Origin of the sequence: Hydrogenophaga sp. (genome assembly GCF_019264445.1) — a bacterium.
Taxonomy (GTDB): domain Bacteria; phylum Pseudomonadota; class Gammaproteobacteria; order Burkholderiales; family Burkholderiaceae_C; genus Hydrogenophaga.
On sequence record NZ_JAHVAB010000078.1, the window covers coordinates 1 to 113,641 of the forward strand.

Sequence of the window (113,641 nt, forward strand, 5' to 3'; positions counted from 1 at the left end):
GCGCACCGCGTCCGCGAGCCGCCCATCGTCAAGCCGGCGATGCCTCTGATGCCCCCGGACTCACAGGCTTGCGACCAAGCAGTCTCCCCAACCAGTTCGACACATCGTCCACCAGCGTGAACACCGCGGGAATCACCAGCAGGCTCAGGAAGGTGGAAGTGATCAGGCCGCCGATCACCGCCACCGCCATCGGGGACCGGAAGCTCGCATCGGCCGCGCCCCAGCCGATCGCAATCGGCAGCATGCCCGCGCCCATGGCAATCGTGGTCATCACGATCGGGCGGGCGCGCTTGTGGCAAGCGTCCAGGATCGCGTCAAGCCGGTTCATGCCGTGCTCGCGCCGCGCCTCGATGGCGTACTCCACCAGCAGGATCGAGTTCTTCGTGGCCACGCCCATGAGCATGATCAGGCCGATCAGCGACGGCATCGAGAAGCTCTTGTTCGCCAGCAGCAGCGCCACGAACGCGCCGCCCAGCGAGAGCGGCAACGCCGCCAGGATGGTGACGGGGTGCAGGAACGCCTTGAACAACAACACCAGCACGATGTAGATGCAGAGCACGCCGGTCAGCATGGCCAGGCCGAAGCTGGCAAACAGCTCGCCCTGCACCTCGGCGTCCCCGATCTCCAGCACGGACACGCCCGGCGGCAGGTTGCGCAGGCTGGGCAGCTTGTCCACCGCGGCCTTCATGTCGCCCAGCGCGATGCCGGCAAGCTCCACCTCGAAGTTGATGTTGCGTGCGCGGTCGTAGCGGTCGATCACGGCGGGGCCGCCGCCAAAGCTGAGCGTGGCCACCTGCCCCAGCATCACTGGGCCTTTGCTGCCCGGCACCGCCAAGCGCTCCAGCAGGCCCAGGTCGTGGCGGCCGGTGCCGTCGAGCTTGACGACGATGGGAATTTGCCGCTGCGGCAGGTTCATCTTGGGCAAGGCGTTGTCGTAGTCGCCCACCGTGGCGATGCGTAGGGTTTCGGCAATCGCGCTGCTGGTCACGCCCATGTCGGCGGCGCGGGCCAGGTCGGGTGTGACGATGATTTCCGTGCGCACCAGCGCGGCGGTGGACTGGATGCTGCCCACGCCCGAGATGGTGCGCAGGTCGCGCTCGACCGCCGTGGCCGCCGTCTGCATCGACACCGCGTCCGTGCCGGTGAGCGTCAGGATGTACTTTTCGCCCGAACCGCCCAGGCCCACTTTGCTGCGCACGCCGGGCAGGTTGGACATGGCCTCACGCAGCTGGTTTTCGATCACCTGCTTGCGCGGGCGGGTGCCACGCGCATCGAGCTGGATGGTGAGTGCGGCCTTGCGCGACTCGGCCGCACCCTGGGGTGCAAACGGGTCGGTACCGGCCGAGCCCGAGCCGATGGTGGTGTAGACCGATTTCACGTGCGGCACGGCAGCCACCAGCACGCGCGCGCGCTCGGCGGTGGCCACCGTCTGCTCCAGCGTGGCGCCCGGTGGCAGCTCCAGGTACACCTGCGTTTGCGAGTTGTCGTCCGGCGGAATGAAGCCCTGCGGCAGCAGCGGAATCAGCATGATCGAACCGACGAAGAATGCACCCGCGCCGATCATGGTGACCCAGCGGTGGCGGATGCACCACGCGGCCCAGCCCTGGTAAGTGTTGAGCCAGCCGGGTTCGTCCTGGTTGCTCATCCAGCGCCAGATGGCGGCGGTGGCGCGGTTGCGGCGCGCCCAGCCAGGCGCTTCCTTGGCGGTCACCACCGGCTTGAGCAGGTAGGCCGCCATCATGGGCGTGAGCGCGCGCGCCACGACCAGCGAGGCAAACACCGCAAACGACGCCGTCCAGCCGAACTGCTTGAAGAACTTGCCCGGAATGCCGCTCATGAAAGCCGTGGGCAGAAACACCGCGATCAGCGTGAAGGTGGTGGCGATCACCGCCAGGCCAATTTCGTCGGCCGCTTCCATGGACGCCTGGTAGGGCGTTTTGCCCATGCGCATGTGGCGCACGATGTTTTCCACCTCCACGATGGCGTCGTCCACCAGGATGCCGATCACCAGCGAGAGCGCCAGCAGCGTCACCACGTTGATGGTGAACCCCATGTAGTGCATGCCGATGAACGCGGGAATGGCCGACAGCGGCAGCGCCACCGCAGAGACGACGGTGGCACGGAAGTCGCGCAGGAACAGCCACACCACCAGCACGGCCAGGATGGCGCCCTCGTACAGCAGTTTCATCGAGCCGTCGAATTCGTCCTTGACCGGCGTGACAAAGTCAAACGACTCGGTGATGCGCAGGTCCGGGCGCGCTTCCTGCAGCGCCTTGAGCTTGGCGCGCACCCCGTCGCCCACCTCGATCTCGCTCGCGCCGCGGCTGCGCGCCACCTCGAAACCCACCACCGGCTTGCCGTCCAGAAAGGCCGCCGCCGTGGGCTCGGCCACGGTGTCCTTGATCTCGGCGATCTGGTCCAGCCGCACACGGCGGCCATCGCTCAGCGAGAGCTCCAGGCGCGAGATCGCTTCGGCCGACTGCAGCGAAGACAAGGTGCGCAAAGGCTGCTGGCTGCCGCCCAGGTCCACACGCCCGCCCGCGCTTTCGATCTGCACCCGCGCGAGCTGGCGCGAGATGTCGGACGCAGTGGTGTTCAGCGCCTGCAGCTTGAGCGGGTCCAGCAGCACCTGCACCTCGCGGTCCACGCCGCCCACACGGTTGATCGCACCCACACCACGCACCGACAGCAGCAGCTTGGCCACGTCGTTGTCCACAAACCAGGAGAGCGCCTCGGCGTCCATCTTGTCGGATGCCACCGTGTAGGCCAGCACCGCACCGCCGGCCAGTTCCACCTTGTTGACGATGGGTTCGCGCAGATCGGTCGGCAGGTCTCCCCGCACCTTGGCCACCGCAGAGCGCACGTCGTCCAGCGCCTCCTGCGTGCTCTTCTCGATGATGAACTCGGCGGTGATGGACACCGTGCCGTCCTGCACCTTGGTGTAGATGTGCTTCAAGCCCTGCAGCGACGCGAGGCTGTTTTCGATGATGCGGGCGACATCGTTCTCGAGCTGGTTGGGCGAGGCGCCCGGCAGCGAGGCCAGCACGGTGATGTTGGGCACGTCCAGATCGGGGAAGTTCTGCACCTTCATCTGCTTGAAGGAAAACAGGCCCGCGAGCGTGAGCATGACGAACAGCATCGCCGCCGGAATCGGGTTCTTGATGGACCAGGCGGACACGTTCATGGTGCGGTCCTCACTGCACGACCTTGACCAGGTCGGCTTCGTTCAGGAAGCCCGCGCCTTCGACCGCCACGGCGTCTTCCGCCTGCACACCTTCCAGCACCTCGACACGCTCGCCCACGCGCCGCCCGGTCTGCACCTTGCGCTGGTTGGCCTTGTTCTGGGCGTCGATCACGAACACGTAGTTGCTGCCGTCGCGCACGACAACCGACTGGCTGGCCACCGTGAGCGCGTCGCTCTGGCCCAGTTCGAAACTGCCTTTGGCGAACGTGCCGGCCTTGAGCTCGGCATGTCGCGGCAGATCGACGAACACCAGAATGTTGCGCGTCTGCGGATCGGCGGCGGGGGCAACCGCGCGCACCTGGCCCGCAATCTCCAGCCCGGTGGCCGCCGTCACCAGCACCTTCTGGCCGATGCGCACGCGGCCCACCTCGCTGGGCGTGACTTCGCCGCGCCACTCCATGCGGCTCTGGCGCACCAGGCGAAAGAGCTCCTGCCCGGCACCGACCACCGCGCCCACGGTGGCGCTGCGGGCCGAGATCACACCGTCATCCGGCGCCAGCACTCGCGTGTTGCCCAGCCGCACCTCGGTCGCACCGAAGGCGGCCTTGGCGGCTTCAAACTGTGCGCGCGCCACCTTTTCCTGCGTGAGGTACTGCGCCACCTGCGAGCGCGACAAAGCGCCCGTGTCCTGGATGGAGCGCGCACGATCGGCATCGGCCTTGGCATTCTCGAAGCTCGCCTCGGCCTGCATCAGGCTGGCCTGGCTCTGCAGGCTCTCGGCCTTGGTGGTTTCGCTGGCGAACACGGCCAGCACCTGGCCCTTGCGCACCACATCGCCCACGTTCACGTTCACCGAAGCCAGCCGCAAGCCATTCACTTCGGCACCCACGCTGGCTTCCTGCCAGGCGGTGATGTTGCCGTTGGCCTGCAGGCGAATCGGCAGGCTGCTGCGCGCCGGCTTGGCCACCGTGACGGTGAGCGAAGGCTTTGGCCCGGCCTGGGCGCCAGCGGCAGGCGCGGGCTCGGCAGGCTTCTTGATGAAGACCCAGAACACCACCAGCAGCACCAGGGCCAGGGCGATGGCCAGCCAGAGCCAGCGTTTGCGCGATGGAGGAGAAACAGCGTTCATGATGGGTCTTTGAGAGCGTCGGGGTTGTTCACGGGATCGAAGCCGCCGCCCAGGGCGACGTAGAGCTGGATCCAGGCGTTGATGCGTTCCTGCTGCAGCGCCACGGCACTGCTGTCGGCGTTGAGCTTCAGGCGGCGCGCCTCTTCGAGTTCGTTCAGGCTGGCCAGGCCCACGCGGTACCGCGCTTCGGTGGCCTGAAAGGATTGGCCATAGCCGGCCACCGCGGTGTCGGTCGACGCCACACGCTCGCGCAGGCTGGACAGCGAAACCAGCGCCTGCTCGACCTCGGCCACCGCCTGGCGCACCGCGCCCGCGTAGGCCACTTTGGCGGCCTCGTAGCGCGCCTCGGCGCTGTCGGTCTGCGCACGCAGCACCGAGCGGCCCACCAGCGGAAAGCTCAGCGAAATCGGGCCGATCGACCAGGTGTTGAAACTGCCCTCGTTGCCACCGCCCGAAAACCGGTTGCGCAGCACACTGCCCGACAGCGACAGGCTGGGCAACAAGGCGGCACGCGCCACGCCCACATCGTCGCTGGCCGCCACCAGCTCGCGCTGCGCGCGGTACACATCGGGCCGCTGGCGGATCACCTCGGCGGGCACCGCATTCACCGACAGCAGTTGCTCCATGCGGGGCGAGCGCAGCAGCGCCTGCGGGTCGGGCGCACCCGCCAGGCGCTGGCGCACTTCCGGCTCGGCCAGGGCCGTGAGCGCTGCGAGCGACTTCACCTGCCGCTCACATGCCTCTTCCTGCTGGCGGTAGCGCGCAGCGCCTTCCGCACCGCTGGCACGCGCGAGGGCCGCCACGGCCGGAGCCGTGAGGCCGGCGCGTTCGGAAATGACGTTGTTCTCGGCCGTGACCGCGCGCGAATCGCGGTCGCGCGCCGCCACGCCGAGCTGTTCGCGGCACAGGCGTTGCCCGAAGTACAGCTGCGCCAGCTCGGATGCCACCAGCACGCGGGCCTCGTGCCAGCCGGCTTGGGCCGCGTCCTGCCGTGCGAGCGCGCCGCCCTGGCGCGACTCTGCCTCGCCCCAGAGCCCCACCGCCCAAGAGGCCTGCACCCCCGCGCTCAGCGTGGTGCCCAGCGGGATGGTCGGGTCCGTGACGCCACGGCTGGCGTTGGCCACCGCGTTCACCTGCGGGCCGTTCTGCGCCCGCGCGCCAAAGTAGGCGGCGCGCGCGGCAAACACCTGCGCACGGGCCGATGCCACCGACGGGCTTTGGGCTTGGGCGCGGACAATCCATTCGGTGAGCACAGGGTCTTCGAACTGGCTCCACCATTGCGTGAGCGCCTGCGCGCTGCCCTGATGGGCCAGCGGTGGCGCGTACCAGCTGGTGGGCACGTCGACCGCCACATCGGTCGGCGGTTTGGTGACGCTGCAGGCGCCGAGCAAGGCGGCACTGGCCACCACGGCAAGCATTCGCTTCATGGAGAGGGGGTCCCTGTTCGGTTGTGATCCGGGGAACGACTCTAGTCGATTTCCCCAGGCGAACATTTCAATAGGTTTCAATGCCGCGGCGGTTTGTATCGGCCTTGCGCGCGCACCGCTGGCGGTGGGTTTTCAGTCGTCTTCCGCCACAGCGATGCCCGGGAACAGCACCTCGGTGAAGCCAAAACGGGTGAAGTCGCGCACCCGCATGGGATAGAGCTTTCCCCAAAGGTGGTCGCATTCGTGCTGCACCACGCGGGCATGGAAGCCCTCGGCTTCGCGGTCGATCGCCCTGCCCTGCGCATCGAAGCCGTGGTAGCGGATGCGCCGCCAACGCGGCACCACACCCCGCATGCCCGGCACCGAGAGGCAGCCCTCCCAGTCTTCTTCCTCCTCGTCGCCCAGCGGCGTGATCACCGGGTTGATGAGCACCGTGCGCGGCACCGGCGGCGCGTCGGGGTAACGCGGGTTGGGCAGGCCACTGCCGAAGAGCACCACTTGCAGATCCACCCCGATCTGCGGCGCGGCCAGGCCCGCCCCGTTGGCCGCGGCCATGGTGTCTTGCAGGTCCACCACCAGCTGGTGCAACTCGGCCGTGTCGAAGGCCTTCACGGGCTGGGCGTGCCGCAGCAGGCGCGGGTCGCCCATTTTCAGGATGGTGTGGATGGTCATGAATCGCCTTGCGCGTTGGGGAGCAGCGCCAGCATCTGCGCCTCATCGATCACCGTCACGCCGAGCGACTGCGCCTTCTCCAGCTTGCTGCCGGCTTCGGCGCCAGCCACCACATAGTCGGTCTTCTTGCTCACCGAGCCCGCCACCTTGGCACCGGCCGCTTCGAGCAGGTCTTTGGCCTGGTCGCGGCTGAGGCTGGGGAAGGTGCCGGTGAGCACGAAGGTTTTGCCCGCCAGCGGCTGCGGGGCGCGTTCGGCGGGCTCGCCCTCCTCCCAGGTAAGCCCGCACGCGCGCAGCTGCTCGACCACCTCGCGGTTGTGGGCTTGTTCGAAGAAGGTGTGGATGCTCTGCGCCACCACCGGCCCGACGTCGCTCACCTCCGACAGCGCTTCCACGCTGGCGTCCATGATGCGGTCGAGCTGCCCGAAATGGCGCGCCAGCTCCTTGGCCGTGGCCTCGCCCACATGGCGGATGCCCAGACCAAACAGGAACCGGGGCAAGGTGGTGCGCTTGGATTTTTCCAGCGCCTCGACGATGTTCTTCGCCGACTTCTCCGCCATGCGATCCAGGCCCGCCAGCGCGGTGAAGCCGAGTCGGTACACATCGGGCAAGGTCTTGACCACGCCCGTGTCCACCAGCTGCTCCACGAGCTTGTCGCCCAGGCCTTCCACCTCCACGGCGCGGCGCTGCGCGAAATGCAGGATGGCCTGCTTGCGCTGGGCGCCGCAAAACAGCCCACCGCTGCAGCGGAAGTCGACCTCGCCCTCTTCGCGCACCGCTTCACTGCCGCACACCGGGCAGCTGCGGGGCATGGTGAAGGGCGCTGGCTCGCCGATGCGCTTGTCCAGCAGCACAGACACCACCTCGGGGATCACATCGCCCGCCCGGCGCACGACCACCGTGTCGCCCACACGCACGTCCTTGCGGCGCGCCTCGTCTTCGTTGTGCAGCGTCGCGTTGGTCACGGTCACGCCGCCCACGAACACGGGCGCAAGCTTCGCCACGGGCGTGAGCTTGCCGGTGCGGCCCACCTGCACGTCGATGGCCAGCACCGTGGTGAGCTGTTCCTGTGCGGGGTACTTGTGGGCCACGGCCCAGCGCGGTTCGCGGGTGACGAAGCCCAGGCGCTTTTGCAGTGCCAGCGAATCCACCTTGTAGACCACGCCGTCGATGTCGTAGGGCAGCTGGTCACGGCTGGCGCCCACGCGCTGGTGAAAGGCCACCAGTGCGTCGGCGCCGGTGGCTTTGGCCGTTTGCTCGGCAACGGGAAAGCCCCAGCCTTTGAGCCGCATGAGCCAGTCGTATTGGGTGGCAGGCGCCGCCGTATCGCCCTGCACTTCGCCCCAGCTGTACGCAAAGAAGCTCAGTGGGCGCTGCGCAGCGATGCGGGAATCGAGCTGGCGCACGGCGCCCGCCGCCGCGTTGCGCGGATTCACAAACGTTTTTTCGCCTTTGGCACCGGCGGCCATCTTGGCTCGCTGCGCTTCGTTGAGGGCTTCAAACTGGTCGCGCCGCATGTAGACCTCGCCGCGGACTTCGAGCACAGGCGGGGCATCGGCCGGCAGGCGCAGGGGCACTTGCGAAATGGTGCGGATGTTGGTGGTGACGTCCTCACCCACCTCACCATCGCCGCGGGTAGCGGCTTGCACCAGCACGCCGTCTTCGTAGCGCAGGCTCATGGCCAGGCCGTCGAATTTGAGCTCAGCCACGTAGTCCACTGGCGGGTCGGCTTCGGTCAGGCCGAGCGCACGGCGCACGCGGGCATCGAAGTTGCGCGCACCGCTGGGCTCCGTGTCGGTCTCGGTGTTGATCGACAGCATGGGCACTGCGTGGCGCACGGGTGTGAACATCTCCAGCACACGGCCCCCCACGCGCTGCGTGGGCGAGTCGCTCGTGAGCAGCTCGGGATGCGCCGCTTCGATCGACTGCAGTTCGCGAAACAGCTTGTCGTACTCGGCATCCGGAATCTCCGGGTCGTCGAGCGTGTAGTAGCGGTGGGCGTGGTGGTGCAGTTGCGCGCGCAGCTCGGCCGCGCGGGCGGCCGGCGACGGCGGCTCGGCAAACAGATCGTCGGTCATCAGGAGAAAAGGCGTCGTGCCTGAGCGGAGCCGGCCGAGAGGTCGCGGCTGTCGAGTGCGTCGTACAGGCTCTCCAGATCGGCGCCGATCTGGTCCAGGGCCTCCACCGAGAGAGGCTGGCCGGCATCGTCCGTGACGACGCCATCCATGGCCTCGGCCAGCGCCACGGCGGCCTGGCGCATGCGCACAAAGGGTTGCTCGCTGCGAGGCACGTGCGTGACCTCCAGCGACAGCGCAATCTCGCGCAGCGCGGTCTGCTCCGGGTCTTCGGCCATGGCCGCCTGCGGGTCAAACACGAGACTGAGGATGGGTGCCTGACCGCTGTGGCTGCCCGAGAGCACCATGCGACCGGGCAAGGCACCCGCCACAAATCCGAGTTTGGCCGCGTGCTGTGCCACATACCCCGGGCTCCAGGCGGCGCGGCGCGCGCGCAGCGTGAAGCCCAGCTGCGCATCGTGGCCGCTGGCAAAGGTATCGAGTTCGCGGGCGCGCGCCACCTCGGCGCGCATGTCGGGGAAATCGGGCGAGGCGCCCACCGCATCGGCAAAGGCCTGCGCCTTCACCACGAACTCGGAGAACTCGATGTCGTTGAGCGGGCCGGAGCGGTTGGCCAGCTGCACACCCGCCTGCAGCGCGCGGTAGCGTTGCCCCAGGCGCGGGCTTTCCCATTCGCCCGTCGTCTCGCTCTGGCCTTCCACGGCAAACGGCTTGCTGCCCACGCGGCGTGTGCCAGGGAGTGCGGCGAGCAGCGCATCGCCCGACACCTCGTGCTCCAGCAGCAGGGGCGCGATGACGTCGATCAGGGCATCCAGACCCGGTCGCTTCTCGGGTGGCTGGGTCATCAGCGGGTTCAGGCTCACGGCGGCGGCCGCTGCGGCCACCTCCGCCGGGTCGGGTGGCGACGGGGCACCGGGCATGTCGCCCAGCACGGGGTCGATGCGCTGGATCTCGTGCTCGGCGAGATCGGCCGGCGTGTAAGGCAGGGTTTCGTCGCCCGCCCTTTCTTCCGCCGCGTCGCCATGGCGCTCGCGGGCGGTGCGTGGTGCGCTCTTGCTGGTGACCCAGGCGTTGTAGGCGACCACGCCAGCCAGGACGAGGCCGCCGATGATGGCCAGACCGATTTGCAGTGTGCTCATGTTGCGGTGCGGGTTGCGGTCAGGTGGGTTCGAGCATGCCGGCGGCCGACTCCATGTCGACCGCGACGATGCGGGAGACGCCTTGCTCCTGCATGGTCACGCCGATCAGTTGTTCGGCCATTTCCATGGCGATCTTGTTGTGGCTGATGAAGAGAAACTGCGTGCCCTGCTTGCTCATGCTGGTCACCAGCTTGGCGTAGCGCTCGGTGTTGGCGTCGTCCAGCGGCGCGTCCACCTCGTCCAGCAGGCAGAAAGGCGCCGGGTTCAGCTGGAAGATGGCAAACACCAGCGCGATGGCGGTCAGCGCTTTTTCCCCGCCCGAGAGCAGGTGGATGGTCTGGTTCTTCTTGCCCGGCGGCTGCGCCAGCACCTGCACGCCGGCGTCAAGGATCTCTTCGCCGGTCATCACCAGCTTGGCGTTGCCGCCGCCAAACAGCTCGGGGAACATGCGGCCAAAGTGGCCGTTGACGGTCTCGAAGGTGCTGCCCAGCAGGTCGCGCGTTTCATTGTCGATCTTGCGGATCGCGTCTTCGAGCGTGTTCATGGCCTCGATCAGGTCGGCCGACTGGGCGTCCAGGAAGGTCTTGCGCTCGCGTGCGGCCGTGAGCTCGTCCAGCGCAGCCAGGTTCACGGCGCCGAGCGACTGGATTTCACGGTGCAGGCGGTCGATTTCGCCCTGAAGCCCGCTCAGGCGCACATGGCCCTCGGTGATGCTCTGGGCCACGGCGGCCAGATCGGCCTGCGCTTCGTCGAGCAACTGGCTGTACTGCTCCACGCCCAGGCGGGCAGCCTGCTCCTTGAGCTGGAAGTCGGTGATGCGGTTGCGCAGCGGTTCGAGTTCGCGCTCCAGCTGCAGGCGGCGCTCGTCGCTGGCGCGCAGCCGGGCGGTGAGTTCGTCGTACTGGCTGCGCAACGCACCCAGCGCCTGCTCGCGTTCGAGCTTCATGGCCAGCGCATTCTGCAGGCCCGCCTGCGCGGCCGCGTCGTTGAGGCGGCCGAGCTCGTCGCTGGCTCGCTGCAGCTCGTCGGCCAGCGATTTTTCCTGGGTGGCTGCAGTTTCCATGGCGCGTTGCAGCTCGCTCTGGCGGGCCTGCAAGCTGCGCAGGGCGAACACCGCCTCTTGCGCCGTGCGCTCCAGCGAGCGCTGCTGCTCGCGCGCCTGGTTCAGCGCACGCTCGGCATCCATCACCTTGTCGTCCAGCTGGGCATGGCGCTCCTGGCTGTCGGCGAGCTGCATGTCCAGCTCTTCAAAGCGCGCTTCGGCCGTCACACGCCGTTCCTGCAGGTCTTCCAGCTGCGCGTCGACCTCGGCCAGGTCGGCGCTGATCTGCTCGCTGCGCGCGCGCGTCTGCTCGGCCAGCTGGGTCAGGCGCAGCGCCTCCACCTGCAGCTCGTGCGCCCGGCTGCGCGATTCAGCGGCCTCGCGGCGCGCGCTCACCAAGCGCTGGGAGGCGTCGGTGTAAGCCGCTTCAGCGCGGATCAGGGCCGAGCGCGCCTGCTCGGCGATCAGCACCTGCCCCTTGAGCTGCTTGTCGATGTTCTCGATTTCCTGCGCCCGCGCGAGCAACCCGGCCTGCTCGCTGTCCGGCGCGTAGAAGCTCACGCTGTGGGTGGTGACCGCGTGGCCACTTGCCACAAAGATCACCTCGCCCGGCTGCAGTTGCGCGCGCTGGGCCAGCGCCTCTTCCAGATTCGGTGCGGTTAGGCAGCCGTGCAGCCATTCCGCGAGCAGCGCTTGTTGCGCGGCATCGTTCAGGCGCAGCCACTGCACCAGCGGCTTGAGCCCTGTCGAGCTGCTGGTGGCCGCGGTTCCGGGGGGCGGGCTGTAGAAAGAGAGCTTGGCCGGCGGCGCGTCGTTGCCGAAGGCGCGCACCATGTCGAGGCGGGACACTTCGAGCGCGCTCAGGCGCTCTCGCAGCGCCGCCTCCAGCGCGTTTTCCCACCCGGTTTCGATGTGGATGCGGCTCCAGAGGCCTTGCAGGCTGTCCAGGCCATGCTTGGCGAGCCAGGGCTTGAGCTTGCCGTCGGTCTTGACCTTGTCCTGGAGCGCCTTGAGCGCTTCCATGCGCGCCGACAGGTCGGCCTGCCTGGCCGACTCCTGGTTCACTGCCTGCTGTGCGGCACGGCGCGCCTCGTCCAGCTGGGGCACGCTGTCCTGCAACTCGTGCAGCACGGCGTCGCTGAGCTCGGCAGCTTCCTGGGCGCTGGCCAGTTGCGTCTGGGCGTTGAGCAGCCGCGCTTCGTCCGGCGCGGCCAGCGCATTGCGGTCGGCGGTGAGGCGTTCGCGGCGCTGGTTGAGCGCGCGGCTCTGTTCCTCGACGTTGCGCTGCTCGGCGGCCAGCACCTGAATCTGCTGCTGCACCTGCGTCACGCTGCTGCGCTGCTCGTTGGCGCGGGCCTGGGCGGCGCGCAGCTGGTCTTCAAGGGCCGGCAAGGCGCCCGACTGTTCTTCGCCCTGCGCCGCCAGCACGACCGACTGTTCCTCGGCCTGCACCATCGATTCGGCCAGCTGCTCCAGTTCGGCGGCGGCGTCCTGGCTGCGCGTGCCCCAGGAGGCCATTTGCTCCTTGAGCTGCACCAGGCGCTGCTCGACGCGCTGGCGGCCTTCGACCACGAAACGGATCTCGGCCTCCAGCTTGCCCACTTCGGCGCTGGCTTCGTAAAGCTTGCCCTGCGCCTGGTTGACCTGATCGCCGGCGGCGTAGTGGGCCTGCCGAATGGTCTCCAGCTCCGACTCGATGCGGCGGAGATCGGCCGTGCGCGACTCCAGGTCGTTCACCGCCTGGGCGGCATCGGTCTTGACCTTGACCTGATCGGACTCGGCTTCGCTGCGCTTCAGAAACCACAGCTGCTGCTGCTTGAGCGTGGCGCTGGCCTGCAGCGTGTTGTAGTGCGCGGCCACCTCGGCCTGTTTCTCCAGCTTGTCGAGGTTGGCGTTGAGCTCGCGCAGGATGTCTTCGACCCGCGTGAGGTTCTCGCGCGTGTCGGCCAGGCGGTGGGCGGTCTCGCGGCGGCGCTCCTTGTACTTGGAGACGCCGGCGGCCTCTTCCAGGAACAGGCGCAGCTCTTCCGGCTTGCTCTCGATGATCCGGCTGATGGTGCCCTGGCCAATGATGGCGTAGGCACGCGGGCCCAGCCCGGTGCCGAGGAACACGTCCTGCACGTCGCGGCGGCGCACCGGCTGGTTGTTGATGTAGTAGCTGCTGGTGCCGTCGCGCGTGAGCACGCGCTTGACGGCGATCTCGCCGAACTGGCCCCACTGCCCGCCGGCGCGGTGGTCGCTGTTGTCAAAGACCAGTTCCACGCTGGAGCGGCTGGCCGGCTTGCGCGTGTTCGTTCCGTTGAAGATGACGTCCTGCATGGATTCGCCACGCAGTTCAGAGGCTTTGGACTCGCCCAGCACCCAGCGCACCGCGTCCATGATGTTGGACTTGCCGCAGCCATTGGGGCCCACCACCCCCACCAGCTGGCCGGGCAGCATGAAGTTGGTCGGTTCGGCGAAAGACTTGAAGCCGGAGAGCTTGATCGAGTTGAGACGCACGGCGTTCCGATGACAGTCAATGGGGCGCACCAGGGCGCAGAAGCGGCCGCAAATGATAACTGCCGGGCCCGCAGCGCCCGGCGTCCACGTGAAGGGGATCACGCGCGGCCCAGAAATTTGTCCACGCGGTCAAGTCACATCGCGCGGCGGCCGTATTCCCTTGCCAGAATACGCCCGCCATACCGCACAGACTCAAAACTTACCAACTGGCCTACTTAGATACCAGTTGGTTTACCCAATGAATCCTCAAGTCACCACGTCTTTCGATCCCGCCTTCGTCGCCCTGTCTTTCCTCTTCGCGGTGATCGGGTCGCTCATCGCCCTGACGGCCGCCTCCCGCGTGAAGGCGCGCAACGGCCGCATCGGCGTATCCAATGCTCTGACCATTGGCGTGGCGCTGGGCGGCATCGGGGTGTGGTCGATGCACTTCATCGGCATGCTCGCGCTGCAGATGGACGTGGGCAGCAGCTACTCGATGACCGAGACCATGCTCTCGCTGGTCGTGGTGGTGGCCGCCGCCTCCTGGGCGGTGAGCCACGCGGCCATGGGCCCGGACAGCCTGCCACGCCTGATCGGCTGTGGCGCCGCACTGGGCATGAGCGTCGTGGTCATGCACTACCTCGGCATGTTCGGCCTCAAGATTTATGGCTTCATCTCCTGGGACTACGCACTCGTCGCACTCTCCATGCTGATCGCCGTGGTAGCCGCCACCGCCGCCCTGTGGCTGGCTCTGAACACGCCCACGCTGCAGCGCCGCCTGCTGGCTTCCGTCGTTATGGGCGTGGCGGTCTGCGCCATGCACTACACCGGCATGGCCGCTGCCGAATTCATCTGCACCACGGACAACCGCAACGCCATTCCACAGGGCGGTGGGTTCATCAGCGCGTTCCGGTTGCCCACACTCGTGATCGTGACCACCGTGCTCATGATCCTGATGTTGACGTTCGAACAGGTTCTGCTCCATCTTCGCAACAAGCCCACCGCGGTGTCCCGTGCCCGAACGAAGTGAGGTCAAGCTCTGGCACGGCCGGGGAGACACGCCTCCAAGCCCGATAATCTCGGGCCATGAACCCCTTGCTCTCGCGCCTGCAGCCCTACCCCTTCGAGCGGCTGCGCAAGCTCTTTGAAGACGTCGTCCCCAACCCAGCCCTGCGCCCCATCAGCTTGGGCATTGGTGAGCCCAAGCATGCCGCGCCCGACTTCCTGAAGCAGGCGCTGGCAGACGCCCTGGGCACAGGCCTGAGCAGTTACCCGGCCACCGGTGGCACCCCCGCCTTGCGAGACGCCTGCGCCGCCTGGGTGCAACGCCGATACGGCGTGACGCTGGACGCCAACACACAGGTGCTGCCGGTGAACGGCTCGCGCGAGGCGCTGTTCTCGTTCGTGCAGACGGTGATCGACCCGACGCGGGCCGGGGCCACGGTGGTCATGCCGAACCCGTTCTATCAAATCTACGAGGGCGCCGCACTGCTGGCGGGCGTAGAGCCCCACTACGTGGCCAGCGACGCTGCCCGCAACTTCGCCCCCGCGTGGGACAGCGTTCCCCCAGAGGTATGGGCGCGCACGCAGCTGCTGTTTGTCTGCTCGCCGGGCAACCCGGCGGGCGCCGTGATGCCGCTGGACGAATGGCGCCACCTCTTCGAGCTGAGCGACCGCCACGGCTTCGTGATCGCCTCCGACGAGTGCTACAGCGAGATTTACTTCCGCGACGAAGCCCCTTTGGGCGGCCTGGAAGCGGCACAGCGCCTGGGCCGCACGGACTTCAGGCGTCTGGTCATCTTCACCAGCTTGTCCAAGCGCAGCAACGTGCCAGGCCTGCGCAGCGGCTTCGTGGCAGGCGACGCGGCCCTGATCAAGCCCTTTCTGCTGTACCGCACCTACCACGGCGGCGCCATGAGCCCCGTGGTGCAGGCCGCCAGCGTGGCCGCCTGGGGCGACGAGGCCCATGTGGTGGACAACCGCCGCCAGTACCGCGACAAGTTTGCCCAGGTCACCCCTTTGCTGGCGGAGGTGCTCGACGTCGCCCTGCCCGACGCCTCGTTCTACCTGTGGGCTGGCGTGCCCGCGTCTTTTGCCACCGCCTCGCCGGACCACAGCGCCGACGAGGCCTTCGCCCGCGAGCTGCTAGCTCAATACAATGTGACGGTGCTGCCGGGCAGCTACCTCGCCCGCGAGGCCAACGGCGTCAACCCCGGCACTGGCCGCGTGCGCATGGCCCTGGTGGCCGAACCCGCCGAATGCCTGGAAGCCGCCGGGCGCATCCACGAGTTTGTCTCTCGCCGCGGCTGACGCGGCCCCCCATTTCCTCCACCTCTGCCTTCAGATCCATTCCATGAGCCAACAACTGCAAACCCTGATCGACAACGCCTGGGAAGACCGCGCCAACCTTTCGTCCACCTCCGCACCCAAAGAAGTGCTGGACGCTGTGGAACACGTGATCGCCGAGCTGAACAAGGGCCGGTTGCGCGTCGCCACCCGCCAGGGCGTGGGCCAGTGGACGGTGCACCAGTGGATCAAGAAGGCCGTGCTGCTGTCGTTCCGCCTGAAAGATAACGAAGTCATGCGCGCTGGCGACCTGGGCTTCTTCGACAAGGTCAAGACCAAGTTCGCGCACCTGAGCGAAGCCGAGATGAAGGCCACCGGCGTGCGCGTGGTGCCACCCGCCGTGGCACGCCGCGGCAGCTTTATTGCCAAGGGCGCGATCCTCATGCCCAGCTACGTGAACATCGGCGCCTACGTGGACGAAGGCACGATGGTCGACACCTGGGCCACCGTGGGCAGCTGCGCCCAGGTCGGCAAGAACGTGCACCTCTCGGGTGGCGTGGGTCTGGGCGGCGTACTCGAGCCGCTGCAGGCCAACCCCACCATCATTGAAGACAACTGCTTCATCGGCGCGCGCTCTGAAGTGGTGGAAGGCGTGATCGTTGAAGAGAACTCGGTGATCTCCATGGGCGTGTACATCGGCCAGAGCACCCCCATTTACGACCGCGCCACCGGCGAGGTGAGCTACGGTCGCGTGCCGGCCGGCTCGGTGGTCATCAGCGGCAGCCTGCCCAAGGACGGCGGCAAGTACAGCCTGTATGCGGCCATCATCGTCAAGCGCGTGGACGCGCAGACGCGTGCCAAGACCAGCCTGAACGACCTGCTGCGCGACTGAAGCCGACGGCGGCCGCGTCTTCCCCACCAGCCTAAGGAGTCAGCATGAGCAGCGGAACGATGGAACGCATCCTTCGCCTGATGGCGGACAAGAAGGCGTCGGATGTGTACCTCACGGCGCATGCGCCGGCGATGATCAAGATCAACGGGCAGACCATCCCGGTCAACAGCCAGGTGCTGCCGCCGGATGCTCCACGCAACCTGCTCGCCGAGGTGGTGCCCGCCACCCGCATGGAAGAGCTGCAGGAAACGGGCGAGCTCAACATGGCGGTGCCGCTGGACGGCCTGGGCAACTTCCGGGTGAGCGCGTTTCGCCAGCGCGGTCATGTGGCCGTGGTGATCCGCTTCGTGCCCGGTGACATCCCGCCGCTGGACTCGCTCAACGTCGCCCCCGTCCTGGCCGAACTGATCATGGAAAAGCGCGGGCTCATGCTCATGGTCGGCGCCACCGGCGCAGGCAAGAGCACCACGCTGGCGGCCATGATCGACCACCGCAACGAGCGCTCCACCGGTCACATCCTGACCATCGAAGACCCGATCGAGTACGTCTACCGCAACAAGAAGTCGGTGGTGAACCAGCGCGAGATCGGGCCCGACACGGCTTCGCTCCAGGTGGCGCTCAAGAACGCGCTGCGCCAGGCGCCCGACGTGATCCTGATTGGCGAGATCCGCGACCGCGAGACCATGTCGGCGGCCATTGCCTACGCGCAGTCGGGCCACCTGTGCCTGGCCACGCTGCACGCCAACAACAGCTATCAGGCGCTCAACCGCATCCTGAGCTTCTACCCGGTGGAAGTGCGCCCGACCATGCTGGGCGATCTGGCGGCCGCGCTGCGCGCCATCGTCTCCCAGCGCCTGTTGCGCACCCACACCGGTGGGCGCGTACCGGCCATGGAAGTCATGCTGAACACCGCCCTCGTGGCCGACCTGATCCAGAAGGCAGACTTCTCCGGCGTGCGCGAAGCCATGGAAAAGTCGCTGGCAGAGGGTTCGCAGACCTTCGAGCAGGACCTCTCTCGCCTGATCAACGACGGGCTGGTGGCCCGCAACGAAGGCCTGGCCCACGCCGACTCGCCCAACAACCTGCTCTGGCGCCTGCAGAACGACTTCAACGCCACCAAGTCGAGCGAAGCGGCCCAGGCGGCCGACGAGGAAGGCAGCGACAGCGCGACCTTCACCGAGTTCACGCTCGACGTCAAATACTGACCCGATGACCGATACCCTGCGCCTGACCGAAGAGCTGATCGCCCGACCCTCCGTCACGCCCCGCGACGAGGGCTGTCAAGCACTGATCGGTGCGCGGCTGGCTCGGCTGGGCTTTGCCTGCGAAACCATCGAAAGCGGCCCGGCGGACTTCCGCGTCACCAACCTCTGGGCGCGCCTGGGCTCGGGCACCCGCCCGACCCTGGTGTTTGCGGGGCACACCGACGTGGTGCCCACCGGCCCGCTCGCGGCCTGGGCCAGCGACCCCTTCGTGCCCAGCCACCGCGACGGCAAGCTCTTCGGCCGTGGCAGCGCCGACATGAAAACCTCGCTGGCGGCCATGGTCGTGGCCTGCGAGGAGTTTGCCGCGGCGAACCCTGCCCCCGCGATCGACATCGCCTTCTTGCTCACCAGCGACGAGGAAGGCCCGGCTCTGGACGGCACGGTGGTGGTTTGCGAGCGGCTGCGCCAGCGCGGCGAGCGGCTGGACTGGTGCATCGTGGGCGAGCCCACCTCCGTGGAGCGCACCGGCGACATGATCAAGAACGGGCGGCGCGGCACCATGAGCGGCAAGCTCACCGTCAAGGGCATCCAGGGCCATATCGCCTACCCGCACTTGGCGAAGAATCCGATTCACCTGGCAGCGCCCACGCTGGCCGAACTCGCTGCCACCTTGTGGGACGAAGGCAACGCGTTTTTCCCGCCCACCAGCTGGCAAATCAGCAACATCCACGGTGGCACCGGCGCGAGCAACGTGATCCCCGGCACCGTGGTGATCGACTTCAATTTCCGTTTTTCCACCGAGTCCACCCCCGAAGGCCTCCAGCAGCGCGTGGTCGACGTCCTTCAGCGCCATGGTTTGCAGCCCGATGTTGACTTCGACCTCGACTGGACGCTCGGCGGACGCCCCTTCCTCACGCCACCGGGCACGCTCGTGGACGCAGTGCGCGCGGCCATCCAGGCGGAAGTCGGCCTGGCCACGACCCTCTCGACCACCGGGGGCACCAGCGACGGGCGCTTCATTGCCCAGGTGTGCCCACAGGTCATCGAGCTGGGCCCACCCAACGCCACCATCCACAAAATCGACGAGCACGTGGCTGTGGCCGACATCGAACCGCTCAAGAACATCTACCGCCGCACGCTGGAGCACCTCGATGCCCAGGCCCGTGCCAGCGCCTGACGCGACCTCACCGTGACCCTGACCGAACTTCTGGCCCAAGCGAGCCAGCGCCTGGACAACGCCCAGCTGGCCTATGGCCATGGCACCCACAACGCCAGCGATGAAGCCGCGTGGCTGGTGCTCTGGCAGCTCGGCCTGCCGCTGGACAGCGACCTGCAGGCGCTGGCCGCACGCAGCGTGTCGCACGATGAACAGACTGCCGTGCTCGGCCTGATCCAGCGCCGCATCGACACGCGCGAACCCGCGGCCTACCTCACAGGCGAAGCCTGGCTGCAAGGCGTGCCGTTCACCGTCGACCGGCGCACCATCGTGCCGCGCAGCTTCATCGCTGAACTGCTGGCCGACGGCTCCATCGACCCATGGCTGAGCGAAGACACGAGAGACGTGCTGGACCTGTGCACCGGCAACGGCAGTCTGGCCGTGCTCGCGGCGATGGCGTATCCGGATGTGCGCGTCACGGGCGCAGACATCTCGACCGACGCGCTGGCCGTGGCCCGCCTGAATGTCGAACGACACGACCTGCAAGCTCGCATCGAGCTGGTGGAGTCCGACGGCCTGGCGCGCTGTGCCGGCCCATGGGATCTCATCCTGTGCAACCCGCCTTACGTGAACGCGAGCAGCATGGCCGCGCTGCCGCCCGAGTACCTGGCCGAGCCCGCGCTGGCGCTCGACGGGAACACGGCAGGCAGCCGGGACGGCATGGACTTCATCCGCACCCTGCTGCGCGATGCGCCGCGCTGCCTGAAGCCCGACGGCGTGCTTGTGCTTGAAATCGGCAACGAGCGCGAGCACTTTGAAACCGCGTTTCCCCAACTCGAAGCCATCTGGCTCGACACCAGCGCGGGCGATGACCAAGTCCTGCTGCTGACCTCTGAATCACTTTCGGCGCTGCCCACTGCGCAGGCGCCCGCCCCATGATCACTTTGAAGAACGTTGTCCTTCGCCGCGGTGCGAAGGTCTTGCTCGATGGCGCGTCCTGCACCATCAACCCCGGTGAAAAAGTCGGCCTCGTCGGCCGCAACGGTGCCGGCAAATCCAGCCTGTTCCGCCTGCTCGATGGCGTGCTGCACGAAGACAAGGGCGACTTCCATGTGCCCCAGCACTGGCGCATGGCGCAAGTCGCCCAGGACATGCCGGAAACCGACATGTCGGCCACACAGTTCGTGATTGAAGGCGACACCACGCTGCTGCAGGCGCAGCAAGAGGTGATGGCATCAGAGGCCAGCGAAGACGGCGAGCGCATGGCGCACGCCTACATGGCGCTGCACGATGCAGGCGCCCACGATGCGCCGGCGCGCGCGCAAGCCCTGATCCTGGGCCTGGGCTTTCGCACCGACGAACTCGAGCGCCCCGTCAACAGCTTCTCTGGCGGCTGGCGCATGCGCCTGCAGCTCGCGCGCGCACTGATGTGCCCCAGCGAACTGCTGCTGCTCGACGAACCCACCAACCACCTGGACCTGGACGCCCTGGTCTGGCTGGAAGCCTGGCTCAAACGCTACGACGGCACCCTGCTCGTCATCAGCCACGACCGCGAATTCCTGGACGCCGTCACCAGCGTCACCGTGCACATCGAGCGCGCGCTGCTCAACCGCTACGGCGGCAACTACAGCCGCTTTGAAGACATGCGCGCCGAGCAGATGGCGCTGCAGGCCACGGCCTATTCGCGCCAGCAGGAGAAGATGGCCCACCTGCAGAAGTTCATTGACCGCTTCAAGGCCAAGGCCAGCAAGGCCAAGCAGGCGCAGAGCCGGGTGAAGGCGCTCGAACGCATGGAGAAAATCGGGCCGGTGCTGGCCGAAGCCGACTTCAACTTCGAATTCAGTGAACCGCAAAACCTGCCCAACCCGATGTTGGCCATGGAGGGCGTCACCTTTGGCTACCCGCCTCGCGAAGCGGGTGGCGAACCCGTGGCCATCGTTCGCGGCATCAGCCGCTCGGTGCTGGCGGGCCAGCGCATCGGCATCCTGGGCGCCAATGGCCAGGGCAAATCCACTGTGGTCAAGACCATCGCCCGCGACCTGCAGGCGCTGGCCGGGCAGATCACCGAAGGCAAGGGTTTGAACATCGGCTACTTTGCGCAGCAAGAGCTTGATGTGCTGCGGCCGGCTGACACACCACTCGAACACATGATCCGGCTGGTGCGCGACTGCACGGCGCAAGGCCGACTGAGCGGCCAACCCACACGGGAACAGGACCTGCGCAGCTTCCTGGGCAACTTCAACTTCACGGGCGACCAGGTCAAGCAAAGCGTGGGGAGCATGAGTGGTGGCGAAAAGGCGCGCCTCGTGCTGTGCATGATCGTCTGGCAGCGCCCCAACCTGCTGCTGCTCGACGAGCCGACCAACCACCTGGATCTCGCGACACGCGAAGCACTTTCGGTGGCGCTCAACGAGTTCGAGGGCACCGTCATGCTGGTCAGCCACGACCGTGCGCTGTTGCGTGCGGTGTGCGACGAATTCTGGCTGGTGTCACGCGGCGGTATCGAACCTTTCGATGGCGACCTGGACGACTACCAGCGCTACCTGCTGGACGTAGCCAAACAGTCACGCGAAGCGCAGCGCCAGGAGCAGCGCGAGCAACGCACCGCACCACCCGTGGCCGCGCCCGTCGTCGCCCAACCGGCAGAAGCCACACGCACGCCCGAGCAAAAACGCAACGACGCCCAACGCCGTCAGCAGCTCGCCGAAAAGACCAAGCCGCTGAAAAAGGAGCTGGAGCAGACTGAAAAGCGGATGGCACAGCTCGCGCAGGAGAAGACGCAGCTGGAAACCCGCATGAGCCAGCCCGCAACGCCTGCCGAACTCGCCGAGTCAGGTCGCCGCCTGAAAGCGGTGAACGATGAGACCGAGACGCTGGAAGCGCGCTGGCTGGAGCTGCACGAGGCCATCGAAGCCGTGGGCACCTGAACCGCACACACCATCACCGATGCCGAGCGCAAGCCGCTCGGTTATCCTCGGCAAGCCGATTCACCGGCGTCCCCAAAAATCAACAGACCAGGAAGGCCCTACCCCCATGATGTCCATTCTCGCAACCCTCTTCATCGGCCTTATTGCGGGCTTCGTTGCCCGTGCGCTCAAACCCGGCGACGACGGCATGGGCTGGATCATGACGGCGGTTCTCGGCGTCGCTGGCTCATTCGTTGCGGGCTATCTGGGCGCCGCCCTCGGCCTCTACCAACCCGGCCAGCCTGTGGGCTTCCTGGCCTCCGTCGTCGGCGCGATCATCCTGCTGGTGATCTACGGATTCATCAAGAAGAAATAAGCTCGCCGAACCGTGCGCCCAACGAAAAAGCCCTGGTCTTGCGACCAGGGCTTTTTACTGCTTGGTAGGACGTGGCAGGCTCGAACTGCCGACCAACGGATTAAAAGTCCAAATTAGGGTGTTCGCCGGAGTTCGCAATTGTCTGGCAATGTAAGCAAGTCATTGATTTTTCAGCACTCTTAGTTCATGATTGTCCGTAAGTGACCGCGACCATTCGCCAAAATTCTGGCAACGGTCTGGCAACGACACCGAGTCCGTAAGCCAAGGGACTCATCAACGGACTGGATGAACGCGATGACGAAAACCACCGGGCAAGCACTCACGGCATTGACGCCTGGCGTGTTCAAGACGCTCGAGAAGATCAAGCCCATGGGCGCCTTGCAAGCCCGCAAGCAGACCACGGGCGCGGTGTCGTTCTACTGGCGCTACAGCATCGGAACTGCCAGCGAGCGCGTGCCGATCGGCCTCTACGACTCATCCGCCCCACCAAAGAGCCTGGAGCCCACGAGCCGGGGCTACTCATTCCCCGCCGCAGTGCGCGCCGCCGAAACAATGGCGATGCAGCATCACCAGCACCGCGACGAAGGCGGCCGCCCTGCACTACTCGCCGCACAGCGCGAAGCCCGCCAGGTCGCCGCAGAGGCCAAGACGATGGCCGCTAAGTTCACGCTTGAGCGCCTGCTCGACGACTACTGCGACTACCTGCAAACCCTGGGTCGACGCTCGCACATGGACGCGCGCAGCATCTTCAAGGTGCATGTGAAGGAACCCTGGCCCAAGATTGCCGCGCTGCCCGCGAAGGACGTCACCAGCGAGCAATTCGCCGACATGATGCGCAAGTGCATCGAGGCCGGCAAAGGCCGCACCGCCAACAAGTTGCGGGCCTATGCGCGCAGCGCCTACCAAGTCGCGAAAGCAGCGAAGTCCAAGCCATCGATACCCGTTGCCTTCAAGAGCTTCGGCATCGTGCTCAATCCGGTGGCGGACACATCCCCAGACGAATCTGCGAACAACCCGGACAAGCGCCCCATGAGCGCGAACGAGCTGCGCACCTACTGGCAAGCCATCCACGACTTGCCGGGGTTCAAGGGCGCTGTGTTGCGGTTGCACCTGCTCACGGGCGGACAGCGCATCGAGCAACTGGTGAACCTGCAAACCAGCAATATCAGTGCCGATTCCATCCTGCTCTATGACGGCAAGGGCCGGCCAGGAAAGCCTCCGCGCCCGCACACAGTCCCGCTCACAAAAGAGGCCGCCAAGGCTTTGATGGGTTGCGAGCCCAATGGACAGTTCGCACTCTCCACCGATGGCGGTGCAACGCACGTTGCGGCCACGTCCCTAAGCGCGTGGGCAGTCGAGGCTGCAGGGGACGCGATCCCCGACTTTCAGGCCAAGCGCATCCGCTCTGGTGTCGAGACGATGCTGGCGAGTGCCGGGGTGTCGCAAGATATTCGAGGTCGACTGCAGTCACATGGCATCAGCGGTGTGCAGGCGCGCCACTATGACGGGCACGACTACCTAGCGGAAAAACGCAAGGCACTCACGACGCTGCACAAGCTGCTCACTCAGCCAGAGGCCAGCAACGTCACCCCGATACGAAGGAAACGCGCGTAGTGCGCGATCCGGCGCCGCAGCGGCACTGCGGTAAAGGCGACGGCCGGGGTGACTGAACCACCTCGACCGTCTGACCACAACGAAAGAAGGACTTTCACCATGGCTACTGATGAGTCTAGCAACTCGAGAATCGTTGACCTGAAGGATGTCATCGACACCAAAGCACGGCAACTGCGCGCCATGCTCGAATTGACATGGGGCGAGGAAACCAACGGCGAGACGTTTCGATCAATGTCCGCCGATCTGCAAGACACCTACATGTGGGCCTGCTCGGACATGGCCAGGGACATCGTGAATGCCTTAGAGGGCATCTACGAGCTGCAGAAACAGGAGAGGTCGCATGTCTAAAAGAACGACACCGAACCGCTGCAGCCCCAGCGACTTGGCGACATGGCAAACACACCTGATGAGAGAAGAGTTCAGGTGGCCGCCCTACATGCCGATCGGTTCCGCGATCAGGGCGAAGCGGGATAAGCGCTTTCAAGCTTTTCTGCAGCGCGCTCTGCAGGCGCCCACATGAACCACCGCCGCGCCTTCGGGCGTGGCATCAAGGAGACCCCATGAAGCGAATCAATGCGGCAGGAAAACTAGAGGAAATGCAGCCGTTCGACGACGCGCCCGACGACTTCGCGCTATTCATCCGCGACCGATGGTTGCCTCGCATTCAGAAGGACGAGCAAGTAGCCCCGACACAGCGCATACCGGCGTTCCACACGCGCGGGCACAGTCTGGTGCCGCACCTGGAGAGCGACGCCATCACGGCGCTGGCCGAGGTTTTTCCCGATCTGCCGCAACTGCCGGAGATCGACCGCGCAACACGCGCCGCAGCGCTCGACGCGCCCGACCCAAGCTCGCGCTTTCCTAGACAAAAGCCTCCCACGGCGGCCGACACCTACGAACACGCTTTCATCCGCTGGCGCGACGTATGGGCTCGGGAGGCCTACTTTCACGCGGGCCGTCCGATGGGGCACACGCGGAAACAGGCCGCCGCGCTAAACATCCTGACCACGGCATCGGAACTGCGCGCAGCCATTGAAACCGGGGCAGCAGAAAAGGCCGCGGCCCTGGGGATGGTGCTGGCCTTCGAGGCCATCGCGGGCGGCTACATGTTGGACGTTGAGACCAAGATCGAAGCCGGCGCCGTGCTTCAAAAGGCCAAGGACAGCGCCTTCAAGAATGGCGTGGGCAAGACACAGCCCGACATGCAGAAGGCTCGCGCCGCATGCATCAAATGGGCTGCAGAGGCGTGGAAGGCATCGCCAACTACACGCATGAAGACAATGTCGGAAGCCTTGGAGAAAAAGCTGTACGAGTTGATGGGAGAGTTGAAGACGTTGGACCTTCCCCCAAAAGCGAACACCATTCGAACTTGGTTGAAAGAGGCAGCGGCCGCTGGGGAACTGAGCATCCCGCCGGCTGCGCAAAAACCCGGTGCAGATCCTAAGAAAAAGTAATCATGTGGTCCGCTGCGCAAACCCCCATTTCCGCAGCGGCAATCATCATTTCCGCAGCGCGCTGAAATTTGCAGAAAGCAAATTACAAAAGACCATTCGTTTCACGGTGATTCGCCAGCAGTTGGCCGAACGCCGATGACACGAAAGGGTCAGCATGCAAGAGCAACTCGCATACACCGTTGAGCAATTCATCGGCGCCACCAAAGTCGGCCGGACCAAGGCCTACGAAGAGATCGCAAGCGGGCGCCTCGCCACCTACAAGGTGGGCCGCCGTCGCTACATCAGCGCGCACGCCGCCGCCGACTGGCAGCGCAAGCTCGAAGCCGAAGCACTCCGCGAATCGGCCACCGCGTGAGGCAGGCGATGAAAAACACCTCACCCGAAAAGGCGAAGGGGCCGACCGTTGCAGCGGTAAGCCCCCTCAAGACTGGACAGTCTGGCCGCAAGTTTAGTCCCAAATCGACGCACAGTGAAGCCCAGCGCCAGCGCATTCTGGAAGCTCTTCGCCACCGTCCGCAAACCTCCTACGACTTGCGCCGCCTGGGCTGCTATCAGGCTGCCGCACGTGTAAAAGAGCTGCGCGATCGCTTCGGATATGTCATCCGCACCGAGCGCGTGACGCTGTACGACCGCGACGGGTTCATGCATCCGCGAGCGGCCCGCTACCACCTGGAAGCCGAGCCAGATGGCGAACGGGCGCAGTAAGGGCAGCAAAGGCGATTCAGGGCGCGATTCAGGTGGGTTTGTAGCGTTACCGTGGGCCGTGCTTGACTGCGCAGCGTACGCCCGTTTGAGCCATCCCGCCCGATCGCTGCTCATGGAGTTCGCGCGTCAGTTCGTGCGCGACAACAACGGCAGGTTGCTGGCATCCACCGCGCACATGAAGAAGCGCGGTTGGAAATCGCACGACGTGGTGCAGCGGGCCACGCGGGAGCTAATCGAGGCAGGTTTCATTCACCAGACTGTGTTGGGTCACCGTCCCAACAAGGCGAGCTGGTACGCCGTCACCTGGCGAACGCTCGACAAGCTGCCAGGCTATGACCCCGGCGCCGCTGAGAGCTTCCGCCGAGGCGCCTACCAAAACGCGCTCCTTAGCCCGTCTCGCGGGATAGAGAGGCCGCCTATAGACCCGCGTGGCGGGATAGCAAGGCCGCGCCCTGCCCCGTCTGGCGGGTCTATAGAGCCGCTTTCCGGGCCTCTCTCTATCCCGTCTCACGGGAACCATCTAGAGATGCCATCTCCCGCCCCTTCAACAACCCACTGAAAGCACGGCATGCCCGAACACATTCCGAACATCACGATCACGACCCTCGAGAACGGAAATCAGCGACTGGAGGACGAAAACTACAGCGCAAACGCCATCATTGATCTACACCCTATCCAGATCCGATTGCTCGCTGAGCGGGTAGGGCTGATCTCTGTGGAGCCACCTTGCGCCGAAGACAAGCCAACAGTGGCTGAACAGGCGCGCGACATCGACCGACTGAAGCGCAACATGCTTCGCGTGCGTGAATACGCCATGCGATTGCAGCGCGAGTTCGCCACTGGCGCGGATTGGGAGCATGCAGACCTGTCGTTCGAAATGGGCCGTATCAATGCGCTGGTTGACCTGCTGGACATGGCCGTCGACGACTTCGCAGATGACTACACGGCATGCGAGCCAGACCGTAATCCGACTGCACCCGAGCCAGCCAAAAGGACAGCGTGCACGCCTTCACCATCCGCGCCAGTGGCTCCCATGCAACTCGAATTGGAGGGGTGATTGTTCGCCCGTGTACGTGGGCGATTTATCTGCATTTCCTCCCTTTACGCCCTTCGCGCGCGCGACTACAACGGCGCATCAATCACCGCCCGCATATGCCGTGGGCACACTTTCAGAAAGCCCCGCATGTCCCTTCATTCGATCCGCGAACAACGCGCGCTCAAGGTTGCCGAAGCCCGCGCCCTGCTCAATGCTGAGAATCTGACGCCCGAGCAAAAGACCGCATTCGACAAGCTCAAAACCGAGATCACCACACTCGAAGCCGACGAAGCGCGCGCGCAGTTCCTGGCCGAGGCCGAGCGCCGCTCCATCGGTGAACCGGTGGACAAGAGCCGCGTCCGCCTTGAAGGCCAGGTGAACGTGCTCGAGGTGATCCGCGCACAGGTGGAGGGTCGCGCACTGTCAGGCGCCGCCGCCGAATACAGCCAAGAAACCGAGCGCCGCACCGGCCGCAAGGCGCAGGGCATCTATGTGCCACTGGCCGCACTCGAACAGCGTGTCTCCACCACCAGTTCGGCCGGGGAGATCGTGCCCACCGACCACCGCCCAGATCAGTACATCGAGCCCTTCCGCAATTCGCTGCTGGCCCGCCGCCTGGGTGTGCGCGTGCTGTCCGGCCTTTCTGGAAACGTCTCGATCCCGAAACACGGCACCGGCATGACCGTGGGCTGGGTCGCTGAGAACGCCGCCCTCACCCCTTCGGACATGACGTTCGATGATGTTTCGCTTTCTCCCAAGCACGCCGGCGGGCTGTGCGAGATGAGCCGCCAGCTCATCATGCAAAGCTCACCCGATGTCGAGCAGCTTGTCCGCTCCGACCTGTCGTTCATGCTGGCACAGGCGATCGACTCTGCGTTGATTCAAGGCGGTGGAACCAACCAGCCGACCGGCGTGCTCGCAACGTCCGGTATCCAGACCGCGAACCTCGCGACGCTGAGCTGGGCCAACGTGCTGGCGATGGTGGAAAAGCTGGATCTCATCAACGCCAGCGCAGCCAACTGGCTGGGCTCGACCCGCGTCAAGGCCAGGCTGGCCGGCACGCTCAAGGCCAGCGGCATCGCCGGGTATCTGCTCGAAGGCGGCCGTATGGCTGACATCCCCGCGCAGTTCACCAATCAAGTGCCCATCAACACCACGCCCGACCCCGACACCGGCCGTCTGATCCTGGGCGACTGGAGCCAGGCCCTGCTGGGCATCTGGAGCGAGCTGGACATCCTGGTGAACCCGTACGCCGAAACCGCATACAGCAAGGGCAACGTGCTGGTGCGCGCGATGAGCACCGTTGATGTGGCTCTGCGCCACGACGATGCATTCGTCGTTGCCAGCGACATCACGCTCTGATCGAGGTCGCGAATGTTGGAAGTCCGCTCCACTGGCAGCCTGCGCAGCAACGGCAAAACGCTGACGGGACACGCCGCGATCTTCAACAGCGAAGCCGACCTGGGTGGCTTCGTCGAGGTGATCCGCAATGGAGCCTTTCGCAAATCCCTGGAAAGCGGCTCCAACATTCGCGCCCTCTACCACCACCAAGGCGATGCGCTGCTGGGCACCACCCGCAGCGGCACGCTAAAGCTGAAAGAGGACGCGCATGGACTGGCTTTCGAGCTTGCTTTGCCGGATACCACCCACGGCCGCGACCTGGCTGTGCTGGTTGATCGTGGCGATGTGGCCGGTTGTTCATTCGGCTTCCGCGTGGCCGATGGGGGTGACAGATGGGAGCAGCGCGGTGCGCAACTCGTGCGCGAACTGCTCAGTGTCGAGCTGCAGGAAATCACCCTGACGCATGACCCAGCCTACGCCGATACCACCGTCGCCCTGCGCAGTCGGCCCGCGCATGTGGTCCCCGACATCCGCCGCCTCTGGCTGGAAACCTGCGAATGACGATTCTTGAACGCGCCGCGCGCGCCCTGGGCTTCGAGCGCCGAGCCAATGGGGATGCCTATTGGAGCAACTTCGCCGCCCTCCGCGGCGCCCCGGTAAATGAGAACACCGCGCAAGGCGTGTCTGCGGTGTACGCGTGCATCCAAGCCATCTCGGAAACCACCGCGTCCCTGCCCTTGATCCTTTTCCGCCGCTCCGGTGATGATCGCGAACGCGCATCAGACCATCCGCTTTACCGGGTGCTCCACGATCAGTTCAACCCCGAGCTGACCGCACTTGAGGGGCGCGAGTATTTGCAGGCGTGCATCCTGTTGCGCGGCAATGCCTACGCCCGCATCGTGCGTGGGTATGACGGCCAGGTGCGCGAACTGTGGCCGGTGAGCCCGGAGCGCATGACTGTGCTGCGCCTCGCGAACGAGCGCCTGGGTTATGAGTACACCGACCGCAAGGGCACCGTGCACCGCCTGCTGGCCGATGAATGCCTGCACCTGCGGCACCGCCTGGGTGACAACGGAGTGCTGGGCATCAGTCCGATCGCCGCGGCGCGTGGGGTTGTCGAGTTGGCAATCTCCGAGCAGGAACACGGCAATGCGACTTTCAAGAACGGGGGCAAGCTGTCGGGCATTCTCAAATTTGCAGGTGCCCTCAGTCCCGCACAGCGCCAGGGTCTGAAAGACTCATGGTCGAGCCAATATGCCGGCGCGAGCAATGCCGGCCGTACCCCGGTGCTGGAATCAGGAGTCGAGTACCAGCCAATTTCCATGACGCTCGAAGACGCCGAATGGATCGCAGCTCGCCAGTTCAGCGTTGAGGAAGTCGCCCGACTGTTCCGCGTGCCGCCTACGGTGATCGGTGACCTGCGCCACGGAAACTATTCCAACTCCGTGGAGATGGCGCGCCAGTTCGTCACCATGACCCTGCGCCGTCACCTTGTCGCATGGGAACAGGCCATTGCGAAACAGCTACTTACCGAGGCCGGCCGGCGCACCTATTTTGCCGAACATCAGGTGGAAGGCCTGCTGCGTGGCGATGCAACCAACCGCGCCGACTTCTACGACAAGGGCATCAAGGCCGGTTGGATGCTGAAGTCCGAGGCCCGCCGCCTGGAGAACCTGCCCACCATTGAAGGAATCGACGATGCGCAAGCTACTGACGCTCAAGCCCCGACTGGCAACCCTGCCTGATCGCATCCCCACCCTACAGGTGCCACGCGCCAACCGCACAGGGCGTGATGCGGACCCACGCCGTGCCCTGCCCCTCAATTCTTCCGCGTGGCAGCGCCTGCGCGCGTCTGTGCTATCGGCCGAGCCCCTATGCCGTGACTGCACCCGGCGCGGCCTGACCGTGGCAGCAACTGACGTGGACCATCGCGACGGGAACCCGGCGAACAACGACCTGGTGAACCTGCAGCCTCTGTGCCATGAGTGCCACTCACGCAAAACCGCAGCCGAGCACGGCAAGCGCGTGGCATGGGGCTGTGACGCCGATGGCATCCCGCTCGACCCCGCGCACCCCTGGCGCCAGGCCGTCGATTCCGAAAAATCACCAGCAACCGAGGCCGGCCAGACCGACCGGTTCCCCTCGCTTTAACCCTAAGTCCGCATTATGAAAATCAACCCTCGCCGCAAGCGCTCTGACTCGGCAGCCGCTGCCGTGGCCGCCGTGCAGGCGGTGGCGCTGGGGCCACTCAATCCACCCGAGCATGTCGCACTGCGCCCTGGCGACCGCCCGTTCTGGGATGCCATCGTGACCGCCCGCGCTCGCGATACCTGGACCGGTCCTGACTTGGTGACCGCCGCCAACATGGCGCGAAGCCAGGCCGACATAGAGCGCCTGCAAGCCGAGGTGGACGCCGAAGGCTACGTGATCGACGGCAAAGTGAGCGCGAAGGCCAAGCTGGTTGAGACGCTAAGCCGCCGTGTCGTGGCGCTGGCATCTGCCCTGCACGTGCATGCCCTGGCGACTCAGGGACGCGCCCGCGATGCCGGCAAGGTGCTGGCGCTGGAGCGCAAGGCCCGCGCCGAGCAAGACGACGACGATCTGATTCCGCACCTGCGCGCGGTAGCGTGATGACCCGAGCCGCCCGCGTCATTGCTTTCATCGAGCGCCACTGTCTGACTCCGGACGGTGCGCAGGTGGGCAAGCCCATGCTGCTGGCTGATTTCCAGAAACAGTTCATCCGAGACGTGTACGACAACCCGGCCGGCACGCGCCGCGCCCTGCTGTCGGTGAGCCGGAAGAACGGGAAAACCGGATTGATCGCGGGCCTGGTGCTGGCGCATCTGGTGGGACCAGAAGCGAAGCAAAACAGCCAGCTTGTAAGCGGCGCCATGAGCCGGGACCAAGCCGCGCTGGTGTTCAACCTGGCGAGCAAGATGGTGCAGCTCAGCCCCAAGCTGTCGAGCATCGTGCGCGTGGTGCCGTCCGGCAAGCGCCTGCTGGGCCTGCCCCTCAATACGGAGTACCGCGCCCTTGCTGCAGATGGAAAGACTGCGCACGGCCTGTCCCCCGTGCTGGCGATCCTCGACGAAATCGGCCAGGTGCGAGGCCCACAGTCCGACTTCGTGGACGCCATCACCACCAGCCAGGGCGCGCACGATGCGCCGCTGCTCATCGCCATCAGCACGCAGGCCGCCAGCGATGCCGACCTATTCAGCATCTGGCTGGACGACGCCAAGGCATCGAGCGATCCCCGCATCGTGTGCCACCTGTACGCTGCGCCGGATGGCTGCGACCTGCTGGACGTGGCCGGGTGGAATGCAGCCAACCCCGCGCTGGGGATCTTCCGCAGCGAAATTGATCTGCGCGAGCAGATGGTGCAGGCCCAGCGCATGCCGAGCATGGAAAACACCGCGCGCAACCTGCTGCTGAATCAGCGTGTGTCGACCGAGAGCCCATTCGTATCGCCGGACGTCTGGAAATCCTGCGGTGGGGTGATAACCGTTATCACTGATGGCCCGGTCTATTGCGGCCTGGACCTGTCCGCCCGCACCGATCTGACCGCGCTGGTGATCGTCGGAAAGATCAATGGCGTGTGGCAAGTGCAGTCGCACTTCTGGACGCCCGAGCAAGGGCTGCTGGAGCGCGCCAAGCGCGATCGCGCACCCTATGACGTGTGGGCGCGCCAAGGGCTGCTGCACACAACGCCAGGCGCGACCGTGGACTATGAACACGTCGCCGAAGACATGCTGGCGATCCTGGCAGATCTGGACGTACAGGCCGTGGCCTATGACCGGTGGCGCATCGACCTGTTGCGCAAGGAACTGGACAAGCTTGGAGCCGAAGTGCCGCTGGTGGAGTGGGGACAGGGCTACAAGGACATGGCGCCCGCGCTCGATGCGCTCGAAGCCGAGCTGCTCAATGGACGCATCGCGCACGGAATGCACCCGGTGCTGAGCATGTGCGCGGCTAACGCCGTGGTGACCAAAGACCCGACCGGCGCGCGCAAGCTCGACAAGAGCAAGGCAACCGGCCGCATTGACGGCATGCAGGCCCTGGCGATGGCCATGGGGGTGGCCGCTCGCACGGAAGAGATCAGCGATGCCTACAGCGACGGCGCATTCACTTTTGTTTAGTCCCTTGCCAGGAGGGCCGGTAGCCCGGAGAGCCTGGACACGCCTTAGTCGAGCAGTCGCGTGTCAGAAAAGAAACCTCGACAGCGAGCGGCAGGGTTCACATCGGCGAACGTCTTCGACTGCGGGATGCAGTGGCTGGCGCGGCGTTAGATTCTTTCACTCTGCGCGGCTCGCACCTTTTGGAGAACACCTATGCTCGCCGTTGGCCCGCTCGCCGTGACACGACATTTGGTTGACTGTCATGTGCTCACCCTGCCGCGCTTCCCCGCGGCTTGGGTCGAAGAGGTGCGAAGAGACCTGGACGCGGAGCCAGTCAATCAACACTGGCTGGCCGGCATCGATGGCGATCTCGCCGCTGCTCGCGCTCGCGGCTTCACCGCGGGCTGCGCTCCGTTCGTGACCTCTGTGGACCCCGACGACCGGATCACGCCGGGCACGTTTGCCGCGCTGCTGCAGGCCCTGGAAGACAACCCCGGCGCTCCATTCGCATGGGCGGGCGAGCAGATGGTGGACGAGGATCTGAAACCCTGGCGCATCCGTGCGCACGTCTGGGCCAATGGCTACGAACCCATCCTTCACGTCATGAAGGGTGTCCATGTGCACGGCGTGAAGCTGTACCGCCGCGAGTTCGTGACCCCCATGCTTGAGCTCATGCGGGCGGGCGGGCCTTGCTGCGAGTTCCTGCTCGACTTGGCCATCGTCAAACCATGGACAAACCCGCCGAGGTCGCACTGGCCAGTGCATGTGCCCATGGTGGGCCGACTCTGGCGTCAGCACCGGGACAACGGCTTCAGGGACTTCAAGCCGAGCGACTTCGACCGCATGGCTCAGGTGCTGGGCTTCGCTTCAATGAACGCGGTGCGCGATGCGGTGGCACAGTCCTGATTCGCATTCTGGCAACAGTCTGGCAACGATCGGGAAAAGAAAAAGCCCGCTACCAATTCAGTAGCGGGCTTTCCAGCTCCCACAAGGGGATTTTGGTAGGACGTGGCAGGCTCGAACTGCCGACCAACGGATTAAAAGTCCGCTGCTCTACCAACTGAGCTAACGTCCCATCAACACTCACTGGCTGCCCGATGGGCAACCACTGCAAACTCGATCTGGTGCAACAGGCACCGGGAAAGCTGACCATCTTCGATGGTGGGGCGTGAGTGACTCGAACACTCGACCTACGGATTAAGAGTCCGCTGCTCTACCAACTGAGCTAACGCCCCCGAGGGGAACTGCGCAACTCCCATCCAAAAAGCTGAGAGCAAGTCGAATCCGACTACTGCGGCAAGCCTCAAATTATAGCGTCATTGTGGATGCGCTTTGAAGAGGCGCCATTTTTTTTGCACCCGTCGCCAGCGTGTTCATCACCCATCCTGCGGCGCAAAGTCCAAACGTTGCCGTCACGCTCACGACCGAGCCGTAGCCGTGGCAGTTCAACGACCCGTCCCCCTCATTCAGTCCACACGATGCGTCAGGCGGTGCCACCGCCTCACGACTGAAAACGCAGGCAACGCCCATTCGCCCGACGCGCGCGGCGCCATGGTGCTTGCGCAGCCGGTAGCGCAATTGCGCCAGCAACGGATCGTGCGTGGTATCGGCCAGATCCGCCACTTCCACGGCCTGCGCCATCTGCTTGCCCCCCGCCGCTCCCACGCTCAGCAGCGGCACACGCTGCGTCAGCGCCCAATGCGCCAGTGCCGTCTTGGCACGCACCTGGTCACAAGCGTCGATCACCGCAGCAGGCTTGGTACCGCCATCGGGCAAACCCTGCAACATCGCAGGCCAGTTGTCAGGCGTCACAAAGTCGTCAATCACGTCCACCTTGCAATCCGGGTGGAAAAGCGCAATGCGTTCGCGCATGGCAAGTGCCTTGGCCTGCCCCAGCGTGGGCTCCATCGCATGGATTTGCCGGTTGATGTTCGACTCGGACACATGGTCGAGATCGATCAATGTCAGTCGGCGCACGCCGCTGCGCGCCAGCGCCTCGACCGCCCACGAGCCTACGCCACCAATACCCACCACCACCACGTGCGCGTCGAAGATGCGCTGCGCACCCTCCACGCCATAGAGCCGGCGCAAGCCGCCAAAGCGGCGCTCAAACGCCTCGGTCGCGATGGACGTCACTCGCGTTCCAACAACCACATCTGGAAGCGGAACCCCGCAATGGCCCCGATCACGATGCCCGCCACAGCGATTGCGCTGGTCAGGCTGAGTGTGGAGAGGCCGGACAGTCCTTGGCCCACGGTACATCCGAGTGCGGTCACACCGCCAGCGCCCATGCAGGCCGCGCCAGCGATATGCAGCGCGGTGTCCTGCGTGCTGCGAAACCCCTCCCACCGGAAGCTCCCCTCGATCAGCGCATTTACCAGCGCGCCGATCACCACACCGGCGACGGTTACCACACCGAACGTCATCAGCTTGGAGGTGTCACTGAAAAAGATGACCCAGTCCAGGGCATAGGCCATCGGCGCGGTGAAGGTCAGCGACTCCATCCGCCCGGAGTTGGACCCGAGGTACACCGCATCCAGCGTTTCAGGATGCTCACTCACGAAACCCAGATGCCCGCTCACCCACCACATGGCCACAATCACAAGGCCAATCCCCAAGCCACCCAACACGTTGTTGAAGCTGCGGAAATCGGCGCCAAGCAGCGCCCACACCACCAGCGCCCCGCCGACCGCCAGCGCAAGCACCAGGCCGGCGAGAGCGGGGTCCCAGCCGAGGCCACTGGACAACCACATGGGCGCCGCGCCGCCAGCGGGAATCTCGAACGCCACCTTGTCCACCGTGTTGACACGCAGCACCGCCAGCACGCCGCGCAAGGTGGCGAAAGCGGTGAACCCCATCACGAAGAACACCACCAGAGACTTGAGACTGCCTGCTCCAATGCGAACCAGTGTCTTGCTGCCACACCCTGAGGCCAGCACCATGCCGAAGCCGAACAGCGCACCGCCCACGATGGCCGACAGCCAGATGATGCGCCCCGAGGTGTAAATCGACTTGCCGGCGTCGATCCAGCCCAGCCAGGCCATGCCATAAAAGCCCAGCATGGCAACGCCGACTGCCATGCCCCACATTCGCATGCGCGTCCAGTCGCCCATGTTGACGATATCGCTGATGGCGCCCATGGTGCAAAAGTGGGTGCGCTGTGCGATGAAGCCGAAGGCCACGGCCACGGCAAAGGCAGCCCAGAGCACCTGGGTCTGCAGTTTGAGAAAGTCGGCAAGTTCCATGGGCGCCATTGTAGGAGGCGGCCCTGCAGCACCCCGCCCTCAAGGTCTCCATTGCCCGAGGGAGGCCGTTGTCAGCGCAAGCGCGCGAGCCTTTCGCGGCCGGCAGCTGCAGCTTCGGAGTTCGGGTGTGCTTTCACCAGGTCTTCGAGCGTGCGGCGCGAGGCCTTCGGGTCCTTGAGCTCGATCTGGCTGTTGGCCATGGCCAACAGCGCCTCCGGCGTGCGCATGTGGGTTGGAAACTCCGTCACGAGACGGCGATGGCTTTCCACAGACTCCTTGTAAGCGCGGCTGGCGTACTGCGCATTGCCGAGCCAGTACAACACCGAGGGACGGTAGCCGCTGGCCGGATATCGCTGAAGGAAGCTGTTGTAGGCCGCCCCCGCCTGGCCAAACTCGGCCTTGCGCATCAGCTCCATGGCCGCATCGAAATCGCGCTTTTCATTGGGCGCCACCGTGAAGCTCTGCCCATCGTGCTCGATGCGCAGGGGCTCCACCTTGCGCAACCGTTCGTCCACGCCCGCCTGCACGTCCTTCTGCTGGCGCTGCAACTCCGACACCTCGCGGGCCAGCTGCTCGTTCTGCCCACGCATGCGCGCCAGCTCCGCACGCAGTTGCTCGATCTGGTTGGACAGCTCGAGCAGGCTGCGGCGCGTGGCGGCACTGTTCTCACGGGCCTCGGCATTCGCCGCCGTGGTGGACTGCTGGGTGGCGTCGACCTTCTGGCGCAGCTCGATGATGGCGCGGCGCGCCTCATCGTCACCGAACAGGGCGTGCGACTGCAGCGGCCACATGGCGGCCAGCGCAAGCGGGCCGCAACCGAGCAGACGGGAGACAGAACGCATACGGGTTGGCATGGCGCTCAACGGTAGGTCAGTTCAACGCGGCGGTTTTTGGCGAAAGCGGCTTCGTCAAGGCCGGTTTGGGCCGGCTTTTCTTCGCCAAAGCTCACCGCTTCCATTTGCGATTCCGGCACGCCCAGCAGCGACAAGGCTCGGCGCACCGCTTCGGCGCGCTTCTGGCCCAGTGCCAGGTTGTACTCACGGCCACCGCGCTCGTCGGTGTGACCTTCCAGGTTCACGCGCCGCGTGCGGTTGGCGTTGAGGTAGCGCGCGTTCGCTTCCAGCGTGGAGGCCGATTCGGGCTTCACTTCAAAGCTGTCGTAGTCGAAGTAAATGACCCGGCTCAAAGCGTTGGGCTGCGCAGAATCCCCGCCGTTGACCGACACGCCGGACACACCGCGAGGATCGACCGCGCCCGATTGCCCGCCCGCACCGGCTGCACCGGCGGCCGAGCCCGTGCGGTCTTCCACCGGCACGTTGTCGAGCTTGACGCCGGAACTGCAGGCAGCGAGTGTCGCCACGAGGGCCGCACCGGCGACCCAACGCAACCAGCGCCCACGGGCTCGCTGAGTCGCAGATGAAGCTTGGGAAAAATGGTTGTTCAACATGGATGATTCCTTTGGAAATGAAAACGGATGAAGGAGGGTCCGCGTCACACGCTGCGCGTGCGCGCAGCAGCGCGGGTCACTTGAGGAAGGGACCCCATTCGGGCTCACGGATGTCACCCTGAGCGCCGGCCAGGCGGGTCTTGATGCGACCATCGACGGTGGTCGTCATGAGGGCTTCCTGCCCCTTGTCTCGGGTGGCGTAAATGATCATGCGGCTGTTGGCCGCGAAGCTGGGGCTCTCGTCGCCGCTGGACTCGCTCAGGGCGGTCACGGCGCCGCTCGCCACGTCCATCACGTGCAGGCGGAACGCACCGTTGACGCGAGAAATGAATGCCAACCAGCGGCCGTCCGGGCTGGGCGCGGGCGAGATGTTGTAGTTGCCGGTGAAAGTCAGCCGCTGGGCATTGCCACCCTGCGCGCTCATTCGATACACCTGCGGTGATCCGCCTCGATCGCTCACGAAGTAGATGCTTTTGCCGTCAGGACTGAACACGGGCTCGGTGTCGATGCTAGCCGACTGGCTCAGCCGCCGCGGCTCTCCGCCGTTGGCGTCCATCACGTAGACCTGGGCATTCCCGGAGAGCGACAGCGTGGCCACCACCGAACGGCCATCCGGGGACCACGAAGGCGCACTGTTCGAGCCTTTGAAATTGGCCAGAAGGCGGCGTTTGCCGGTGGCCACGTCATGCGCATAGATGACTGGCTTGCGCGCCTCGAACGACACATACGCGAGTTGCCCGCCTCCCGGCGCCCAGCTCGGCGAAATGATGGGCTCCGGGCTGGTGAGGGCCGCACGGGCATTCTCGCCGTCGGCGTCAGCCACCCAGAGGTTGTAGCGCGTGCCGGCCTTGGTGACGTAGGCGATGCGCGTGGAGAACACCCCTTTGACGCCCGTGATCTTCTCGAACACGTGATCGGCAATGCGGTGGGCTGCAAGGCGCAAGTCTTGTGCGCCCACGGGATAGCTCAGACCGCCCAGGTCCTGGCCACGCACCACATCCCACAGACGAAAACGGACATCGAAGCGACCATCGGCCAGTCGCGTCACGCTGCCTGTGAGCAGCGAGTCGGAGCCCCGCTCGCGCCAGGGACCGAGGTCGGGACGCGAGGTCTCGTCGAGGGCGCCGCTGAGCGGGTCCACAAACCGGAACTGCCCGCTTCGCTCCAGGTCGGCGCGCACGATGGCGGCGACGTTCTCCGAGGCGGCGTCATTGCCACGAAAACCCACCACCGAAAACGGGAACTGTGTCAGACCGACACCTGCCACCTCCACACGGAATTGCGCGTGGGCAGGGGCCATGGGCAAGGTCAGCAGGGGGAGCGAAGAAACGAGCCCGAGAACGGATCGCCTTTGAAGGGGGGTCTGCATGTCGTGTCGAGTCAAATCCAGCATCCTGTGTGTCACTTTTTGTCTTTGGGCACGCCCTTCTGGAGGGCCCCAACCAACCGGCTGATAATAACGGAGGGCTTGTGGCCCTCCGTGACAAGATGTGTGCGTGGCGCCCTGCGCTTTCCGCATGCGGACTTGATCCCGCTACCGGCATATTGTTCCTGTCATCAGCCAGTTTTCTGAAGTGACCCGCCTTTGACCGACAACGCCTCACCGCAAAAGCCTCTGGACGGCACGCTCACGCAACGACTTCTGCGTTTGTGGCCCTACTTCCGCTCGGCCAAAGCCGGTATTGCGCTGGCGGCGGTGGCCACACTCATCGGCGCCTTGACCGAGCCGCTGATCCCGGCGTTGTTGAAGACCCTGCTGGACAAGGGATTCGCTCAAGGCAACGTCGAGCTATGGATGGTCCCTGTGGCCTTGATGGGTCTGTTCGGCATTCGGGGCATCGCCGGATTCACCGCACAGTACGCGCTCTCCTACACCGCCAGCCTCGGCCTGCTGAACCTTCGGCGCGCCATGTTCCTCAAGCTCAACGATGCCCAGATGACCTTGTTTGCCCGCCAGAGTGCCAGCAAGCTGTCCAACACGCTCGTGTACGAGGTCCAGACGGGCTCGCAACTGCTGGTCACGGCCTTCCTCACGCTCACCAAGGACAGTCTGGCGGTGCTGGCTTTGCTGGGCTATCTGCTGTATCTCAACTGGAAGCTCACACTGATCGTGCTGCTGGTCTTCCCCGGCCTGATCCTGATCATGCGGGTGCTTTCGCGCCGCTTCTACAAACTCACGCGGGACAGCCAGCAGGCCACCGACGAGCTCGCCTACGTGGTGGAGGAAAACGCCCTCGCCCACCGCATGGTGCGGCTGCATGGCGCACAGGCGCGGCAAACACAGCGATTTGATCGCCTCAGCATGGCACTGCGTCGCCTTGCACTCAAATCCACGGTGTCGACCGCATCGATGACGCCCCTCACACAAATGCTCGCATCGGCGGCACTCTCGGCCGTGATCGCGGTGGCCCTCTGGCAGAGCAGTACCAGCGGCGTGACGGTGGGCAACTTCGTGGCGTTCGTGACCGCCATGCTGATGCTCATCACGCCTATTCGGCACCTTGCTGAGATCGCCGCACCCATCACGCGCGGTCTGGCGGCGCTGGAGCGGGGGCTGGAACTGATTGAGCACACGCCGGAGCAAACCGGAGGCTCGCACGTGGCAGACCGGGTGGCTGGCGCGATTGCCCTGCGCGACGTCTGGGTGCGCTATCCGGCCAAAGACGATACGGCTGCACGTTCGGACGACGACAGTCTGGTCGCCCTGCGCGGCATCTCGCTGGACATCCGACCGGGCGAGGTGGTGGCCTTTGTAGGCCCTTCCGGCTCGGGCAAAACCACCCTCGTCAATCTGCTGCCCCGGTTTGTGGAGATCGAACGCGGCGACATTCGGCTGGACGGCACACCGTTGGCCGATTGGGAGCTGAGCAGCCTGCGCCGGCAGTACGCCATGGTCAGCCAGGATGTCGTCATGCTCAACGAAAGCCTGGCGGCCAACGTCGCGCTGGGGGCAGTCGATGCCCAGATCGATGAAGACCGCGTGCGCGCTGCGCTGGCATCGGCCAACCTGGGCGAGCTGATCGAGCGCCTGCCACAGGGAATCCACAGCACGGTGGGGCACAACGCCGCCGAGCTCTCCGGCGGCCAGCGCCAGCGCCTGGCCATCGCGCGGGCCATCTACAAAGACGCACCGATCCTGATACTGGACGAAGCCACCTCAGCGCTGGACAACGAGTCCGAGAGGCTGGTGCAGGATGCCCTGGCAGGTCTGATGCGGGGCCGCACCACCCTCGTCATCGCCCACAGGCTATCGACCATCGAACACGCGGACCGGGTCGTCGTGCTGGCCGATGGCCGCATCCGCGAGCAGGGCACACACCGCGAGCTGCTGCAGGCCGACGGCCTCTACGCACGCCTGCACGCACAAAGCTTCAGGACCGAAGCACCCTGAACCGAACGCGCTGCCTCACAGCAGCACGATGTCGTATTGCTCCTGCGTCATCGAACTCTCGCTTTGAAGCGATATCGGTTTGCCGATGAAATCGGACAGGCCTGCAAGGTGGGCACGCTCTTCGTCGAGAAACAGCTCGATCACCTTGGGCGACCCGACCACGCGGAATTCGCGTGGATTGAAGGCTCGGGCCTCGCGCAGGATTTCGCGCAGGATGTCATAGCAGATGCTGCGCGCGGTTTTCACCACGCCGCGCCCGCTGCACGCCTCGCACGGCTCGCTGAGCATGTGCGCCAACGATTCCCGCGTTCGCTTGCGCGTCATCTCCACCAGACCGAGTTGGGAAAAGCCGCCCGTCATCGTCTTCACACGGTCACGCGCCAGCTGCTTGCGAAACTCCGTGAGCACAGCTTCACGGTGGTCGTCGCGCACCATGTCGATGAAGTCGACGATCACAATGCCGCCAAGGTTGCGCAAACGAAGCTGGCGCGCAATGGCCTGGGCGGCCTCAAGATTGGTGCGAAAGACCGTATCGTCGAAGTTTCGCGCACCCACAAAACCACCGGTGTTCACATCCACCGTGGTCAGTGCTTCGGTCTGGTCGATCACAAGGTAGCCGCCCGATTTCAGGTCCACGCGGCGGCTGAGGGCGCGCACGATGTCCTCGTCCACGCTGAACAAATCGAATATGGGCCGCTCGCCGCTGTAGTGATGCAGCTTGCCCACGGTGTCCGGCATGAATTCAGCCGCGAAGCCGCTCAGCAGGCCGTGTTGCTCGCGGGAATCGATGCGGATCGATTGGGTATCGGCACCCACCAGATCCCGCAACACGCGCTGCATGAGGTTAAGATCTTCGTGCAGAAGCGTCGCAGGTGGCTGCCGCGTGGCCGCCTCCTTGATGCGCAACCAGGTTTTGCGCAAATAGGCCGTGTCGTCCACCAGCTCTTCATCGGACGCGTCTTCAGCGTTGGTTCGCAGAATGAAGCCACCGGCGGGACTGCCATCCGACGTGGCCGTCAGCTGCACGAGCCGTTGCCGCAAAGACTCGCGCTGGGCAGGCGGAATCTTCTGTGATACGCCGATGTGGTTGTCCTGTGGCAGGAACACCAGCAAACGCCCGGCGATACTGATCTGGGCGGTAAGCCTGGCGCCTTTGGTGCCGATGGGGTCCTTGAGCACCTGCACCATCAGCGCCTGCCCCTCGAAGATTTGCCTTTCGATGGGCAGGACCGGATTGGCAGCGAGAAGCTTGGCGCCAGCACCCGCGACAGCCACGGGCAGATTGACGTCGGTGCCGGCCACGGCGGCCGGCCGCTCTCGTGGGGCGGCGTGCTTGGCCGCGATGTTGGGCATGAGATCGGCCACGTGCAGGAACGCCGCGCGGTCCAGGCCGATGTCAATGAAGGCCGACTGCATGCCGGGCAACACGCGCGACACCTTGCCGAGATAGATGTTGCCCACCAGACCGCGCTCCAGCGTGCGTTCCAGATGCACCTCTTGCACCGCGCCCTGCTCCACCACCGCCACACGCGTTTCCTGCGGCGACCAATTGATCAGAATGTCCTGGCTCATGAAGCCCTTCTCCGTGGCGTGTTGGGTGCGTCAGATCAGCTGCACGCCTGCCGCGTTCAGCACCTGCGCCGTCTCGTGCGCAGGCAACCCCATGATGCCCGAATAACTCCCGCTGATGTGACTCACCCACAAACCCGCGCGGCCCTGAATGGCATAGGCGCCGGCCTTGCCCATGGGTTCACCGCTCTGTACATAGCGGCGTATCTGGGCGGTGGTCAGCGGTTCAAACGTCACCCAGGAAGTCGAGAGAGCCGTCCACGTGCGAACACCCCGCGAAGTGGCTTTGCCGACCGCCACAGCGGTGAGCACGCGGTGGCGCTTGCCCGCCAGCGCGCTCAGCATGTGGCCCGCGTCATCGGCATCGGTCGGCTTTCCCAGGATGCGCCGACCGAGAGCCACCGTCGTGTCGGCGCACAGCACCGGCGCAGCAGGCAGCTGCCGGCGCTTGAGCCGCAAGAGCGACGCTTCCAGCTTCAAAGCCGTCACGCGCTGCACATAGCTCGCGGGGGATTCACCCGCGAGCGTCACCTCCAGCGCTTCCGCATCCTCATCTGCGCCGGGCAAAAGCAGTTCGCAGCGAACGCCCCACTGCTCCAGCAACTGCAGCCGGCGTGGGCTCTGGGAGGCCAGATAAATGAAGTGGGTCATTCGCGGTGGTAGGGGTGGTTGGCGTTCACGGACCAGGCGCGGTAGAGCTGTTCGATCAGCAACACCCGCACCATGGCGTGAGGCAGCGTGAGGTCGGACAGCCGGATGCGCTGGTGGGCGGCGGCACGAAAGGCAGGATCGAGCCCGTCCGGACCACCGATCACCAGCGCGACGTCGTCACCCTCCAGTTGCCAAAGTTGCAACTGCTGCGCGAGGGCCTTCGTGGTGAGCGTGGTGCCGCGTTCGTCCAGTGCCACCACTCGGGCTCCACGCGGGATGGCGGCCTCGATGCGCTCGCGCTCGGCCGTCAGCAAGGTTTCCAGCGCCTTGGAGCCTCGCGGCTCGGTCTTGACGGCTTTGAGCTCGACCCGCAGTTCGGGCGGGAAGCGTTTGGCGTAATCGTCGTAGGCCGTTTGAGCCCAGTCGGGCACCCGTTGCCCGACCGCGACGATCAACAGCTTCATGCCTTCTTCTTGGCGGCCGGTTTGCCGGCTTTCTTGGCAGCAGGTTTAGCCACGGTTTTCTTTGCCGCAGGTTTGCCCACCACCACCTTGGGCAGCGCAGCCTTGGCGGGCGCGCGCTTGGCTGCAGGTTTCGCTGCGGGTTTTGCCGCTGCACTCTTCTTGGCGGGCACCGGAGGCGCCGCTTTGGCGGCGGTCTTGCGCACGACCTTCTTGGCTGACACCGGCGCCGCTTCCGGCGCTTTCTTCACGGCCTTCTTTTTGGCCGCAGGAGCGATAGGAGCCGCCAGGGGCTTCTCCGCTCCGTGCTTGAGGCGCACGGGCTTGGCGCCCCAGATTTCCTCGAGCCGGTAGTACTGGCGGATCACGGGCTGCATCACGTGGGCCACGGCAGCGCCGCAGTCCACGATGATCCATTCGCCGTTGTCCTCGCCTTCAATGCGCGGTTTGTCAAAGCCCGCCTCGCGAACGGCATCGCGCACGCTTGCGGCCAGGGCTTTGGTCTGCCGATTGGAAGTGCCGCTGGCCACGATGACCCGCTCGAACAGAGGGGAGAGGTGCTCGGTGTTGAAAACCACGATGTCCTGACCCTTGACGTCCTCAAGGCCATCGACGATGGCGCGCTGGAGTCTCTGGATGTCTTTCTTGGCTGTGGTTTCGCTGGTCATGTAGGGGGCTGGTAAAGGTGGTGTTGTGAAATATAGCGTGCGACGGCCTCTGGCACCAGAACATCGAGCGCAGCGGCGCTCAAGGCAGGCTGACCCACACGGGCGCGTACCGCGCTTGCGCTGATGTTCTTCAGGGGCATGTTGAGCAACTCGAATGGCAGGTCCACGCCCGACAGGTCGGTCTCCATGTCCTGATCGAGCGATGCGTCGGCCCCGATGTTGGTGGCCCGGTTGGCCACGGCAAGTGTGGCCAACTCAAGCACCTCCTGCCACCGAACCCAGCTCTTGAAAGCCAGCAACTGGTCTGCGCCGAGCACGAGGAAGAGTTCGGCCTGGGGATACTCGCGTTGGAGCTCGCGCAGTGTGTCGGCGGTGTAGCTCGGGCCCTCTCGCTGAATCTCACGCGGATCGAGCCTGACGTCAGGCAAATCCCCGAAGGCCAGTTCGCACATGGCCACGCGGTCTTCGGCGGACGACAGAATGCGCGACTTGTGCCACGCGTGGCCCGTTGGCAGGATGTGCAGCACATCCAGCCCGAGCTGGCTGAGGGCCGTTTCGGCCAGGGCGCGATGCGCCCAGTGCGGCGGATCGAAAGCACCGCCGAACATGCCGACGCGGCGGGGTTGAGCCATGTCGGTCATCAGATCCAGTCCTTGCGCACCAGAAACTCCTTGTAGAGGCGGTCTTCAGGCGTCCCCTTCTTGGTCTTGCGGTTGTAGGCCCAACTCACCAACGGCGGCATGGACAGCAGGATCGACTCGGCGCGCCCGCCCGATTGCAGGCCAAAGTGCGTACCGCGGTCCCAGACGAGGTTGAACTCCACATAGCGACCGCGGCGGTACAGCTGGAAGCTGCGCTCGCGCTCGCCGTAGGGCGTGTTCTTGCGGCGGTCGACGATGGGCAGGTACGCATCCAGAAAGGCGTCGCCCACCGAGCTCATCATGGCGAAGCTGCCATCGAATCCGAGCTCGGAAAAGTCGTCAAAAAAGACACCCCCGATACCGCGCTGTTCGTCGCGGTGCTTCAAAAAGAAGTACTCGTCGCACCAGGTCTTGAATCGGGGGTACTTGTCGACACCGAAGGGGTCGAGCGCGTTTTTTGTGGAGCGGTGGAAATGCACCGCGTCTTCCTCGAAGCCATAGTAGGGCGTGAGGTCCATGCCGCCACCGAACCAGCACACCGGCTCGCCGCCCGCCGGCGTCGCCGCGATCATGCGCACGTTCATGTGCACCGTAGGTACGTAGGGATTGCGCGGATGAAACACCAGCGACACGCCCATGGCCTCAAAGGGTGCGCCACTCAGCTCGGGGCGGTGCTGTGTGGCCGACGGCGGCAAGCGCGGACCGGTGACATGCGAAAACCCGCATCCCGCACGCTCGAACACGGCGCCGTCTTCCAGAATCTGCGTGATCCCGCTGCCTTGCAACGGCTCGCCTGCGGGCTTGGTCCAGCGATCCACCACAAACTGCCCACCATCGACCAGCGCCACGGTGGAAACGATTCGATCCTGCAGGTCGGTGAGGTATTCACGGACCAGGGACGTGGGGGTCGGTTGCATGCTCATACCGTGTGGGCAGGAAAGGGCTTGGACAAGGGTTGCACAGGACTGGCGAACTCGGCATGCAAACCTCGCACGCCATCGTACGAAGCTGCCATACGGGCGTAGTCTGCCGCCTCATCGCCCGTCAGGCGCAGGAAGTCGGTGACGCTCACCGTTTTGCGACTGTAATCGAGGCGCACGAGCGCGAGCGGAACGTCTGCCCCCAGCGCCACCTGGTAGAAACCGCTGCGCCACCCCTGTGTGCGCCGACGCGTTCCTTCGGGCGACAGGGCCAGCCACAGCAAGCGCTGTTCTTGCTTGTGCTGCTGCATCAGCGCCACCATGTGTCCCACCACACCCTGCGGCGATTGGCGATGGAGCGGAATGCCGCCCAGCCAGCGCATCCAGGCGCCCAACAGCGGAATGCGAAACAGCGCGTCTTTTCCCCAGAACCGCGCGGGCACGCCAATCGCCCACTTGACCAGCAGCATGATGGGGAAATCCCAGTTGCTCGTGTGCGGGTAGACGATGGCCACGCCTTGAAGGCGAGGAAAGCCGTCGAAATCGAGTTGCCACCCCATGCGGGTGAGCAGCCAGCGCGACAGCGACGAGCCTCGAAACCGAACCGTGTGAGGTCCGGGGTAGTCGGCAGAGAGGCTCAAAGCGCGCGATATCCGATGTCGCGGCGGCACTGCATGCCATCGAAGTGGATGGCATCCACCACCTCGTATGCACGCTGACGGGCTTGGACCATGGTGTCGGCCAGCGCAGTCACGCAGAGCACGCGGCCACCCGACACCTGAATGGCACCGCCCTGCCGGGTGGTCCCCGCATGAAACACCATGCGGCTGGCGTCATCGGCAGGCAGCCCCGTGATCGCGTCGCCCTTGCGGGGGTTCAACGGGTAACCGGCTGCAGCCAGCACCACACCCAGGGCAATACGGGGATCCCATTCAAGCGTCACGCGGTGGAGTTCGCCGCGCGTGGCCGACAGCAGGGTCTGCGTCAGGTGGCTGCGCAGGCGCATCATGATCGGCTGCGTTTCGGGGTCGCCCATGCGGCAATTGAACTCCAGCGTCTTCACCTTGCCGTCGGGCGTGATCATGAGGCCGGCGTAAAGGAACCCTGTGTAGGGAATGCCATCGGCCTTCATGCCACGCAGCGTGGGCAGGATGACCTCGTTCATCGCGCACTCGTGCACCGCGGGCGTGACCACAGGTGCGGGGGAATACGCGCCCATGCCACCCGTGTTCGGGCCTTGGTCGGCGTCTTGCAGCCGCTTGTGATCCTGGCTGGTGGCCAATGCCAACGCGTGCTCGCCGTCGCACAGCACGATGAAACTGGCCTCTTCTCCGACCAGGAATTCCTCGATCACGACCCGTGCACCGCCTTCGTTGTGTGCTACGCCCAGCGTGTTGTCCAGCAGCATGAAATCAATCGCTTCATGGGCCTCGGCCAGCGTCATGGCCACCACCACACCTTTGCCGGCGGCCAGGCCATCGGCCTTGATCACGATGGGCGCGCCCTCGGCCTGCACGTAGGCATGCGCCGCCGCAGGGTCTGTAAAGGTCTGATACCGGGCCGTGGGAATGCCATGCCGCTGCATGAAGGCTTTGGAAAATGCCTTGGAGCTTTCCAGCTGCGCAGCGGCCTTCGTGGGGCCAAAAATGGGCAAGCTATGGGCGCGAAACTCATCCACCACACCAGCCGCCAGTGGCGCCTCGGGCCCGACCACAGTGAGCGCCACCCCCTCAGCCTGCGCCCAGGCGCGCAAGGCCGCCTTGTCGGTGATGTCGAGATTCGTCAGGGCCGGGTCGCGCGCGGTACCCGCGTTGCCGGGCGCCACAAATACCTGCTGCACACCTTCGTCCTGCGCGAGCTTCCAGGCCAGCGCATGCTCGCGGCCGCCGCCGCCAATCACGAGTACTTTCATCCGGGCCGCCCTTACTCGCCAATTTCAGCGTTGTGGAAAACGTCCTGCACGTCGTCCAGGTCTTCCAGCACGTCCAGCAGCTTCTGCATGCGCGCAGCGTCATCACCCGCCAACGCGATGGTGTTCTCGGCCCGGATCGTCACCTCGGCCACCTCCGGCTTGAGGCCTGCGGCCTCCAGTGCGTTTTTCACTGCCTCGAAATCCACGGGCGAGGTCAGCACCTCGATGGCGCCGTCGTCGTCGCTGATCACGTCGTCTGCGCCGGCTTCGAGCGCGATCTCCATGACCTTGTCTTCGGACGTGCCCGGTGCGAACACCAGCTGGCCGCAATGCTTGAACTGGAAAGACACAGAGCCATCGGTGCCCAGGTTGCCACCGTACTTGCTGAACGCATGCCGCACCTCAGCCACCGTGCGCACACGGTTGTCGGTCATGGTGTCGACGATCACGGCAGCGCCACCGATGCCATACCCCTCGTAGCGGATTTCCTCCAGCGCCTGCCCCTCGAGGTTGCCGGACGCTTTGTCCACGTTGTATTTGATGCGGTCAGCCGGCATGTTCGCGGCTTTGGCCTTCTCGATCGCCAGGCGCAGCCGCGGGTTCATGGTCGGGTCGCCACCGCCCTGACGCGCCGCCACGGTGATTTCACGGATGACTCGTGTCCAGATCTTCCCGCGCTTCTCGTCCTGGCGTCCCTTGCGGTGCTGAATATTTGCCCATTTGCTGTGTCCGGCCACGAAATTGTCCTTTTGCCCGTTCTGGCTTTGATCTAATAAGCGGCCGATTTTACGTTTTCACCCGCCCAGCCCCGAACCCGCTTCCACAAGGAACCACCGCCATGGCCGAACCGATGCTGATTGCCCAGAACGCCACCACGACTTGCCAGCTGTTGCCAGGACTGGCCAACCGCCACGGCCTGATCACGGGCGCCACCGGCACCGGCAAGACCGTGACGCTGCAAACCCTGGCGGAGCAGTTCTCCAACATCGGGGTGCCGGTGTTCATGGCCGACGTGAAGGGCGATCTCTCGGGCATCAGCCAGCCGGGCAGCTTTGGCGAAAAGATCAGTGCCGTCCTCAAGGACCGCGGCATCACCCTGCCCGCCCCGCAGTCTTGCCCCACCACGCTGTGGGATGTTTTTGGCGAGCTCGGCCATCCGGTGCGCGCCACCATCAGCGACATGGGACCCCTGCTGCTCGCGCGCATGCTCAACCTCAATGACACGCAAGCGGGTGTGCTCAACCTCGTCTTCAAGATCGCCGACGACAACGGCCTGCTGCTGCTCGACATGAAAGACCTGCGGGCCATGCTGCAGCACATTGGCGACAACGCCAAGCAGTTCACCACCGAGTACGGCAACATCAGCGCCGCCAGCATTGGGGCCATCCAGCGCGGCTTGATGCAGGTCGAGCAACAGGGCGGCGACCAGTTCTTTGGCGAGCCCATGCTCGATATCACCGACTTCATGCAGACCGTGGACGGCAAAGGGGTGATCAACATCCTGGCCGCCGACAAGCTGATGAACGCACCTCGGCTGTACGCCACCTTCCTGCTGTGGATGCTGTCCGAACTCTTCGAAACCCTGCCGGAGATTGGCGACCCCGAGAAGCCCAAACTCGTCTTCTTCTTCGATGAGGCCCACCTGCTGTTCAACGAAGCCCCCAAAGTGTTGATCGAACGCATCGAGCTGGTGGTGCGCCTGGTGCGTTCCAAAGGCGTGGGCGTGTACTTTGTGACCCAGAACCCGCTCGACATCCCCGACAGCGTGTTGGGCCAGCTCGGGAACCGTGTCCAGCACGCGCTTCGCGCCTTCACGCCCCGAGACCAGAAGGCGGTCAAGTCGACCGCACAGACCATGAGACCCAAGGCAGGGCTGGACATAGAGGCGGCCATCACCGAGCTGGCTGTCGGTGAGGCGCTGGTCAGCTTGCTCGACGCAAAGGGGCGTCCCACCGAAACCGAGCGCGTCTTCGTGCTGCCACCGGGCAGCCAGCTCGGCCCCATCACACCCGCCCAGCGTCAACAGTTGCGCCAAAGCTCGCTGGTGGCGGGCGTGTACGAAAAGGTCGTTGACCGGGAAAGTGCGTACGAAATGTTCGCCAGCCACGCGGGTCAGCGTGGCGCGGCGGCGCCGGCCGAAACCGGCGGCGACACGAAGGTGCCGCGCATTCCCGGGGCCGCGAAACAAGAGGCGCCCGCGCAAGGCGGCGGCTTTGGTGACATGGTCAACGAGGCCCTGTTCGGACGCACCGGGCCCCGCGGCGGGCAATACGATGGCCTTGTGCAAACGATGGCCAAGACCGCTGCGCGCAGCGTCGCCAGCGGTCTTGGCCGGCAACTGGTGCGAGGGATGCTCGGCGGTCTGCTTGGCGGAAAGCGCTGAGGAGCCACCAACACACAACAAAAAGCCCGGCAGTGCCGGGCTTTTTGTTGGGACAGAGACATTTTCAACCCGCGGTGGCTTCTTCGGGCTTGGCTTTGCCTTCCTTCTTGGGCAGCGGCTGGATATCCAGCACCACTTCCTGGGTTTCCTTGCCCGCCTCGTCCTGCTTCGCCACGATGTCCACGGTCAAGCGGCCACCATCGGTCAGACGACCGAACAACAGCTCGTCCGCCAGCGCACGGCGAATGGTGTCCTGAATCAGGCGTTGCATCGGTCGCGCGCCCATGAGCGGGTCGAAGCCCTTCTTGGCCAGGTGCTTGCGCAAAGCGTCGGTGAAGGTGACTTCCACCTTCTTCTCGGCGAGTTGCGTTTCCAGCTGCAGCAGGAACTTGTCCACCACACGCATGATGATGTTTTCATCCAGCGCCTTGAAGCTCACCATCGCATCCAGACGGTTGCGGAACTCAGGCGTGAACAGGCGCTTGATGTCGGCCATTTCGTCACCCGACTCGCGCGGGTTGGTAAAGCCAATGGTCGCCTTGTTCATCGTCTCCGCACCCGCGTTCGTCGTCATGATGATGATGACGTTGCGGAAGTCGGCCTTGCGTCCGTTGTTGTCGGTCAGCGTGCCGTGGTCCATCACCTGCAACAGCACGTTGAAGATGTCCGGGTGTGCCTTCTCGATTTCGTCGAGCAGCAGCACGCAGTGCGGCTTCTTGGTGACGGCCTCGGTCAGCAGGCCACCCTGATCAAAGCCCACGTAGCCGGGAGGTGCGCCAATGAGGCGACTCACCGCATGGCGCTCCATGTACTCCGACATGTCGAAGCGGATCAGGTCGATGCCCATGATGTACGCCAGCTGCTTGGCCGCTTCGGTCTTGCCCACGCCGGTGGGGCCACTGAAGAGGAAGGCGCCAATCGGCTTGTCGCTCTTGCCCAGGCCAGAGCGCGCCATCTTCACGGAAGACGCCAATACCTCCAGCGCCTTGTCCTGCCCGAACACGACACTCTTGAGATCGCGCTCCAGCGTCTGCAGCTTGCCGCGGTCGTCGTTGGACACATTGGCCGGCGGGATGCGCGCAATCTTGGCCACGATCTCTTCCACCTCGGCCTTGCTGATCGTCTTCTTGCGTTTGGACACCGGCAGGATGCGCTGAGCCGCACCGGCTTCATCGATCACGTCGATGGCCTTGTCAGGCAGGTGCCGGTCGTTGATGTACTTGGCGCTGAGCTCGGCTGCGGCCTGCAGGGCAGCCACGGCATATTTCACGCCATGGTGTTCCTCGAAGCGCGACTTCAAGCCTTTGAGGATGTCCACCGTCTCCGCGACAGTGGGCTCGACCACGTCGACCTTCTGGAAGCGGCGCGAAAGCGCTGCGTCCTTCTCGAAGATGCCACGGTACTCCGTGAAAGTGGTCGCACCGATGCACTTGAGCTGGCCACTGGAGAGTGCCGGCTTCAGGAGGTTGGAGGCGTCCAGCGTGCCACCCGACGCCGCACCCGCACCGATCAGGGTGTGGATTTCGTCAATGAACAGAATGGCGTTGGGCTTGTCCTTCAGCGACTTGAGCACGCCCTTGAGGCGTTGTTCGAAGTCACCACGGTACTTGGTACCCGCCAGCAAGGCGCCCATGTCGAGTGAGTACACCGCCGACTCTGCCAGGATCTCCGGCACATCGCCCTGCGTGATGCGCCACGCCAGGCCCTCTGCAATGGCGGTCTTGCCCACGCCTGCCTCGCCCACCAGCAGCGGGTTGTTCTTGCGGCGGCGGCACAGGATCTGGATCACGCGCTCGACCTCGTACTCGCGGCCGATCAGGGGATCGATCTTGCCGTCCTTGGCCATCTGGTTGAGGTTCTGGGTGAACTGCTCCAGAGGAGAGGCTTTCTCGTTGCCCTTGGCTTCACCGGCCTCTTCATTCTCGGCAGCACTCTCGCCCGACTTGGTAGGCTCAGGCGGATCGCTCTTGCGGATGCCGTGGGCGATGAAATTCACCACGTCCAGACGGGTCACGCCCTGCTGGTGGAGGTAGTAGACCGCGTGCGAGTCCTTCTCGCCGAAGATGGCGACCAGCACGTTGGCACCGGTGACTTCCTTCTTGCCATTGCCGGTGGACTGCACGTGCATGATCGCGCGCTGAATGACGCGCTGGAAGCCCAGCGTGGGCTGCGTGTCCACCTCATCGGTACCGGCGACCTGCGGGGTGTTGTCTTTGATGAAATTGGTCAACGACTTGCGAAGGTCGTCGATGTTTGCAGAGCATGCTCGCAACACCTCGGCTGCGCTGGGGTTGTCCAGCAGCGCGAGCAGCAAATGCTCGACCGTGATGAATTCGTGCCGCTGCTGCCGGGCCTCGACAAAGGCCATATGCAAGCTGACTTCAAGTTCCTGGGCAATCATTGGGCACGTCCTTTGGGCTGGGGTGATCGAAGAGGCAATCGTCTGGGTTCGGAAATGGATCGCTGAGGTTCAAGTGGGGTGGATACGGAATTATTCAACCGGTTCACTCAGACATTGCAGGGGATGCCCCGCTGCACGGGAAGCCTGAAGCACCTGGTCAACCTTGGTACCAGCGACATCGCGTGAGTACACGCCACAGATGCCTTTGCCCTCGAGGTGAATCTTCAACATGATTTGGGTTGCGGTTTCCCGGTCCTTGCTGAAGAACTCCTGGATGACATGCACCACGAACTCCATGGGGGTGAAGTCGTCGTTGAGCAAGACCACCTGGAACATCTGGGGCGGCTGCGTGCGCTGCGCACGGCGTTCCAGCACCACCGAATCGTCGCTGCCCGTGTTGGGTGGGGAGACGGCTGGGTTGGGCGGTTTTTTGGGGTTCTGGGTGGCCATGAAAATGATTCTAGCGGTGCGCATGGCACCGCCGCATCGTGCGGGAATAGGATCGCGCCACACAGCCAGACTGACGCCACGCCACAGGGGCTTTCCAGAGAACGGCGGACATCGGGATGCATGCCCCATTGTGGAGGGAAAGCACAAACGGAAACCGTGGAGTAAGGCCTCATTCGTGCGCTTCTTCCCGCAGCAGCCAACACCGCAGGCCCCCCGTGCCCGGCGCTTGCGCGGCCAGCCCAGGCCCGGATTTGCAGTTCTTTCGACCTACATGTGATCGATCATCACCTGCCCGAAACCTGAGCAACTCACCTGCGTGGCGCCATCCATGAGGCGGGCGAAGTCGTAGGTCACCCGCTTGGAAAGAATGGACTTCTCCATCGAGCTGAGAATCAGGTTGGCCGCCTCCTTCCAGCCCATGTGGCGAAGCATCATTTCGGCTGAAAGAATCTCGGAGCCGGGGTTCACGTAGTCCTTGCCGGCGTATTTGGGGGCGGTGCCGTGCGTGGCCTCAAAACACGCAACCGAGTCGCTCATGTTGGCTCCTGGCGCGATGCCGGTTCCACCCACGTGCGCTGCCAGTGCATCGGAAATGTAGTCGCCATTCAGATTCAAGGTAGCGATCACCGAGTACTCGGCGGGTCGCAGCAGAATCTGCCGCAGAAACGCGTCGGCAACGCTGTCTTTGATCGTGATGTCCCTGCCAGTGCGCGGATTCCTGAACTTGCACCACGGCCCATCGTCGATCAGCGCAGCACCGAATTCCTTCTGTGCCAGCGCATACGCCCAATCGCGGAAGCCACCTTCGGTGTACTTCATGATGTTGCCCTTGTGCACGATGGTCACGCTGGGCTTGTCGTTGTCGATCGCATACTGGATCGCTTTGCGCATCAGGCGCTCGGTACCTTCGATCGAGACAGGTTTGACGCCGATACCCGAGGTCTCTGGAAACCGAATCTTCGTGACGCCCATGTCCTCCTGCAGGAACTGGATCAGTTTGCGGGCGTTCGCCGACTGCGCTTCGTATTCGATACCGGCGTAGATGTCTTCGGAGTTTTCCCGAAAGATGACCATATCGGTCTTCTCCGGCTCCTTCAATGGCGAAGGGACGCCCTTGAAGTACTGCACGGGACGCAAACACACGTACAGATCCAGTTCCTGACGCAAAGCGACGTTGAGCGAGCGAGTGCCGCCGCCCACCGGCATCGTCAAGGGGCCTTTGATCGAGACCACGTATTCGCGCAGGGCGCGCAGGGTCTCATCCGGCAGCCAGACATTCGGGCCGTACATCCGCGTGGCCTTTTCGCCCGCATACACCTCCATCCAATGGATTTTTCGGGTGCCGCCATAGGCTTTGTCCACGGCGGTATCGACCACCTTGAGCATCACGGGCGTGATGTCGACGCCCGTGCCGTCGCCTTCGATGTAGGGAATGATGGGCTGATCCGGCACATGGAGCGACAGGTCGGCGTTGACGGCAATGCGCTGACCTTGGGCGGGCACTTGAATGTGCTGGTACATGTACTCGGAACTCCAGAGGGTGTGAAAGGTCAGAAATCATAGTGCCCGTGTGAAGGGCTTGACGCCCTTTCAGGCGTGGCACATGCGCACATGCAGAACGTGCCAGCCCATGCCCGACAATCTGCCCACGTCCATCTCACCACTGACCTCGACAAATGAACCGCTTGCTCGCTCCACTGTTCGGCTTGATCCTGGCCTGGAATGGCTCCGCGATGGCGCAGGAGGCTCCGCAGTTGCAGCTGCCCCGGATCACCCTCCAAGCCGGCATGCACCTCATCCAGGCGCAGGTGGCGTCCAACGCTCAAGAAAGGTCGGTGGGCCTGATGTTCAGAAAAGAGATGCCCACCAACGAAGGCATGCTCTTTGTCTTCGAGCAGCCCACCGAGCAGTGCTTCTGGATGAAGAACACCTTGCTGCCACTCACGGCTGCGTTTGTGGCCGACGACGGCACCATCGTCAACCTGGTCGACATGAAGCCGCAGAGCCTGGATTCACACTGCTCTGCCAAGCCCGTGCGTTACGTGCTCGAGATGCACAAAGGCTGGTTTGACAAGCGGGCCCTCAAAGCCGGCACCAAACTGAGCGGCCCACCGTTTCCGCGGTAGGCCGCTTGCCCCCGAGGGGGCTGTCGGTCAGGCTTTGATGGCAGCGAGTGCGTCGTTGAACGTCTTGCTCGGACGCATGATGGATTCCAGCTTGTCGAAGTCGGGCTTGTAATAGCCACCGATGTCCACGGGCTTGCCCTGCACCGCTGCGAGCTCGGCGACGATTGCCTTCTCGTTGTCGGCCAGCTGTTTGGCCAGCGGAGCGAACTTGGCGGCCATTTCCGCGTCGTCGGTTTGTGCGGCCAGCTCCTGCGCCCAGTAGAGCGCCAGGTAGAACTGGCTGCCACGGTTGTCGAGCTGACCCGTCTTGGGGCTGGGGTTCTTGTTGTTGTCCAGCAGCGAGCCGGTGGCGGCGTCGAGCGTGCGGGCCAGGATCTTTGCCTTTTCGTTGCCCACCTTGAGGCCCAAGTCCTCCATGGAAACCGCGAGTGCAAGGAACTCGCCCAGCGAATCCCAACGCAGGTGGTTTTCTTCCACCAGCTGCTGAACGTGCTTGGGTGCCGAGCCCCCGGCACCGGTTTCGTACATGCCGCCACCTGCCATCAGAGGCACGATCGACAGCATCTTCGCCGAGGTTCCCAGCTCCATGATGGGGAAAAGATCGGTCAGATAGTCGCGCAGGATGTTGCCGGTGGCACTGATGGTGTCCAGGCCCCGGATCACGCGTTCCAGCGTGTAACGCATCGCACGGACCTGGCTCATGATCTGGATGTCCAGGCCGGCCGTGTTGTGCTCGTGCAGGTACATCTTGACCTTGGTGATCAGCTGGGCTTCGTGCGGACGGTACTGGTCCAGCCAGAACACCACCGGCATGCCGGAATTGCGCGCGCGCGACACAGCCAGCTTGACCCAGTCGCGAATGGCCGCATCTTTGGTCTGGCACATGCGCCAGATGTCGCCCTGCTCCACGTTCTGGCTCATCAGTACTTCACCGGTGTTCAGGTCGGTGATGTTGGCCACGCCGTCTTCAGGGATCTCGAAGGTCTTGTCGTGCGAGCCGTACTCTTCGGCCTGCTGCGCCATCAGACCCACGTTGGGCACCGTGCCCATGGTCTTGGGGTCGAAAGCGCCGTGCCACTTGCAGAAGTTGATGATCTCCTGGTAGATCCGCGCGAAGGTGGATTCCGGCATCACGGCCTTCACATCCTTCAGGCGACCATCAGCACCCCACATCTTGCCGCTGTTGCGGATCATGGCGGGCATCGACGCATCCACGATCACGTCGTTGGGCGAATGGAAGTTCGTGATGCCCTTGGCGGAGTCGACCATCGCCAACTCCGGCCGGCCCTCGTGGCAAGCGTGCAGGTCGCGCTTGATCTCGTCCTGCTTGCTCTGCGGCAGGTTGGCGATCTTGTTGTAGAGGTCGACCATGCCGTTGTTGACGTTCACACCCAGTTCGTCAAACAACTTGCCGTGCTTTTCGAAAGCCTGCTTGTAGAAAATGCGCACGCAGTGACCGAACACGATGGGGTGCGACACCTTCATCATGGTGGCCTTCACGTGCAGCGAGAACATCACGCCGGTTTTGTGAGCGTCCTCGATCTCTTTCTCGTAGAAGTCCAGCAGGGCCTTCTTGCTCATGAACATCGAATCGATGACCTCGCGGTCCAGCAACGAGACCTTGGGCTTGAGCACGATGGTCTTGCCGCTCTTGGCGACCAGCTCCATCTTGACGTCGCGCGCGCGATCCAGCGTCATGGACTTTTCGCCGTGATAGAAGTCCCCTTGGTGCATGTGAGACACGTGCGAGCGCGAGGCCTGGCTCCATTCGCCCATGCTGTGCGGGTTCTTGCGCGCGTAGGCCTTCACGGCCTTGGGTGCGCGTCGATCTGAGTTGCCTTCGCGCAGCACGGGGTTCACGGCGCTGCCGGTGCACTTCGAGTAGCGGGCGCGAATGTCTTTTTCTTCTTCCGTCTTGGGGTTTTCCGGGTAGTCCGGAATCTTGTAGCCCTTGGCCTGCAGCTCTTTGATACAGGCCATCAGCTGGGACACCGAGGCGCTGATATTGGGCAGCTTGATGATGTTGGCATCGGGTCGAAGCGTCAGCTTGCCCAGCTCGGCGAGGTTGTCGGGCACGCGCTGCTCTTCACTCAGGTACTCGGGAAAAGCGCCAAGCACGCGGGCCGCCACCGAAATGTCGCTGGTGGCGACGTTGATCCCGGCTGGCGCGGCGAAGGTGCGGATGATGGGCAGAAACGCACTGGTCGCCAGCAAGGGTGCTTCGTCCGTCAGGGTGTAAATGATGGTGGGTTGCTGGCTGCTCATTGCGTATCTCCAGGATTGTTGGGGGATGCCTTCAACCGGCCATGAGCGGATGCTCAAGGCACGCGGCCGAAACTCTGTGATTTTGCGTTCACTGCCGCGCCGAGAACCGCGTTTTCTGAACCTGATTCCCACGATGTAAAAAACTCGGGGAATAACTGGTATTTTTTTTCTTGATGGCTCCAGCAAGAAAAAGGGCCCGAAGATTTCTCTTCGGGCCCCGGCATGGGAGTGTCCTGGATCAGGCGAAGTTGGCTTCGGCGAACGACCAGTTCACGAGCTTGTCGAGGAAGGTCTCCACAAACTTGGGACGCAGGTTGCGGTAGTCGATGTAGTACGCGTGCTCCCAGACGTCCACCGTCAGCAGCGCCTTGTCGCCCGTGGTCAAGGGGGTGCCGGCGGCGCCCATGTTCACGATGTCAACCGACCCGTCAGCCTTCTTGACCAGCCACGTCCAGCCCGAACCGAAGTTGCCGACCGCAGACTTCACGAACGCTTCCTTGAACGCAGCGTAGCTGCCCCACTTCGCCGTGATGGCAGCTGCCAGGGGACCTGAAGGCTCACCACCGCCATTGGGCTTCATGCAGTTCCAGAAGAAGGTGTGGTTCCAGATCTGCGCGGAGTTGTTGTAGATGCCGCCGCTGGATTTCTTGATGATGGACTCCAGGTCCATGCTTTCGAACTCGGTGCCCTTTTGCAGGTTGTTGAGGTTGACCACGTAGGCGTTGTGGTGCTTGCCATGGTGGAACTCCAGCGTTTCGCGGCTGTAGTGCGGTGCCAGGGCGTCCAGGTCGTAGGGGAGTTTGGGCAGGGTGTGTTCCATGGGGTTCCTCTTGCGTTGGTATGGGGAAATGACGAACTTGAGCTATGGGCACAGCGCAAGGCAGCCGGGGCTTTGCATTGTAGGCAAGGCGGGTGCCGGCATCGCAGTCAGGGTTTCTTGGGCGTGGTGTGGCTGTCTTGGACAAGCAGCCCGAGGTGGCCATCAAACAGGGTCGCATTCAAGGTTTGACCAGGATGCGCCTGGCCTGCATGGGTGACCGCTGTGCCTGCATCGTCTGTCAAGAATGCGTAGCCGCGCTGGAGCACCAGCTTCGGATCGAGAAGGCCCAGCGATGTTTCTCCACGCGTCAAGCGCAGCCGCTGCATTTGCAGCGCACGACTCAGCGCCGCTGGCAACGCGACCTGCAGAGCCTGCAAGCGGTTCTGTCGCTGCTGCGCCGTGAGCAGCAAGGCGCCGTGCAAGCGGTGCTGCAGCGTCGACAGCGTTCGCTGGCTGAGGTGCAAGCGCTCCGACGGCCGCCCCAGATGCCGGGTGATTTGGTCGAGCCGCTGCGCCTGCTCATCGACATGGCGGAAGGCGCCCTCGCTCAATCGCTCTCGCAAATAGGCCAGTTCGCCAAGGCGCTGCTCGCGGGCTGGCGCGCACAGCTCGGCCGCAGCGGTGGGCGTTGGGGCTCTCAGGTCGGCCACAAAGTCGGCCAGGGTGAAGTCGGTCTCGTGGCCGACGCCGCAGACCACAGGCATCGGAGCCTCGGCCATGGTGCGCACCAGGGTGGGGTCGTTGAACGCCCACAGGTCCTCGAGCGACCCGCCGCCACGCACGAGCAGCACCACATCGCACTCGCTGCCCTCGGCATGGCGCCGGTAGGCTGTTTTGAGCGCAGCGCACAACTCCGCTGGAGCCTGCGTGCCCTGCACGGCAGCGGGATAAATCACGACGGGAATGTGCGGCACGCGCCGCCTGAGTGCGGTCACCACGTCGCGCAACGCGGCCGCGCCCAGCGAGGTGACCACGCCAATGCCTCGCGGCTGGGCAGGCAAAGGACGCTTTCGATCTGCATTGAACAAACCCTCTGCCTCGAGTTCGGCCTTGAGCTTGAGGAACTGTTCAAAGAGTGCGCCCTGCCCCGCGAGCTGCAGCCCCTCAACGATGAGCTGAAGGTCCCCACGCGCACCGTAGACATCCAGCTTGCCGCGAGCTTCGACCATCTGACCGTCGCGGGGTGTGAAACCCAACTGCTCGGCGGAGCGGCGAAACATGGCGCAGCGCACCTGTCCCGTGTCGTCCTTCAGCGAAAAGTAACAATGGCCGCTGGCCGCGCGCGAAAAGCCCGAAAGCTCACCGCGAACCGCCACTGGATTGAATCGGGCGGACACCGTATCCGCCACGGCTCGCATCAGGGGGCCAACTGCCCACACGCGCCGCGCGGATGCAGGCCCGAGATCGAAAAACGGCTCAGACACGGGCGTCTCCCATGCAAATGTGTCCACAAGCCGCGTGGTTGCTGGCTGTTGACCGTGAAAAGCACGGCACGCCCGGCAGACCGTCCAAGTGCATTGATTCCAAAGGCTTTTGCACTGCCTGTTTTGTCATCGACGTGTTGCAGGCCCCGTGGCGATTGGCTGTTCCGGCGAATGCCACGGGGTTTTTCACAAAGTTATCCACAGAAACTGTGCATCAATGGGAGCATGCGCTGCGTTGTGGTGCGCCATGGGCAGGGCCTGAAGGGGTTGAGATGTTCAGGGGCGTAGGCGCGGGGCCGTAAGACATAATCCCGTGCACCCAAACAAGGTCGCCTGCAGTCGGCGGCACTAGCCTGGAGCCCTGATTTGTTTTCCATCATACAAGCCGCTGGTTGGCCCATCTGGCCCCTGATCATCTGTTCCGTGCTCGGTCTGGCGCTGGTCATTGAGCGCTTTGTGAGTTTGAAAACGCGCAAGATCGCGCCGCCAAAGTTGCTTGATGAAGCGATCATGGTGTCGCGCAACGGCATTCCCGGGCCCGATGTGGTGAAGCAGCTGGAACAAAACTCGGTGCTGGGTGCGGTGCTGGCCACCGGCTTCAGAACCTACAACACCAATCCCCGCGCCAGCGAGGACGATCTGCGCGCCAGCCTCGAAGGGGCTGGTCGCGAGGCCGCCGCAAAGCTGCAGCGTTACCTGGGCGCCTTGGCCACCATCGCATCGGCTGCGCCGCTGCTGGGCCTGCTTGGCACGGTCATCGGGATGATCGAGATCTTTGGCTCGCAGGCTGCGGAAAGTGCGGGTGCCGTGCCCGGCATGGGCAACCCGGCGCAGCTGGCGCAGGGCATTTCGATCGCCCTCTACAACACCGCCTTCGGACTGATCATCGCGATCCCTGCATTGATCTTCTGGCGCTATTTCCGTGCGCGGGTCGACGGCTACCTGCTCACCATGGAATTGGCCGCCGAGCGGTTCGCGAGGCACCTGCTCAGCCTGCGGAAACCCACGCTATGAACTTCCGACGTGGCGAGCGCGATGAACCCGAGATCAACCTGATCCCGTTCATCGACATTCTGTTGGTGGTGCTCATCTTCCTCGTGCTGACGACCACCTACAGCAAGTTCACCGAGCTCAAGGTGAACCTGCCTGTGGCAGACGCCCAGGCGCCCAAGCAGAATCCGCGCGAAGTCATCGTGGCGGTGGGCAGCGATGGGCGCTATTCGATCAACCGCCAGGTGCTTGAGGGCGCCAGTGTGGAGTCGCTCACCCGCGCGCTGACGACAGCGGCGCAGGACAACCGGGAAACGGTGATCGTTATCAGCGCAGACGCAGCGGCCACCCACCAGTCGGTGATCAACGTCATGGACGCTGCACGCCGCGCCGGGCTGGTGCAGATCACGTTTGCTACCCAGCAAACGGGCGCATTTGCGCGCGCGAAACCCTGAAGACCGCGGTGTGTCGCGGTTCGAAGCAGCAGGCTCGGGCATGGACCGCACTCGACGAGAAGCCGCCTGGCTCAGGCGAGCCCAACGCCGCGGACCGCTGAATGTGCTGCTCTGGCCGCTGTCACTGATCTACCAGTTCCTCATGCTCGTGCGCCGATGGCATTACGCCTCTGGCGCCTTGCAGGTGCATCAGGTGGATGTTCCTGTGATCGTGGTGGGCAATGTGGTGGTGGGTGGCGCCGGCAAGACCCCCTGCACCATCGCCTTGGTCAACCATTTGCTCACCCGCGGCTGGCACCCGGGCGTGGTATCGCGCGGCCACGGGCGGCGCACCCACGACGTGCGCCCGGTGGATGCAGCGGCGTCAGCCACCGATGTCGGCGATGAACCATTGCTGATCCAGCGAAGCACTGGCGTCCCCGTGTACGTGGCGCCGCGGCGGGCACAAGCGGCTGAAGCGTTGCGGGCCGCGCACCCCGAGGTCGATGTGCTGGTGTGTGACGACGGACTTCAGCATCTGGCGCTGGGTCGAGATCTGTCCATCGTGGTGTTTGACGACCGCGGTGTGGGCAACGGCTGGATGCTGCCGGCGGGCCTGTTGCGTGAACCGTGGCCGCCCACCCTCGGGACACCGTTCCGGCCCGACTTCATCCTGCATCAAAGCCGCTCGGCACACGCCGCCCCCCAAAGCGTCACGTTGCCCGGTCTGCCTGCGTTCGAAGCCAGACGCCGCCTGGCCGCGTATGCCATTGGCCCCATGGAACAACGGATCGACCTTTCGCTGCTGCGGCAACAGCCCTTGTGCGCTGTCGCGGGTATCGCACGACCGGCCGTCTTCTTTGACATGTTGCGCGAATGCGGCCTCGCACCCATTCGCGAAGTGCCACTGCCTGACCATGCGGACACCAGCGTCTACGAAGCGCTGCTGCGCGACACACCGCACACCTTGATATGCACCGAAAAGGATGCGGTCAAACTCTTCCCGCTGCTCGCGGCCACAACGCCGGGTGCCCGAGTGCAAGCCTGGAGCGTTCCGCTCGAGCTGACACCGGAGCCCGCGTTCTTCGAAGCGATTGATCAACGTCTGGCGCGCTTCAAGCGCCCACATTGAATGCGACCTGCGCATGCCACGACTATCATCGCGCCATGGATACCAAATTGCTTGAACTGCTGGTCTGCCCGGTCACCAAAGGTCCATTGATCTTTGACCGAGACAAGCAGGAACTCATCTCCCGCAGCGCACGTCTGGCTTACCCGGTACGGGATGGCATTCCGGTTCTGCTGGAGCATGAGGCGCGCACGATCAGCGATGAAGAGGCCGCGCGCCCCTCTGCGCCCTCCCCGCTGTCATGAGCACCCCGCCTGCGGTGGATGCGTTCACCGTATTGATCCCCGCTCGGCTGGCATCCACGCGTCTTCCCGACAAACCCTTGGCGGACATCGGCGGCATCCCGATGGTGGTGCGAGTGGCACAACGTGCCATGCAAAGTGCCGCCCGCCATTGCGTGGTCGCTGCGGACGATCCGCGCATCGTTGAGGCCTGCCAGGCACACGGCGTGCAGGCGCTGCTCACCCGAACGGACCACCCCTCAGGCAGCGACCGCCTGGCCGAGGCGTGTCACTTGCTCGGTTTGACCGACGACACCGTCGTGGTGAACGTTCAAGGGGACGAACCGCTGATCGAACCTGCGCTGATCAACGCTGTCGCGGCGGAGTTGCAACATCGATCCGACTGCGTGATGAGCACCGCGGCACACGCCATTGAAAGCACAAGCGAACTGCTCAACCCCAACGTCGTGAAAGTGGTGCTGGATCGAGCCCGGACCGCCCTGTACTTCAGCCGCGCGCCCATCCCATGGTGGCGCGATGGCATGGCTCCCGGTGGCACCGCACCCCACACACTGCCTTCCCCTGCCCCGCTGCGCCACGTGGGCATCTATGCGTACCGCACCGGATTTCTGCGGCAGTTTCCACAGCTGCAAGTGGCTCCGCTGGAGGTCACCGAGTCTCTGGAACAACTGCGCGTGCTGTGGCACGGCCATCGCATTGCCGTACACCTGACAGCGCATGCACCTGGCCCGGGGGTGGACACCCCGCAGGATTTGCAACGGGTGCGCGAGCTGCTTGCCAACAGCTGAAAACCCGGGCTTTCCCGCTCGCAGCGCCCTGCCTTTTTGTCAGCCAGCGCACAGGATGCGCGTGCTATCCTCGCCCGGTTGCCCCGGTGCCCACGGCCTGGGGCCGCCGCTCGGGACAAGCGGCCACGCCATTGAAACTCTGCAAAAAGGAAAGCGATGAGACTGATACTGTTGGGCGCCCCGGGCGCCGGCAAAGGAACGCAAGCGACGTTCATTTGCCAGAAGTACGGCATCCCCCAGATATCCACCGGCGACATGCTGCGCGCCGCCGTGAAAGCGGGCACGCCGCTCGGACAACAGGCCAAGTCAGTCATGGAATCGGGTGGGTTGGTCAGCGACGACCTCATCATCAATCTTGTCAAGGAGCGCATTGCCCAAGCGGACTGCGCCAACGGATTCCTGTTTGATGGCTTCCCGCGTACGATTCCGCAGGCCGATGCCATGAAGGCGGCCGGTGTCAAACTGGACTACGTGCTGGAAATCGATGTGCCGTTCGACGCCATCATCGAACGCATGAGTGGCCGCCGGTCCCACCCCGCCTCCGGCCGCACGTATCACGTCAAGTTCAACCCGCCCAAGGTCGACGGCAAGGACGATGTGACCGGTGAACCGCTGATTCAGCGAGACGATGACAAGGAAGAAACTGTCAAGAAGCGCCTTGAGGTGTACAGCGCTCAAACCCGCCCGCTGGTCGACTACTACAGCGCGTGGGCACGAAGCGACTCCGCTGGCGCACCCAGATACCGTGCCATCAGTGGCATGGGGACGGTCGATGACATCACCGCCCGGGCGCTGGAAGCGCTCTCCCGGTAACGCTCGCCGGCACCCACCTGTCCACCCGGCCATGCGCCGGGTTTTTTGTGTCATTCCAGCGTCATGCCGGGCTCGATCTCAAGCCGTACGCCTTGCCATCGAGAAAGACGTACTCGGCGCGCAGGATCGCCGCACCCGCTTCATCCTTGAACGTGAAGCCCACCACCGACAGCATCGCGCCTCGCTGGATCTCGGGCATTTGCCACTGTCCCAGGCGAAACAAAGGCGCCAGCTCGATTTCCCAGCGGCGATCACGCCGTGTCGGCAAAGCCGCCTTGGACAGCAGGGCCGCGCCATCCACGCCAGCCGTCTGAGCCGGCAAAGCACGTTGTGCCAGATCGGCGGGCAAGCGCAGCGCTTCAGGCAGCTCAAGCACAAGCTCCGCATGAGGATTTCGCCACTTGACCTCAACGGCGCGACCCTCAAGGTAAATCGGCCTTTCCTGATCGAAGCTGCTCCATCCATGGTGTGCCAGCGCGGCGCCGCCACATCCACCCAAGCCCATCAGCGCCCCGATTCGAATCACGTCGCGTCTTTGCATGCTCACCTCCTACACGTAGCCAATCCAACGGCCGCACGTCAGCACCAGCAGCCACAAGGCCGTTGACAACAACATCTGGACGCGTGCGGTGGCGTCCAGCAGGTGCAGCGAACGGCGGGCATGGAACCACCCGGCATTGCAACCTGCCAGCATGATCAACACCATTTTTGCTGTGAATACGCGATTGGCCAGCAGTTCCCCGGCCTGCGTTCCGAACATCAACAAACCCGAGATTCCAGCGAGACCGAAACCGACGACGGCCAGCCCGAGACTCAGTTGGGCCAGGGGTTCCACCGGCAATGCACGACCCCACCCCCACACGCGCAGCTCCAGCAGCGCAAGGTTGCCCAACAGCAAGGCCACGCCGAGCAGATGCGCGACTTCGAGCATGGGATAGGCCCATGCATGGGAACCGAGCGCGGCGAACATGGCTCAGCCGCCCAATAAATCCAGGGACAAGGCCAGACGGGCCTTGACCGGCGAAAGCCCCTGCGAATGGTCGTACGCCAGGCCCGGATGCGGCACCACCCGGCCATGCGCGCATCGGCTGGACAAAACCACGCGAACGCCCCGCGCCCGCGCATCGTCCAGTGCCTCCTTCAGATCGCGATGAACCGTGCCGTTGCCGGTCCCCGCGACGACGATTCCTCGCACCGGGCGCTGTGCATCCTGCGCGACAAGCGCTCGCACCATGTCGCCACCGCTGTCGGCGTGGCTGGTGACGAGTTCGACGCGTGGCAGAGCAGCGACTGAGAGGAACCGCTCAAGTTCACCAGCGTCCACCGGCGCAGCACCACCCTGTGGCCAGTCACGGAAGCGGCGCACCCGACCCTCCTCCACACAGGCGAGCGCCCCGGCATCCCCCGAATCGAATGCATCCAGCCGGTAGGTGTGGACCTTGGCCACATCCAACGCGGAATGCACCTGGCCAGCGCAAACAACCGATACACCACCTTGCGCCTGCTGCGCGACCGCGACCGCATCGATGAGGTTCTGCGGTCCGTCTGGCACCAACGCGCTGGCCGGGCGCATGGCACACGTCAGCACCACGGGCTTGATCGGTTGAAGCAGGCGCTGAAGCAGATAGGCGGTCTCTTCCAGCGTGTCGGTGCCGTGCGTCACGATCACAGACGAGATGTCGGGCTGACGGAGGTGATGCGCGACGCGTCTGACCAGCAACTGCCAGACGGACAGGCCCATGTCCTTGCTGTCCACTTGAGCGACCTGCTCCACTTCAAACCGCGAAGCACTCAGCGCGGGCACGGCGCTCACGAGATCTGCGACGTTCACTTGCCCCGCCGTGTAGCTCACGTTGTCGCTCGCCCGTTCCGCGCGGCCGGCAATCGTGCCGCCAGTGCCCAGAATCACGAGCCGCCCGGCTGCAGTTGAAGAAGACACTTGCCAATCCTTTGAAACTGGTTAAAAATACAGCCACTGGATAAGAAAACAGTGACCAAGGCTTCAGGCCCGCACCCGTTGATCCAGACGGCGCTTCCTTTTGGCATTCACGTTCCCGACGAGGTCCTCATGCTCGATATGCCCCACATTGCACCGAAGCTGACGGCGAGGCAGCAGCAAATCCTTGAGTTGATTCAGTCCGCCATCGCTCGCACAGGTGCGCCACCTACGCGGGCCGAGATCGCGAGCGAACTCGGCTTCAAGTCCGCCAACGCAGCAGAAGAGCATTTGCAGGCACTTGCGCGCAAAGGCGTGATCGAGCTTGTGAGTGGTACATCGCGTGGCATTCGCTTGCGCAGCGAAGACCTCCAATCCATCAACGACTCGCGGGGGCGCCAGCTTACACTGCCCCTGCCCAGCTTGTCCCAGCTGGTGCTGCCCTTGATTGGCCGCGTCGCCGCCGGCTCGCCCATCCTGGCGCAAGAGCATGTCGATCAAACGTACCAGATCGAACGGAGCCTGTTTCAGCGCACGCCCGATTACCTCCTGAAAGTGCGCGGCATGTCGATGCGAGACATCGGCATCATGGACGGCGACCTGCTCGCGGTGCAATCGGCGAAAGAGGCCAAGAACGGCCAGATCGTCGTGGCCCGCCTGGGCGAAGACGTCACCGTCAAGCGCTTCATGCGGCGCCAGCACCTGATTGAGCTGCACGCCGAAAACCCCGACTACAAAACCATCGTCGTCGAGCCAGGCGAGCCCTTTGAGATCGAAGGACTCGCGGTCGGTTTGATCCGCAACAGCTTTCAGCTGTGATGCATTGAATCCCCTTCGCCTCAGCAGGTGGCGGGCGTTTGGTCCAGCGCGGTGTACAGCCGGCAGCCAGGACACATCCCTGCGAAGGCGCTATTTTCAATCCTGCCTGTGTTCAACCCCACCTCTGGAGTTTCGCATGGGAAAAATCTTCAATACCAACACGTGGCGCGCTCCACTGCAGCTCATCGACTGCTGGCTTCCGTCTCCCGCCATTCGTCAAACCACCGCGGCCAACGAGCCCCTCGTCACAAGAGCGGTCCAGCGCTTTGCCCGTGCGGGTTGGCTGGGGCGAAGCGCCCCCTGTGATGCATTGGCCTGCCAACAGGTCACGACACCTTCACCCGACCCCTCTTCGCGCATTCGGGTGCTGCGTCAGGCCCGTCCTGCAGCTGCGCGCGGCGCGCGTGTGGGTCTTGTGATTTCCGGCCCGATCGACGATGTGTGCGCCGAACTCGACCGCCTCGCAGACCAGGAGCGCAGGCTGTCCACCCGCGCTGCTTGAGACCTTCCCTGCCGCTCTCGCTCAAAGCGAAGGGGCTCGTAACGGAGATGCACAGCGTCCGATCGCCCGAAAGGTGAAGGCACAATAGGGTCATGAATATCGTGATCCTTGATGACTATCAGGACGCTGTGCGCAAGTTGCGTTGTGCCGAAAAGCTGGAGCCCTACCCGGCCAAAGTCTTCACCAACACCGTCAAAGGTGTAGGGCAGTTGTCCATTCGTTTGCGTGATGCGGACGTGCTCGTATTGATCCGCGAGCGCACCGCCATCACACGTCAACTGGTCGAGAAACTGCCGCGGCTCAAGCTGATTGCGCAGACGGGGCGCGTTGGAGCATACGTGGATGTCGCGGCCTGTACAGAGCGCGGCATTGCGGTCGCAGAGGGCATAGGCTCACCGGTGTCCACGGCCGAACTCACGTGGGCGCTCATTCTTGCTGCGATGCGGCGCATACCTCAGTACGTCTCCAACCTCAAACATGGTGCATGGCAGCAGGCCGGCTTGAAGGCGGCGGCAATGCCCGCCAATTTTGGTGTGGGCATGGTGTTGCGCGGCAAGACCCTGGGCGTATGGAGCTATGGGCGCATTGGCCAGATGGTGGCTGGTTATGGCCGCGCGTTTGGCATGCGGGTCGTTGTCTGGGGCAGTGAAGAGAGCCGAGCCCGGGCTGCATCAGACGGCTATGACGTCGCTCCAAGCAAAGCCGCCTTGTTTGAGACGGCCGACGTATTGAGCTTGCACTTGCGGTTGAGTGAACGCAACGCCGGTTGCGTCACCCCCGAAGATCTCGCCTGCATGAAAACCTCGGCCTTGCTCGTCAACACCTCGCGCGCCGAACTCATCCAGCCGGAAGCTCTGATTGCGGCCTTGAACAGGGGGCGCCCCGGCATGGCGGCCATCGATGTCTTTGAATCCGAGCCGATTCTGCAAGGACACGCCCTGCTGCGCCTGGAGAACTGCATCTGCACGCCCCACATCGGCTATGTCGAGCAGGACAGCTACGAGATGTACTTTTCCTCGGCGTTTGACAACGTCGTCAACTTCATCCGCGGCACCCCCACCAACATCGTCAATCCGGGTGCACTGCAAGTGCGTCGCTGACCCAGGCAGAAGCCTGCGGGCGAGACGCCAGCCTTCAATGTTTCGGGTCCGGCGTGGTGCCCGGTTCATCCGGTGGCATGAAGTCAAGCACTTCGAAATCGATCAGGTTGCTCAAGGGCGCGCCGGGGGCATCTGCCGCCTTGGCCGTCGGCTCCACCGGCGGCGACACTTCTGGCAAAGACGCCTCGAAAGCGGAGAACTCGGACAGATCGTTCAAGTTGATGTCCAGGCCCAGGTGAGACGACATGGGGACCAGCGCGTCCAACGGCATCGGTTCCGTATTGCGGCCGCCCACGCCCTCTTGGGCGTTGCGTGAGGCGGCAAACGCTGCGTCTTGCCGCCGCCCGTGCGCTTTCAACGGTTGCATGCTCGTGTTGCGAAATTCACTGCGCGGAGCGGCGAGCGCTTCATTGCGCGTGATGAGCTCCTTCGCAATCGCATGCAACAGCAGCAGCTCGCGATAGGCCTCCAGATCAAACACCTCGACGTGATCGTCGGTGGCGTCCCGGAAGATGGACTCCTCGATCAGATCCAGCACCCGCGGCTCTGGCCACAGGGACTGAATGCGGCTGAAGGCGGCTTCGTAGGCTTCCAGACCACGACCGCTGTCGGTGTAGTGATCGAACGGTGGCGCACCGGCATTGAAGACGTGGTTGAACTCGTCGCGCAGCTGCGTGTAGTCCTCGCGGCGGCCCAATCGGTGGTACAGCTTGAAAAGGTCGAGATAAGCCAGAGGACTGGGCTCGTGGCTTTCAGCGAGGTGATTGCGCAACACTTGAATCGCCTGCTCGTCTTCGCCAAGCGATACAAAGAAGTCCGCCTGCTGTTGGACGTCGAAGAGTTCCTCGGTGGCGACCGATCGCGACACACCCAGGGCGCTGGGGGAGAAATCCCTTCGCTCGCGAGGCTGCTCTCCCGCCGCTCCAACGTTGCCATGCGGCCCGTTGGCATCGTCTTGGGACGCAGGTACCGACTGCATGTCGTCCAGCGAAGAGTCTTGATCGAGGTTGAGATCGATGTCCGACCCTTCTTCTCGGGGCGCGACCGCAGCCTTCGACGGCGTGGATGCCGCCTGGCCGGGCACCGCTTGTGCGGCGATCTTGTCCTCGGGATGGGCCGACCACCAGGCGCGAGCGTCGGCACCTGCCGCCGGGCGCCGACGCAGGGCGAGCAGCAGTCCCAGCAAGGCCAGAAGCAGCATTGCGCCAAGCAAGTACACCAACCAGTTTCGGTAACGTTGGTCGCGCGCTTCAGCCAGTTGCGCCGTCAGATCACCGACGCTGCTCTGGGTTTGGGCCTGGGTCGCGCGCAACTGACTGGCTTCTGCCTCCAGCGCTGCGAGCTTTTGCGCGTCACGCAGAATGTCTTCCGGTGAGGCGTTGATCGCCTTCCAGAGAAGTCCTGCAGCGGCTCGCGCCTCCTCCGAGCCGTTGGGCTCACTGAGCAGCGAGGGCGACAGCTTCAAGGTCGGGCTGCGTTCAATGCCGGCATCGAGTTCAATGGGGTCCAGTTGAAGCCGTGGTGCTGCCGCGGGCGCCGGCTTGCGCACAACGCTGGGCGCGCGGGCTGGGTTGGGACGCCCGGCAACAGCGTTTTCAGACGCTGTGCGCGTGGCCGGTGGCGATGCCTGCCCGGTGGCGCTCGGGCGCTGCGTCACGTTTCGGGCGGGAGGCACAACGGGGCGAGGAACCGGGGATTCGGTCGTGCCAGGCGGTGCTGCCAGGGGCTGCGCCTGCGGCGGCACAGGCCGGACGGCGACGGGCGCAGGCGGCTTGGATGCCGACGCAGCGGGCTCGTTGATGGGGTCGGCGAGCAGAACAAACCGACGGGTAAAAGCCGTGTCGCAGCCGGCACGCACATACAGCGTGACGATGGGCTCATTGATGGGGAGCGTGGCCTGGATGCGCACAGACGCCTCGGCGTCGGGCGTATTTCTCTGGGTGCTGCTGCGCACCAAACCCGGCGACAGCTGGGCATCGCCGTAAAAGACATCGGCGTTGATGCACTGGTTGGTGAGATCTTCACCCGGAGCGAGCAGCACCTGCACACGAACATCGAGCGGCTGACCGATGACTGCAGCGCCGCTGTGGCGGCCAAGCGTTGCCGCCGAACCGCTCAATGCGGTTAATAGCAAAATACAGCCTGTCCATGTCTGGCGCACGTTGGATGTCCTTCGTTCTTACGTCGAATCATTTTGTCATAGCTCCAGACGCTCCCATTCCAAATACAACACACTTATGCAACCCATATTTCCCCAAACTGGCGTCGTGGGCACCGGCGCAATGGGCCGCGGCATCGCCCAAATGGCAGCACAGGCGGGCAGCGAGGTCTGGCTGTTCGATGTTCAGGAAGGCGCTGCCGAGGCGGCCAAACAGGCGCTGCAAACGACCTGGCAATCGCTTGTGAGCAAAAACCGCATGCAGCCAGGCGAGATGGAAGCCTGCCTGCAGCGGCTGCATCTGGCCACGCGGCTGACCGACCTGTCTCCCTGCGATCTGGTGGTGGAAGCGGTGGTGGAACGGCTGGACGTGAAGCAACGCCTGTTTGCGGATCTGGAGGGCATCGTGGGACCCGATGCGGTGCTGGCGACCAACACCTCTTCGCTGTCTGTCACGTCTATCGGGGCCGCACTGAAGCGCCCGGGCCAATTCGCCGGGTACCACTTCTTCAATCCGGTGCCGCTGATGAAGGTGGTGGAGGTCATTGCCGGGCTCAAGACCAACGACTCGGTTTGCCAGCGCCTCACGGCCTATGCAAGGCAGTTCGGTCACACGCCGGTGTCAGCGCAAGACACGCCTGGCTTCATCGTGAACCACGCAGGCCGTGGTTACGGTACGGAGGCCTTGCGGGTGGTGGGCGAGCGCGTGGCGGACTTCGCGACCGTTGACCGCATCCTCAAGGACCAGATCGGCTTCAAGCTGGGGCCTTTCGAGCTGATGGACCTCACGGCGCTGGACGTCTCCCACCCCGTGATGGAGTCGATTTACCACCAGTATTTCGAGGAACCTCGGTACCGCCCCAGTGTGATTACCGCGCAACGACTCGCTGGCGGCGTCGTCGGCAAAAAGGTTGGCGAAGGGTTCTATACCTACGACAAGGGCGTGGCTCAGGTGCCAGCCGAGCCCCCGGTGCCGAGCGTGACCGAATGGCCTCCCGTGTGGGTATCGCCCAAGGCATCGCGCCGGGCAGAGCTGTACCAGCTGCTGAAGGACCTCGGTGCGCGCATCGAAACCGCTGCGGCGCCCTCTGCCGCCGCGCTGATTCTGGTCGCACCGCTGGGCCTGGACGTGACCACCCTCGCCGCCGTTGAAAGGCTGGATGCCACGCGCACCCTGGGCATTGACATGATGCTCGACGACGCCTCGACGAAACGCCGCGTGCTGGCGACCAACCCGGCCACCCGCGCCGACATGCGCGACGCCGCCCACGCCCTGTTCGCGAGCGACGGCAAGGCGGTGAGCGTGGTGCGCGACAGCGGAGGCTTCGTCACGCAGCGTGTGGTAGCCACCATCGTCAACATCGCCACCGACATGTGCCAGCAAGGCATCTGCTCGCCAGCCGATCTGGACATTGCGGTCACGCTGGGCCTGGGTTACCCGGCAGGCCCCCTGGCTTTGGGCGACCGCATTGGCCCGACCAACCTGCTGGAGATCCTGTTCAACCTGCAGACGGTATACGGCGATCCGCGCTACCGCCCCTCGCCCTGGTTGCGCCGCCGCGGCGCCTTGGGCCTGAGCCTGACGCACGAAGAAGCCTGACCCTCGCACGGACGCCACACACGCATGACCGCCAGCCTCAAAAGCCACAGCCATGGTCACACCATGGTGCTGACCATCAGCAACCCCGAGAACCGCAACGCACTCGGCCCCGACATGTATGCCGCGGGTGTCGAGGCACTCAATGTGGCTGAAAGCAGCCCGGACGTGCGCAGCGTGGTGATCACCGGTGAAGGGGCGCACTTCTGTGCGGGTGGCAACCTTCAGCGCCTGCTGGCCAACCGGCAGCTGCCGCCCGAAGTGCAGGCGCAAAGCATCGAAGGGCTACACAACTGGATCGAGACCATCCGTGCGTTTCCCAAACCCGTGGTGGCAGCGGTGGAAGGGGCTTGCGCAGGCGCGGGCTTCTCGCTCGCATTGGCGTGCGACCTGATCGTGGCAGCGCAAAACAGCGTGTTTGTCATGTCGTACAGCAGCGTGGGACTGTCGCCTGACGGTGGCGCGACCTGGAGTCTCATGCGCGCCCTGCCCCGCGCCACTGCGCTGCAATTGCTCCTGCTGGGCGAGCGTGCTGGCGCGCAGCGCCTTCAAGAGCTTGGCCTGGTCAGTCAGGTCAGCGCATCGGGCGAGTCGCTGCAAGACGCGCTGGCGCTGTGCGAACGCCTCAACGCACGCGCACCCAACGCACTGGCCAGCATCAAGGAGCTTGCCAACGACGCGCAGCAGGTTTCACTGCACGCGCAGCTGGCCTCGGAACGCGATCACTTCGTGCGCAACCTGCACCACGCCAATGCCGGTGAAGGCATCGCCGCCTTCATTGAAAAGCGAACAGCCACCTACCGCTGAAGTCAGCAAGCGGTCTCGTCGCGCTTGTGCGCGCATACCCTGATCGTCTCGCCGCGTCCCAGTGGCGACAATGAACGCTTTCCCAGTCACTCAAAAGACAGCCCATGGACGAACCGATTCTGACAATGGAAGAACGCGAGGCGATCAACAGTGGTCGCTGGTTCAACAGCCTTTCTCCTTCCCTGCGTCACGACATACTCCGATGCGCCCACGTCAAGCGATTCAAGGACGGCGACCTGATCGTCGCCCGAGGCGACCCACCGACCGAGTGGACGGCCGTGGCGCGCGGCGCCGTGCGGGTGAGTTCGACCTCGCTCTCAGGCAAGCAGATCACGCTGACCTATGTGGAACCGGGTGTGTGGTTTGGCGACGTGGCGATGTTCGACGGCGATCAGCGCACACACGACGCCTATGCACACGGCGCCACCACGCTGATGTGTGTGGCGCGAACCGATTTCCAGAAGATTCTGGCCACGCACGTGGAGCTTTACGAAGCGTTGATGCGGCTGCAGGCGCGGCGCATCCGCACGCTGTTCGGACTGGTCGAGGACCTCAACACCCTGCCGCTGCGCGCCCGACTGGCCAAGCAGTTGCTGCACCTGGTGCGCAGCTACGGCGTACCGTGCCTGGCCGATGGCAGCGAGATGCGCATCGGTCTGCAACTGGCGCAGGAAGAGCTGGCGCAACTGTTGGGCGCGTCCCGGCAGCGGGTGAATCAGGAACTCAAATCCATGGAGCGCGAGGATGCCATCCGCATCGAGCAAGGCGGTGTGGTGGTGCGCAACCGCGACATGCTGATGCGCATCGCAGAAGCAGAGACCTGACGCCTGCGATGTCGCATCGTCGGGTGAAGGAAGTCCCATCACCAACGGCTATGAGCCCTAACGCATGAGCGACACGCAGAACTTTTCCGGCACTCGTCCCGTCGCGAGCCAGCACACCTTTGACATCAGCGCGCTCGAGCAATGGCTGCAACCTCGGCTCCCGGGCTTCGCCGGGCCGCTGACGGTGGAGATGTTCAAGGGCGGCCAGTCCAACCCAACATACAAGCTCATCACGCCAAGCCGCGCGTACGTGATGCGCGCCAAGCCTGGACCCGTCGCGAGGTTGCTGCCTTCCGCGCACGCGATCGAGCGCGAATTCCGCGTGATGAGCGCGCTGCGCGACACCGGCGTGCCCGTGGCCGAGATGATGGTGTTGTGCGAAGACGAGTCGGTGATCGGCCGGGCCTTCTACATCATGGAATGCGTGGAAGGCCGCGTGCTCTGGGAGCAATCGCTGCCCGGCGTGGACCGCGCGCAGCGCGGCGCCATCTACGACGAAATGAACCGCGTCATGGCGGCGCTGCACACGGTCAAGCCCACCGCCATCGGACTCACAGACTACGGCAAACCGGGCAACTATTTCGAGCGCCAGATTGGTCGCTGGAGCAAGCAATACCAGGCATCCATCACGCAGCCCATCCCCGAGATGGATTGGCTGATGGACTGGCTGCCGAAAAACATCCCCGCCATGGCCCGCGACGAGTCCATGGTCGCGATCGTGCACGGCGACTTCCGCCTGGACAACCTCATGTTCCACCCCACTGAGCCTCGCGTGCTCGCTGTGCTGGACTGGGAGCTCTCGACCCTGGGCCACCCCCTGGCCGACTTCAGCTACCACTGCATGTCCTGGCACATTCCGCCGGGCACGTTTCGCGGCGTCAATGGCCTCGATCTGGTCGAGCTGGGCATTCCCAGCGAGGCGGAGTACATCACCCGATATTGCGAACGCACCGGCATTGCGACGCCGGCACAGCTTCAGGCCGACTGGAACTTCTACCTCGCCTACAACATGTTCCGTCTGGCGGCCATCCTGCAAGGCATTGCCAAGCGGGTGGAAGCTGGAACGGCCTCCAACGAACAGGCGGTGAAGTCGGCCGCCGGCGCCCGCCCCATGGCAGAGATGGCCTGGCGATTCGCCAGCACCCGTTGAGCCGCTTCGCACACATACCCTTCCACTGGAGACCCCATGAATTTCGACTACACCGACAAAGTCAAGGACATGCGCGAGCGCCTGCTGGCGTTCATGGATGAACACATCTACCCGAACGAAGCGCGCTTCTACAGCGAAATCGCAGCCAACCGCGCCAAGGGCAACGCCTGGGTTCCGACCACGATCGTCGAAGAGCTCAAACCGAAGGCGCTCAAGGCGGGCCTGTGGAACCTGTTCCTGCCACGCAGCCCGCGCGCACCGCAAGGCCTGTCGAATCTCGAATACGCGCCCATGTGCGAGATCATGGGTCGCGTGCCATTCGCTGCCGAGATCTTCAACTGCTCGGCTCCCGACACCGGCAACATGGAGACGCTGGAGCGTTACGCCAGCGAAGCCCTGAAGGACGAGTGGCTCGAACCGCTGTTGCGCGGTGAGATCCGCTCCGCCTTCCTCATGACCGAGCCCGAAGTCGCGTCGTCGGATGCCACCAACATCCAGTGCCGCATCGAGCGCGATGGCGATCACTACGTCATCAACGGCCGCAAGTGGTGGTCGTCGGGTGCGGGTGACCCACGCTGTGCGGTGTATATCGTGATGGGCAAGACCAACCCCGATGCGCCGCGCCATTCACAGCAGTCCATGATCGTGGTGCCCGCCAACAGCAAGGGCATCACCGTGGTGCGCCCGCTCTCGGTGTTTGGCTACGACGATGCACCACACGGCCACATGGAAGTGATCCTCAAGGACGTGCGCGTGCCGGTGGGCAACCTGCTGCTTGGCGAAGGTCGCGGTTTCGAGATTGCGCAAGGTCGCCTGGGCCCTGGGCGCATTCACCACTGCATGCGCTCCATCGGTGCAGCCGAGCGAGCGCTGGAACTCATGTGCCAGCGGCTGAACAGCCGGGTGGCCTTCGGCAAACCGGTGTCCGCACAGTCGGTGTGGCACGAACGCATTGCCGACGCACGATGCCGCATCGAGATGGCGCGCCTGCTCACGCTGAAGGCCGCCTACATGATGGACACCGTTGGCAACAAGGTGGCCAAGGCGGAGATCGCCATGATCAAGGTCGTGGCGCCCAACATGGCCTGCGACATCATCGACATGGCCATTCAGGCACATGGCGGCGGCGGCGTCAGCGATGACTTTCCGCTGGCCTACGCTTACGCCGGTCAGCGCACGCTGCGGCTGGCCGACGGTCCGGACGAAGTGCACCGCCAGTCCATCGCCAAGCTTGAGCTGGCCAAACACATGGCGATCAAGACCGACGTGGACATGCCGGTCACCCGCGGCTTCTGAAGCGGATCAGCCCGAGGGCATCAGCCCGCGGGCGCGCTCGCTGAATCGGCGAAACAGCTCGAACGCATGCACCGTGGTGTCGGTGTCTCTGGGCTGGTCGATCTGCATGCGGAGGTAGGCCTTGCCTCGCAGCAGCATCAGCATCAGGGGCGTCTGCGGGCTCAGCCCTTCGCCGGGCCATTCCATGAGGTCGCGCTGGGCATCGGCGTCGATCCAGTGGCGTGCCATGTCGGGCTCATCGGTCAGCACGGCGTAGCGGGCCGCAAAGTGTCGATCGGGTCCGTTGTTCCAGCCCGCATCGCGGTACATCGACAACCAACGGATTTCGTCCGGCACGGCCTGCGCCGTGGTTTGCAGCGTGTCGGTGTACTGCGCGTACAACTCGCTCGCCCATGACTCCAGGCGATGCTTGAGCGGACGGTTCAACACCACCACATTCCCCGGCATCGACATCCCGAGGTCCACGCGCCCATTGAGCTCCAGGCCTTGAATGAAGGGCCGCGACGGCGCGCCGCAATCCATGCGAGCGGGTTGACCATGCCACGCTCCCGTCATCGTGTACGCGCCACCCGCCTGCGGCGTGAAACTCAAACCGTGCGCCTGCGCCCAAGCCTTGAGCGGCACCGATCGCCCGTCTGACCACGACCGACGCACCCAGGCGTTTTTCAAACCTTCAAACATGGATTCTCAAATTCCCGTAGAGTGATTTTTCCCATCCCAACCCCACCGAGCCAAGAAAGGCCAGCTCCCATGATCGACGTTTACTCCTGGGCCACACCGAATGGCCACAAAGTCCACATCATGCTGGAGGAATGCGGACTTCGACTGGGCCGCGACTGGCAGGTTCACGCCATCAATATCGGTCGCGGCGACCAGTTCGATCCAGCCTTCCTCAAGATCAGTCCCAACAACCGGATTCCAGCGCTGGTCGACTCTGACGGTCCTGACGGCAAACCCATCAGCCTTTTCGAGTCCGGCGCGATTTTGCTGTATCTTGCCTCCAAGACGGGCAAATTCTTGCCCAAGAGCGACCGCGCGAAGTTCAAGGTGCTGGAGTGGCTGATGTTCCAGATGGGTGGCGTGGGTCCCATGCTCGGGCAGAACCACCACTTCCGTCAGTACGCCCCCGAGAAAATCGAGTACGCCATCAACCGGTACACGAATGAAGCCAAGCGACTCTACGGCGTCATGGACCGCCAGCTCCAGAACCAGAAGTTCATCGCGGGCAACCAGTACACCATTGCGGACATGGCGATTTTCCCTTGGCTGCGCAACTGGCAAAACCAGGGCATTGATTGGGCGGACTTCCCCCACGTGAAGCGCTGGTTTGACACCCTCGCCGCCCGACCGGCCGTGCAGCGGGGTGTGGCTGTGCTGGCTGCGGAGCGCAAGCCAATCACCGACGACCAGTCTCGCGAAGTGCTGTTTGGCAAGACGCAATACGAAAAACGCTGACGCAGCCGGATTGCCGCATTTCAGCGGGTACAATTCGCAACTTAGTCGGAGCGTAGCGCAGCCTGGTAGCGCATCTGCTTTGGGAGCAGAGGGTCGCGAGTTCGAATCCCGCCGCTCCGACCATTCTTCAGAAATCAAAAAAGGCCCACTCTGTGGGCCTTTTTTGTATTTCCGCTCACTCTGTCTGCCCGTAGCTCAACCGGATAGAGCAGCTGCCTTCTAAGCAGCAGGTCGGGGGTTCGAGTCCCTCCGGGCAGGCCAACTCGCGGGCCCAGGCGGCCCATCAACGCGGGTTTACCCGGTGCCTCACCCCAAGATCATGAAGTATATTGCAGCTTCTTGATCATGAATGTGCCCCCCAAACTCCTCATCCTGGTCGGTACCGTGACCGGTACCGCCGAGCAAGTCGCCAAAGCTTGCGAACTCGTGTGTGCTGAGTGGGTGGAACGGATCGAGATCCGGCGCATGGATGAACTCGATATCCGGGCGTTTGAGGAAGATGCACTATATGTCATATGTTCGGCCACCCATGGCTCGGGTGACGTACCTGACAACGCCCGTCGTCTGTATGAGTCGCTGGCCAGCGAACCCCGTTACCTGGGACACGTCCGATACGGCGTGATGGCCCTGGGCGACAGCTGCTATCCCCAGACTTTCTGCCACGGCGGCCTGCGTTTTGACGAGCGCCTGGCCGACCTAGGCGCGGTGCGCATCGGCGAGGTGTTCCAGCACGACGCTTCCGCGGGCACCCAAGCCGAAGTTGAGGGAGCGGCCTGGTGCAGGAGCTGGTTGGCACAAGCGCTGCAGGCCTGTACCACCAACGCGGCCTGAACCCCATGCCCCCACTCAATTCAGATGTAAATGTTTTAGACCTCAAGTACGGGTAATTCTGGATCGCCAACGCCCTACCCCACGTCTACAGTGACTCGCATTCCGGCAACCACCCACAGGAGAACCCCATGACCACCCGCCGAATCGTCCTGACCCGCAGCGCTGCCGTGATTGGCGCCGCATCCACTGGCCTGCTGCTGCCCCACGTGGCGCGCGCGCAGTCGGACAAGGTGCGCGTGGGCTTCATGCTCCCCTACACCGGCACGTTTGCCCAGCTGGGCGTGGCCATCGAAAACGGCTTTCGCATGGCCCTGAATGAACAAGGCGGCAAGCTCGGCGGGCGTGAGATCGAGTTCTTCAAGGTGGACGACGAATCCAACCCCGCCAAAGGCATCGAGAACGCCACCCGTCTCGTGCAACGCGACAAGGTCGATGTGCTTGTCGGCACCGTGCACTCGGGCGTCCAGATGGGCATTCACAAGGTGGCGCGCGACACCGGTGTGCTCAACCTGATCCCCAACGCGGGCGTGCACATCGCCACCCGTGCCCAGTGCGCCCCCAACGTGTTCCGCACCTCGTTCACCAACTCCCAACCCACGCTCGCCCTGGGCAAGGCGATGGTGGCCAACGGCCACAAGAAGGCGGTGTGGATCACCTGGAACTACGCGGCTGGCGACGAGGCCTTTGAAGGCTTCGAGCAGAGCTACACCGCTGCAGGAGGCACCATCGTGAAGAAGCTTGGGCTGCCCTTCCCCAACGTCGAATTCCAGGCGCTGCTGACCGAAATCGCTTCGCTCAAACCCGACGCCGTGGCCTGCTTCTTTGCCGGTGGCGGCGCGGCCAAGTTCATGAGCGACTTTGCTGCTGCAGGCCTGAACAAATCCATCCAGCTGTATGGCTCCGGCTTCCTGACCGAAGGCGTGCTCGACGCAGCGGGCCCTGCGGCCAATGGCGTGCTCACCACCATGCACTACGGCGACTCGCTCAACACGCCGCGCGACAAGCAGTTCCGCCTGGAGTACGCGAAGGCCTTCCGCCTGCAGCCTGATGTGTACGCCGTTCAAGGCTACGACACGGGCCTCTTGCTCATCAAGGGCGCCAACGCGGTCAAGGGCGACTTCAACAACAAGAAAGCGCTGTACGCCGCCATGGAAGGCGCCACCATCGACAGCCCGCGCGGCAAATGGACCATGAGCAAGGCCCACAACCCGATCCAGGACATCTACATGCGCAAGGTGGAGAACAAGGAAAACAAGGTGATCGGCATCGCGCAAAAGGCCGTGGCCGATCCCGCCACCGGCTGCCGCATGGGCTGATCGCTCCGCGCATCTCCCACGGACTTTTGCCTGCACAGACCGGCGCCCACAGGCGCTGGTCTGGTTTTTGCTCGCCGCTTGCGTCCATTCCCTCCGAACCCCTCCATGGACTTTGCCAACTTCCTCATCCAGTTGCTCAACAGCCTGCAATACGGCCTGTTGCTCTTCATGCTGGCGGCCGGGCTCACCTTGATCTTCGGGATCATGGGCGTGGTCAACCTCGCACACGGCAGCTTCTACATGCTGGGCGCTTACCTGGCGTGGTTTCTCGTGTCGCAGCTGGACAGCCTGGTGCTGGCCATCGTGCTCGGCACCTTGATGGCGGTGGTGTTCGGCTGGTTGCTGGAGTGGCTGCTGTTTCGCCACTTCTACCACCGCGATCACCTCGACCAGGTGCTGCTCACCTTTGGTCTGATCTACATCTTTGAAGAGCTGCGCTCCATCCTCTGGGGCGACGACGTGCACTCCGTGCAAGTGCCCGAGATGCTCAACTGGTCGATTCCGCTGACCGACAACCTCTCTTACCCCGTGTACCGCCTCGTGATGTCGGGCGTGTGCATCCTGCTGGCGCTGGGCCTGTACCTGCTGATCTCAAAAACGCGCCTGGGCATGAAAATCCGCGCCGGCGCTTTCAACCGCGAGATGACGGAATCGCTGGGCATCAACATCCGGCTGATTCACGGTGTGGTGTTTGCCCTGGGCGTGGCACTGGCCGCCATCGCCGGCATGATCGCCTCGCCCATCTCCAGCGTGTACCCCGGCATGGGCAGCTCGGTGCTGATCATGTGTTTTGTGGTGGTGGTGATCGGCGGCATCGGCTCGGTGCGCGGCGCCCTCGTGGCCGCGTTGCTCGTGGGCCTGGTCGACACGTTTGGCAAGGTGCTCGTGCCCCAGATCGCCGGCATGGCGGTGTACATGCTCATGGCGGCCGTGCTGCTCTACAAGCCTGAAGGGCTTTTCAAACAATGAGTTCGCCCAAAGCCCAACTGGAAAAACTGCCGCGCAGCCTGCAGGTGATCCTGCTGCTCGGTGCCATCGCCCTCGCCGCCTTCCCGCTGGTGCCTGTGGCCGGCGCCGACTTCTACCTGCAGATGCTTTCGCAGATGATGATCCTCGCGATCTTTGCGATGAGCCTGGACTTGCTGCAGGGCGTCACCGGCCTGGTCTCGCTCGGCCACGCCGCCTACTTCGGCCTGGCCGGCTACGCGCTGGCGTTCCTCACGCCGGCAGACACCCCCATCAGCCTTTGGTGGTCGCTGCCGGTGGCGGCGCTGGGCGCAGGCCTGGCGGCACTGGTCATCGGTTTCTTCGTGGTGCGCACACATGGCATCTACTTCATCATGGTCACCATGGCCTTCGCGCAGATGGTGTTCTTCCTGTTCTTCGACAACAAGGCGCTGGGGGGATCGGACGGCGTGTACGTGAACTTCCGTCCCGATGCGTCGCTGTTCGGCTGGACCGGCATCGACCTGGAAAACAAGACCACGTTCTACTACTTCACCTTGCTGCTGCTGGTGCTGGTGTACGCCTTCTTGCGCCGGCTGCTGTTCTCGCCCTTTGGCCGCGTCCTAGCGGGCATTCGCGTGAACGAGCACCGCATGCGCGCTGTGGGCTACGGCACCTTCGGCTACAAGCTCGCCGCGTTCACGCTGGCCGGTGCGCTGGCGGGTGTGGCGGGTTTCCTGTGGGCCGCGCAAACGGGCTATGTGAACCCGGAGCTCATGGGCTTTCACATGAGCGCACACGCCATCATGATGGTCATCCTGGGGGGCATGGGCAACTTTGCCGGCGCCATCGTCGGCGCGTTCGCCTTCGAATACGTCATGCATTTCTTCAAGGACCTCACCAAGCACTGGCAACTGCTCATGGGCAGCTTCATCGTGCTGGTGGTGGTGTTTGCGCCGCGGGGCCTGCTGGGTCTGGTGAGCCAGTTCTCGAAGAAGAAGGAGGCGCCATGAGCGAGCTGCTGCTCTCTGCGCGACACCTCACCAAGCGCTTTGGCGGGCTGGCCGCGGTCAACGACGTGTCGGTGGACCTGCACCGCAACCACATCCACGCGGTGATCGGCCCCAACGGCGCGGGCAAGTCCACGCTGACCAACCTGCTCTCGGGGGATCTCCCACCCACTGCCGGGCAGATCACCCTCAACGGCACGGAAACCGCCGGCCTGCGACCCGAACGCATCTCACGCCTGGGGCTGGGCCGCAGCTACCAGAAGACCAACATCTTCCTGCCCTTCACGGTGTGGGACAACGTGCGCCTGGCCGCGCAGTCCAGAGAGCGCCACGCGCCGTGGAACCCCGTGCGCTGGCTGTCCTCGGCCAGCAGCATGCAGGCCGTCAACCAGCGCTGCGAGCGTGCCATCGAGCTCGCTGGCCTCACCTCGCGCGCCCATACCGTGGCGGGCACCACCAGCCACGGCGAGCAACGCCAGCTCGAAATCGCCATGACCCTGGCCACCGAACCCCATGTCTTGCTGCTCGACGAACCCTTGGCGGGCATGGGCCATGCCGAGGCCGAGCGCATGGTGGAGCTGCTGCTGAAAATCAAGAAGGATCACGCGATGATGCTCGTGGAGCACGACATGGACGCGGTGTTCACGCTGGCCGATCGCCTCACGGTGATGGTCAATGGCCAGGTGATCGCCAGCGGCACGCCGGCCGATGTGCGCAACGACTCCGGCGTGCAGGCCGCCTACCTCGGTGAGGAGCACGCATGAGCACCGATGCCTTGATCGAAGCGCGCGGGCTCCACACGCACTACGGCGCCAGCCACATCCTGCGCGGTGTCGATTTTTCGGTGGCGCAAGGCCAGACCATCGGGCTGATGGGACGTAACGGCATGGGCAAGACCACGCTGCTCAAGTCGCTCATGGGCATCGTCAAGCCCAGCGGCGGCAAGGTGTCGGTCAAGGGCCGCGACATGACCGGCGCACCCACCTTCGAGATCGCACGCCAGGGTATCGCGTACGTGCCCGAGGGCCGGGGCATCTTCGGCAACCTCAGCGTGCGGGAGAACCTGGTCATGTCCGCGCGCGCGGGCACGCGTGGCCAGCGCGAGTGGACCTATGAGCGCGTGCTCGACACCTTCCCGCGCCTGGCCGAACGGCTCAACCACGGCGGGCAACAGCTCAGCGGCGGCGAGCAGCAGATGCTCACCATCGGCCGCGCGCTGATGACCAACCCCGACCTGCTCATCCTGGACGAAGCCACCGAAGGCCTCGCCCCGCTGATCGCCCGGGAAATCTGGCGCATCTGCGGCGTGATCCGCGAAAGCGGCATCAGCAGCGTGATCGTGGACAAAAACTGGAAGCACGTCACCCAGATCACCGACCGCAACGTGATCCTGGTCAAGGGCGAGGTGGTGTTCGAGGGCAGCTCCGGGCAACTGCACGCCCAGCCCGCTTTGCTGGAGCAGTACCTAGGCGTGTGAACGTCAGAGCAGCGGGCGCAGCTCGCGGGCCGCGTCCTGCAGCAAGGGCATCAGGTCTTTTTGAAAGTTCGGCGCATCGAAGCGCTCGGGGGCTGCGACCACATTGAGCGCGGCCACCGTGCGGCCCTGCATGTTGCGCAAGGGCACGGCCAGAGCAAACACGCCCAGCTCGTGCTCTTCCCGTGCCACGGCCAGATCGTCCTGACGCACCTGGGCGATCAGGGCGCGAAAAGCCTTGTGCTCAACGGTGGTGTGCGGTGTGAGGCGCGGCAGCTCGCGCCCTTTGAGCCAGCCCGAGAATTCGCTGCGGGGCATGCCCGCCAGCAACACGCGACCCGTTGACGTGGCGTGCGCCGGCAAGCGTGCGCCGAGGTGCAGGCCATAGGCCATGAGCCGCTGCCCGCCCAGCGACACATTGCGCGCCACGATCACGACCTGGTCCCCGTCGAGCACCGCCGCCGAGAACGATTCGCGCGTCAACGCGGCCAGCCGGTTGAGCGTGGGCTGCAAGAGCCGCGGCAGTCGGGCAGAAGCCAGGTAGCTGCCCGAGAAGCGCAGCACCTTGGGCGACAGCCAGTAGTGGCTGCCGTCGGTTTCCAGGTACCCGAGGTGGGCCAGCGTGAGCAGGTGCCGGCGGGCGGCTGCGCGGGTGAGCCCGGCGCGTTCGGCGGCTTGCGTGGCGTTGAGGCGCTGGCGCTCGGTGTCAAAGCTCTCCAGCACCGCCATGCCTTTGGCCATGCCTTCAATGAAGTCGGCTTTGGCGATGGAAGGACTGGTGGTCATGGCGGCATTATGCCCATCGCACCTTTTGTGCGCGATCACCGCGCAATCGGTCCGATGATCGCGCAAACATCTCGCACCGCGGTTGTGCGGGAGCCGCCCACTTTCTAAGCTCCAGTTTGTTGCCCGACAGCCGAAGCAGGCGCGCCCCGCCACCGGCATTTCCACAGGAGACACCCCCATGCGCACCCAGGTCGCCATCATCGGTGCAGGCCCTTCCGGCCTGCTGCTCGGTCAGTTGCTGCACAAGGCCGGCATCGACAACATCATTGTCGAGCGCCAGAGTGGCGAGTACGTGCTGGGCCGCATCCGCGCCGGCATTCTGGAGCAGATCACCACCGATCTGCTGCGCGAAGTGGGCGTGGGCGAGCGGCTCGACGCCGAAGGCACGGTGCACCACAGCATCGAACTGGTGTTTGCGGGCACGCGCCACGCCATCGACGTGCATGGCCTCACCGACGGCAAGGTGGTCACGGCCTATGGCCAGACCGAGCTCACGCGCGACCTCATGCAGGCCCGCAGCGCGGCCGCGCTGCCCACGGTGTACGAAGCCGCCAACGTCGAGGTGCTGGACTACGACAGCGACCACCCCAAGGTGCGCTACCAGAATGACGGCCAGACGCACGAAATCGAATGCGACTTCATCGCCGGCTGCGATGGCTTTCACGGCGTGTGCCGCGCCAGCGTGCCCAAGGGCGCCATCCAGGAATACGAAAAGGTGTACCCGTTTGGCTGGCTGGGCGTGCTGGCCGATGTGCCACCCGTCTCGCCCCACGCCATCGTGTACGCCAACAGCGAGCGCGGGTTCGCGCTGTGCTCCATGCGCAGCCTCACGCGCAGCCGCTACTACGTGCAGTGCCCACTGGACGACAAGGTCGAAGACTGGAGCGACCAGCGCTTCTGGGACGAGTTGCGCCTGCGCCTGGACCCCGAAATGGCCTCGCGCGTCATCACGGGCCCGACGATTGAAAAGAGCATCGCGCCACTGCGCAGCTTCGTGGCCGAGCCCATGCGCTTTGGCCGCATGTTCCTTGCGGGCGACGCCGCGCACATCGTGCCGCCCACGGGCGCCAAAGGCCTGAACCTGGCCGCCAGCGACGTCAAGTACCTCTCCGGCGCCTTCATCGAGTACTACCGCGACAAGACCTCGGCTGGCATCGACACCTACTCCGAGCGCTGCCTGCGGCGCGTCTGGAAGGCCGAGCGTTTCTCGTGGTGGCTCACCTCGCTGATGCACCGCTTCCCCGACACCGCCGGCTTCGGCCAGAAGATCCAGGAAGCCGAGCTCGACTATGTGGTGAACTCGGTGTCGATGTCGCGTTCGCTGGCCGAAAACTACGTGGGCCTGCCGCTGAACTTCGGCGAACGCTGAGCGCCGCTCGGCGAGCCACATCCACGGGCGACGCTGTCGCCTGTTTGCGCTGAACCAGCGGGCCCTGCAGGTACATTGAGGCGATCTCATTCAACGAGCAGCCCATGGCCACGACTCCCCGCCCTGCCCCCGTACCCAAACCCCTGCGCGGCGTTCGCGTGCTGAGCCTTGCACTCAACCTGCCGGGCCCGGCGGCCTTCATGCGGCTCAAGGCCATGGGCGCCACCTGCTTCAAGGCGGAGCCACCAGGCCCCAAGGGCGCGCCCGCAGGCACGTCGGGCGACCCCATGGGGCAATACAACCCGCAGGCCTACGCCACCCTGCATGACGGCATCAAGGTCGCCACCATCGACCTGAAGTCCGAACGCGGCCAGGCGGCGCTGCACAAGCAGCTGGCCCGCACAGACGTGCTGCTCACCTCGTTTCGCCCGTCCGCGCTGGAGAAGCTGCAACTGGGCTGGCGGGCGCTGCACAAGCGCCACCCGGCGCTGTCGGTGGTGGCCATCGTGGGCGCACCGGGTGCGCGTGCGGAAGAACCCGGCCACGACCTCACCTACCTGGCCGATGCCGGGCTGGTGACGGGCCTGGACCTCCCCGCCACGCTGTTTGCCGACATGGGCGGCGCGCTCATGGCCAGCGAGGCGGTGCTCAAGGCCGTGCTCACCCAGAAGCTCCGGGGGCAGGCGTCATTCCAGGAGGTGGCGTTGTCCGACGCTGCCGCCTGGCTCGCCCTGCCCCGCACCTGGGGTTTGACGCAACCCTCGGGCGCCGTGGGCGGCGCGCACGCGGGCTACCGCGTGTACCCCTGCAAGGACGGTCGCGTGGCTGTGGCGGCGCTGGAGCCGCACTTCGCGGCCTCGCTGTGCGCCGCCGCCCAGGTGCCGCTGGGCAGCCCGCGCGACCTCTTCAAGCCAGGCACCCACGCAGCCATCGAAGCCTTCCTGAAAAAACAGACGCGCCAGCAACTCGACCGGCTGGCCGTGGAGAAAGACATTCCGCTGCACACCCTGGCCTGAGGCCGCACCAGACCGCATCGTTAAAATGCGCGGTGTTCTCGATCTCAACCCAGGAACTCCAGCATGTCTCTCTTCTCCGCCGTCGAAATGGCACCCCGCGACCCGATTCTGGGTCTGAACGAACAGTTCGCCGCCGACACCAACCCCAACAAAGTCAACCTCGGCGTCGGTGTCTACTTCGACGACAACGGCAAGCTGCCCCTGCTGCAATGCGTGCAGGCCGCTGAAAAAACCATGATGGACAAGCCCGCTGCGCGCGGCTACCTCCCCATCGACGGCATCGCCGCCTACGACGCTGCCGTGAAAAGCCTGGTGTTCGGTGCCGACTCCGAGCCTGTGAAGTCGGGCCGTGTGGCCACCGTGCAAGCCATTGGCGGCACCGGCGGCCTGAAGATCGGCGCCGACTTCCTCAAGCGCCTGAACCCCAAGGCCACCGTGCTGATCAGCGACCCGAGCTGGGAGAACCACCGCGCCCTGTTCACCAACGCCGGCTTCACCGTTGACACCTACGCCTACTACGACGCCGACAAGCGCGGCGTGAACTTCGACGGCATGCTCGCCAGCCTGAACGCAGCCGCCCCAGGCACCATCGCCGTGCTGCACGCCTGCTGCCACAACCCCACCGGCTACGACATCACCCCGGCCCAGTGGGACCAGGTGATTGCCGCCGTCAAGGCGCGTGGCCTCACGCCCTTCCTGGACATGGCCTACCAGGGCTTTGGCCATGGCATCGCCGAAGACGGCGCCGTCATCGGCAAGTTCGTGGCCGCCGGCCTGACCTTCTTTGTGTCGACCTCGTTCTCCAAGAGCTTCAGCCTGTACGGCGAGCGCGTGGGTGCGCTGTCGGTGCTGTGCGAAAACGCCGAAGAAGCCTCGCGCGTGCTCTCGCAGCTCAAGATCGTGATCCGCACCAACTACTCCAACCCGCCCATCCACGGCGGTGCGGTGGTCGCCGCCGTGCTCAACAACCCCGAGCTGCGCGCCCTGTGGGAGAAGGAGCTGGGCGAAATGCGCGTGCGCATCAAGGCCATGCGCCAGACGCTGGTGGATGGCCTCAAGGCCGCCGGCGTGAAGCAGGACATGGGCTTCATCACCACCCAGATCGGCATGTTCAGCTACTCGGGCCTCAGCAAGGACCAGATGGTGCGCCTGCGCAGCGAGTTCGGCGTGTACGGCACCGACACCGGCCGCATGTGCGTGGCCGCCCTCAACAGCAAGAACATCGACTACGTCTGCCAGGCCATCGCCAAGGTGGTCTGAGCGGCTTCGCTGCCCACAAAAAAGCCGCTCCAGGAGCGGCTTTTTTCATGGGCGTCTGCCTAGCTCCAGACCACGGAGCGCATGGAGATGGATGCCCCCTGAAAGCCCTCGTTGAAGACGCGAGGCACCTCAGCGTCGGCAACGGCCCCCGCCACATAGAGCAACGGCAGGTAGTGCTCCCAGCTGGGATGCGCCATCTGCGCCACCGCACCCAGCTGCTGGAAATCGTTGAGGGCCTCGAGCCGCCCCTGAGCGATGTGGTCGGTCGTGATGCGGTCGAACTCGATCGCCCAGTCGTAGGCCTGGTGGTCGGCCACGTCGCGCCGCATGGTGCGCAGGTTGTGCACGATGTTGCCGCTGCCCACGATCAACACCCCGCGTTCGCGCAAGCGGGCCAGCTGGCGCCCGATGGCGAAATGCTCTGCCGGTGGCCGCCGGTAGTCCATGCTGAGCTGAATGACGGGGATGCTGGCGTCCGGGAACATGGGCTTGAGCACCGACCACGCGCCGTGGTCCAGGCCCCAATCGCCCTGGTCCAGATCGAGTGCGCGACCCGAGTCGGGCTGCTGCACCACGCCGCTGATGGCCTGGGCCATGGCAGGAGAACCGGGCGCGGGGTATTGCTGGTCAAACAAGGCCTGCGGAAAGCCGCCGAAGTCGTGGATGGTGCGCGGCTGGCTCATGGCGGTGAGTTGCCAGCCCGGCGTGAGCCAGTGGGCCGAAATGCAAAGAATGAGCGCGGGACGCACGGCCCGGGCACCCAGGTCTGCGCCCAGTGCCTGCCAGCTGCGCCGCCATGCGTTGTCTTCAATGGCATTCATCGGGCTGCCGTGGCCGAGGAACAAGGCGGGCAGTCGTTCGGTGGCGGGGAGCGCGGCGGCGAGGTCGGCCAGGCTCTGGGCGTTCGCGGAGGTCGTGGGGGTGGCAACAGGCGTGGTCATGGGAGATCGAAAAGCGCTGGCAAAGGAGCGCAGTGTGCAGCCGATTCTTTCACGAAGGTGACAGATGGACCCGAAAGTTAGGTGTTTTCACCCTGACGCCGGCGGGCGCATGCTGATATATTGCACTGCAACATAACGACGCTCGCTGCCCATGCTCTATCAGATCTACGAAACCCAGCGCTCGATCATGGAGCCCTTTGCCGATTTGGCCGAAGTCGCCTCCAGGATGTTCAACAACCCCATGCTGCCGCTGGCGCAGCTGCCCGGTGCCCAGCGCATTTCTGCTGGCTACGACCTCATGCACCGGCTGGGCAAGGACTACGAGAAGCCGGTCTTCGGCATCCACACGGTGGATGTGAATGGCGTGGACATTGCGATCCACGAGCGCATCGAGATGGACCTGCCTTTCTGCGAACTGCGCCGCTTCAAGCGCTTTTCGGACGACACCGACACGCTGGCCCGCCTCAAGGGGCAGCCGGTGGTGCTGATCGTGGCCCCGCTCTCGGGCCACTACGCCACCCTGCTGCGCGACACCGTGCGCACCATGCTCAAGGACCACAAGGTCTACATCACCGACTGGAAGAACGCCCGCCTCGTGCCGCTGGCCGACGGTGAGTTCCACCTCGACGACTACGTCAACTACATCCAGACCTTCATTCGCCACCTTCAAAAGGGCTACGGCAACTGCCACGTGATGAGCGTGTGCCAGCCCACCGTGCCGGTGCTCGCGGCGGTGTCGCTCATGGCCAGCCGGGGCGAGACCACGCCGCTGTCGATGACCATGATGGGCGGCCCCATTGACGCGCGCAAATCCCCCACCGCGGTGAACAACCTCGCCACGCAGCGCAGCCACGAGTGGTTCGAGAACAACGTGATCTACCGCGTGCCCGACAACTTCCCCGGTGCGGGCCGCCGCGTGTACCCCGGCTTCCTGCAGCACACCGGCTTCGTGGCCATGAACCCCGACCGCCACGCGTCGAGCCACTACGACTACTTCAAGGACCTCATCAAGGGCGACAACTCCAGCGCCGAGAGCCACCGCAAGTTTTACGACGAGTACAACGCCGTGCTCGACATGGACGCCGACTACTACCTGGAGACCATCGAAACGGTGTTCCAGGAGTTCAAGCTCGTTCATGGCACCTGGGACGTGAAGAACGAAAAGGGCCAGCTCGAACGCGTGCGCCCGCAAGACATCCAGCGCACCGCCCTGCTCACCGTCGAAGGCGAGCTCGACGACATCTCGGGCTCGGGCCAGACCGCGGCGGCGCACGAGCTGTGCACCGGGGTGGCCAAAACCCACAAGATGCACTACGAGGCGCAGGGTGCCGGGCATTACGGCATTTTCAGCGGCCGACGCTGGCGCGACATGGTGCACCCGGTGGTGAAGACCTTCATCCTGGCGCACCAGCCGGACGAAGCCGTCACGGCGCGGCCCGTGGCCGCCCGCAAACCGGCTGCACCGGCGCCCAAGGCCGCGGCCCGCAAGCCCGCCGCCAAAACGCCCGCCGCACCCCGCAAGACGGCCAGCCGCAAAGCCACCACGGCCAAAGCCTGAAGACCGCGCCCCCGGGCGCTGACACAGCGCCGCTATATTCGTCGGCATGAACGACCTCGCCCGGCGCATAGATGCCGCCTTGCCGCAGACGCAATGCAAGCGCTGCAGCTACCCCGACTGCGCCAGCTACGCACAGGCCATCGCTGCTGGTGAGGCGGGCATCAACCAGTGCCCGCCCGGCGGTGCCGAGGGCATTGAACGGCTCGCGGCCATCACCGGCCAGCCGGTGCAGCCCCTGGACACCCACTTCGGCATAGAAGGCCCGGTCACGGTGGCCGTGATCGACGAGGACTGGTGCATCGGCTGCACGCTGTGCATCGGAGCCTGCCCCACCGATGCAATCGTCGGCATCGCCAAGCGCATGCACACCGTGGTCGAACCGTATTGCACGGGTTGCGAACTCTGCTTGCCGGTGTGCCCGGTGGACTGTATTTCGCTGGACATCGTCAGCGGCGAGCGCACCGGCTGGCAGGCCTGGACGCCGGCGCAGGCACAGCAGGGCCGCGAGCGCTACACCGAGCGGCAGGCCCGCCTGGTGCGCGAGCAGAAAGCCAACGAAGAGCGTATGGAAGCCAAGGCCCGCGCCAAACTCGCCGACCTGGCCGCGCATTCGAAGATCACCGACGAAGCCGTGCTGGACAAAAAGCGCGCCGTGATCGAAGCGGCGCTGGCACGGTCACGCGCCCGGCGCGAACACCCCGCGGGTTGAGCCCGCAGGTGCTTCAGGCGGCCTGGCGAGCCACCGTTTTGTACACGCCGCAGCCCACATAAAGATCGTCGACCTTCACCACGTAGGACATCTTTGCCTGGATGGCGCCGGTGACGGGGTTGGCAATGTCGTACTCGACCCAACCCTCACCCGCCTCGGCTTGATCGACGATGGCGTGGAGCAAGGCCTGGCCATCCACACCGGCGATGTCCTGCACACGGCTGCCCACCTTCTCGGGTTTGCCGCCGAAGGCGCGGTACACGCCCGAGCCGTCCAATGCAAACACGTACATGTCGCGGTCGTGAAAGCCTGCAGCGGGGTCGGTGAGGAGGTGGACGAAAGCGTCGCGCCCGCGCTGTTGTCGCATCGCCTGGGCACGGCTCACCAGCTGCATGGCCTCTTCAGCGGTGCCTTGCTGCAGCATGAACGACGAGACCGCCTGGGACAGGTTGGCTGCGCGCTGCTCCAGCTGGTTGGACTGCGTGACGGCGCGCTCCACCATCTGCGCATTGCGCTGAGTGATCTGGTCGAGTTGCGTGACGGCCGACGAAATCTCGCTCAGCCCGGTGCTTTGCTCCGCGCTGGAAGCCGAGATCAGCGACATGTTGGCGGCCACCCCGCGCACGCCCGAGACGATCTGGCCGATGCTTTTTCCGGCGGTGCGGATCTGCGACACACCCGCTTCGACCTGCGTGCGAGAAGCCTCGATGAGTTCGCGGATTTCCTTCGCCGACGCCGACGACCGCTGCGCCAGCGTGCGCACCTCGGCCGCCACCACCGCGAAGCCCCGCCCTTGCTCGCCCGCACGCGCGGCCTCGACCGCCGCGTTGAGCGCGAGGATGTTGGTCTGGAACGCAATGCTGTCGATCACGCCGACGATCTCGTCCATCTGCTGGGCGCCCTTCTGGATGCCCTCCACCGACTCGACCGCACGCCCCATGAAATTCGCGCCGGATTCCGCCACGTCGCGCAGCTGGGCGGCTTGCTGGTCGGACTCGCCCGCCGTCTGCGCGTTCTGGTGCACGGCGCTGGAGAGCTGCTGCACGCTGGCCGCGGTCTGCTCCAGGTTGGCCGCCTGCTGTTCGGTGCGGTCGGCCAGGTCGCGATTGCCCACCGCCAGGCTTTTGCCCGCGTGGGCCACAAGCGCAGAGTTGCTGCGCACCTCGGCCACCATGGCCGAGAGGTTGCCGATGGTGCGGTCCAGCAGCCGCGAGAGGTCCCCCAGCTCGTCCTGGCCGTTCAAGCGCAGTGTGGAGCGCAGGTTGCCCGCCACGGTTTGCTCCATGGCCACCAGCACCTGCTGAAAATCGGCGGTGAAACTGGCATAGAAGGCCACCTTGAGGTACGCCAGCAGCGCCAGGCCCACCACGGCAACGGCCAGCGCACCGCCATGCAGGCCGTCCGGGCCTTGCAACGACCACGCCAGCAGCAATGGCAACACGGCCGCCGAGGCGAGCAGCAACAGCTTGCCGCGCAGGCGCAAGCGCCGCATCAGCCGCAGGCCGGGCGACAAGGGGTGAAAACCGGACATGGGTGTACCGCTCCTCTACAAGGGAATGTCGTTGTATCGGTTGTGCACCAAACGCCTTGAGCCGGGGAAACCCCCGGTCGTCAATGCATGCCGGCAATGCCGGACTGGCGCGCCTCGAAATGGCGGAACAGTTGCACCGCCATCAGCCGCAAGGTGTCGTCGGCCATGTTGTGCGCGTGCGAGAGTTGCTCCAGGGCGTAGCGGCGGTCGCAGATCATCAGCGCCCGGCTCACACACATGCCCTGCGATGACATGCGCAGGCAGAAGTGTTCCAGCAGCTCCGCCGGCCACGCACCCGACGTCTCTCGCCCAGACCACAAGGCGGGGCTGCTGGTGTCTTTCGATGGTTGAGCGGGGACCGGGTTCATGGCGAACTCCTGCGACAAAGGGGGTGGGCCACACCGCATGCGGCATGGCCCTCGAATGTCACAAGCTTACGTTTGCAGCCCTGGCTGCAGTGGTCCGAAAAACGCGGGAAAAGACCGGCAGCTCCGGCGTTCGGCGGGTGCGGCGTCAGGCGGGCTGGCCAGCCAGCCGGGCGAACGCGTCCACCACTTCGGCGGGCGCCTGCACCAGTTCGATCAGCACGCCCTCGCCAGCAATCGGGAACTCCTCGTTGGCCTTGGGGTGCAGAAATGTGATGTCGAAGCCGGCCGCGCCCCGGCGAATGCCGCCCGGCGCAAAGCGCACGCCCTGCGCACCCAGCCAGGTCACGGCGGCGGGCAGGTCGTCGATCCACAGGCCCACATGGTTGAGCGGCGTGGCGTGCACGGCGGGCTTTTTCTCTGGGTCCAGAGGTTGCATCAGGTCGACCTCGACCTTGAACGGGCCGCTGCCCATGGCGCAGATGTCCTCATCGACGTTCTCGCGTTCGCTGCGAAACGTGCCGGTGACCTCCAGACCCAGCATGTCGACCCAGAGCTTCTGCAGGCGCAGCTTGTCGGGTCCGCCAATGGCGATCTGCTGGATGCCGAGCACTTTGAAGGGACGGGGTGAAGAAAGCATGGATCAATGAACTCCGTGGAATGAACCCGGGCACCGGATCCGGCACCCACCTGACATCAAGGAAACCAGCGCGCCGGCGCTCATCTCAACCGAACTCGACAATGGGCTGATCCACCACCAGCGATTCGCCCTTGTTGGCGAGCACCTTGGACACCACGCCATCGGCGGCGGCGAACAGCACGTTCTCCATCTTCATGGCCTCGATCACGGCCACGCGCTCGCCGGCCTGCACCTTCTGGCCAGGTTGCACGGCCACTTCCACCAGCAGGCCGGGCATGGGCGAGAGCACGTATTTGCTCATGTCGGCCGGCGCCTTGAACGGCATGAGCGCATGCAGCTCGGCCATGCGCGGCGACACCACCATGGTCTCGATGCGCGTGCCGTTGTGCTGGACCACCAGGGCCAGCGGATTGCGCGGGGTGCCGCGCTCGATCTGCGCCGTGAACGGCTGGCCGTTGCAGGTGCCGGCGATGCTGATGTCGTTGAGGCGCGACGGGCTGGAGATGGCATAGCGCTGAGCGTCGACCGTGACCACAGCCGAGCCGATCTGGCCCACCACCTCGTCCACATGCACCGCCTTGTAGCGGTGCTCGCCCGTGCTGCCCAGCACGATCACGGAGTAGTCGTGGCCCACCTTCACGCCGTAGCCGGGCAGCTGCCCCGACAGGCCTGCGGCGCGCTCGCGCGACTTGCGCCGCACGAAAGCCGCGAGCGCCACGAGGAAGTCCGGGTCGGCATGCGGCACGTCTTCGGCGCGAAAGCCCTGGCCGTAGTGCTCGGCAATGAAGCCGGTGTTGAAGTCACCCGCCACAAACTTCGGGTGCGCGAGCAGCGCGGCCTGGAAGGGAATGTTGCTGCTGATGCCGCGGATGATGAAACCGTTGAGCGCCTCGCGCATCTTGGCGATGGCATCCAGGCGGTCGGTGCCGTGCACGATGAGCTTGGCGATCATCGAGTCGTAGAACATGGGGATCTCGCCGCCGTCCTGCACACCCGTGTCCACGCGCACGCCGTACAAGGCGTTGGTGTCGCCCTGGTACATGCTTTGCGCGGGCGGTGCAAAGCGCACCAGGCGGCCCGTGCTGGGCAGGAAGTTGCGGAACGGGTCCTCGGCGTTGATGCGGCACTCGATCGCCCAGCCTTCGCGCTTCACATCGGCTTGCGTGAGCGGCAGCTTCTCGCCGGCGGCCACGCGGATCATGAGCTCCACCAGATCGAGCCCGGTGATGCATTCGGTCACCGGGTGCTCCACCTGCAGGCGCGTGTTCATTTCCAGAAAGTAGAAGTCCTGGTCCTTGCCAACCACGAACTCCACCGTGCCCGCGCTCTGGTACTTCACCGCCTTGGCCAGGGCCACGGCCTGTTCGCCCATGGCCTTGCGCGTGGCGTCGCTGATGAAGGGCGACGGCGCCTCTTCGATCACCTTCTGGTGGCGGCGCTGGATCGAGCACTCGCGCTCGTTGAGGTAGATCACGTTGCCGTGCGAATCGCCCAGCACCTGGATCTCGATGTGGCGCGGCTGCTCGACAAATTTCTCGATGAAGATCCGGTCGTCGCCGAAGCTGTTGCGCGCCTCGTTCTGGCAGGCGGTGAAGCCTTCCAGCGCCTCCTTGTCGTTGAACGCCACGCGCAGGCCCTTGCCGCCGCCACCTGCGCTGGCCTTGATCATCACGGGATAGCCAATGCCTTTCGCGATCTCCACCGCGCGTGCTGCGCTTTCGATCGCGTCGTTCCAGCCGGGAATGGTGTTGACCTTCGCCTCGTTGGCCAGCTTCTTGGAAGCGATCTTGTCGCCCATGGCCGCAATGCTGAAATGGCGCGGCCCGATGAAGGCCATGCCTTCGTCTTCCACGCGCTTGGCGAAGGCTTCGTTCTCCGAGAGGAAGCCGTAGCCGGGGTGGATGGCCTGGGCGCCGGTCTGCTTGGCGGCGGCAATGATCTTGTCGGCCACCAGGTAACTCTCGCGCGAGGGCGCCGGGCCCAGCAGCACGGCTTCGTCGGCCAGCTGCACGTGGCGCGCTTCCTTGTCGGCCTCGGAATACACCGCCACGGTGGCGATGCCCATTTTCTTGGCAGTGGCGATCACGCGGCAGGCGATCTCGCCGCGGTTGGCAATCAGTATCTTCTTGAACATCTTTGCTTCCTTCTTCCAACCGTTCGGGCTGAGCCTGTCGAAGCCCAGCGCTGACCAGTCAACTTGTGTGAGAGCCCTTCGACAGGCTCAGGGCGAACGGGAGGGGAGACTCACAACGGAATGTTCCCGTGCTTGCGCCACGGGTTTTCCAGCTTCTTGTCTTTCAGCATCACCAGCGAACGGCAGATGCGCTTGCGCGTCTCGTGCGGCAGGATCACGTCGTCGATGAAGCCGCGCGCGCCCGCCACGAAGGGGTTGGCAAAGCGGGCCTTGTATTCGGCTTCGCGCTGCGCGAGCTTGGCCGGGTCTTTCTTCTCTTCGCGGAAGATGATCTCGACCGCGCCCTTGGCGCCCATCACGGCGATCTCGGCGTTGGGCCAGGCGAAGTTCACATCGCCGCGCAGGTGCTTGGAGCTCATCACGTCGTAGGCACCGCCATAGGCCTTGCGCGTGATCACGGTGATCTTGGGCACCGTGCACTCGGCGTACGCATAGAGCAGCTTGGCGCCGTGCTTGATGATGCCGCCGTACTCCTGGCTGGTGCCGGGCATGAAGCCGGGCACATCGACGAAGGTGACCACCGGGATGTTGAAGGCATCGCAGAAGCGCACGAAGCGCGCGGCCTTGATGGAGCTCTTGATGTCCAGGCAACCCGCCAGCACCAGCGGCTGGTTGGCCACGATGCCCACCGTCTGGCCGTCCATGCGCGCGAAGCCGATCAGGATGTTCTTGGCGTACTCGGGCTGCAGCTCGAAGAAGTCGCCGTCGTCCACCGTCTTGACGATCAGCTCCTTCATGTCGTAGGGCTTGTTCGGGTTCTCGGGCACCAGCGTGTCCAGGCTGAGCTCCATGCGGTCGATGGGGTCGCCGCTGGGCCGCACCGGCGCCTTCTCGCGGTTGTTGAGCGGCAGGTAGTTGTAGAGGCGGCGCAGCATGAGCAGCGCTTCCACGTCGTTCTCAAAAGCGAGGTCGGCCACGCCGCTCTTGGTGGTGTGCGTGGTCGCCCCGCCCAGCTCCTCGGCGGTCACTTCCTCGTGTGTCACCGTCTTCACCACCTCGGGGCCGGTCACGAACATGTAGCTGCTGTCCTTGACCATGAAGATGAAGTCCGTCATGGCCGGCGAGTACACCGCGCCGCCCGCAGACGGCCCCATGATCATGCTGATCTGCGGCACCACGCCGCTGGCCATCACGTTGCGCTGGAACACGTCGGCGTAGCCGCCGAGGGAGGCCACACCTTCCTGGATGCGCGCGCCGCCCGAGTCGTTCAGGCCGATCACCGGCGCACCCACCTTCATCGCCTGGTCCATCACCTTGCAGATCTTCTCGGCGTGGGCTTCGGAGAGGGCTCCACCAAACACGGTGAAGTCCTGGCTGAAGACGAACACCAGCCGGCCGTTGATCATTCCGTAGCCGGTGACCACGCCGTCGCCGGGGATCTTGTTGTCCTGCATGCCGAAGTCGGTGCAGCGGTGCTCCACAAACATGTCCCACTCTTCGAAGGTGCCCTCGTCCAGCAGCACCTCCAGGCGCTCACGCGCGCTCAGCTTGCCCTTGGCGTGCTGCGCGGCAATGCGCTTCTCGCCGCCACCCAGGCGGGCCGCGGCGCGTTTTTCTTCGAGTTGTTGAAGGATGTCTTGCATGTGGGTGCTCTCAGTTCTCCGTTCGCCCTGAGCCTGTCGAAGGGCTTGCGTGGTGGTGGTGGATGTTCCGATCGTCCTGAGCTTGTCGAAGGGCAGGCTCAGCCCGAACGGTGTTTGATTCGTAAACAAAAAGCAGCTGGCGCGCTGCGGTGCTGGCGGGCAAGGTGCCGGCCAGCACGCGTTGGGTGGTGTCGTCCAGCGCGGTGCGCACCTGCGGGTGTGCGCGAAAGCGTTGTTTGAGGCCAGCGTCGATGCGTTCCCACATCCAGGCTTTTGCTTGTTGCTGCCGGCGTGCGCCGAGCTGGCCATTGGCGGTTTGCAGCGTCCGAAAGCGCGAGACCTCGGCCCAGAACGCGTCCACGCCACGGCCCAGCAGCGCGCTGAGCTGGATCACCTGCGGGTGCCAGATGGCGTCGTTGTGGTGCGCGTGCTCGGGGTGGCCTTGCAGGCCCAGCAGGCGCAGCGACGACGTGATCTGCGCCCGCGCGCGCGTCGCGGCGTCGGGGTCGAGGTCGGCCTTGTTGATCACCACCAGGTCGGCCAGCTCCATCACGCCTTTCTTGATCGCCTGCAGGTCATCGCCAGCGTTGGGCAGCTGCATGAGCACAAACATGTCGGTCATGCCGCTCACCGCCGTCTCGCTCTGGCCCACGCCCACCGTCTCGACGATCACGATGTCGTAGCCCGCCGCTTCGCACACCAGCATCGCCTCGCGGGTTTTCTCCGCCACGCCTCCCAGCGTGCCGCTCGACGGGCTGGGGCGGATGTAGGCCTGCTCGTGCACCGAGAGCTTTTCCATGCGCGTCTTGTCGCCCAGGATGGAGCCACCCGAGACGGTGCTGGACGGGTCCACGGTGAGCACCGCCACGCGGTGGCCTTGGTCAATGAGGTACAGGCCCAGCGCTTCAATGAACGTGCTCTTGCCCACGCCGGGCACACCGCTGATGCCCAGACGGAACGCCTGGCCCGTGCGCGGCAACAAGGCCGTGAGCAGCTCGTCGCCCTGCGCGCGGTGGTCGGCGCGGGTGGATTCGAGCAGGGTAATGGCTTTGGCGATGGCGCGGCGTTGGGACATGGTGTTGCCCGCGGCAATGTCCCGGGTGAGCCCTTCGACAGGCTCAGGGCGAGCGGGGTTGGGGGGGGTGGGCTGAGCCACTCCCCTCTCGAGCTGAGCCACTCCCCGTTCGGGCTGAGCCTGTCGAAGCCCCTCCACGCCCTGCTTCGAGCGCGCCAAAGCCTGTACCCGCTCCCAATCCCCGGCGATCAACGCTTCCTTCTTCGCCCGCGACCAACCCTTGATCTGTTGCTCGAAAGCCAAAGCCCCCTCGCGCGATTCGAATTCACCCTGCCAGACCAGCTCCACCGGCTTGCGCGTGGCCGTGTAACCGGATTCGCTGGTCTGGTGTTGCAACAGACGCGCGTCCAGCTCGTCGGTGTGGCCGACGTAGTAAGTGCCGTCTCGACACAAGAGCAGGTAGACGTGGAAGGGTTTCACTCGGATGGTGTGGGTGAGGGCTTCGACAAGCTCAGCCCGAACGGAGTAAAGCTCAGCCCGAACGGAGTAAAGCTCATCCCAAAAGGAGATGGGTTCAGCATCAGTGGCCGGGATTCAACCGATGGATTTGCGGATCTGCTCCAGCACGTCCTTCGCGCTGGCAGGAATCGGCGTGCCCGGGCCATAGATGCCCTTGACACCCGCCTCGTAGAGCATCTCGTAGTCCTGGCGGGGGATCACGCCGCCGACGAACACGATGATGTCGTCGGCGCCCTGCTTCTTGAGCTCAGCAATGATGGCGGGCACGAGCGTCTTGTGCCCCGCGGCCAGTGTGCTCACGCCCACCGCGTGCACGTCGTTCTCGATCGCCTGGCGCGCGCACTCTTCGGGCGTCTGGAACAGCGGGCCCATGTCGACGTCGAAACCGAGGTCGGCGAAGGCCGTGGCCACCACCTTGGCGCCGCGGTCATGGCCGTCCTGGCCGAGCTTGCTGATCATCACGCGCGGGCGGCGGCCCTGCGCTTCGGCAAACGCATTGATCTCGGTCTTGAGGGCTTCCCAGCCCTCGGCGGAATCGTAGGCAGCTGCGTACACACCGGTCACCTTTTGCGTATCGGCGCGGTGGCGCCCAAAAACTTTCTCCAGCGCATCGCTCACCTCGCCCACCGTGGCGCGCAGGCGGATGGCCTGGATGCTCAGTTCCAGCAGGTTGCCCTCGCCGCTGTCGGCGGCATCGGTCAGTGCTTGCAGCGCGGCGGCCACTTTCGCGGCATCCCGCGTGGCCCGGATCTGCTGCAACCGGGCAATCTGTCCGTCGCGCACAGCCACGTTGTCGATGTCGCGCGCCTCGATCGGGTCTTCCTGCTTGAGCTTGTATTTGTTGACGCCGACGATCACGTCCTTGCCGGAGTCGATGCGCGCCTGCTTTTCAGCGGCGGCGGCCTCGATCTTGAGCTTGGCCCAGCCGCTGTCCACGGCCTTGGTCATCCCACCCATGGCCTCGACCTCTTCGATGATCGCCCAGGCCTTGTCGGCCATCTCCTGTGTGAGGCTCTCCATCATGTAGCTGCCGGCCCAGGGGTCGACCACGTTGGTGATGTGCGTTTCTTCCTGAATGATCAGCTGCGTGTTGCGCGCGATGCGGGCCGAGAACTCGGTGGGCAGCGCAATGGCCTCGTCGAACGAATTCGTGTGCAGCGACTGCGTGCCACCAAACACCGCAGCCATGGCTTCGATGGCGGTGCGCACGACGTTGTTGTAAGGGTCCTGCTCGGTGAGCGACCAGCCCGAGGTCTGGCAGTGCGTGCGCAGCATCAGGCTCTTGGGGTTCTTGGCGTTGAAGCCTTTCATGATGCGCGTCCACAGCAGGCGGGCCGCGCGCATCTTGGCGATCTCCAGGTAGAAGTTCATGCCGATCGCCCAGAAGAAGCTCAGGCGCCCGGCGAAGTCGTCCACATCCATGCCCTTGGCGGTCGCCGTCTTCACGTACTCCTTGCCGTCGGCCAGGGTGAAGGCGAGCTCCAGCGCCTGGTTGGCGCCGGCCTCCTGCATGTGGTAGCCGCTGATGCTGATCGAGTTGAACTTCGGCATGTGCTTGGCCGTGTACTCGATGATGTCGCCGATGATCTTCATGCTCGGCTCGGGCGGGTAGATGTAGGTGTTGCGAACCATGAACTCCTTGAGGATGTCGTTCTGGATCGTTCCACTGAGCTTGTCTTGCGACACGCCCTGCTCTTCAGCCGCCACCACGTAGCCCGCGAGCACCGGCAGCACCGCGCCGTTCATGGTCATGGACACGCTCACCTTGTCCAGCGGGATCTCGTTGAAGAGGATCTTCATGTCCTCCACGCTGTCGATGGCCACGCCGGCCTTGCCCACGTCGCCCGTGACGCGCGGGTGGTCGCTGTCGTAGCCGCGGTGCGTGGCCAGGTCAAAGGCCACGCTCACGCCCTGCCCGCCGGCGGCCAGCGCCTTGCGGTAGAAGGCGTTGCTTTCCTCGGCCGTGGAGAAGCCAGCATACTGCCGGATCGTCCACGGGCGCACGGCGTACATGGTGGCCTGCGGCCCGCGAATGAAGGGCTCGAAGCCGGGCAAGGTATCGGTGTGCGGCAGGTGCGCGGTGTCTTGTGCGGTGTACAGCGGCTTGACGCGAATGCCGTCGGGCGTGACCCAGTCCAGGGCAGACACATCGCCGCCGGGCGCGGACTTGCGGGCGGCCTGCGCCCAGGCTTCCAGGGTGGCGGGGGCGAATTCGGGCTGTTTCTGGCTCATGGCGGGCGACTCGTTGGGGCGGGATCAAAACCGGGCGGATTTTACATGATTCATAATTATTGATGCAAAATATTCCTCCCGGCTTACAATCGCCCATCCTGCCACGACCCTGACCGCTCCCCGCCTGCCCATGTCCGCCTTGTCGCTCTCGCCCCGCGCCCTCTACGAAGAAGTAGCCGAGTTGCTGCGCCAGCGCATTTTCAGCCGCGAGCTGGAGCCAGGCAGCTGGATCGACGAACTCAAGATCGCAGAGGAATATGGCATCAGCCGCACGCCCCTGCGCGAAGCGCTCAAGGTGCTGGCCGCCGAGGGCCTGGTGACGATGAAGGTGCGGCGCGGTGCCTACGTGACCGAAGTGTCGGAAAAAGACCTGGCCGACGTGTACCACCTGCTCGCGCTGCTCGAATCCGACGCGGCCGGCGTGGTGGCCGAGCGCGCCACCGACGACGAGCTCGCCAGCCTGCAGACCCTGCACCACGAACTCGAAGCGGCCGTGGGTGAGCGAGACCGATTCTTCGCACTCAACGAGCAGTTCCACATGCGCGTGCTCGAACTCGCGCGCAACCGCTGGCGCGAGCAGATGGTGGCCGACCTGCGCAAGGTCATGAAGCTCAACCGGCACAACTCGCTGCTCAAGAGCGGGCGCCTGGAAGAGTCGCTGGCCGAACACCGCGCCATCGTCGCCGCCCTCACCCAGCGCAATGCCGCACTCACGGTGCAGCGCATGCGCGAACACTTCCAGAACGGCCTGGAAGCAGCCGCATAAGGCGGCGGGTGAACGCCTTCAGGCGCTGAAGGTGGCCGTGTAGCCCAGCGTCACGGTGTGGGTCGATGACTTCACGGTGTCCACAAAGTACCAGTCTCCGGTGGCGGCCTGCGCGGTGAAGGTCATCAGCAAGAAGCCGCGGCGCTCGGTGTCGGTGAACTTCAGGCTGCCCAGCACGCGGGTGAAGATGTCGGCCACCGTGGACGGCGACAGCGCATCGAGAAACACCTCCAGCCCCGGTGAGCTCACGGCCGGCGCCGCAAACTCTTCGCCCACTTTGGTCCCGTCCTCCAAGGTCAGGTCGCTGTACCAGGCGTTATGCGTGTCGCCGGCCAGTGACACCAGGCGCTTGCCCAGGCCCGAGGCCGTCGTCAGCAAGGTTTCGCGGGCCGCGGGATAGCCGTCCCAGGCGTCCATGTTGTAGCCCAGCCGGGGGTTGCGCACCGGGTCGACCAGCGCTTGCTGCTCGGGCGTCATCAGCTCGGGCGCGCTGGCTTCCAGCTCCCTGGCGAGCAAGTAGTCGGCGACGGCACGCGCGCCGTCGGCGGGGTCGGTGGCGGGCACGAGCGCCTGCAACACCGAGGCCGGGAACGCCATGCGGGCCATCAGCACCTGCTGGCCCAGCACCTGCCAGGTGGCGCTGGAGGCGGTCATCTGCTGCGTGAGCCAGCCCATCTGTTCGGTGCCCAGCATCTGGCGTGTGGGCGCGTTCAAGGTGGCGAGCGCGCTGGTGGCCGTGGCCGGGTCGGTGAGCGCGGCGAGCGTCACCTCGGGTTCGCGCGCCAGCAGGCGGGTCTCGAGCATGTGCAGCGACAGCAGGCTGCCGAAATCAAAGCTGCGGTAGATCCGGCGCTGGTTGTTCATGTCGGGCGTGCGGATGGGCAGCCACTCGTGGTACGCCTGCGCGGCCGCTGCGGCGCGGGCGCTGTAGGTGCCTTCCACGCCTTCGGTGTGGTTGAGCGCGCCCGTGGCGTTGGCGTTGTCGGCAATTTCATGGTCGTCCCAGATCGCGATCATGGGCAGGTTCGCGTGCAGCTGCTTGAGGTCGGGGTCGCTGCGGTACTGGGCGTAGCGCTGGCGGTAGTCGGCCAGCGTCAGGCACTCGGTGGCCGGCAGAGACACGCGGCCCAGCGCCACCGCGTCTTCTGATGCGTAGCCGGTGGCTTCGTACTCGTAGATGTAGTCGCCCAGGTGCACGGCGTATTCGGCGCCCGCCGGCAGCGCCGCGCTGTAGGCGTGGAAATACCCCGCGGGGAAGTTGGCGCAGCTGAACACCGCCAGCTTCACGCTGGCCGCGCCCAGCGTGGGCAGCGTGCGGGTGCGGCCCACGGGCGACACGTCGCTGCCGGCGCGAAACCGGAAAAAGTATGTCTGACCGGGCGCCAGACCCGTGGCATCCACCTTGGCGGTGAAGCCCGCGTCTGCGGCCGCCTGCGCCTGCCCGCTGGAGACCACTTGGGCGAAGGCCGCGTCCAGCGCGACTTCCCACGAGAGCGCCACCACAGCCGGATCGGCCCCACCCGTGGCGTGCGTCCAGAGCACCACGCGGTCGGCCAGCGGGTCGCCGCTGGCCACGCCGTAGTCAAAGCGCACGGGCGTGGCGGGCGGGCTGCTGCCTCCATCGCCCCCGTCGCCGCCCCCACCACAGGCCGACAGCACGCCGCCAGCGGCCATGGCGGCAGAAGCGGAAGCCAGGCGAACGATGAAGACGCGGCGGCTGGAAAGACTCATGGGGGGCTCCTGAAGAAAGATCGCCAAGTTAGCTCGCCCGTCACTTCAGGTCGGTGCGCTGTCGCACGCACCTCGCTCACCGCGCGCCCTCAGGCGCCGAGCGTTTCCACGTCTTGCTCCAGGCCCACGTGGGCTTGCGCCATGGCCCAGACCTCGCGGGGTGGCAAGGGTTTGAGGCGGTGGTCGCTCCAGATCTGGCGCCAGCGGCGCGCCCCGCGCAGGCCGTGGCGCAGGCCCAGCATGTGGCGCGCAATCGCGTACCAGGGGCATCCGTCTTCCTGGTGCGCACGCTCCATGTAGTCGACCATCTGCGCCTCCACGGCTTCCCGCGTGAGGGTGCTGGGTGCCGCGCCAAAGAAGGCTTCGTCCCAGCTGGTGAGCAGCCAGGGGTTGTGGTACGCCTCGCGGCCCACCATCACACCGTCCACCTGCTGCAGGTGCTCGGCGATCTGTGCGTTGGTGGTGATGCCCCCGTTGACCCCGATGGTGAGCTGCGGGAAGTCGCGCTTGAGGCGGTGAGCCAGCCCGTAGCGCAGCGGCGGAATCTCGCGGTTTTCCTTCGGGCTCAGGCCGTCGAGCCAGGCGTTGCGCGCGTGCACCAGGAACACCTCGCACCCGGCCTCGCTCACCGTGCCCACGAAATCGCGCACGAAGTCGTAGCTTTCGATCCGGTCAATGCCAATGCGGTGCTTCACCGTGACGGGGATCGACACCGCGTCGCGCATGGCCTTGACACCATCGGCCACGGTCTGCGGCTCGGCCATGAGGCAGGCGCCAAACGCACCGCGCTGTACCCGGTCGCTGGGGCAGCCGCAGTTCAGGTTGATCTCGTCGTAACCCCACTGCTCGCCCAGCCGTGCGGCATTCGCCAGATCGGCCGGCTCGCTGCCGCCAAGCTGCAAGGCCACGGGGTGTTCTTCGGCATTGAAGCGCAGGTGGCGCTGCACGCTGCCATGCATGAGCGCGCCGGTGGTCACCATCTCGGTGTAGAGCAAGGTGTGCTTCGACAGCAAACGGTGCAGGTAACGGCAGTGCCGGTCCGTCCAGTCCATCATCGGCGCGACGCTTAACCGCCAGGGTGAGTGTTCGGCCACGAAAGCCCGGGTGTCTTCTGTTTGCATGCATTCCTTGTGTGCTTGGCTGCCGCGTGCGAAGCGGGGCGCTATTTTCCCGGAATCCAGGGTCGTCGGCGCACGATCAAAAGCCAAGGCAGACGCTGGCCAAGGTTGCTCTGGCCGCGGCGGGCCACTCACCCCTTGGCGGCCCGCGCCGCGGCCAGCACCTCCTGCAGCGCCACCACCAGCTGTTCGGCCACCAGTTTCACCACCGACCCGGGCGGCCGTGCTGCGTCCACCGCCACGCTGATGCCCTGCGGCTCGGCGCCACGGTCGCGGATGGGCACGAACACCAGCCGGCCATCGATCAGCTCCGCTGCGGCATCGAGCTCGGAGGTGAACACCACGTGCTGCCCCGCCATGGCGAGCTGCTTGACCAGCTGCAGCGAATTGCTTTCCACAAAGCGGCGCGGCGCCTGAAACAGCCAGCTGTACTGCGCCTCCAGGTAGCGGCGGATCGTCAGTGCCCGGCTCTGCAGCGCCACCGGATGCACCGTCGCCTCCTGAAAGCTCACGCTAGCGCTCTGCGCCAGCGGATGTCCGGGCGCCACCACGCAGCCCAGCGGCAGCTCGCTTTTCCACAACACCATCAGGTCGCGGCGCGGCGCCAGGTTGAAGATGGCGCCCAGGTCGGCCTTGCCCCCCATGAGTGCCACCTCGGCGTCGTCGGGCGTGGCCAGGTCAATGGACAGGCTGATCAGCGGATGCTGCGCACTCAGCTGCGCGACCAGTCGCGGCAGCACGCTCGTGGAGTGGCTGTCCATGGCCACCAACGACACGTGGCCCTGCCGTACGCCCTGGATGCGCCGGACCTCGGCCACCAGGCGGCGCTCGTCCTGTCCCCAGCGCCGCAGCATGGTGATGACCGCCTCCCCCGAGGCCGTCGGCCGCATGCCACGCGGCAGCCGCTCGAACAGCGGCACCCCGAGCTCGTCTTCCAGCTGCAGGATCTGGCGGTTGATCGCCGACGCGGCCACGTGCAGCTCGCGTGCGGCTTTCTGGATGGAGCCGGAACGCGCGACCTGGTCGGCATAGCGCAGGCTGGCTGGCACGAGCGAATGGGGCATGGCGGTGTTCCTGTCGAAAGTGGCTGATCGTACTGATTTTGCGCATGCAACGTATCTTTTTCTGTGATGGACGGCAACGCAAGGCGTGCCTACGATGCGGCCCATGACCTACCCGCTGACCCTGCAAAACCTGAACACCTGCCCGTCGGACGCCTTCATTGAGGCGCTGGCCAGCATCTGGGAACACGCCCCCTGGGTGCCCGAGCGCGTGTTGGCGCAGCGCCCATTCGCCAGCGTGGCCGAGTTGCACGGCGCCATGGTGAACGTGGTGGCCGCGCTGGACGAAGCAGACCGCGTCGCCTTCTATGCCGGCCACCCGGAACTGGCCGGCGCCGATGCCCGCCGGGGCTCGATGACCGACGACTCCATTGCCGAGCAGGGCAGCCTGGACCTCGCCAGCCTCGACGCCGACACGGCACAGCGCTGGGACGCGCTCAACCTGGCCTATCGCACGCGCTTCGGCTTCCCGTTCATCCTGTGCATCCGCCGCCACACGCGTGCATCCGCGCTGCGCGCGTTCGAACAGCGGCTGCAGCACGACCGCGCGACCGAACTCGCCGCCGCACTCGACGAGATCACCGCCATCACGCGCCTGCGGCTCGAGCAGCGCGTGAATCCCTCCTCCATCGACACCGCCACCCCCACCCCCGCCTGACACGGAGCCTCCCCATGAACACGACCCGCCGACTTTCCCTTATCGCCTGCACGCTGGGCCTTCTGGCGGCCGCAGGGCCGACCCTCGCCCAGGGTGCCTACCCGGACAAGCCCGTCAAGCTCATGGTGGCCCTGCCTGCGGGCGGCGGCGTGGACATGATCGCGCGCCTGGTCGGGCAGAAGCTGGCGGCCATGAACGGCCAGCCTTTTGTGGTCGACAACCGGGCGGGCGCGTCGGGCCGCATCGGGCTGCCCGTGGTGGCCAAGGCCGCACCCGATGGCTACACCTTGATGGCCTCGCCGGCCTCGTTCCTGACGACCAACAAGCACATCTTCAAAGAGATGCCCTACGACCCCGAGGCGGATTTCGCGCCCATCACCAAGCTGGCGAACCAGTCGATGGTGCTGGTGGTCAGGGACCGGCAGAAGTTTCCCACCGCCGGTGCGGTGCTGGCCGCTGCCCGAACCAAACCGGAAGCCGTGAACTACGCGTCGTCCGGCGACGGCAGCCCCCAGCACCTGGCGGCGCTCATGTTCGAGACCCGCACGAAGGTGCGCATGACGCACATCCCCTACAAGGGCGGCGCGCTGGCCATCAACGACTTGCTCGGCGGCAACGTGGACATCCTGTTCGCGCCGCTGCCCGAGGCGTTGCCACACGTCAAGGCGGGCAAGCTGACGGCCCTGGCCGTCATGAGCGAGCAGCGCTCCGCGCTGATCCCCGATGTGCCGACCATGCGCGAATCCGGCATCGACAACATGGTGTTCCAGACCTGGATCGGCATGCTGGCCCCGGCCCGCACGCCACGTCCGCTGGTGGACCAGTTGAACCGCCAGATCCACGCGATCCTGGCCAGCGAAGAAGTCAAGGTCCAGCTGCGCGACGCCGGCATGGACGTGGCGCCCACCACGCCCGAACAGTTCGCCAAGACCATCTCGGAAGAGAGCCGGCTGCATGCGGAGTTGGTCAAGGCCGCCGGGCTAGTGCCGCAATAAGCGGGTCATCGGCGGCCCAGGCCACCGACGCGAGCGCGAGCACGCGTTGAGGACTCAGGCCGCGGCCCGGGCGCCCGCCGGGGCGCCTTGTGATTGCTCCAGCACGTACCGCGTCATGGACTGCGCCAGCTCTTCTTCGCCGAGGAACACCTTGCCTTCGATTTCCCGCTCCAGAAGGCTGGCTTCTTCTTCGCTGTGGGTGCGCACCACGATCTGGATGTCGGGATTGAGTTCTCGGGCGATGGCGATCATCTGGCGCACGTTGAGGGTGTCGGGTGTGGCAATGACGAGCATGCCCGCGCGGGCAATGTGGGCCTGGATCAGCACCGCCGGGTCGGCCGCGTCGCCGAACACGGCGGCCACCCCCCGCTCGCGCAGGCGCTCCACGATGTCGCGGTTCTCTTCGGCCACCACATAGGGCAGGTGTTGCTCGTCCAGGGCCGCCGCAATGCGCCGCCCTACCCGCCCATAGCCCACCAGCACCACCTGGCGCGACAAAAACTTCTCGTGCGTGGTCATGGGCAGCTCGGCGAGTGGATCGTCGCGCTGCTCCAGCTGGCGCGCAAAGGCGGAGTTCTTGCGCAGCCATTCCTGCAACGGGTTGATGGCCTTGAAGACCAGCGGGTTGGCGGCAATGGAGATGAGCGCGCCAGCGAGTACCAGGCTCTGGCCCTCCGGCGGCAGCAGACCGAGCGAAGCGCCCAGGCCCACCAGGATGAAGGAGAACTCGCCGATTTGCGCCAGGCTGGCCGAGACGGTGAGCGCGGTGTTGAGCGGGTACCGCATGGCGACCACCAGCGCCGCTGCGGCGACCGACTTGCCCACGATGATGATCAGGACCACGCCCAGCACCTGCAGCGGCCGCTCGATGAGCACAGCCGGGTTGAACAGCATGCCCACCGACACGAAGAACAGCACGGCGAAGGCGTCGCGCAGCGGCAGCGATTCCTCGGCCGCACGGTGACTGAACTCGGATTCGCGCAGCACCATGCCGGCGAAAAACGCGCCCAGTGCAAACGACACGCCAAACAGCGCGGCCGATGCAAACGCAATGCTGACGGCCGCAGCCACCACGCACAGCGTGAACAGCTCACGCGAACCGGTGCGCGTCACCTGCCACAGCAGCCAGGGGAAGAGCCGGCGCCCGACCACCAGCATCAGCGCCACGAACCCACCCACCTGCAGCAGCGTGAAACCGAGCGTGCGCCAGATGGAATCCAGATCGCCATCGGACCCTGTGCCGCCGAGAAAGCCGGCCAGCGGCGGCAGCAGCACGAGGACCAGCACCATGGCCAGGTCTTCCACCACCAGCCAGCCCACCGCAATGCGGCCGGTGAACGAGTCCAGAATGCCCATGCTCTCGAGCGCGCGCAGCAGCACCACGGTGCTGGCCACCGACAGGCAAACGCCAAACACCAGCGACGCGCCAAAGCTCCAGTCCCACCACCACATCGCCATGCCCACGCCCATGAGCGTGGCCACGGCCATTTGCACCACGGCGCCGGGCAGCGCGATCTTGCGCACGGAGAGCAGGTCGTCGAGCGAGAAATGCAGGCCCACGCCAAACATGAGCAGCATCACGCCGATCTCGGCGAGCTGGGCGGCGATGCCCACGTCTGCCACGAAGCCGGGCGTGAAGGGTCCGATGATCACACCCGCCACCAGGTAGCCCACCAAGGCCGGCAGGCGCACCTTGGCCGCCAGGAACCCCAGGATCAGCGCCAGACCCAGGCCCGCAGCGATGGTGTTGATCAACGAAACACTGTGGGGCATGGGCCGAAGGCTCCTGGGAAGGTGGTGAAGGGGAGCGATCGAATTTACACCAGCACCCCCGGCACAAGGGGAAAAAGAAAAACCCGCCGAAGCGGGTTTATGCAGGGGCCGCGCAGGCTCTTCTTCAAGGGCAACGCCGTTCCGGCTGCGCCGGCCGGCAGTGCCGCCCCCTGGGGGGTGACGGGCTCGCAAGCGCGAGCCCGGCGCGGGGGGGGGACCCTCCTACCCCATGTGCAGGCCGCCGTTGACGGAGAAGTCCGCCCCGGTGGCGTAGCCGCCCTCTTCGCTGGCGAGCCAGGCAATGATGGACGCGATCTCGCTGGGCTCACCCAGGCGCTTGACCGGCACGGTGGCCACGATCTTCTCGAGCACGTCGGGGCGAATGGCCTTGACCATGTCGGTGCCGATGTAGCCCGGGCTCACGGTGTTGACCGTGACGCCCTTGGTGGCGAGCTCCTGCGCCAGCGCCATCGAGAAGCCGTGCATGCCCGCCTTGGCCGCCGAGTAGTTCGTCTGACCCGCTTGCCCTTTTTCGCCGTTGACGGAGCTGATGTTGATGATGCGGCCCCAGCCCTTTTCCACCATGTCGGCCACGACCTGCTTGGTCACGTTGAACATGGAGTTGAGGTTGGTCTCGATCACCGCATCCCAGTCGTCGCGCGACATCTTCAGGAACATACGGTCGCGCGTGATACCGGCGTTGTTCACCAACACGTCGATCGTGCCGTGTTCGGCCTTGGTCTTGGTGAAGGCTTCGACGGTGGAGTCCCAGTCACCCACGTTGCCCACGGAAGCGTGGAACGTGTAGCCCAGTGCCGCCTGCTCGTCGAGCCACTTCTTGAAGTCGCGCGTGGGGCCGCAGCCCGCAATGACCGTGAAACCTTCCTTGTGCAGGCGCTGGCAGATGGCGGTTCCGATGCCTCCCATGCCACCTGTGACGTACGCGACTTTTTTGCTCATTCTTGTGCTCCTTGTGCCTTTTGGCGGTGTTGTGACCGCAAGGCCTTCCCTGCGGTCTCCAATTTCATTTAACCGTGAATTCAGCGTTCGACTGCGAGGGAAACCCCCATGCCGCCGCCGATGCACAACGCGGCCAGACCCTTCTTGGCGTCGCGGCGCTGCATTTCGTGCAGCAGCGTCACCAGGATGCGGCAACCCGACGCACCGATGGGGTGGCCAATGGCGATGGCACCGCCGTTGACGTTCACGCGTGCGGGGTCGATGTCCAGCGCCTTGTTGACGGCACACGCCTGGGCGGCAAAGGCTTCGTTGAGTTCGAACAGGTCCACGTCGCTGGCCTTCCAGCCTGCGCGGGCCAGGGCCTTCTTCGAGGCCGGCACCGGTCCCATGCCCATGGTGGCCGGGTCCAGGCCGCTGGTGCCGAAGGCGGCAATGCGCGCCAGCGGCTTGAGGCCCAGCGAGGCGGCCTTCTTCGCGGTCATCACCACCACGCCGGCGGCGCCGTCGTTGATGCCCGAGGCGTTGCCGGCGGTCACCGAGCCGGCCTTGTCGAACGCAGGGCGCAGGCCGGCGAGTGCTTCGGCGCTGGTCTTCTTGTTGATGAATTCATCGGTGTCGAACACCACCGGGTCGCCCTTGCGCTGCGGAATGCTCACGCCCACGATCTCGTCCTTGAACTTGCCGGCGTCCTGCGCAGCGCTCGCCTTTTGCTGGCTGCCCAGCGCGAGGGCGTCCTGCGCGTCGCGGCTGATGCCGTGTTCCTTGGCCACGTTCTCGGCCGTGATGCCCATGTGGTATTGGTTGTACACGTCCCACAGGCCGTCCACGATCATGGTGTCGGTCATCTTCCACTCGCCCATGCGCTGGCCGTCGCGGCTGCCGTTGAGCACGTGCGGCGAAGCGCTCATGTTCTCCTGGCCACCGGCGATCACGATCTCGCTGTCGCCCCAGGCCACCGCCTGTGCCGCCAGCATCACGGCCTTCAGGCCCGAGCCGCACACGGCGTTGATGGTGAGCGCAGGCGTTTCCTTGGCCAGCCCTGCCTTCATCATGGCCTGGCGCGCCGGGTTCTGGCCCACGCCCGCGGCCAGCACCTGGCCCATGATCACTTCGCCGATGGCGTCCACCGGCAGGCCGCTGCGGGCAAGCAGCTCCTTGATGACGATGCTGCCCAGCTCGGTGGCGGGCGTCTTGGCGAGCGAGCCGCCAAACTTGCCGACGGCGGTGCGGGCGGCTGCGACGATGACGATGTCTTCCATGGTTCTTCCTGGTTGGTTTAGGTTTACAAACACGCCCGTTCGCCCTGAGCCTGTCGACGGGCCTCCAGCGGTGCTGGCGAGGGCTTCGACAGGCTCAGCCCGAACGGTAATCTTTCAATCGGTGGTCAGGCTCTGGCTTTCACATAGCGACCAGGCGCGGGCTCGATGACCGCGTAAGTCTTGCCCTTGCCAAAGGTTTTGGGCGCTGCAATTTGCTTGCCAGCCAGAGGCTTGAGCCAGGCAGACCAGTCGGTCCACCAGCTGCCCGGGTGCTCGGTGGCGCTGGCGATCCAGTCCTGCACGTCGGCGGGAAACTTGCCGGCCGGGCCGATCCAGTGGCTGCGCTTGTTCTTGGACGCGGGGTTGATCACACCGGCAATGTGGCCGGAGGCGCCCATGACAAAGCGCTTCTTGCCGGGGAATATCTGCGTGCTGCCGTATGCGCCACCAATCGGCACGATGTGGTCTTCACGCGAGCCGTAGATGTAGACCGGCAACCTGACCTTGCGGAAATCGATCTTCTCGCCACACACCGTGGTCTTGCCCGGCTTGACGAGGTTGTTCTCCAGGTACATCTGGCGCAGGTACCACGCGTAGTAAGGACCCGGCAGGTTGGTGCTGTCGGAGTTCCAGTACAGCAGGTCAAACGGCGGCGGCGTCTCGCCCTTGAGGTAGTTGCCCACCACGTAGTTCCACACCAGGTCGTTGGGCCGCAGGAAACTGAAGGTGGTGGCCAGATCGCGCCCGGGCATGAGGCCACCCTGGGCGAACTGCGCCTCGCGGTACTTCACGAAGTTCTCGTCGATGAACACATCCAGGATGCCGGTGTCGGTGAAATCCAGCAGCGTGGTGAGGAAGGTGGCGCTGTGCACCGGCTCTTCACCGCGCGCGGCCAGCACCGCCAGCGCGGTGCCGAGCATCGTGCCGCCCACGCAGAAGCCCAGTGCGTTGATGGTCTCGGCGCCGGCAATGTCTTGCGTCACGCCAATCGCCTGGATCACCGCGTCCTCGATGTACTGGTCCCAGGTGGCCTGGGCCAGCGACTCATCGGGGTTGCGCCAGCTCACCACGAAGGTGCGGTGGCCCTGCTCCACGCAGTAACGGATCAACGAGTTCTCGGGCTGCAGATCCAGGATGTAGAACTTGTTGATGCAGGGTGGCACCAGCAGAAACGGGCGCTCGTACACCTTCGCGGTCAGGGGCTTGTATTCGATCAGCTGGAACAGCTCGTTCTCGAACACCACGGCGCCTTCGGTGGTGGCCACGTTCTTGCCGACCTCGAACACGCTTTCGTCCGTCATCGACACATGACCCTGCTTCATGTCGTGCAGCAGGTTGGCCATGCCTTTGGCGATGCTCTCGCCCTGGGTTTCGATGGCTTTTTTCTGGGCCTCGGCGTTGAAGGCCAGGAAGTTGCTCGGCGCGCTCGCGTCGATCCACTGCTGCACGGCAAAGCGCACGCGCGTGCGGGTCTTGGCGTCGCCTTGAACGGCGTCGGCGAGCGCCATCAGGGTGCGCGCATTGAGCAGGTAGGCCGCCGCTGCAAAGGCCGCCATCGGGTTGCTGGCCCAGGCGTCCGAGGCAAAACGCCGGTCACCGGCGGGCTTCACGTTGGGCCCCTGGTTCCACAGCCCGGTGAGTTCCTTGAGGTAGTTGTTCTGGATCTCCAGCAGCTGCGCGGGGTCGAAGCTCACCGGCTGGCCGTTGTGGCCCTGGTTGAACATGTCACCCATGGGCGGCATGCCGGGGAAAGCCGCACCCACCGAGGGCATGGCCATGCCGAATGGATTGGCCGCCCCGGCCTGTGGCATGAACGCCTTGAAGGCGGCGAAAGGGTCGCTGGCGCCTGGCTGGGCGGCGGCTGCAGCGCCAGGGAAAGTCTGGGCCATCTGGGTCCACTGCTGGACGAGGTTTTGCTGGAACTGCTGTGCGGTTTCCAGCCAGTCTGTGGGTGGGTTTTTGCCCGATGTCATGCTGGTCTCCTGGGATGTTGCCTGCGACTTATCATGGGCAGCCCGAGGGAGAGATTCCGGATCTTCCCCAGGGTTTTCGTGCCAGCATCCCGCAGGCTGACACGGTGGTCCGGGCTGCAAGGAATGATGTGTATCTGGTGGTGATCGGTTGGATGTACGTGGTGCTCATGATGTCGGTGGCCGAAGCCACCAACACCACAGGCTCTGTGCTGGGAGCCATTGTGACCTTTTTTCTGTACGGTTTGCTGCCAGTCGCACTGGTGGTTTACCTGATGCTCACGCCCCAAAGACGCAAGGCCATCAAGGCCCGCGAAGCCGCCGAACTGCAGGCACAGCAGCAAGCCGCGGCCTCAGCCGATCCAGATGCAGGCGGCCATGCGGCCGGTGCTGCCCAGGCGCCCGGCGTCTCGCCGGTGCGAAAAGAACCGTGAGGCCTGGCTGACGGTGCACCAGTCGGCACGGCCGTCGTTGCCGTGCACATCGGTCACCCCGGCGGCGGCCAGCCTGCGGCGCGCGAGCGCAGGCAGATCGGCGAGAAACTTGTCCTCGCTCCCGGGCCAGAAGTGCGCTGCGGCCCCGGCATCAGCACCCATGAACGCCTCGCACACCTCGGCCCCGACCTCGAAGGCCTGAGGCCCGATGCAGGGGCCCAGCCAGGCCATCACCTCACCCTCGCCCGCCGCCTCGCGCAGCGCCTGCACCGTCGCTTCGATCACACCGTGGGCCAGGCCACGCCAGCCGGCGTGCGAGGCCGCCACCGCCGTGCCGGACGCGTGCGCCAGCAGCACGGGCAGGCAGTCCGCCACCATGATGGTGGCGACCACGCCCGCCCCTTGCACGACGCAGCCATCGGCCACGGTGCCATTGGCCGTGTCCGGCTGCAGGCGCACCACCTGCGTGCCGTGCACCTGCTGCAGAAACACGGGCCGCGCCGGTGCCGTGAACGCAGCCAGCCGCTCGCGGTTGGCCGCCACGGCCAGTGGCTCGTCGCGCACATGGTCGCCCAG

Annotated in this window: 104 protein-coding genes, 4 tRNA genes and 1 pseudogene (1 of these 109 cut by a window edge); 56 read left to right on the top strand and 53 right to left on the bottom strand. The window is 64.9% G+C overall.

Annotated features, from left to right (window positions below; translation table 11 throughout):
- Positions 1–28: 28 nt before the first annotated feature.
- From KXJ60_RS17125 to smc, 7 genes are all read right to left on the bottom strand, one after another.
- Entirely contained in the window at positions 29–3,184 is a 3,156-nt protein-coding gene (locus KXJ60_RS17125; RefSeq protein ID WP_291130806.1) for an efflux RND transporter permease subunit, read from the bottom strand.
- Between the two features lie 10 nt (positions 3,185–3,194).
- Positions 3,195–4,313 (bottom strand): efflux RND transporter periplasmic adaptor subunit, encoded by a 1,119-nt coding sequence (locus KXJ60_RS17130; protein ID WP_291130808.1) that lies wholly within the window; start codon positions 4,311–4,313, stop codon positions 3,195–3,197.
- Entirely contained in the window at positions 4,310–5,740 is a 1,431-nt protein-coding gene (locus KXJ60_RS17135; RefSeq protein WP_291130811.1) for an efflux transporter outer membrane subunit, read from the bottom strand. Before KXJ60_RS17135 ends, KXJ60_RS17130 begins: the two co-directional genes overlap by 4 nt.
- A 132-nt stretch (positions 5,741–5,872) precedes the next feature.
- Complete coding sequence (gene def, locus KXJ60_RS17140) at positions 5,873–6,412, bottom strand: peptide deformylase (protein WP_291130814.1); 540 nt, start codon at positions 6,410–6,412, stop codon at positions 5,873–5,875.
- Positions 6,409–8,490 carry an NAD-dependent DNA ligase LigA gene (gene ligA / locus KXJ60_RS17145; protein WP_291130817.1) on the bottom strand — a complete coding sequence of 694 codons (2,082 nt, stop codon included), beginning with the start codon at positions 8,488–8,490 and terminating at the stop codon, positions 6,409–6,411. The genes def and ligA overlap by 4 nt, the downstream gene beginning before the upstream one ends.
- The gene (locus tag KXJ60_RS17150) at positions 8,490–9,626 is read right to left on the bottom strand and encodes a cell division protein ZipA C-terminal FtsZ-binding domain-containing protein (RefSeq protein ID WP_291130820.1); all 1,137 of its coding nucleotides are present in this window, start codon (positions 9,624–9,626) and stop codon (positions 8,490–8,492) included. The genes ligA and KXJ60_RS17150 overlap by 1 nt, the downstream gene beginning before the upstream one ends.
- Before the next feature lie 19 nt (positions 9,627–9,645).
- Positions 9,646–13,167, bottom strand: coding sequence for a chromosome segregation protein SMC (smc, locus tag KXJ60_RS17155; protein WP_291130822.1), 3,522 nt, complete (start codon positions 13,165–13,167; stop codon positions 9,646–9,648).
- Positions 13,168–13,405: 238 nt separating this feature from the next.
- Between smc and KXJ60_RS17160 the strand changes: the two genes are divergently transcribed.
- The 13 genes from KXJ60_RS17160 (at position 13,406) to KXJ60_RS17220 (ending at position 25,740) form a co-directional block, all read left to right on the top strand.
- Complete coding sequence (locus KXJ60_RS17160; protein ID WP_291130824.1) at positions 13,406–14,176, top strand: MHYT domain-containing protein; 771 nt, start codon at positions 13,406–13,408, stop codon at positions 14,174–14,176.
- Positions 14,177–14,232: 56 nt separating this feature from the next.
- Positions 14,233–15,456 (top strand): succinyldiaminopimelate transaminase, encoded by a 1,224-nt coding sequence (dapC, locus tag KXJ60_RS17165; RefSeq protein WP_291130827.1) that lies wholly within the window; start codon positions 14,233–14,235, stop codon positions 15,454–15,456.
- A 43-nt stretch (positions 15,457–15,499) separates the two neighbouring features.
- Positions 15,500–16,324: a 2,3,4,5-tetrahydropyridine-2,6-dicarboxylate N-succinyltransferase gene (dapD, locus tag KXJ60_RS17170; protein ID WP_291130830.1), complete on the top strand. Its 825-nt coding sequence runs from the start codon at positions 15,500–15,502 to the stop codon at positions 16,322–16,324.
- Positions 16,325–16,368: 44 nt separating this feature from the next.
- Positions 16,369–17,529 (top strand): PilT/PilU family type 4a pilus ATPase, encoded by a 1,161-nt coding sequence (locus tag KXJ60_RS17175; protein ID WP_291130833.1) that lies wholly within the window; start codon positions 16,369–16,371, stop codon positions 17,527–17,529.
- Between the two features lie 4 nt (positions 17,530–17,533).
- Positions 17,534–18,706 (top strand): succinyl-diaminopimelate desuccinylase, encoded by a 1,173-nt coding sequence (gene dapE, locus KXJ60_RS17180; protein ID WP_291130835.1) that lies wholly within the window; start codon positions 17,534–17,536, stop codon positions 18,704–18,706.
- 12 nt (positions 18,707–18,718) lie between these two features.
- Complete coding sequence (prmB, locus tag KXJ60_RS17185; RefSeq protein ID WP_291130840.1) at positions 18,719–19,624, top strand: 50S ribosomal protein L3 N(5)-glutamine methyltransferase; 906 nt, start codon at positions 18,719–18,721, stop codon at positions 19,622–19,624.
- Positions 19,621–21,612, top strand: a complete 1,992-nt coding sequence (locus KXJ60_RS17190) for an ATP-binding cassette domain-containing protein (protein ID WP_291130842.1) — start codon at positions 19,621–19,623, stop codon at positions 21,610–21,612. The genes prmB and KXJ60_RS17190 overlap by 4 nt, the downstream gene beginning before the upstream one ends.
- A 106-nt stretch (positions 21,613–21,718) precedes the next feature.
- A complete protein-coding gene (locus KXJ60_RS17195) occupies positions 21,719–21,967 on the top strand; it encodes a GlsB/YeaQ/YmgE family stress response membrane protein (RefSeq protein ID WP_291130845.1) in 249 nt (82 codons plus the stop codon).
- A gap of 285 nt (positions 21,968–22,252) precedes the next feature.
- Entirely contained in the window at positions 22,253–23,581 is a 1,329-nt protein-coding gene (locus tag KXJ60_RS17200) for an integrase (RefSeq protein WP_291130847.1), read from the top strand.
- Positions 23,582–23,680: 99 nt separating this feature from the next.
- Positions 23,681–23,929, top strand: coding sequence for a hypothetical protein (locus KXJ60_RS17205; protein WP_291130849.1), 249 nt, complete (start codon positions 23,681–23,683; stop codon positions 23,927–23,929).
- A gap of 212 nt (positions 23,930–24,141) precedes the next feature.
- Complete coding sequence (locus KXJ60_RS17210; RefSeq protein WP_291130852.1) at positions 24,142–25,035, top strand: hypothetical protein; 894 nt, start codon at positions 24,142–24,144, stop codon at positions 25,033–25,035.
- 154 nt (positions 25,036–25,189) lie between these two features.
- A complete protein-coding gene (locus KXJ60_RS17215; RefSeq protein WP_291130855.1) occupies positions 25,190–25,390 on the top strand; it encodes a hypothetical protein in 201 nt (66 codons plus the stop codon).
- A gap of 8 nt (positions 25,391–25,398) precedes the next feature.
- Positions 25,399–25,740: a helix-turn-helix domain-containing protein gene (locus KXJ60_RS17220; RefSeq protein WP_291130858.1), complete on the top strand. Its 342-nt coding sequence runs from the start codon at positions 25,399–25,401 to the stop codon at positions 25,738–25,740.
- A 126-nt stretch (positions 25,741–25,866) separates the two neighbouring features.
- On the opposite strand, the gene KXJ60_RS17225 is transcribed toward KXJ60_RS17220, so the two are convergent.
- Complete coding sequence (locus tag KXJ60_RS17225) at positions 25,867–25,989, bottom strand: hypothetical protein (RefSeq protein WP_291130861.1); 123 nt, start codon at positions 25,987–25,989, stop codon at positions 25,867–25,869.
- A gap of 319 nt (positions 25,990–26,308) precedes the next feature.
- Here KXJ60_RS17225 and KXJ60_RS17230 point away from each other — a divergent pair, with 319 nt between their 5' ends.
- From KXJ60_RS17230 to KXJ60_RS17265, 8 genes are all read left to right on the top strand, one after another.
- Positions 26,309–26,797, top strand: coding sequence for a hypothetical protein (locus tag KXJ60_RS17230; RefSeq protein WP_291130864.1), 489 nt, complete (start codon positions 26,309–26,311; stop codon positions 26,795–26,797).
- Entirely contained in the window at positions 26,798–28,138 is a 1,341-nt protein-coding gene (locus KXJ60_RS17235; protein WP_291130866.1) for a phage major capsid protein, read from the top strand.
- Positions 28,139–28,150: 12 nt separating this feature from the next.
- Positions 28,151–28,678 (top strand): HK97 family phage prohead protease, encoded by a 528-nt coding sequence (locus KXJ60_RS17240; RefSeq protein WP_291130874.1) that lies wholly within the window; start codon positions 28,151–28,153, stop codon positions 28,676–28,678.
- The gene (locus tag KXJ60_RS17245; RefSeq protein ID WP_291130877.1) at positions 28,675–29,862 is read left to right on the top strand and encodes a phage portal protein; all 1,188 of its coding nucleotides are present in this window, start codon (positions 28,675–28,677) and stop codon (positions 29,860–29,862) included. The genes KXJ60_RS17240 and KXJ60_RS17245 overlap by 4 nt, the downstream gene beginning before the upstream one ends.
- A complete protein-coding gene (locus KXJ60_RS17250; RefSeq protein WP_291130880.1) occupies positions 29,816–30,268 on the top strand; it encodes an HNH endonuclease signature motif containing protein in 453 nt (150 codons plus the stop codon). Before KXJ60_RS17245 ends, KXJ60_RS17250 begins: the two co-directional genes overlap by 47 nt.
- Before the next feature lie 15 nt (positions 30,269–30,283).
- Complete coding sequence (locus KXJ60_RS17255; protein ID WP_291130883.1) at positions 30,284–30,748, top strand: TerS protein; 465 nt, start codon at positions 30,284–30,286, stop codon at positions 30,746–30,748.
- Entirely contained in the window at positions 30,748–32,253 is a 1,506-nt protein-coding gene (locus tag KXJ60_RS17260) for a terminase TerL endonuclease subunit (protein WP_291130885.1), read from the top strand. The genes KXJ60_RS17255 and KXJ60_RS17260 overlap by 1 nt, the downstream gene beginning before the upstream one ends.
- A 192-nt stretch (positions 32,254–32,445) precedes the next feature.
- Positions 32,446–33,138 (top strand): hypothetical protein, encoded by a 693-nt coding sequence (locus tag KXJ60_RS17265; RefSeq protein WP_291130888.1) that lies wholly within the window; start codon positions 32,446–32,448, stop codon positions 33,136–33,138.
- 93 nt (positions 33,139–33,231) lie between these two features.
- On the opposite strand, the gene KXJ60_RS17270 is transcribed toward KXJ60_RS17265, so the two are convergent.
- The 7 genes from KXJ60_RS17270 to tolB form a co-directional block, all read right to left on the bottom strand.
- Positions 33,232–33,307 (bottom strand) — tRNA-Lys (locus KXJ60_RS17270).
- An 84-nt stretch (positions 33,308–33,391) separates the two neighbouring features.
- A tRNA-Lys gene (locus KXJ60_RS17275) sits at positions 33,392–33,467 on the bottom strand.
- A gap of 73 nt (positions 33,468–33,540) precedes the next feature.
- Positions 33,541–34,368 carry a tRNA threonylcarbamoyladenosine dehydratase gene (locus KXJ60_RS17280; RefSeq protein WP_291130891.1) on the bottom strand — a complete coding sequence of 276 codons (828 nt, stop codon included), beginning with the start codon at positions 34,366–34,368 and terminating at the stop codon, positions 33,541–33,543.
- Positions 34,365–35,477, bottom strand: a complete 1,113-nt coding sequence (locus KXJ60_RS17285; RefSeq protein ID WP_291130894.1) for a YeeE/YedE family protein — start codon at positions 35,475–35,477, stop codon at positions 34,365–34,367. The genes KXJ60_RS17280 and KXJ60_RS17285 overlap by 4 nt, the downstream gene beginning before the upstream one ends.
- 71 nt (positions 35,478–35,548) lie before the next feature.
- Positions 35,549–36,319, bottom strand: coding sequence for a tol-pal system protein YbgF (gene ybgF, locus KXJ60_RS17290; RefSeq protein ID WP_291130897.1), 771 nt, complete (start codon positions 36,317–36,319; stop codon positions 35,549–35,551).
- A gap of 17 nt (positions 36,320–36,336) precedes the next feature.
- Positions 36,337–36,837, bottom strand: coding sequence for a peptidoglycan-associated lipoprotein Pal (pal, locus tag KXJ60_RS17295; RefSeq protein ID WP_291130900.1), 501 nt, complete (start codon positions 36,835–36,837; stop codon positions 36,337–36,339).
- A gap of 163 nt (positions 36,838–37,000) precedes the next feature.
- The gene (tolB, locus tag KXJ60_RS17300) at positions 37,001–38,224 is read right to left on the bottom strand and encodes a Tol-Pal system beta propeller repeat protein TolB (protein ID WP_291130903.1); all 1,224 of its coding nucleotides are present in this window, start codon (positions 38,222–38,224) and stop codon (positions 37,001–37,003) included.
- A gap of 285 nt (positions 38,225–38,509) precedes the next feature.
- On the opposite strand from tolB, the gene msbA reads away from it, so the two are divergent.
- Positions 38,510–40,315 (top strand): lipid A export permease/ATP-binding protein MsbA, encoded by a 1,806-nt coding sequence (gene msbA, locus KXJ60_RS17305; protein WP_291130906.1) that lies wholly within the window; start codon positions 38,510–38,512, stop codon positions 40,313–40,315.
- 15 nt (positions 40,316–40,330) lie between these two features.
- On the opposite strand, the gene KXJ60_RS17310 is transcribed toward msbA, so the two are convergent.
- From KXJ60_RS17310 to KXJ60_RS17350, 9 genes are read right to left on the bottom strand one after another with little or no spacing between them, the layout of a single operon-like run.
- Positions 40,331–41,887 carry an Rne/Rng family ribonuclease gene (locus tag KXJ60_RS17310; protein WP_291130908.1) on the bottom strand — a complete coding sequence of 519 codons (1,557 nt, stop codon included), beginning with the start codon at positions 41,885–41,887 and terminating at the stop codon, positions 40,331–40,333.
- A gap of 30 nt (positions 41,888–41,917) precedes the next feature.
- Positions 41,918–42,535: a Maf family protein gene (locus tag KXJ60_RS17315; RefSeq protein WP_291130910.1), complete on the bottom strand. Its 618-nt coding sequence runs from the start codon at positions 42,533–42,535 to the stop codon at positions 41,918–41,920.
- Positions 42,532–42,999 carry a 23S rRNA (pseudouridine(1915)-N(3))-methyltransferase RlmH gene (gene rlmH, locus KXJ60_RS17320; RefSeq protein WP_291130912.1) on the bottom strand — a complete coding sequence of 156 codons (468 nt, stop codon included), beginning with the start codon at positions 42,997–42,999 and terminating at the stop codon, positions 42,532–42,534. Before rlmH ends, KXJ60_RS17315 begins: the two co-directional genes overlap by 4 nt.
- Complete coding sequence (rsfS, locus tag KXJ60_RS17325) at positions 42,996–43,664, bottom strand: ribosome silencing factor (protein WP_291130914.1); 669 nt, start codon at positions 43,662–43,664, stop codon at positions 42,996–42,998. The genes rlmH and rsfS overlap by 4 nt, the downstream gene beginning before the upstream one ends.
- Complete coding sequence (nadD, locus tag KXJ60_RS17330; protein ID WP_363318054.1) at positions 43,661–44,305, bottom strand: nicotinate (nicotinamide) nucleotide adenylyltransferase; 645 nt, start codon at positions 44,303–44,305, stop codon at positions 43,661–43,663. Before nadD ends, rsfS begins: the two co-directional genes overlap by 4 nt.
- Positions 44,305–45,222, bottom strand: a complete 918-nt coding sequence (gene hemF, locus KXJ60_RS17335) for an oxygen-dependent coproporphyrinogen oxidase (RefSeq protein WP_291130920.1) — start codon at positions 45,220–45,222, stop codon at positions 44,305–44,307. The genes nadD and hemF overlap by 1 nt, the downstream gene beginning before the upstream one ends.
- A 2-nt stretch (positions 45,223–45,224) precedes the next feature.
- A complete protein-coding gene (locus KXJ60_RS17340) occupies positions 45,225–45,866 on the bottom strand; it encodes a 1-acyl-sn-glycerol-3-phosphate acyltransferase (RefSeq protein ID WP_291130922.1) in 642 nt (213 codons plus the stop codon).
- On the bottom strand, positions 45,863–47,137 hold the full coding sequence (gene purD / locus KXJ60_RS17345) for a phosphoribosylamine--glycine ligase (RefSeq protein ID WP_291130924.1): 1,275 nt from the start codon (positions 47,135–47,137) through the stop codon (positions 45,863–45,865). The genes KXJ60_RS17340 and purD overlap by 4 nt, the downstream gene beginning before the upstream one ends.
- Before the next feature lie 11 nt (positions 47,138–47,148).
- Positions 47,149–47,874, bottom strand: a complete 726-nt coding sequence (locus tag KXJ60_RS17350) for a YebC/PmpR family DNA-binding transcriptional regulator (RefSeq protein WP_291130926.1) — start codon at positions 47,872–47,874, stop codon at positions 47,149–47,151.
- 101 nt (positions 47,875–47,975) lie between these two features.
- Between KXJ60_RS17350 and KXJ60_RS17355 the strand changes: the two genes are divergently transcribed.
- Positions 47,976–49,520 carry a helicase HerA-like C-terminal domain-containing protein gene (locus KXJ60_RS17355; protein WP_291130928.1) on the top strand — a complete coding sequence of 515 codons (1,545 nt, stop codon included), beginning with the start codon at positions 47,976–47,978 and terminating at the stop codon, positions 49,518–49,520.
- Positions 49,521–49,584: 64 nt separating this feature from the next.
- On the opposite strand, the gene clpA is transcribed toward KXJ60_RS17355, so the two are convergent.
- The 3 genes from clpA to icd form a co-directional block, all read right to left on the bottom strand.
- The gene (clpA, locus tag KXJ60_RS17360; RefSeq protein ID WP_291130930.1) at positions 49,585–51,921 is read right to left on the bottom strand and encodes an ATP-dependent Clp protease ATP-binding subunit ClpA; all 2,337 of its coding nucleotides are present in this window, start codon (positions 51,919–51,921) and stop codon (positions 49,585–49,587) included.
- Positions 51,922–52,011: 90 nt separating this feature from the next.
- A complete protein-coding gene (clpS, locus tag KXJ60_RS17365; protein ID WP_291130932.1) occupies positions 52,012–52,371 on the bottom strand; it encodes an ATP-dependent Clp protease adapter ClpS in 360 nt (119 codons plus the stop codon).
- 267 nt (positions 52,372–52,638) lie between these two features.
- A complete protein-coding gene (gene icd / locus KXJ60_RS17370; protein WP_291130934.1) occupies positions 52,639–53,892 on the bottom strand; it encodes an NADP-dependent isocitrate dehydrogenase in 1,254 nt (417 codons plus the stop codon).
- A 155-nt stretch (positions 53,893–54,047) separates the two neighbouring features.
- Here icd and KXJ60_RS17375 point away from each other — a divergent pair, with 155 nt between their 5' ends.
- Positions 54,048–54,497, top strand: coding sequence for a DUF192 domain-containing protein (locus KXJ60_RS17375; RefSeq protein ID WP_291130935.1), 450 nt, complete (start codon positions 54,048–54,050; stop codon positions 54,495–54,497).
- 27 nt (positions 54,498–54,524) lie between these two features.
- On the opposite strand, the gene KXJ60_RS17380 is transcribed toward KXJ60_RS17375, so the two are convergent.
- The 3 genes from KXJ60_RS17380 to xseA all read right to left on the bottom strand — a co-directional run bounded on the left by KXJ60_RS17380 (position 54,525) and on the right by xseA (position 58,940).
- Positions 54,525–56,762 (bottom strand): NADP-dependent isocitrate dehydrogenase, encoded by a 2,238-nt coding sequence (locus KXJ60_RS17380; protein ID WP_291130936.1) that lies wholly within the window; start codon positions 56,760–56,762, stop codon positions 54,525–54,527.
- A 238-nt stretch (positions 56,763–57,000) separates the two neighbouring features.
- A complete protein-coding gene (locus KXJ60_RS17385; protein ID WP_291130939.1) occupies positions 57,001–57,582 on the bottom strand; it encodes a Fe-Mn family superoxide dismutase in 582 nt (193 codons plus the stop codon).
- A 107-nt stretch (positions 57,583–57,689) separates the two neighbouring features.
- Positions 57,690–58,940 (bottom strand): exodeoxyribonuclease VII large subunit, encoded by a 1,251-nt coding sequence (gene xseA / locus KXJ60_RS17390; RefSeq protein WP_363318034.1) that lies wholly within the window; start codon positions 58,938–58,940, stop codon positions 57,690–57,692.
- A gap of 432 nt (positions 58,941–59,372) precedes the next feature.
- Here xseA and KXJ60_RS17395 point away from each other — a divergent pair, with 432 nt between their 5' ends.
- From KXJ60_RS17395 to adk, 6 genes are all read left to right on the top strand, one after another.
- On the top strand, positions 59,373–60,020 hold the full coding sequence (locus KXJ60_RS17395; RefSeq protein ID WP_291130941.1) for a MotA/TolQ/ExbB proton channel family protein: 648 nt from the start codon (positions 59,373–59,375) through the stop codon (positions 60,018–60,020).
- On the top strand, positions 60,017–60,451 hold the full coding sequence (locus KXJ60_RS17400) for a biopolymer transporter ExbD (RefSeq protein WP_291130942.1): 435 nt from the start codon (positions 60,017–60,019) through the stop codon (positions 60,449–60,451). Before KXJ60_RS17395 ends, KXJ60_RS17400 begins: the two co-directional genes overlap by 4 nt.
- A gap of 40 nt (positions 60,452–60,491) precedes the next feature.
- Positions 60,492–61,562 carry a tetraacyldisaccharide 4'-kinase gene (lpxK, locus tag KXJ60_RS17405; RefSeq protein ID WP_291130943.1) on the top strand — a complete coding sequence of 357 codons (1,071 nt, stop codon included), beginning with the start codon at positions 60,492–60,494 and terminating at the stop codon, positions 61,560–61,562.
- Between the two features lie 35 nt (positions 61,563–61,597).
- A complete protein-coding gene (locus KXJ60_RS17410) occupies positions 61,598–61,804 on the top strand; it encodes a Trm112 family protein (RefSeq protein ID WP_291130944.1) in 207 nt (68 codons plus the stop codon).
- Complete coding sequence (gene kdsB, locus KXJ60_RS17415; RefSeq protein ID WP_291130946.1) at positions 61,801–62,589, top strand: 3-deoxy-manno-octulosonate cytidylyltransferase; 789 nt, start codon at positions 61,801–61,803, stop codon at positions 62,587–62,589. Before KXJ60_RS17410 ends, kdsB begins: the two co-directional genes overlap by 4 nt.
- Before the next feature lie 156 nt (positions 62,590–62,745).
- Positions 62,746–63,402, top strand: a complete 657-nt coding sequence (gene adk, locus KXJ60_RS17420) for an adenylate kinase (RefSeq protein ID WP_291130948.1) — start codon at positions 62,746–62,748, stop codon at positions 63,400–63,402.
- 61 nt (positions 63,403–63,463) lie between these two features.
- On the opposite strand, the gene KXJ60_RS17425 is transcribed toward adk, so the two are convergent.
- Genes KXJ60_RS17425 through KXJ60_RS17435 form a run of 3 tightly spaced genes read right to left on the bottom strand, consistent with a single transcriptional unit; the run spans position 63,464 to position 65,341 of the window.
- The gene (locus KXJ60_RS17425; RefSeq protein WP_291130949.1) at positions 63,464–63,943 is read right to left on the bottom strand and encodes a DUF6152 family protein; all 480 of its coding nucleotides are present in this window, start codon (positions 63,941–63,943) and stop codon (positions 63,464–63,466) included.
- A 9-nt stretch (positions 63,944–63,952) separates the two neighbouring features.
- Positions 63,953–64,372: a hypothetical protein gene (locus tag KXJ60_RS17430; RefSeq protein ID WP_291130950.1), complete on the bottom strand. Its 420-nt coding sequence runs from the start codon at positions 64,370–64,372 to the stop codon at positions 63,953–63,955.
- A 3-nt stretch (positions 64,373–64,375) separates the two neighbouring features.
- Positions 64,376–65,341, bottom strand: coding sequence for an asparaginase (locus KXJ60_RS17435; RefSeq protein ID WP_291130952.1), 966 nt, complete (start codon positions 65,339–65,341; stop codon positions 64,376–64,378).
- A 138-nt stretch (positions 65,342–65,479) separates the two neighbouring features.
- Between KXJ60_RS17435 and lexA the strand changes: the two genes are divergently transcribed.
- The 3 genes from lexA (at position 65,480) to KXJ60_RS17450 (ending at position 67,759) form a co-directional block, all read left to right on the top strand.
- Positions 65,480–66,157 (top strand): transcriptional repressor LexA, encoded by a 678-nt coding sequence (gene lexA, locus KXJ60_RS17440; protein ID WP_291131069.1) that lies wholly within the window; start codon positions 65,480–65,482, stop codon positions 66,155–66,157.
- A gap of 136 nt (positions 66,158–66,293) precedes the next feature.
- A complete protein-coding gene (locus KXJ60_RS17445) occupies positions 66,294–66,659 on the top strand; it encodes a hypothetical protein (RefSeq protein ID WP_291130953.1) in 366 nt (121 codons plus the stop codon).
- Positions 66,660–66,751: 92 nt separating this feature from the next.
- Positions 66,752–67,759, top strand: coding sequence for a D-2-hydroxyacid dehydrogenase family protein (locus KXJ60_RS17450; RefSeq protein ID WP_291130954.1), 1,008 nt, complete (start codon positions 66,752–66,754; stop codon positions 67,757–67,759).
- A 34-nt stretch (positions 67,760–67,793) separates the two neighbouring features.
- On the opposite strand, the gene KXJ60_RS17455 is transcribed toward KXJ60_RS17450, so the two are convergent.
- Positions 67,794–69,920: a hypothetical protein gene (locus KXJ60_RS17455; RefSeq protein WP_291130956.1), complete on the bottom strand. Its 2,127-nt coding sequence runs from the start codon at positions 69,918–69,920 to the stop codon at positions 67,794–67,796.
- Positions 69,921–69,996: 76 nt separating this feature from the next.
- Between KXJ60_RS17455 and KXJ60_RS17460 the strand changes: the two genes are divergently transcribed.
- From KXJ60_RS17460 to KXJ60_RS17480, 5 genes are all read left to right on the top strand, one after another.
- Positions 69,997–71,517, top strand: coding sequence for a 3-hydroxyacyl-CoA dehydrogenase (locus KXJ60_RS17460; protein ID WP_291130958.1), 1,521 nt, complete (start codon positions 69,997–69,999; stop codon positions 71,515–71,517).
- A gap of 24 nt (positions 71,518–71,541) precedes the next feature.
- Positions 71,542–72,321 (top strand): oxepin-CoA hydrolase, alternative type, encoded by a 780-nt coding sequence (locus KXJ60_RS17465; RefSeq protein ID WP_291130960.1) that lies wholly within the window; start codon positions 71,542–71,544, stop codon positions 72,319–72,321.
- A gap of 104 nt (positions 72,322–72,425) precedes the next feature.
- The gene (locus KXJ60_RS17470; RefSeq protein ID WP_291130961.1) at positions 72,426–73,145 is read left to right on the top strand and encodes a Crp/Fnr family transcriptional regulator; all 720 of its coding nucleotides are present in this window, start codon (positions 72,426–72,428) and stop codon (positions 73,143–73,145) included.
- A 64-nt stretch (positions 73,146–73,209) separates the two neighbouring features.
- Complete coding sequence (locus KXJ60_RS17475; protein ID WP_291130964.1) at positions 73,210–74,295, top strand: phosphotransferase; 1,086 nt, start codon at positions 73,210–73,212, stop codon at positions 74,293–74,295.
- A 36-nt stretch (positions 74,296–74,331) separates the two neighbouring features.
- Entirely contained in the window at positions 74,332–75,591 is a 1,260-nt protein-coding gene (locus KXJ60_RS17480; protein ID WP_291130965.1) for an acyl-CoA dehydrogenase family protein, read from the top strand.
- A 6-nt stretch (positions 75,592–75,597) separates the two neighbouring features.
- Here KXJ60_RS17480 and KXJ60_RS17485 read toward each other — a convergent pair whose 3' ends face one another.
- On the bottom strand, positions 75,598–76,272 hold the full coding sequence (locus KXJ60_RS17485; RefSeq protein ID WP_291130967.1) for a hypothetical protein: 675 nt from the start codon (positions 76,270–76,272) through the stop codon (positions 75,598–75,600).
- 69 nt (positions 76,273–76,341) lie between these two features.
- Here KXJ60_RS17485 and KXJ60_RS17490 point away from each other — a divergent pair, with 69 nt between their 5' ends.
- The 9 genes from KXJ60_RS17490 (at position 76,342) to KXJ60_RS17530 (ending at position 82,625) form a co-directional block, all read left to right on the top strand.
- Entirely contained in the window at positions 76,342–77,046 is a 705-nt protein-coding gene (locus KXJ60_RS17490; RefSeq protein WP_291131070.1) for a glutathione binding-like protein, read from the top strand.
- Between the two features lie 46 nt (positions 77,047–77,092).
- A tRNA-Pro gene (locus KXJ60_RS17495) sits at positions 77,093–77,169 on the top strand.
- Between the two features lie 61 nt (positions 77,170–77,230).
- A tRNA-Arg gene (locus tag KXJ60_RS17500) sits at positions 77,231–77,307 on the top strand.
- Positions 77,308–77,391: 84 nt separating this feature from the next.
- Positions 77,392–77,877 (top strand): flavodoxin domain-containing protein, encoded by a 486-nt coding sequence (locus KXJ60_RS17505; protein ID WP_291130969.1) that lies wholly within the window; start codon positions 77,392–77,394, stop codon positions 77,875–77,877.
- A gap of 128 nt (positions 77,878–78,005) precedes the next feature.
- The gene (locus KXJ60_RS17510; RefSeq protein ID WP_291130971.1) at positions 78,006–79,193 is read left to right on the top strand and encodes an ABC transporter substrate-binding protein; all 1,188 of its coding nucleotides are present in this window, start codon (positions 78,006–78,008) and stop codon (positions 79,191–79,193) included.
- Positions 79,194–79,298: 105 nt separating this feature from the next.
- Entirely contained in the window at positions 79,299–80,162 is an 864-nt protein-coding gene (locus KXJ60_RS17515; RefSeq protein ID WP_291130973.1) for a branched-chain amino acid ABC transporter permease, read from the top strand.
- The gene (locus KXJ60_RS17520) at positions 80,159–81,151 is read left to right on the top strand and encodes a branched-chain amino acid ABC transporter permease (RefSeq protein WP_291130975.1); all 993 of its coding nucleotides are present in this window, start codon (positions 80,159–80,161) and stop codon (positions 81,149–81,151) included. Before KXJ60_RS17515 ends, KXJ60_RS17520 begins: the two co-directional genes overlap by 4 nt.
- On the top strand, positions 81,148–81,912 hold the full coding sequence (locus tag KXJ60_RS17525; RefSeq protein ID WP_291130977.1) for an ABC transporter ATP-binding protein: 765 nt from the start codon (positions 81,148–81,150) through the stop codon (positions 81,910–81,912). The genes KXJ60_RS17520 and KXJ60_RS17525 overlap by 4 nt, the downstream gene beginning before the upstream one ends.
- Positions 81,909–82,625: an ABC transporter ATP-binding protein gene (locus tag KXJ60_RS17530; RefSeq protein ID WP_291130979.1), complete on the top strand. Its 717-nt coding sequence runs from the start codon at positions 81,909–81,911 to the stop codon at positions 82,623–82,625. The genes KXJ60_RS17525 and KXJ60_RS17530 overlap by 4 nt, the downstream gene beginning before the upstream one ends.
- 3 nt (positions 82,626–82,628) lie before the next feature.
- On the opposite strand, the gene KXJ60_RS17535 is transcribed toward KXJ60_RS17530, so the two are convergent.
- Positions 82,629–83,408: an IclR family transcriptional regulator C-terminal domain-containing protein gene (locus KXJ60_RS17535; RefSeq protein ID WP_291130981.1), complete on the bottom strand. Its 780-nt coding sequence runs from the start codon at positions 83,406–83,408 to the stop codon at positions 82,629–82,631.
- Between the two features lie 178 nt (positions 83,409–83,586).
- Here KXJ60_RS17535 and pobA point away from each other — a divergent pair, with 178 nt between their 5' ends.
- From pobA to KXJ60_RS17550, 3 genes are all read left to right on the top strand, one after another.
- Positions 83,587–84,777 (top strand): 4-hydroxybenzoate 3-monooxygenase, encoded by a 1,191-nt coding sequence (gene pobA, locus KXJ60_RS17540; RefSeq protein WP_291130983.1) that lies wholly within the window; start codon positions 83,587–83,589, stop codon positions 84,775–84,777.
- Between the two features lie 104 nt (positions 84,778–84,881).
- Positions 84,882–85,793 carry a CoA transferase gene (locus tag KXJ60_RS17545; protein ID WP_291130985.1) on the top strand — a complete coding sequence of 304 codons (912 nt, stop codon included), beginning with the start codon at positions 84,882–84,884 and terminating at the stop codon, positions 85,791–85,793.
- A 63-nt stretch (positions 85,794–85,856) separates the two neighbouring features.
- Positions 85,857–87,053: an amino acid aminotransferase gene (locus KXJ60_RS17550; RefSeq protein ID WP_291130987.1), complete on the top strand. Its 1,197-nt coding sequence runs from the start codon at positions 85,857–85,859 to the stop codon at positions 87,051–87,053.
- A gap of 59 nt (positions 87,054–87,112) precedes the next feature.
- Here KXJ60_RS17550 and ygiD read toward each other — a convergent pair whose 3' ends face one another.
- Entirely contained in the window at positions 87,113–87,994 is an 882-nt protein-coding gene (ygiD, locus tag KXJ60_RS17555; RefSeq protein WP_291130989.1) for a 4,5-DOPA dioxygenase extradiol, read from the bottom strand.
- 151 nt (positions 87,995–88,145) lie between these two features.
- Between ygiD and phaZ the strand changes: the two genes are divergently transcribed.
- Both phaZ and rsxB read left to right on the top strand, forming a co-directional pair.
- Positions 88,146–89,552, top strand: coding sequence for a polyhydroxyalkanoate depolymerase (phaZ, locus tag KXJ60_RS17560; protein WP_291130991.1), 1,407 nt, complete (start codon positions 88,146–88,148; stop codon positions 89,550–89,552).
- Positions 89,553–89,598: 46 nt separating this feature from the next.
- A complete protein-coding gene (gene rsxB, locus KXJ60_RS17565) occupies positions 89,599–90,261 on the top strand; it encodes an electron transport complex subunit RsxB (RefSeq protein WP_291130993.1) in 663 nt (220 codons plus the stop codon).
- Positions 90,262–90,274: 13 nt separating this feature from the next.
- Here rsxB and KXJ60_RS17570 read toward each other — a convergent pair whose 3' ends face one another.
- The 8 genes and pseudogenes from KXJ60_RS17570 to scpA form a co-directional block, all read right to left on the bottom strand.
- A complete protein-coding gene (locus KXJ60_RS17570; protein WP_291130995.1) occupies positions 90,275–91,792 on the bottom strand; it encodes a methyl-accepting chemotaxis protein in 1,518 nt (505 codons plus the stop codon).
- 80 nt (positions 91,793–91,872) lie between these two features.
- The gene (locus tag KXJ60_RS17575; RefSeq protein ID WP_291130997.1) at positions 91,873–92,160 is read right to left on the bottom strand and encodes a hypothetical protein; all 288 of its coding nucleotides are present in this window, start codon (positions 92,158–92,160) and stop codon (positions 91,873–91,875) included.
- Between the two features lie 145 nt (positions 92,161–92,305).
- Positions 92,306–92,797, bottom strand: a complete 492-nt coding sequence (locus tag KXJ60_RS17580) for a VOC family protein (RefSeq protein WP_291130999.1) — start codon at positions 92,795–92,797, stop codon at positions 92,306–92,308.
- A gap of 85 nt (positions 92,798–92,882) precedes the next feature.
- Positions 92,883–94,931 carry an acetyl/propionyl/methylcrotonyl-CoA carboxylase subunit alpha gene (locus KXJ60_RS17585; protein ID WP_291131000.1) on the bottom strand — a complete coding sequence of 683 codons (2,049 nt, stop codon included), beginning with the start codon at positions 94,929–94,931 and terminating at the stop codon, positions 92,883–92,885.
- Between the two features lie 110 nt (positions 94,932–95,041).
- The gene (locus tag KXJ60_RS17590) at positions 95,042–96,574 is read right to left on the bottom strand and encodes an acyl-CoA carboxylase subunit beta (RefSeq protein ID WP_291131002.1); all 1,533 of its coding nucleotides are present in this window, start codon (positions 96,572–96,574) and stop codon (positions 95,042–95,044) included.
- A gap of 10 nt (positions 96,575–96,584) precedes the next feature.
- A complete protein-coding gene (gene meaB, locus KXJ60_RS17595; RefSeq protein WP_291131071.1) occupies positions 96,585–97,667 on the bottom strand; it encodes a methylmalonyl Co-A mutase-associated GTPase MeaB in 1,083 nt (360 codons plus the stop codon).
- A 192-nt stretch (positions 97,668–97,859) separates the two neighbouring features.
- Positions 97,860–98,069: pseudogene (locus tag KXJ60_RS17600) on the bottom strand (GIY-YIG nuclease family protein); the annotation flags it as partial.
- 114 nt (positions 98,070–98,183) lie between these two features.
- Positions 98,184–100,340, bottom strand: a complete 2,157-nt coding sequence (gene scpA, locus KXJ60_RS17605; protein ID WP_291131004.1) for a methylmalonyl-CoA mutase — start codon at positions 100,338–100,340, stop codon at positions 98,184–98,186.
- Between the two features lie 130 nt (positions 100,341–100,470).
- Between scpA and KXJ60_RS17610 the strand changes: the two genes are divergently transcribed.
- Entirely contained in the window at positions 100,471–101,106 is a 636-nt protein-coding gene (locus tag KXJ60_RS17610; RefSeq protein WP_291131006.1) for a GntR family transcriptional regulator, read from the top strand.
- 18 nt (positions 101,107–101,124) lie between these two features.
- Here KXJ60_RS17610 and KXJ60_RS17615 read toward each other — a convergent pair whose 3' ends face one another.
- The 3 genes from KXJ60_RS17615 to KXJ60_RS17625 all read right to left on the bottom strand — a co-directional run bounded on the left by KXJ60_RS17615 (position 101,125) and on the right by KXJ60_RS17625 (position 105,019).
- Positions 101,125–102,837, bottom strand: coding sequence for an alkaline phosphatase D family protein (locus tag KXJ60_RS17615; RefSeq protein ID WP_291131008.1), 1,713 nt, complete (start codon positions 102,835–102,837; stop codon positions 101,125–101,127).
- An 89-nt stretch (positions 102,838–102,926) separates the two neighbouring features.
- Positions 102,927–103,958 carry a tRNA dihydrouridine(20/20a) synthase DusA gene (dusA, locus tag KXJ60_RS17620; protein ID WP_291131010.1) on the bottom strand — a complete coding sequence of 344 codons (1,032 nt, stop codon included), beginning with the start codon at positions 103,956–103,958 and terminating at the stop codon, positions 102,927–102,929.
- 128 nt (positions 103,959–104,086) lie between these two features.
- Positions 104,087–105,019, bottom strand: a complete 933-nt coding sequence (locus KXJ60_RS17625) for a LysR family transcriptional regulator (protein WP_291131012.1) — start codon at positions 105,017–105,019, stop codon at positions 104,087–104,089.
- 103 nt (positions 105,020–105,122) lie between these two features.
- Between KXJ60_RS17625 and uraD the strand changes: the two genes are divergently transcribed.
- Positions 105,123–105,674, top strand: coding sequence for a 2-oxo-4-hydroxy-4-carboxy-5-ureidoimidazoline decarboxylase (gene uraD / locus KXJ60_RS17630; RefSeq protein WP_291131014.1), 552 nt, complete (start codon positions 105,123–105,125; stop codon positions 105,672–105,674).
- 14 nt (positions 105,675–105,688) lie between these two features.
- Positions 105,689–106,669 carry a tripartite tricarboxylate transporter substrate binding protein gene (locus KXJ60_RS17635; protein ID WP_291131016.1) on the top strand — a complete coding sequence of 327 codons (981 nt, stop codon included), beginning with the start codon at positions 105,689–105,691 and terminating at the stop codon, positions 106,667–106,669.
- Positions 106,670–106,723: 54 nt separating this feature from the next.
- Here the strand turns inward: KXJ60_RS17635 and ybaL are convergent, their stop codons facing one another.
- From ybaL to phaC, 4 genes are all read right to left on the bottom strand, one after another.
- Positions 106,724–108,442, bottom strand: coding sequence for a YbaL family putative K(+) efflux transporter (ybaL, locus tag KXJ60_RS17640; RefSeq protein WP_291131018.1), 1,719 nt, complete (start codon positions 108,440–108,442; stop codon positions 106,724–106,726).
- Between the two features lie 222 nt (positions 108,443–108,664).
- Entirely contained in the window at positions 108,665–109,402 is a 738-nt protein-coding gene (gene phbB, locus KXJ60_RS17645) for an acetoacetyl-CoA reductase (protein WP_291131020.1), read from the bottom strand.
- 80 nt (positions 109,403–109,482) lie between these two features.
- Positions 109,483–110,661 carry an acetyl-CoA C-acetyltransferase gene (locus tag KXJ60_RS17650; protein ID WP_291131022.1) on the bottom strand — a complete coding sequence of 393 codons (1,179 nt, stop codon included), beginning with the start codon at positions 110,659–110,661 and terminating at the stop codon, positions 109,483–109,485.
- Between the two features lie 125 nt (positions 110,662–110,786).
- A complete protein-coding gene (gene phaC / locus KXJ60_RS17655; RefSeq protein WP_291131073.1) occupies positions 110,787–112,403 on the bottom strand; it encodes a class I poly(R)-hydroxyalkanoic acid synthase in 1,617 nt (538 codons plus the stop codon).
- Positions 112,404–112,762: 359 nt separating this feature from the next.
- Here phaC and KXJ60_RS17660 point away from each other — a divergent pair, with 359 nt between their 5' ends.
- A complete protein-coding gene (locus KXJ60_RS17660; protein ID WP_291131075.1) occupies positions 112,763–113,065 on the top strand; it encodes a hypothetical protein in 303 nt (100 codons plus the stop codon).
- Here the strand turns inward: KXJ60_RS17660 and pgeF are convergent.
- Positions 112,985–113,641: the 3' portion of a peptidoglycan editing factor PgeF gene (gene pgeF / locus KXJ60_RS17665; RefSeq protein WP_291131077.1), read on the bottom strand. Its footprint extends 114 nt past the window's final position; only the last 657 of its 771 coding nucleotides appear in the window; its start codon lies off the right edge, out of view — the gene reads right to left on this strand; the stop codon is at positions 112,985–112,987. The two genes, KXJ60_RS17660 and pgeF, sit on opposite strands and share 81 nt — an antisense overlap.

Bases quoted from the DNA above. Each gene is read 5' to 3' on its own strand.
- KXJ60_RS17485 (WP_291130967.1), bottom strand. From the start codon at position 76,272: ATGTTTGAAGGTTTGAAAAACGCCTGGGTGCGTCGGTCGTGGTCAGAC.
- KXJ60_RS17210 (WP_291130852.1), top strand. From the start codon at position 24,142: ATGAAGCGAATCAATGCGGCAGGAAAACTAGAGGAAATGCAGCCGTTC.
- KXJ60_RS17240 (WP_291130874.1), top strand. From the start codon at position 28,151: ATGTTGGAAGTCCGCTCCACTGGCAGCCTGCGCAGCAACGGCAAAACG.
- KXJ60_RS17425 (WP_291130949.1), bottom strand. From the start codon at position 63,943: ATGCAAAGACGCGACGTGATTCGAATCGGGGCGCTGATGGGCTTGGGT.
- ygiD (WP_291130989.1), bottom strand. From the start codon at position 87,994: ATGACCACGCCTGTTGCCACCCCCACGACCTCCGCGAACGCCCAGAGC.
- KXJ60_RS17450 (WP_291130954.1), top strand. From the start codon at position 66,752: ATGAATATCGTGATCCTTGATGACTATCAGGACGCTGTGCGCAAGTTG.
- KXJ60_RS17520 (WP_291130975.1), top strand. From the start codon at position 80,159: ATGAGTTCGCCCAAAGCCCAACTGGAAAAACTGCCGCGCAGCCTGCAG.
- KXJ60_RS17510 (WP_291130971.1), top strand. From the start codon at position 78,006: ATGACCACCCGCCGAATCGTCCTGACCCGCAGCGCTGCCGTGATTGGC.
- KXJ60_RS17160 (WP_291130824.1), top strand. From the start codon at position 13,406: ATGAATCCTCAAGTCACCACGTCTTTCGATCCCGCCTTCGTCGCCCTG.
- KXJ60_RS17175 (WP_291130833.1), top strand. From the start codon at position 16,369: ATGAGCAGCGGAACGATGGAACGCATCCTTCGCCTGATGGCGGACAAG.
- KXJ60_RS17355 (WP_291130928.1), top strand. From the start codon at position 47,976: ATGGCCGAACCGATGCTGATTGCCCAGAACGCCACCACGACTTGCCAG.
- phaC (WP_291131073.1), bottom strand. From the start codon at position 112,403: ATGCCGCCCATGGGTGACATGTTCAACCAGGGCCACAACGGCCAGCCG.
- KXJ60_RS17575 (WP_291130997.1), bottom strand. From the start codon at position 92,160: ATGAACCCGGTCCCCGCTCAACCATCGAAAGACACCAGCAGCCCCGCC.
- ligA (WP_291130817.1), bottom strand. From the start codon at position 8,490: ATGACCGACGATCTGTTTGCCGAGCCGCCGTCGCCGGCCGCCCGCGCG.
- KXJ60_RS17150 (WP_291130820.1), bottom strand. From the start codon at position 9,626: ATGAGCACACTGCAAATCGGTCTGGCCATCATCGGCGGCCTCGTCCTG.
- lexA (WP_291131069.1), top strand. From the start codon at position 65,480: ATGCCCCACATTGCACCGAAGCTGACGGCGAGGCAGCAGCAAATCCTT.
- hemF (WP_291130920.1), bottom strand. From the start codon at position 45,222: ATGCAACCGACCCCCACGTCCCTGGTCCGTGAATACCTCACCGACCTG.
- KXJ60_RS17190 (WP_291130842.1), top strand. From the start codon at position 19,621: ATGATCACTTTGAAGAACGTTGTCCTTCGCCGCGGTGCGAAGGTCTTG.
- rsxB (WP_291130993.1), top strand. From the start codon at position 89,599: ATGAACGACCTCGCCCGGCGCATAGATGCCGCCTTGCCGCAGACGCAA.
- kdsB (WP_291130946.1), top strand. From the start codon at position 61,801: ATGAGCACCCCGCCTGCGGTGGATGCGTTCACCGTATTGATCCCCGCT.
- KXJ60_RS17380 (WP_291130936.1), bottom strand. From the start codon at position 56,762: ATGAGCAGCCAGCAACCCACCATCATTTACACCCTGACGGACGAAGCA.
- KXJ60_RS17460 (WP_291130958.1), top strand. From the start codon at position 69,997: ATGCAACCCATATTTCCCCAAACTGGCGTCGTGGGCACCGGCGCAATG.
- clpS (WP_291130932.1), bottom strand. From the start codon at position 52,371: ATGGCCACCCAGAACCCCAAAAAACCGCCCAACCCAGCCGTCTCCCCA.
- KXJ60_RS17550 (WP_291130987.1), top strand. From the start codon at position 85,857: ATGTCTCTCTTCTCCGCCGTCGAAATGGCACCCCGCGACCCGATTCTG.
- purD (WP_291130924.1), bottom strand. From the start codon at position 47,137: ATGAAAGTACTCGTGATTGGCGGCGGCGGCCGCGAGCATGCGCTGGCC.
- KXJ60_RS17635 (WP_291131016.1), top strand. From the start codon at position 105,689: ATGAACACGACCCGCCGACTTTCCCTTATCGCCTGCACGCTGGGCCTT.
- rsfS (WP_291130914.1), bottom strand. From the start codon at position 43,664: ATGACCAGCGAAACCACAGCCAAGAAAGACATCCAGAGACTCCAGCGC.
- phaZ (WP_291130991.1), top strand. From the start codon at position 88,146: ATGCTCTATCAGATCTACGAAACCCAGCGCTCGATCATGGAGCCCTTT.
- KXJ60_RS17480 (WP_291130965.1), top strand. From the start codon at position 74,332: ATGAATTTCGACTACACCGACAAAGTCAAGGACATGCGCGAGCGCCTG.
- ybgF (WP_291130897.1), bottom strand. From the start codon at position 36,319: ATGCGTTCTGTCTCCCGTCTGCTCGGTTGCGGCCCGCTTGCGCTGGCC.
- KXJ60_RS17470 (WP_291130961.1), top strand. From the start codon at position 72,426: ATGGACGAACCGATTCTGACAATGGAAGAACGCGAGGCGATCAACAGT.
- KXJ60_RS17570 (WP_291130995.1), bottom strand. From the start codon at position 91,792: ATGTCCGGTTTTCACCCCTTGTCGCCCGGCCTGCGGCTGATGCGGCGC.
- KXJ60_RS17610 (WP_291131006.1), top strand. From the start codon at position 100,471: ATGTCCGCCTTGTCGCTCTCGCCCCGCGCCCTCTACGAAGAAGTAGCC.
- KXJ60_RS17260 (WP_291130885.1), top strand. From the start codon at position 30,748: ATGACCCGAGCCGCCCGCGTCATTGCTTTCATCGAGCGCCACTGTCTG.
- KXJ60_RS17475 (WP_291130964.1), top strand. From the start codon at position 73,210: ATGAGCGACACGCAGAACTTTTCCGGCACTCGTCCCGTCGCGAGCCAG.
- scpA (WP_291131004.1), bottom strand. From the start codon at position 100,340: ATGAGCCAGAAACAGCCCGAATTCGCCCCCGCCACCCTGGAAGCCTGG.
- dusA (WP_291131010.1), bottom strand. From the start codon at position 103,958: ATGCAAACAGAAGACACCCGGGCTTTCGTGGCCGAACACTCACCCTGG.
- xseA (WP_363318034.1), bottom strand. From the start codon at position 58,940: ATGCGAGCCGTGGCGGATACGGTGTCCGCCCGATTCAATCCAGTGGCG.
- KXJ60_RS17650 (WP_291131022.1), bottom strand. From the start codon at position 110,661: ATGGAAGACATCGTCATCGTCGCAGCCGCCCGCACCGCCGTCGGCAAG.
- KXJ60_RS17230 (WP_291130864.1), top strand. From the start codon at position 26,309: ATGCCCGAACACATTCCGAACATCACGATCACGACCCTCGAGAACGGA.
- KXJ60_RS17400 (WP_291130942.1), top strand. From the start codon at position 60,017: ATGAACTTCCGACGTGGCGAGCGCGATGAACCCGAGATCAACCTGATC.
- def (WP_291130814.1), bottom strand. From the start codon at position 6,412: ATGACCATCCACACCATCCTGAAAATGGGCGACCCGCGCCTGCTGCGG.
- KXJ60_RS17490 (WP_291131070.1), top strand. From the start codon at position 76,342: ATGATCGACGTTTACTCCTGGGCCACACCGAATGGCCACAAAGTCCAC.
- KXJ60_RS17615 (WP_291131008.1), bottom strand. From the start codon at position 102,837: ATGAGTCTTTCCAGCCGCCGCGTCTTCATCGTTCGCCTGGCTTCCGCT.
- uraD (WP_291131014.1), top strand. From the start codon at position 105,123: ATGACCTACCCGCTGACCCTGCAAAACCTGAACACCTGCCCGTCGGAC.
- pobA (WP_291130983.1), top strand. From the start codon at position 83,587: ATGCGCACCCAGGTCGCCATCATCGGTGCAGGCCCTTCCGGCCTGCTG.
- KXJ60_RS17285 (WP_291130894.1), bottom strand. From the start codon at position 35,477: ATGGAACTTGCCGACTTTCTCAAACTGCAGACCCAGGTGCTCTGGGCT.
- KXJ60_RS17505 (WP_291130969.1), top strand. From the start codon at position 77,392: ATGAATGTGCCCCCCAAACTCCTCATCCTGGTCGGTACCGTGACCGGT.
- KXJ60_RS17250 (WP_291130880.1), top strand. From the start codon at position 29,816: ATGCGCAAGCTACTGACGCTCAAGCCCCGACTGGCAACCCTGCCTGAT.
- KXJ60_RS17465 (WP_291130960.1), top strand. From the start codon at position 71,542: ATGACCGCCAGCCTCAAAAGCCACAGCCATGGTCACACCATGGTGCTG.
- KXJ60_RS17445 (WP_291130953.1), top strand. From the start codon at position 66,294: ATGGGAAAAATCTTCAATACCAACACGTGGCGCGCTCCACTGCAGCTC.
- KXJ60_RS17590 (WP_291131002.1), bottom strand. From the start codon at position 96,574: ATGCAAGACATCCTTCAACAACTCGAAGAAAAACGCGCCGCGGCCCGC.
- KXJ60_RS17410 (WP_291130944.1), top strand. From the start codon at position 61,598: ATGGATACCAAATTGCTTGAACTGCTGGTCTGCCCGGTCACCAAAGGT.
- KXJ60_RS17545 (WP_291130985.1), top strand. From the start codon at position 84,882: ATGGCCACGACTCCCCGCCCTGCCCCCGTACCCAAACCCCTGCGCGGC.
- rlmH (WP_291130912.1), bottom strand. From the start codon at position 42,999: ATGAAGCTGTTGATCGTCGCGGTCGGGCAACGGGTGCCCGACTGGGCT.
- phbB (WP_291131020.1), bottom strand. From the start codon at position 109,402: ATGAGCAAAAAAGTCGCGTACGTCACAGGTGGCATGGGAGGCATCGGA.
- KXJ60_RS17535 (WP_291130981.1), bottom strand. From the start codon at position 83,408: ATGACCACCAGTCCTTCCATCGCCAAAGCCGACTTCATTGAAGGCATG.
- KXJ60_RS17135 (WP_291130811.1), bottom strand. From the start codon at position 5,740: ATGAAGCGAATGCTTGCCGTGGTGGCCAGTGCCGCCTTGCTCGGCGCC.
- KXJ60_RS17215 (WP_291130855.1), top strand. From the start codon at position 25,190: ATGCAAGAGCAACTCGCATACACCGTTGAGCAATTCATCGGCGCCACC.
- KXJ60_RS17200 (WP_291130847.1), top strand. From the start codon at position 22,253: ATGAACGCGATGACGAAAACCACCGGGCAAGCACTCACGGCATTGACG.
- tolB (WP_291130903.1), bottom strand. From the start codon at position 38,224: ATGGCCCCTGCCCACGCGCAATTCCGTGTGGAGGTGGCAGGTGTCGGT.
- KXJ60_RS17315 (WP_291130910.1), bottom strand. From the start codon at position 42,535: ATGACCCACTTCATTTATCTGGCCTCCCAGAGCCCACGCCGGCTGCAG.
- clpA (WP_291130930.1), bottom strand. From the start codon at position 51,921: ATGATTGCCCAGGAACTTGAAGTCAGCTTGCATATGGCCTTTGTCGAG.
- adk (WP_291130948.1), top strand. From the start codon at position 62,746: ATGAGACTGATACTGTTGGGCGCCCCGGGCGCCGGCAAAGGAACGCAA.
- KXJ60_RS17225 (WP_291130861.1), bottom strand. From the start codon at position 25,989: ATGAAACCTGCCTCGATTAGCTCCCGCGTGGCCCGCTGCACCACGTCG.
- KXJ60_RS17195 (WP_291130845.1), top strand. From the start codon at position 21,719: ATGATGTCCATTCTCGCAACCCTCTTCATCGGCCTTATTGCGGGCTTC.
- KXJ60_RS17375 (WP_291130935.1), top strand. From the start codon at position 54,048: ATGAACCGCTTGCTCGCTCCACTGTTCGGCTTGATCCTGGCCTGGAAT.
- KXJ60_RS17205 (WP_291130849.1), top strand. From the start codon at position 23,681: ATGGCTACTGATGAGTCTAGCAACTCGAGAATCGTTGACCTGAAGGAT.
- nadD (WP_363318054.1), bottom strand. From the start codon at position 44,305: ATGACCGACATGGCTCAACCCCGCCGCGTCGGCATGTTCGGCGGTGCT.
- icd (WP_291130934.1), bottom strand. From the start codon at position 53,892: ATGTACCAGCACATTCAAGTGCCCGCCCAAGGTCAGCGCATTGCCGTC.
- KXJ60_RS17245 (WP_291130877.1), top strand. From the start codon at position 28,675: ATGACGATTCTTGAACGCGCCGCGCGCGCCCTGGGCTTCGAGCGCCGA.
- ybaL (WP_291131018.1), bottom strand. From the start codon at position 108,442: ATGCCCCACAGTGTTTCGTTGATCAACACCATCGCTGCGGGCCTGGGT.
- KXJ60_RS17580 (WP_291130999.1), bottom strand. From the start codon at position 92,797: ATGCTTTCTTCACCCCGTCCCTTCAAAGTGCTCGGCATCCAGCAGATC.
- dapD (WP_291130830.1), top strand. From the start codon at position 15,500: ATGAGCCAACAACTGCAAACCCTGATCGACAACGCCTGGGAAGACCGC.
- KXJ60_RS17255 (WP_291130883.1), top strand. From the start codon at position 30,284: ATGAAAATCAACCCTCGCCGCAAGCGCTCTGACTCGGCAGCCGCTGCC.
- KXJ60_RS17530 (WP_291130979.1), top strand. From the start codon at position 81,909: ATGAGCACCGATGCCTTGATCGAAGCGCGCGGGCTCCACACGCACTAC.
- dapC (WP_291130827.1), top strand. From the start codon at position 14,233: ATGAACCCCTTGCTCTCGCGCCTGCAGCCCTACCCCTTCGAGCGGCTG.
- KXJ60_RS17525 (WP_291130977.1), top strand. From the start codon at position 81,148: ATGAGCGAGCTGCTGCTCTCTGCGCGACACCTCACCAAGCGCTTTGGC.
- KXJ60_RS17130 (WP_291130808.1), bottom strand. From the start codon at position 4,313: ATGAACGCTGTTTCTCCTCCATCGCGCAAACGCTGGCTCTGGCTGGCC.
- KXJ60_RS17220 (WP_291130858.1), top strand. From the start codon at position 25,399: ATGAAAAACACCTCACCCGAAAAGGCGAAGGGGCCGACCGTTGCAGCG.
- KXJ60_RS17430 (WP_291130950.1), bottom strand. From the start codon at position 64,372: ATGTTCGCCGCGCTCGGTTCCCATGCATGGGCCTATCCCATGCTCGAA.
- KXJ60_RS17515 (WP_291130973.1), top strand. From the start codon at position 79,299: ATGGACTTTGCCAACTTCCTCATCCAGTTGCTCAACAGCCTGCAATAC.
- KXJ60_RS17625 (WP_291131012.1), bottom strand. From the start codon at position 105,019: ATGCCCCATTCGCTCGTGCCAGCCAGCCTGCGCTATGCCGACCAGGTC.
- KXJ60_RS17265 (WP_291130888.1), top strand. From the start codon at position 32,446: ATGCTCGCCGTTGGCCCGCTCGCCGTGACACGACATTTGGTTGACTGT.
- dapE (WP_291130835.1), top strand. From the start codon at position 17,534: ATGACCGATACCCTGCGCCTGACCGAAGAGCTGATCGCCCGACCCTCC.
- lpxK (WP_291130943.1), top strand. From the start codon at position 60,492: ATGGACCGCACTCGACGAGAAGCCGCCTGGCTCAGGCGAGCCCAACGC.
- KXJ60_RS17585 (WP_291131000.1), bottom strand. From the start codon at position 94,931: ATGTTCAAGAAGATACTGATTGCCAACCGCGGCGAGATCGCCTGCCGC.
- KXJ60_RS17385 (WP_291130939.1), bottom strand. From the start codon at position 57,582: ATGGAACACACCCTGCCCAAACTCCCCTACGACCTGGACGCCCTGGCA.
- KXJ60_RS17125 (WP_291130806.1), bottom strand. From the start codon at position 3,184: ATGAACGTGTCCGCCTGGTCCATCAAGAACCCGATTCCGGCGGCGATG.
- KXJ60_RS17310 (WP_291130908.1), bottom strand. From the start codon at position 41,887: ATGAGCCAGGACATTCTGATCAATTGGTCGCCGCAGGAAACGCGTGTG.